We start from the raw sequence: 100,293 nt of genomic DNA, 5'->3' as shown, positions 1-100,293 counted from the left end.
GGACACCCGCGAGATGCTGACCGGCCTCGGCTACGAGGAGGGCAACCACGGCGAGGCGGCCCACTACGTCATCGAGAAGGCCTTCGTCGAGAAGTGATTTTTTGGAACAGGGAGGTTGCGGAGCGAAACGAAAGGGTACCGGAGAGAAAAATTCTCTGCTCAAATTCCAGCGTGGAAGGACTCTCTCCGCCGCGCTGGAAATACGGAAAGCGCGGCCATCGCGTTCGAGCTACGTTGAGCTGACGTCCCGCTGTCGTATCGAACCTTTCCGGTCGCCATGTCCCCCGTTCAATTCGACTCCTTCGGCGAGCCCATCCTGCCGGCCAGCGACAAGGAGCCGACCGCCGCCGCGCGGGTTGCCCTGCACTCCGGCGTCGGCCTGTTCTGGGCGATGGTCGTCGCCATCGTCGCCGCGCGCGCGGCCTATTTCGATCCGGCCCTGAACGAGAAGGTCGCCAGCGTTGCCTCGCTGTTCGGTCATCTCCGGACCGTCGTCGGAGGCTGAACCCGCACCGATAGAAGATCGAAGGCGCCGCAACGGCTCGCGGCGCCATTTTCCATGTCTCAGGCCGGAAGCGCCCGGGCGGCTGGGCGCAGCCGGTTCTCGCCGAGGCCGAGCAGGCCCGGAATCTCGGCCGGCGTGTCCGCAACCGTGACGCCCGCCGCTTCCAGCGCCCGGCGCTTGCCGTCGTAGCTCCCGAACGACCCCGACACGATCGCGCCGGCATGGCCCATCTTCTTACCGGGCGGCGAGGCGCGCCCGGCGATGAAGGACACGACCGGCTTCGACATGCCGGCCGCATAATCCGCGGCGGCCTCCTCCATCGACCCGCCGATCTCGCCGACGAGCACGATGGCGCGGGTGCGCTCATCCTCGTCGAGCGCCTGGAGGGCGTCTCGGGTCGTGGTGCCGATCATCGGATCGCCGCCGATCCCGAGGAAGGCCGACTGGCCGAGACCCGCGCGGGTGAGATTGAGGCAGATCAGCGTCCCGAGGCTGCCCGAGCGCGAGATCACGCCGACCTCGCCCGGCTGGAAGATGTTCGGGTTATGCCCCGGCATGATGCCGACGAACCCCTCGCCGGGCGTGACGATCCCGGCGGTGTTCGGCCCGACGATGCGGGTGCCGTGCCGCGCCGCCGCGTGGTGGATCGCCATCACGTCGCGGGCCGGGATGTGCTCGGTCAGAATCACGACCGTACGCGTCCCGGCTTGAATCGCGTCGAGCGCCGCCTCGCGCGCCATGGCAGGGGGAATGAACATCACCGCCACGTCGAACGGGCTCTCGGCCATCGCCGCCTCGGCGGTTGCATAGACCGGCACGCCGAGATGCCGCTCGCCCGCCCGCTTCGGGTTGACGCCGGCGACGACTCTCGTGCCGCACTCCATCATCTTCTGCGTCCAGAAGGTGCCCTGCTTGCCCGTGATGCCCTGGACGAGGACGCGGGCGGACTGACGATAGATGATCATCGAGCGGCTCCCCGGCTCGCAGTTGAGTGGGCGGCGTCGACGGCGGCTTGCACCGCGTCCTCCATCAGGTCGAAGGGTTCGCAGCCGAGACCCTCCCGCACGAAGCGCACGGCCTCGTCCTCGCCGGTCCCGTGGATCGAGAAGAAGACCGGGATGTCCGGATCGAGCCGCTTCCAGGCGGTGACGACGCCCTCCGCCATCACGTCGGTGCGGGCGAACGCTCCGCAGAAGTTGACGACGAGGCTTTTGACGCCGGGATTGGACAGCACGAGCTTCAGCGCGGCCTCCGACTTGGTGTAGGCCTCGCCGCCGATCTCGAGGAAGTTCGCCGGGCGTCCGCCGCAATGACTGATGACGTCCATCGTCGTCATCGTCAGCCCGGCGCCGTTGGCCAGCACGCCGACATCGCCGTCGAGCTGGATGAACTTGAGCCCGTTGGCGGCGCCTTCCCGCTCCAGATCGGTCATCGGCTCGTCCGCTGCCGCGCCGGCCAGCTCCGCTTGGCGGAAGGCTGCGGAATCGTCGAGCGTCAGCTTGCAATCGAGGGCGACGACCCGGCCGTCGGCCAACACCGCGAGCGGGTTGATCTCGATCAGTTCCGCATCGACTCGGCCGCTCGTCGTGTAGAGCGAAGCCAGGATGTCGGCGACCGCGTCCTCCGCGCCTCCGAGGTTGAGGCCCGACAGCATCGCGCGGGCGGCGGCCTCGTCGAAGCCGGCTTCAGGATCGACGCGGTGGCGGCGCAGCGCGTCGGGGCGGGTCGCGGCCACTTCCTCGATGTCCATCCCGCCTTCCGTCGAGAACAGGACCAGCGGGCACCGGCTCGCGGTGTCGATCAGCACCGCGGCGTAGAACTCGCGGGCGATCTGGGCCTGCTCCTCCAAAAGGATCGCGCCGACCGCGTGGCCGTCGATCCTCATTCCGAGGATGCGCTCCGCGACGCTGCGGGCCTCTTCCGCCGAGTTGGCCGGCTTGATGCCGCCGGCCTTGCCGCGCTTGCCGGTCGGCACCTGAGCCTTGACCATGCAGGGGCCGAGGCCTTCGAAGGCGGCGGCTGCCTCCTCAGGGGTCCGACACAGGACCGCGCGCGGGACCGGGATGCCGGCGGGCGCCAGCACCTGCGCCTTGGCGACGTGCTCCAGAAAGTTCATCGCGCGCCCTCCTGGTGGCCGATCCGCTTCCAGTGCGGCCCGAACAGTTCCTCCTCGCTCGGCTTGTCCTCGGGGATCGCCGTAACGAGATGGGTGATGTTGAGCATGTTCCGGTAGCTCAGGTTCTCGGAGATCGAGTTCTTCTGCCAGGAGCCACAGCCCATGCTGAGGGTGAAGCCGAGGCCGGAATTGAAGCCGCCGCCATTGCCGAAGGTGTGGGCGAAGTTCACCAGCACCCGCACGACGTCGAGGTCTTCCGCCAGCTCGCGGGCGCGGTCCATGTCGGTGGTGTGCAGGCCGCAGGAATGGCCCTTGCCCTGGTGCTCCAGGATTTCGCGTACCCGTTCTTTCGCCGCCGCGAAGTCGCTGGCGCGATAGACGGTGAGCACGAGGGCGAGCTTTTCGCCCGACAGAGGATAGCCCTTGCCGACGCCCGTCTCCTCCACGAGGAAGAAGCGCCTGTCCCGAGCCTGCGGCGGCAGCTCGAACGCCTCGGCCAGGACCGCGGCGTCGCGGGCGATGAGATCGCGGCTGAGCTTGCCCTTGACCCAGAGGCGCCCGATCACCCGCTCGCGCTCCGGCGGCGTGCAGAGATAGGCGCCGGCCCGCTCCAGCGCGGCGAGGGCCGCGTCGTAGACCGCATCCACGATGACGACGGCGTTCTCCGACGAGCAGGAGGTCGAGTTGTCGAAGATCTTCGAGTCGCGGATGCGCTCGGCCGCAGCATCAAGATCGGCGGTCTCGTCGATGATCACCGGCACGTTGCCGGCGCCGACGCCGATGGCCGGCGTCCCGCTCGAATAGGCGCGGCGGACATTGTCCTGCGAGCCCGTCACCACGACGAGGTCGCAGGCCTTCATCAGCGCTTCCGTCGACTCCTTCGTCACCGGCGAGGGCAGGATCTGCACGAGATCCTCGGGCAGGCCGATCTGAGCGAGTTCCGCGCGCATCAGATCGACGATGCGGGCCGTGGTGCGGTAGCCGAGCGGGGAGGGGGCGATGACGATGGCGTTGCGGCCCTTGACCGCCATCATCGCCTTGTTGACCGGCGTCGCGCCCGGATTGGTCGACGGCGTCACCGCGCCGATCACCCCCATCGGCTTGGCGTATTTGACGAGGCCCTTCGCCTCGTCGCGCTCGATCACGCCGACGGAAGGGCTGCGCAGCAGGTCGCGCAGGGTACCGAAGGTCTTGCGCTGCTTCTTGCGGATCTTGTCGGCGACATTGCCGAGGCCGGTGTCCTGCACCGCGAGTTCGGCCAATTCGCGGGCGTGGTCAGGGTTGTAGAGCGACCACGCCAGCGCCCGGACGGCGGCGTCCGCGGTCTCCTGATCGACGTTGGCGAACGCCTTCTGTGCGGCTCTGGCCCGCTCCATGACGGCTTCGACGGAGGCCGGCTCCGGCTGGCCGAGCGGGTCCGGGACCTTGAGAGTGACGACGGCCATCGCGGTATCCTCTTGCGGCTGTCGGAAGGGAAGGATCGAAGGGAAGCGGGGGGCTCGCGGTCAGGCCTGTGGTCTGACCGCCGCCGGACCGGTCACGACGGGCGGCCGATCCTCGGCCACGTCGTCGAGGAAGGGCTCGTCCGGCCGCATCCGCAGGGCGAGCACAGCACCCAGCAACAGCAGACCGAGGGACGCGACGAAGGGCAGATCCCACCGTCCGGTCGCGTCGATGACGGCGCCGAACACGACCGGGGAGATCATCCCGGCCAAGCCGAAACCGAAATTCATGAAGCCGGAGGCGGTGCCCGAATGCTGGGGCGCGATGTCCATCGGCACCGCCCAGATCGGCGCGACGATGAGTTCGGCGAAGAAGAACGCGCCCGACAGACACAGGGTGATCGTGACGAGATCGGTCACGAACAACACCGGCAGCATGAACAGGAACGCGCCGAGAAAGCCGACCACGATGACGCTCACTCGCGCCTTCGACACGCTGCCGGTCTTCCTAAGGATGCGGTCGCTGACGACGCCACCGACGGTGTCGCCGACGACGCCGGCGAAGAACACGCCCGAGGCGAAGATCGCCGACTTCTTGATGTCGAGCTGGTACTGATGGAGGAAGTAGGATGGGATCCAGTTGAGGAACAGCCACAGGGTCCAGCCGTAGCAGAAGTCGGTCAGCGTCACCGGCAGCATGCGTTTGAGCAGGCGCCGCCACGGCACGGCCTTGCGCTCGCCCGCGATCTTCACCGTCGGCAGGACGGCGATCTCCTCCGGCGTCACGTGCTTGTGGTCGCGCGGGTCGTCGCGGAAGTACCAGAACCATAAGGCGACCCAGGCGAAGCTGATGATTCCGACGATGATGAACGAGTCGCGCCAGGACAGGGCGACGATCAGGAAGGCGATCAGCGGCGGCGTCAGCGCGTTGCCGAGGCGAGCGAAGGCGTGGGTGATGCCCTGCGCGAAGCCGCGCCGGTCGGCGGCCATCCAATTCGCCAGCGCCCGCGTCGCGGTCGGGAAGGCCGAGCCCTCGCCGATGCCGAGGACGAAGCGGGCGATGACGAGCGACACCGCCCCCTCGACGAAGCCGATCGCCACGGTGGCGGCCGACCAGATCGCGCCGCAGATCAGCAGCGTCATCCGCGGTCCGAGCCGGTCGCCGAGCCAGCCGCCGGCGATCTGGAAGAAGGCGTAAGGATAGGCAAAGGCCGAGAAGGCGAGTCCGAGCTCGAAATTGGTGAGCCCGAGTTCCTTCTGCATCGCCGGCGCGGCGGTACCGATGTTGACCCGGTCGATATAGGTGACCAGGTACATCAGGCAAATAATCAGCAGCACACGATCCGTGGCTTTGAAGCGGGCAAGCCTCAACATCCTGGCCCTCCTGCCGAGTTAGGCCAAGCTCCCCGCAGCCATTGCATCGCATGATGCACAACTGAGGTAGCATCCTGGCATTCGTTGAGCGTTCCTCACGTCCGAAACGGCGGGTTGTTCAGGGTCATCGAATGCCCTGACTCGTTGTCTGCCCGTCGTCTCGCGTTGATCCTAGCCATCACCGGTGGATCGGAAAAATTTATTGTCTGCATCCGGATCATGCAGGATATTGATCGATATGATTCCGGATCTCGAGATTCCTCTGCTCCGCACCTTCGTCGCGGTGGTCGAAACCGGCAGTATAACGCAGGCCGGCAAGCAGGTCGGCCGCACGCAGCCGGCGATCACCCACCAGATGCAGCGGCTGGAGCGGGCGCTCGCCAAGCCGCTGTTTCAGGAGGATCGGCGGAACCTCACGTTGACCCGCGAGGGCGAGATGTTGCTCGGCTACGCCCGGATGCTGCTCGGCCTCAACGACGAGATCCGCGGGCGCTTCGAGGCGCCCGACATCACCGGCCATGTCCGGCTCGGCGTGCCCGATCTCTACGCCGCGTTCCTGCTGCCGACGGTGCTGAGCGGCTTCTCGCGCGCCTATCCGCAGGTGGAGATCGAGTTGCGCTGTTCGCGCAGCGTCAACCTATACGCCGCGCTCCAGCATGAGGAGATCGACATCGCCCTGATGACGCGCCAGCCGGAATTCGGTCGCGGCACGGTGGTGCGCGAGGAGCCGCTGGTCTGGGTGGCGGCGCGCGACTACGCCGTCCCGCCGAGCGGCGCCCTGCCGCTCGCCCTGCTCCCGGCGGGCAGCGTCTACCGGCAGCACGCCCTCGACGCGCTGGGCCAGATCGGGCGACCGTGGAGCATCGCCGCGGTCAGCGACAGCATCGCCGGGCTTCAGGCCGCCGTCTATGCCGGGCTCGCTCTCTCGGCCTTCCCGCTCTGCGCCGTCGGCACCCATGTCCGCCGGCTCGGCCGCGCCGACGGGCTACCCGACCTGCCGAACTTGGAAATCGTCCTTCAACGAAAACCCAGCGGCATTGCCGCCGCCGCGGAGCATCTCGCCGAGTACATGGTGGCTGGGATCGGCAATGTCGGACGCTGACGCTGCCCGATCCGCATCCACGACAGGGCCCGCATGACGCGACTGCCGTTGCGCCGCACCATGCTAGGGCCTAGACCTTGTGCATCGCAGCAATCATTGTCCGATCATGCCGCCCGTCGAGCGCCTCCGCCAGATCCTGCCCTTCGCCGCCGCCGTCTATCTCGCCGGCAGCATCGCCCAGCTTCAGGCGATCCAGCCGAGCCACACCGCATCGCGCGGCGTCTCGGTCGCGTCGCTGGTCTCGGGCCTCAAGTGGCACATGCTTGAAATGGCCAAGAACGAGCAGGCCGAGATATCTTTCGGCTCGCCGGGCAACTGAAGCTTTTTGGCCTTTGACTGCGGCCCCAGCCCATACGGTCTCCGCCCCGCCATGACGGCGTGAGGCGAAGCCGGCGGTAACCGATCGGAAGCCGCATCACCCACTTCACCGCTCTTCACCGATGAACCGACCGCACTCTGTGCGAGGCCGGCGAAGACGCATGCGCGATTGACACACCCGCCATTTCCTCATCTAATCGAACATAACGTTCCGTTTTTTGAGACATAGGCGCTCAAGACCGGAGAAAATCTGAGGAAACGCAGTCGGCGAGGTGCAGGCGATGGCGGTCGCCCCCTACGACTTCATCATCGTCGGCGGCGGCACTGCGGGCTGCGTCCTGGCGAACCGCCTCTCGGCGGACGGCCGTCACCGCGTGCTGATGCTGGAGGCCGGTCCGCGCGACCGCTCGCTCTGGATTCATCTGCCCATCGGCTACGCGAAGACGATGTTCCACAAGACCCTCAATTGGGGCTTCTACACCGAGCCGGAGCCGACCATGGGGGATCGGCGCATCTACTGGCCGCGCGGCCGGACGCTTGGCGGCTCGTCGTCGATCAACGGCCTGATCTTCGTGCGCGGGCAGCGCGAGGATTACGACCACTGGGCCGCCCTCGGCAACGACGGCTGGTCGTGGAAGGACGTGCTGCCGTACTTCATCCGCTCGGAGCACAACACCAAGGGCGCCGGGCCGGCCCACGGCTCCGAGGGGCCGCTCTGGTGCTCCGACATCGGGCGGCGCCACGAACTGATCGAGGCGATCATCGCGGGGGCCGGGGAACTCGGCGTACCGCGCACCGACGACTTCAACACCGGCGACCAGGAGGGCGCCGGCTATTATCAGCTCTTCACCCGCAACGGCCGACGCTGCAGCACCGCGATCGCCTACCTTCGCCCGGCCCGCGGACGCCGAAACCTGCATGTCGAGACCGACGCGCACGCCACCGGCCTGATCCTCGAAGGGCGCCGCGTCGTCGGCGTCCGCTACCGGCGGGGCGGGCGGATGCGGGAGGCGCGCGCGGGCGCCGAGGTGATCCTCGCCGCCGGCGCGTTGCAGAGCCCGCAGATCCTGATGCTGTCGGGCATCGGGCCGGAGGAGGAACTCAAGCGCCACGGCATCCCGGTCGCGCACGCCCTGCCGGGCGTCGGCGCCAACCTTCAGGACCATCTCCAGATCCGGCTTCTGTACCGGGTCGCCAAGCCGATCACCACCAACGACGACCTGCGTTCGCTCTGGAGCAAGGCGCGCATCGCCGTGCAATGGCTCCTGACCCGCAGCGGGCCGCTGGCCGTCGGGATCAACCAAGGCGGCCTGTTCACCCGCGTGATGCCCGGCCCTGGCACGCCGGACGTGCAGTTCCACTTCGCCACGCTCTCGGCCGACATGGCCGGCGGCGCCCCCCATCCCTGGTCCGGTTGCACCTTCTCGGTCTGCCAATTGCGGCCGGAATCGCGCGGCAGCGTCACGCTTCGCAGCGCTGACCCGTTCGCGGCCCCGGTGATGCGGGCGAACTACCTCGCGACCGAGACCGACCGGCGTTGCACGGTCGAGGGCATCAAGTTCGCCCGCCGCCTCGCCGCGACCGGCCCGTTGCGCGATCTCCTCACTGAGGAGGTGAAGCCAGGCGCGGATACGGAAGGAGACGATGCGCTTCTGGCGTTCGCCCGCGCGTGGGGCGCAACGATCTTCCATCCCTCGGGCACTTGCCGCATGGGCACCGACCCGCTCGCCGTGACCGATGCGCGGCTTCGCGTCCACGGTGTCGGGGGCCTGCGCGTCGTCGATTGCTCGATCATGCCGACGCTCGTCTCCGGCAACACCAGCGCGCCGGTGGTGATGATCGCCGAAAAAGCCTCCGACATGATCCTGTCCGACGCACGGGCCGGATCGAGACCGATCCCCGCCGCCGCGCCGGGATCAGGGACGTTCTCCGACGCGGCGCGCGAGGGGAGTCCGGCATGACGACGAGCCCGACGACACCCAAGGCAGGCGGCCTCGGCCGCGTGGTCACCGCCGCGCTGATCGGCGCGACGATCGAGTGGTACGACTTCTTTCTCTACGGCGTCGTCGCCGGCATCGTCCTCAACAAGCTCTACTTCCCCGCCGACGATCCCCTCGTCTCGACGCTGCTGGCCTACGCGACCTTCGCGGTCGGCTTCGTCGCCCGACCGCTCGGCGGCGTGATCTTCGGGCATTTCGGCGACCGGATCGGCCGCAAGAGCATGCTCGTCATCACGCTGATGCTGATGGGCGTCGCGACATTCCTGATCGGCCTCGTGCCGACCTACGCGCAGATCGGCGTGGCCGCGCCGGTCCTGCTGCTGCTGCTGCGGATCGTCCAGGGCATCGGGCTTGGCGGCGAGTGGGGCGGGGCCGTGCTGATGGCCTTCGAGTACGCGCCGCCCTCGAAGCGCGGCCTCTATGCCAGCATCCCGCAGATCGGGCTGGCGCTCGGCCTCTGCCTCGCCTCGGGCGTCGTCGCGGGCCTGTCCTACGGGCTCTCGGACGAGCAGTTCCTGACCTGGGGCTGGCGGCTTGCCTTCCTGTTGAGCGCGGTGCTCGTGGCGGTCGGCGCCTATATCCGGCTCAACGTGATGGAGACGCCGGAATTCTCCCGCGTGAAGGAAGCCAACCGCGAAGCGGCGATCCCCTTCGTCTCGATGATCCGCGACTTTCCCGGCAACGTGCTCGCCGGCATGGGCGCGCGCACCATTGACGGCGTGTTCTTCAACGTCTTCGCCGTGTTCTCGATCGGCTACCTCACCGGCACCGTGAAGATGCCGCGCACCCAGGCGCTGCTGGGCGTCACGGCGGCCGCGCTCCTGCTCTGCCTCACCATTCCGATCGCCGGCTGGCTCTCAGACCGCCTCGGGCGCACCCGCGTCTACGCCTGGGGCTCGCTGCTGACCGGCTTCTCGGCCTTCCCGGCGTTCTGGGTCTTCCTCCACAGCGACGGCAGCACCGCGGCGATCTGGCTCGCGCTGATCGTGCCGTTCGGCATCCTCTACGCCTCGGTCTACGGGCCGGAGGCGGCGCTGTTCTCGGAGTTGTTTCCCGCGCGGGTGCGCTACACCGGCATCTCCTTCGTCTACCAGTTCTCCGGCATCTTCGCGAGCGGCCTGACCCCGATCGTCGCCACTGCGCTGCTTCAATACTCGGGTGCGGACCGACCGTGGCTGGTCTGCGCCTATTGCGCCTTCGCCGGCCTCGTCAGCGCGGCCTCCGCCATCTGGATCGGCCGCCGGGCACGTGCGGCAGCGGGCGTCCCGGCCCAACCTTTGCCTGCCGCGCCGATCGGATCGATGCGAAGGACGTTCCACGATGCAGGGCCGGCGTAGAAGAACGCTCTACTTTTCCCACGCAAAGAAGATGAAATTTGCCACAAAGGCGGTGTGAGGGCGACACCGGACCCCGGGTGTCGAGGACCGACGATGCTGCAGAAGAACCGCCTGATGAAGCCGCCCGAATCCCGCGCCCCGGTTGCCCGAATCCGAGAGCTGGCACCGGGCATCGCGCTCTGCGTCGCGGTCACGCTGGTCTCGATCGGGCTGCAGCATCTCGAGGAGGACACGTTCGAGCATCCCTATATCGAGGCGCTGGTCATCGCGATCCTCCTCGGCATGGCGATCCGCAGCTTCTGGACGCCGAGCCCGCTGTGGCGCTCCGGCATCGCCTTCAGTGCCAAGCAGCTCCTCGAAGTCGCCGTGATGCTGCTCGGCGCCTCGATCAGCTTCGCGGCGATCGTCGCCTCCGGGCCGTTGCTGCTCGCGGCAATCGTCGCGACCGTGGTGGTGACGATACTGGCGAGCTTCGCGATCAGCCGCCTGCTCGGGCTTGCCGTGCGGATCTCGATCCTGATCGCCTGCGGCAACTCGATCTGCGGCAACTCGGCCATCGCGGCGGTCGCTCCGGTCATCGGCGCCAGCAGCGACGATGTCGCCTCCTCGATCTCCTTCACCGCCATCCTCGGCGTGCTGATGGTGCTCGGCCTGCCGCTGCTGATCCCGCTCCTGGGCCTCGGCGCCGGCCAGTACGGCATCCTCGCCGGGCTCACCGTCTACGCGGTGCCGCAGGTTCTGGCTGCCACCGTCCCGGCCGGGCTCGCGGCGACGCAGATCGGCACGCTGGTCAAGCTCGTGCGCGTGCTGATGCTCGGCCCCGTCGTCGTCGGCCTCTCGCTGCTGGCGCCTCGCCTGAGCGGCGCGGCGCCTCAGGCGGTCCCGCGCCGGTTCGATCCATTCAAGCTGGTGCCGTGGTTCATCCTCGGCTTCCTCGTCCTCGCCGCCTGCCGCTCGCTCGGCCTCGTGCCCGATCTCGCGGTCGGCCCGATCACACGGGTCGCCGGCCTCCTCACCGTGGTCTCGATGGCCGCCCTCGGGCTCGGCGTCGATGTCCGGGTGATCGGCCGCGTCGGCGGGCGCGTCACCGCCGCGGTGACCCTGTCACTCGTGTTGCTGCTGCTGATCAGCCTCGGGCTGATCCACCTGCTCCGGCTCGGGTGAAGCCGGCCGGAAGCGGCGGATCCGACAAGAGATCCGCCCGATGAAGGAGGAAACCATGTTGCACCGACGCGCCCTGCTGCGCGGCGCCGGCTCCGCTCTGCTCGCGGGTGGCGCGGCCGGGCGAGCCCGCGCGGCCTCGTCCGACGCGGTCACGCTCCCCTTCGGCAACGGCGAGCGCCCCCTCGTCGCCTATCCGGGCAAGCGTCCGCTGATCCAGATGACGAGCCGCCCGCCGCAACTGGAGACGCCGTTCTCGGTCTTCGACGAGGGGCTGATCACGCCGAACGATGCCTTCTTCGTGCGCTACCACCTCGCCGGCCTGCCCCAGGAGATCGATCCGGACACGTTCCGCCTGGAGATCAAGGGGAAGGTTGAGAAACCGCTCTCCCTGTCGCTGACAGACCTCAAGGCGCTCGATCCGGTCGAGATCACCGCGGTCAACCAGTGCTCGGGCAATTCCCGCGGCTTCTTCGAACCGCGGGTGGCCGGCGGCCAGCTCGCCAACGGGGCCATGGGCTGCGCCCGCTGGAAAGGCGTGCCTCTCAAAACCGTGCTCGACCGGGCCGGCGTGCAGGCGAATGCGCGGCAGGTGATGTTCGAGGGCCTCGACGGGCCGGTGCTGGAAAAGACGCCCGACTTCGCCAAGGCGCTCGATCTCGACCACGCCCGCGACGGCGAGGTGATGCTGGCCTACGCCATGAACGGCGCCGACCTGCCGTTCCTCAACGGCTTTCCGCTACGGCTCGTCGTGCCGGGCTATTACGGCACCTACTGGCTCAAGCACCTCAACGCGATCACGGTGCTCGACACGACCTTCGAGAACTTCTGGATGAAGCCGGCCTACCGCATCCCGGCCAATGCGTGCGGCTGCACCGAGCCCGGCAAGGCGCCGACGGCGACCGTGCCGATCAACCGCTTCACGGTCCGCTCCTTCATCACCAACGTGGCTGACGGCGCCAGCGTCGCGGCAGGCACCGACACCGCCTGGCGCGGCATCGCCTTCGACGGCGGATACGGCATCACCGAGGTCGCTGTCTCGAGCGATGACGGGCGCACCTGGACTGCGGCACGCCTCGGGCCGGACGAGGGCCGCTACGCCTTCCGCGGCTGGGAGGCGAACCTGAAGCTCCCGGCAGGCGAGCACCGACTGCGGGTCCGGGCGCTGAATCGGATCGGGCAGTCGCAGCCGCTCGAACCGCTATGGAATCCGGCCGGCTACCTGCGCAACGTCGTCGAGACAACGCGCGTGACCGCCCGCTGAAGGAGGCGCCCATGACCCGATTGTTTTTCAGGCGCGCGCGCGTCGTCGCCCTCGTCGTTCTCGCTGCCGGAACCGCCTCGGCAAGCCCCGTCCGCTACGACCTGCCGGAAGACACAGCGAAGCTGAAGCCCGGCCCCGGCGCCGCGGTGGCGGAGGCGCATTGCCTGAGCTGCCACTCGCCGGACTACATCGCCACGCAGCCGGCCCGGAAGGGTCACGCGTTCTGGACGGCCGAGGTCACCAAGATGATCAAGGTCTACGGCGCGCCGATCGAGGAGGCCGACGCCAAGGCGATCACCGACTATCTCACCGCGACCTATTGATTGCGGGCGGGACGATTGCACCATCGGGTCCGCGGGCGCCTCGGCGTCCGCCTGAGCTGCAGGAGGAGACGATGCGCGACGAAGCGGAACCAGGCGCGAGCGGACGGACGGCGCGCTCGCGGCGGCAGCTCCTGGCGGCGGGGACCGCTCTCATCGGCGGCAGTCTCGCCGGAAGGGCGATCGCCGCCGAGACCGGAGGCGAGGAGACGCCACCCCACGTGCCGCGCTGGATGAAGGAGCCAGGCGCCGATGTCGGCAGCCAGCCGTACGGCCAGCCCTCGCCCTACGAGAAGGACGTCATCCGCAACATTCCGAAGGGCGGCAAGCAGTACACCTCGTCGGCCAGCCGCACGCCGTTGCAGGATCTCGACGGCATCATCACGCCGAACGGCCTGTTCTACGAGCGCCATCACGGCGGCATTCCGGAGATCGATCCGGCGGCACACCGGCTGATGATCCACGGCCTCGTCGAGCGCCCCCTGTTGCTGACCATGGACGAGCTGCGCCGGTTTCCGACCGAGTCGCACATCTACTTCCTCGAATGCTCCGGCAATCCCGGCTTCGAGGTGATCAAGCAGGGCAAGACCGCCTCCGACCTCGTCGGCCTCGCCAGTTGCTGCGAGTGGACCGGCGTGCGGCTCAAGACGATCCTCGACGAGGTCGGCGTGAAGCCCGAGGCCCGCTGGGTCGTCGCGGAAGGGGCCGACGCCGCCGCGCTCGCCCGCAGCGTCCCGCTCGCGAAGTGCCTGGACGACGCGCTCCTCGTCTTCAGCCAGAACGGCGAGCGGCTGCGCCCGCAGCAGGGCTATCCCGTGCGCCTTCTGCTTCCCGGCTTCGAGGGCAATATGAGCGTGAAGTGGCTGCGCCGCCTCAACGTCGTGGCCGAGCCCGCCTATTCCCGCGAGGAGACCTCCAAATACACCGACTCGATGCCCGACGGCACGGCGCGCCAGTTCACCTTCGTGATGGAGGCGAAATCGATCATCACGCGCCCCTCCGGCACGCAGCGGATCGCCGAGGGCTTCAACGAGATCACCGGGCTCGCCTGGAGCGGACGCGGGCGCATCACCGGGGTCGAGGTCTCGGTCGATGGCGGCGCAACGTGGCAGTCCGCGCGATTGCAGGAGCCTGTGTTGAACCGGGCCTTCACTCGCTTCCGCCTGCCCTGGACCTGGGACGGGCAGCCCGCGACGATCCTGAGCCGCGCCATCGACGAGACCGGCTACGTCCAGCCGAGCTTCGCCGACCTGACCGCGATCCGCGGCATGAAGTCGTTCTACCACAACAACGCGATCGTCCCCTGGCGGATCGCCGCCGACGGCGAGGTATCGAATGGCTACGTTTAGGCTCGCCGGGCTTCTCGCGCTTCCCTTCGCGCTGCTCGCATCCTCGGCGCAGGCCGAGGGCCGCTTCGGCTTCGGGCGGGTGCCGACGCCGGAGGAGATCGCGGGTTGGGACATCGACATCGACCGCGACGGCCGCAAGCTGCCGCCCGGTCGCGGCAGCGTCGCGCAGGGCAAGGCGCTGTTCGAGGCGCAATGCGCCGGATGCCACGGCGCGAAGGGGGAGGGCGGCATCGGCGACCGGCTGGCCGGCGGCCAGGGCTCGCTGGCGACGCCGAAGCCGGTCAAGACGGTCGGCAGCTTCTGGCCCTACGCGCCGACGCTCTACGATTATATCCACCGCGCCATGCCGATGAACGCGCCGCAATCGCTCAAGCCCGACGAGGTCTACGCCCTCGTCGCCTACGTCCTCAATCTGAACGGCCTCGTGCCCGACGACGCGGTGATGGATGCCGGAACGCTTCCCAAGGTGACGATGCCCAACCGTGACGGGTTCGTGCCCGACCCGAGGCCCGACGCCCGCTGAATAGGGCACGGCGCGAGACGCGCCGCGCCTTGAGGCTCAAGCCACGCGTTGCGGGCGCATGTCGGCGCGGTCGATGCCGGCGACGACGACCGGCTTTTTCATCGCGTCGCGGCGGAAGGGCTCGCCGAGCTCCTGATTGAGCATCACCTCGATGAAGGTCGTGATGCCCTCCGCCTGGGCCTCGCCCGCCTGCTGGATCGCCTCCGTCAGCGCCCGCTGGGTCTCGACGCGCACGCCGCGGAAGCCACACCCCTCGGCGATCTTGGCGTAGCTCAGCTTGGTGTCGAGTTCGGTGCCGACGAAGTTGTTGTCGTACCAGAGGATCGAGTTGCGCTTCTCGGCGCCCCACTGGAAGTTGCGGAAGATCACCATGGTGATCGCCGGCCACTCGTCGCGGCCGATCGAGGTCATCTCGTTCATCGAGATGCCGAAGGCGCCATCGCCGGCGAAGCCGAAGACCGGCACGTCCGGGCAGCCGATCTTGGCGCCGATGATCGCCGGGAAGCCGTAGCCGCAGGGGCCGAACATGCCCGGCGCGAGGTATTTCCGGCCCTGGTCGAAGGTCGGGTAGGCGTTGCCGATGGCGCAGTTGTTGCCGATGTCGGTCGAGAGGATCGCGTTCGCGGGAAGGCCCGCCTGGATCGCCCGCCACGCTTGGCGCGGCGACATCTTCTCACTCTCGCGCTCCCGCGCCTCGACGTTCCAGCATGTGCCCTCGTCGTCGTCCTCATGGTCGAGGGAGGTCAGGGCCTGGGCCCAGGCGGATTTCGTGCGGTGGATGAGCGCCCGGCGCTCTTCGCGGCCGTCATCGCCGGCGTCCGGCGCAAGCTTATGCAGCAATTCCTGCGCGACGTGCTTGGCGTCGCCGCAGATGCCGACGGTGATTGGTTTGGTCAGGCCGATCCGGTCGGCGTTGATGTCGACCTGGATGATCTTGGCGTCTTTCGGCCAGTAATCGATACCGTAGCCCGGCAGGGTCGAGAACGGATTGAGACGGGTGCCGAGCGCCAGCACCACGTCGGCCTTGGCGATCAGCTCCATCGCCGCCTTCGAGCCGTTATAGCCGAGCGGCCCGACGGCCAGCGGATGCGAGCCCGGGAAAGAATCGTTGTGCTGGTAGCCGCAGGCCACCGGCGCATCGAGCCGCTCGGCCAGCGCGACGGATTCTTGGATCGCGTCGCCGATGACGACGCCTGCGCCATTCAGGATGACGGGGAACTTGGCCGTCGAGAGCAGCGCCGCGGCTTCCGCGATCGCATGGCGCCCGCCGGTCGGCCGCTCCAGTCGGACGATCTGCGGGAGCGCAATGTCGACCTGATGCGTCCAGAAATCGCGCGGAATGTTGATCTGTGCCGGGGCACAGCCGCGCCACGCCTTCTCGATCACCCGGTTGAGCACCTCGGCGACGCGGCTCGGGTCGCGCACTTCTTCCTGATAGCAGACCATGTCCTCGAACAGGGCCATCTGCTCGACCTCTTGGAAGCCGCCCTGGCCGATCGTCCTGTTGGCCGCCTGGGGCGTCACCAGCAGCATCGGCGTGTGGTTCCAGTAAGCCGTCTTGATCGCTGTGACGAAGCCGGTCACGCCCGGCCCGTTCTGGGCCACCGCCATCGCCATCCTGCCAGTCACCCGTGAATAGCCGTCGGCGATCAGCGCCGCATTGCTCTCGTGCGCGCAGTCCCAGAAGGTGATGCCGGCCCTGGGAAATAAGTCGGAAACCGGCATCATCGCCGAGCCGATGATGCCGAAGGCATGCTCGATGCCGTGCATCTGAAGAACTTTGATGAAGGCCTCTTCGGTCGTCATCCTCATGGCGCACTCTCCCACCCTGGTTCTGCTGGTTTGTTGCGATCGGCCGCTCGTCGGCCCGGGCGGCGCCGAACCCGTTGGGGTCGGGTGCCACTGGGCGGGCAGACCCACGTCCGCCGCATTCTCAGTCAGACGACACCTAACGCCCCACCGCGCCGTTCCGCAACGAAAATCTCGTTTTTTTGCTTCAAACATTCAGGAAATCGGAATAAGATGCCAATCATCATGGACGACGCCGCCGAATCTTCACCTGCCCTCAAGGCGTTCAGCCTTCTGGAGATCGTCGCGGGGATGGATCACCCGCCGACGCTCGCGGAGCTGACGGAAGCGGCTAGCCTACCCAAGCCGACGCTGCACCGCTGGCTCACCATGCTGGAGGGGGCCGACCTGCTGCGGCGGATGCCCGACGGCCGCCGCTACGAGTTGGCGGCCCGCGCGACCGCGCTCGCCTTCGCGATCCTGTCGAACAATTCCGGCTCGACCCAGCGCCACCAGATCCTCGAGCGCGTGGTCGGGCGGCTCGGCGAATCCTGCAACCTCACGGTGCTGGAGGGCAGCGAGGTGATGTATCTCGACCGCGTCGAGGCCGCCGCCCCCCTGCGGGTCGCGTTCCAGAAGGGTTCGCGAGTGCCGGCCCACGCCTCGGCGAGCGGCAAGCTGTTCCTGGCGATGATGCCGCCGGCCAAACGCGATCGGCTGATCGGCGCACTGACGCTGGAGCGCCACACTGCCAACACGCTGGCCGACGCCGAGGCATTGCGGGCCGAACTCGGCCGCATCCGGCGGGACGGCTACGCCTTCGACGACGAGGAATTCCTGTCCGGCCTGTTCTGCGTCGCGGTGCCGATCTTCGACCGCAACGGGCGCGACTGCATCGCTGCGCTCGCGCTTCAGGCGCCCGTGGTGCGGGTGTCACGCGCGAACGCCGCCGAGCACCTGCCGACCCTGCGCGAGGCAGCCGAGTCCCTGGCCGTCACCCTGCGATAAGCGCCGAAGGGGCGCCACGAGAGGAGACCTTTCCATGACGCCCTCGAAGGACGCCGCCATCCTGGTCCTGAACGCCGGCTCGTCGAGCGTGAAGTTCGCGCTGTTCGCCGCCGGCACGCTGCAACCGCTCTGCCGCGGCGGCATCGAGGGCATCGGCAGTCGGGCGCGGTTCGGAGGCGCCGTAGGGGCGCAGGCGCACCTGTTCGAGGGGGGCCTGCCGGAGGACAGTACCCACGAGGCGGCGACCCACTGGCTGCTCGACCGGATCCGCCGCGCAGACGGCATTGCGCTCTGCGCAGCCGGACACCGCATCGTCCATGGCGGCCCGGATTTCTCGGCGCCGGTGGTGATCGACGAGGCCGTCATGACGGCCCTCGAAGCCCTGATCCCGCTGGCCCCGGCGCACCAGCCGCACAACCTCGCAGCGATCCGCGCCGTCCGAAGCGCGTGGCCGGACCTGCCGCAGGTCGCCTGCTTCGACACCGCGTTCCACCGAACCATGCCGCGGCTCGCCCAAATCTTCGCGATCCCGCACGAACTGACGGACCAGGGTCTCGTCCGCTACGGTTTCCACGGCCTGTCCTACCAGCACGTCGCCGACGTGTTGCCGGACATCGCCGGCGAGCGGGCGAAGGGCCGGGTCATCGTCGCGCATCTCGGCCACGGGGCAAGCCTCTGCGCCCTGCACGAGGGACGCAGCGTCGCCACCACCATGGGCTTCACCGCGCTCGACGGCCTGATGATGGGCATGCGCTGCGGTGCCATCGATGCCGGGCTCGTGCTCCACCTGATCGAACAGCGCGGCATGGCGCCGTCCGAGGTGTCCGAGATCCTGAACCGCCGCTCGGGCCTGCTCGGCGTCTCCGGCCTCAGCAACGACGCCCGCACCCTGCTGGCGAGCGACGATCCCCGGGCCGCCGAGGCGCTCGCCCTGTTCGCCTACCGCGTGGTGCGCGAGGCCGGCTCGATGATGGCGGCCATGGGCGGCCTCGACGCCTTCGTCTTCACCGCCGGCATCGGCGAACGCTCGGCCCAGATTCGCTCGGCCATCGCCGAAGGCCTCGCCTGGACCGGCCTCCGCCTGGATGCGGCCCGCAACGCGGCCCACGACACCCGCATCAGCGCCGACGATTCGACGATCCCCGTCTACGTCATTTCGGCGGACGAGGAACTGCCGATAGCCCGCGCCGTGATCGCGCGACGGCTATCGGCCTGAGGCTGTCCGGGCCGGAAGCCAAACTTCACGAGGATTGGGTTCGGCTGCGTGCCGCCTTCGCGTTCACGGTCATGGACGAGATCAGCCGCAGAACGGAGAGCCGGCCGAGCGCTCGAACGGGACGCTCGATGGAGGTTCTGCACGCCCCTCGCTCCGACCTAACGACAATGCGTCAGGCGACTTGCATCGAACCTTCCGTGCCGGGTCTCCTACTATGGGTATGCGGTGCACGCTGGTCGATCAGCGCGGGTTTGCCCAGCAAGTACCCCCTGAACAGATTGGCAGCTTTCCTCGGCCGGGAAGCGCAGTTCAGCCGGCGTTTCCACCCCCTCCGCCGCGACCGGCAAGCCGAGACCACGACCAAGTTCCAGCACCGAGAGTACGATGGCCTTGGCCTGCTCATTCTCATCGACCGCCTGCGGGGGGCGTCGGGGCCATCGCCGTCCAAGTCGCCAAGGCCATCGGCGCGCGGGTCCTGGCGACGGCGCGAGGCAGCGACGCTGCGCTTGTCGAACAACTCGGCGCCTCGGCCGTCATCGCTTTCGAGCGCGAGGACGACGTGGACGCCGTCAATCGCCTGACCGAAGGTGGGTTGGGAGGTAGCGACTTCAGGCATGACAGGCTCCGAGCGTCAGGAACTCGTCAGGTGGAGCCCGCTACCGCCGTCAAGCCCAGCCTCGGATGACGGCTCGCTGCAGCATCAGAAGACCTTCGGCCAAAACCACCGAGTGGTTGCTTGGAGCCCAGTAGCTGCCATCGAGATGGAATGGTTGGTCCGGTGGGCCTACTGTAAGGTAGTTGGCGTCCTCTGGGGGATCTGAGGCTCCGCGGACCGGTCCCGGCGGGGGCGCCGCCACTACCAGCCGAAGGGCGGGGGCACCGGCCCGCGATAGGCTTGGGCTGGGACGTCTGCCGAAAGGCGCTCCGGCCGCGGTGCTTGGACTGGAACCGGCGGCGGAGGCGCCGCGGTCCCGCCCGCCCCCCGGTCGGCAGAGGCCGTCACGCGCTCGCTGAGGAAGCGCGGCTGATCGAGGGAGGTCCCCCCCTGGCCGCTCGGCCGCGGCACGGCGAAGCTCTGGCCGACTTCGCCCGCCGCGGCACCGGCCTGGGTACGCGCCACCTCGCCAGTCAGGTATTGCGGAGGCCGCTCCGGCGCAGCCGTGACGAGTGTCCGGCTGCTGTTGACCGCGACTGGCGCGGGCGCCGGCAGCGGGGAGATCCCTGCCGAGGCTGGAACCGGGGTGGGGGCGGACTCCTGCGGCTCGGCTGCCCGCACGATCCGTCGGCGGGGACGGGGGGACCAGGGGGCTGCGTCCTGGCTGAAACCCGTACGGATGGTCAGGCGCTCGAGGTCAGCGAGGAGCAACTCCGGGGTCGTCGAGTCACGATGGCAGTGCTCGACGCGAAGGGACGCGGCAACCTCGCCGCCGGTCCAGCCGAGCCCGCGATCATAGTCGCGCAGGTTGTCGATCCATTGCCAAGCATAGGCGCAGCGGGCGCTCAGGGCGACGCCGAACTGACCGTAGCGATTGCGGATCGGCCGCCGGACGATGCGGTAGCTCCCCTCAGAGGCGAGCTGCGCGAGTTCCCCGGCGATCCCGGCGCGGGTGGGCTTGTCCATGGGCAGGCCGCCGCGCTCGCCGGTCCGGAGCATGATCTCGATCCGACTCCGGGAGTTCGGCCCGTCGAGGGAGATCCGCTGCCGACGGCCGTTGGCGTAGGTGGTCTCGTCGACGTTCGTGACCGCGCCGCTGCGCGGCAGCGACATCAGCGGGCCGCTCTTCGCAGGTGGTCGCGTGTCGAGCGCGCTGAAGAACCCGTCGGGCATCGCGCGGCTCGCGCTCGGCCTGTCCTGGGTCGCGGTGCAGGCCGGCAGCGCGAGGCAGAGGAGGGCCAGTTTGAGGCCCATCCAAGTCAGGCGCCGGGCCCGGGCCGTGGGGGAGCAGAGGTCGGTCATCATTGTCCCAGGGAGCGGGTGTCCGGCCGCGCGCCGGCGGGATTGACGTCGAAGGCGCCGAACCGGTCGGCCTCGCCTCGGGAGGCCGGACGCTGCGCGCCCGCTCGGGGCTCGGCCGCTGCCTCGGCCTGCGCTAAGGTGCCGACCGGCGGAGAGCCGCTGCCGATCTGGAAGCTCGGCCGGTCGGTGCCGTTCCAGCCCGGGAGCAGCGTGTAGCCGTAGCGCTCGTAGGGCATCGCCGCGACGCCGACGACGCGCCGCGCCACGAGCGGCGGCTGCGCGAGACGGGTCGGGCGGAGATACTCGCCGTCGCGGGCGGGATCGGGCGCGATCGAGCCGCCGGCGAAGTGGAGCGGGTTCTCGGCCGCCACAGCGACGGGGAAGTCGGTCCGCTTGACCGCCACCGGCTGGACGGCGGCCGTGCGCCCGGCACTCGGCTTGGGCACCCGCGTCGGCCCCGCCGCGCTCGCCACTTGGATGACGGGCGCAGGGGCGGCGCGCGCGGAGCAGGGCGTGGGGTCGCCGGGCTGCACGTCGGCGGGAAACGCCTGCTCGACGACCTTCGGAAAGAGGCCGTCATAGCGGTTCAGGACCTCCAGGTACTCGCGAGTGCGTTTCAAGCGGGCGAGGGTCAGCGCGTAGCCGAGGATCACGGGCTCGCGCGGCATCCAGGCCGCCGCGCGCTCGAACCACTCGAGCGCGGTCTCGTACTGGCAGGAATTGTAGGCGTACCAGCCGAGCGCCTGAGCGCCCTCTCCGGAGGAGGCCGCCAGCACGACCTTGGCGAAGCGGTCGGTGCGGTGCGGTTCCAACGGCACCGCCGGCGACTGGGTCAGGCGCCTCGCCATCAGGTCGATGTACAGGATGGTGTTCTCGAGGGAAGGGCCGCGCCAAGCGAACGCGACCTCCTCGGCCTCGCGCTCCTGGCCGATCTCTATCAGGCTGAGGGCGAGCCCGTGCGCCACCGTCGAGTCGCCGCCGCGGGCGATCGCGGCCTTGAACCAATCCAGCGCCTCGCGGAACTGGCGGCGCCGGTGGGCGTACCAGCCGAGCATGCTGATCTGCCCGGCGTCGCCGAGCCTCCGCGCGCTCTCGCCGAACGACGCGAGCTCGGCGGGCGGGACGCGCATGTCGGTCTCGCCGTGCAGGAAGGCGGCGATGCGGGAGCGGGTGATGTCGCTCTGGATCGGCTTGAACTCGCTCGACCCGTCCGCGGCCGCACGCCCGAGCGCCAGCAGCGTCTCGACCTGGGCCATCGGCAGGTTGGCCATCGCCTTCTGGATGGTCGCGAGGCGCAGGGCGGTCTCGCTCTGACGCTCCAGGATGCCGCGGTAGACGCTCGCCGCCGCGGCGGTCTGGCCGATGCGCGCGTAGGCCTCGGCTACGTACCACGCGATGTCGATGTCGGGCGCCTGCATGGCGTCCGGGTCGGCACCGATGCGGGCGACGATCTCGGCCCAGGCCCCGCTCTGCGCGGCCGCCTTCACCTCGCTGCGGAAGGTGCCGCGGCCGAGCTTGCGCGCGAGTTCCTCGGAGGGCTGCCAGTCGGGATCCAGCGCCCGGCGCGCGGCGATCGAGGCGCGCAGGTCATCGAACCGCCCGGCCGTGAAGAGATCCCAGAGCGGCGCCTCCTCGGGCGGGCTCGGCTTCACGGTGTCGAGGTCCGTCGGCACGATCCAGTTCGGGTATCGCCGCTGCAGGCGCCGGATCTCGGCCTGAACGCGGTGAGTCTGGCCGTTCGCCGCGTAGTAGCGTAGGGCGCTCTCGTCGATGATCTCCGTCTGGAGCGGCGTCGCGGGCGTCGTCTCGAGGATGACCGGCGCGCGCCGCTCGGAGGGCTGCAGCACCACGGAGGTGCCGGGCCGCGCCGGAAGGGGCTGCGCCGCGGCCGGTCCGGCGCAGCCAAGGCTCGCCCCGAGCAGGATCAGCAGCGCCGTGCCGCCGCGCCGAGGCCGGAAGGCCGGCTCTAACGCCCAAGGCATGTCTTGAACCTCGTCTGCACCGCGACGAGCGCGAGAAGATGCAGCGTCGCCGGGTAGTAATTCTCGGATTTGGCCGGGGCCGTGAAGCTCGCCGGGAGGGCCTCGCCAGACACGGCGCAGGCTTCGAGGGCGGAGAGGGCCTCGTAGCCGGGCTCCTGCATCCACTCGACAGTGTGGCCGCCGGCGGTATCGACGATGGGCAGGCCCATGCGCTCGCGCGCGCCCCAGGTCTGCGAAAACGGGGCGTGGAGGCGATGGTCGGTGATGCCCGCCCAGGCGAGGTAGAGCGGGATCCGGATGCTGTTGTAGGAGAAGACGGCCGGGAACCCCGCGGCCGGCTTCGGCGCTGGGTCGCGCAACGAGATCCACTCCGTCGGCAGCTTGGAGGGGCCGAACTGCGCCTTGGCCAGGAGGTCGAGCCCGCTGCGGGTCACGGCGGCCCAGTCGATCTCCCCCGCCACGGTCGCGAGGCGCGGGAACGCGGGGAAGATCCAGTAGGACAGGTTCGCGACCGGCCCGTCGGCACGGTCCTCGGCCGAGAAGCCGGACATGCCGGGCAGCAGCGGCTGGCTCGCGACGCCGAAGAGGATCGTGCGCCGGCCGATATCGACGGCCATCCGCCGCGCCGCTGCGCGGTAGCCCATGTCCGACCAGGCGTCCGCGGCCTCGACCAGGGCCCAGGCGACGAGGATGTCGCCGTCCGTGGCGTTGTTGGTGTCGGCGACGCCGGGGCGCTTGTCCGGTTCCCAGCGCCAGGCGAGCAGCGAGTCGTCGCGCACCATGAGGTTGGCGCGCGTCCAATTCCAGATCCGCTGGAACGCGTCGCGGTCGCCGGCCGCCACGGCGAGCAGCATCCCGTAGCCCTGGCCCTCGCTGTGGCTGATCTGGCCGTTGCCCGTGTCGACGACCCGGCCCTGGTCGGTGACGAAGCGCGCCTTGTAGGCGAGCCAGGCCGAGGTGTTGCCGAGGGCATTGAAGAGGGGCGAGACGCTCTCGGCCGCCGGCTCGTCGCGGCGCGCCTCGGCGGGGGCCGCGTCGCGCGGGGGCGCGGCCGGCTCGGCGACGGCCTGCGCGCCCAGGAGGCCGAGGGCGAGCGAGAGGCAGAATCGGGTCCGGCTCACGAGGGTTCTCCCGAATTCGTGTCGCGGGTGGGTCCGTCCGGACCGCGCCCGCCGGCACTCGTCCGCCCGACGCCGCGGAGCATCGCGTTCGTGCTCAGGCCGAGCGCGATCGCGGCGGCGAACAGCGCAAGGACGTAGATCGAGGGGTTCATCGACAGCCAGCCCGCGAAGACAAGGCGCAGATTGGCAAGGTTGCGCGGCTCGGTCTCGAGCAGGCGGGAGCGCTTCGCCTCGTAGGTGCTGATCGCGCCGTCGTTGGCGTCCAGAGTCGCGATGCGGCCTTGCAGCCTGCTCCACAGGACTGGGCTGCTGAGGCAGGTGACCGAGGCCTGGAGGAGGGCGGCGTTCGGCGCCGTGAAGACCGTCACTACAGAGCCGAGGCCCTCGCCGTCGACGCCTTGGCCGACCACGAGCGACGCGCGCGAGCCGATCTCCACGGGCGGGTCCTTCACCTGCCCCTTGACCCAAGCCGCGGCGTCTTGGAGCGAGGCCTGCGCTGCGTCCCCGATCTGGCCCGCCATCGCCGAGACCTGATCGATGAGCGAGGGAGCGGTCTGCAGGGTGGCGTCCCAGGCGGTCGCGATGTCGGCGGCCTCGTTGCGGCTCCGGGACCCGGCGAGGCGCGGGCGCTGCGTGGCGAGGGCCGCGACGCGGGCGTGGGCGGCGGGCAGCGCGCAGGCCGGTGGCACGTTGTTCTGCAGTCGCTCCAGGCTCATCCCGTCCGTCTGTCCGGGCGCGCTGGCGAGCTTCGCTGCCTCCTGCCCGGGCGGGACCGGCGCGGGCTCCGCGCGGCCCTGCCAGATCTGCCGGAGCTGGTCGGGCTCCAGGCCGATGGTGCGCAGGAGGGCTGGGTCGAGGGCGCGGGCGGGCGCCACCACGACGGCCGGGGCATCGCGGTCGGCGGGGCGCTCGGCGCTCAGCGAGAAATCGATGACGCGGTCGGCGGCGATGGCCATCTGGACCGCGATCGTCGTGGCCGCGCCCATCGTGTCGCGGTCGGGCGTCGGCACGACGAGCCAGGGGCGCTTAGCGGACCGAGCGTAGGGCAGGCCGCTGCTCGCTGTCGCGGCGAGATCCGGCACGCGCAGGGCTCTGGCTAGGGGCGGCACCTTCAGTGTGCTGGTATTGAGGAACAGGAAGCGCTTCTGCTCGTCGCTCGGATTGGCGGTGTCGCAGGTGCGGTCGGACTCGGTCGCCAGGAGCGCCTTCACGTCGACGTGGTTGCGGCCCGGGCGCCAGAGGTCGAGCGGCAGCGCGATCGGCTCGCCGCGCAGGCGCTCCCCGGCCGTGTTCGGCAGCGGGACGCTGGCGGCGTTGCGGCCGTTGATGTCCACCATGATCTGGGCGCCGACCTCGAGGCCCGGGGCGTAGCCGCCCTCCAGCGCCAGCTCGATGCGCGCGTAGTCCGCCGGCACGAAATCGGCCGGCAGCGTCAGGTCGAACCCGGAGCGGAACAGGCGGCCGGTGAACTCGCGGTTCTGCAGGCCGAACGTGTCGAGCCGGATGATGTCGCCGCCGCGCACCGGCACGCCCTTGGCGAGGGCCAGCACGCGCAGCCCCTGCGGGCTGCCGACGGGGGCGTCGAGGCCCTCGCGGCGCTTGAGGGCGACCACCCCCGCGTCGAGGTCGTCTCCGTCCGCACCGGTGATGACGAGCGTCGCGGCGCGTCCGTCCTTGGCGGCGTGGAAGCTCAGGGGCGCGCCGCCGACGGCGCTGCCCATGTCGAGGCCGGGCACCGCCCGTAGCTCGTCCGCCGTCCCGACAACGAGGTTGATGCCGGCCGGACCCGTCAGGAGCGGCCCGTACTCGACGACGACCTGCGAGAAGCGCCCGACGAGGGCGAGCTGCTGGACTGCCCGGATGATGCGCTCGAAGCTGGCGGGGGCGGGACGTCCCGGCAGCACGACGCGGATCGGGACGATGCCCTGGCCGTTGGGCGGGACGGCCGGCAGGTCACGCAGACTCGCCACGGCCCCGGTCCCGGGCGGCAGGATGAAGCCGGTCCAGGAGGGGTCGATCTGGGTCCACAGCTCGAAGGTCGCCGGCAGCGAGCAATCTACCCGGTGGCGCTGGACGCCGCCGAGGCGGACCGCGTTATAGCCGGGCTTCAGGACGCCCTCGGGCACATCGAACTCGATCAGCTTCACGGCGCCCGGGGCGTTGATCTGGGCGCGCCCGATCACCGTGTCGTTGACGGTCGCGGTGATGAACGACGATTCGGGCATGACCGAGATGGCGGCGAGATAGCCGATCCGGAAGCGCGCCCGCTCGCGAACCTGCGCCTCGGTCAGGAAGACAGACCATTGCAGGTTGCTCTCCTCGCCCACGAGGCGGAGGTTCTCGCTGATGCTGGGCAGCGGCCGCTGCGGGATGGGCGCCGCTGGCTGGACGGCGGCGACCTCGGCGCGCGCCGGCCGCTCCCGCAGCGGGGGCGCGACCGAGCTCGCGCCCGGGATCGGGGCGGGGAGGGGAGCCGGCCGCGCGGAGGCGTCCTGCTCCGGAGGCACCACGAGGACCTGTGGGACCGTGCGGCCGAGGAAGCTCTGCGCATCGGCCTGCTCCGCCGGGACGAGAGCGAGTCCGGCGGCAAGAAGGGCGAGGGGCGCTCCAAGGGCCCGCCGCCGGGACCGGCCGGCGGTGAAGCGAAGCAGGGGCATGTCGACCGTCAGCCATCGCGGGGGGAGGGGAAACCGGGTCATGGGCTGTCGCTTCGTGCCGTCAGCCTGCCGCCGGTTCGGGCGAGGGGGCGAGGTCCGCCGACCGCCGCTGGCGGTTGCGCGCGAGGGCCTCGTTCTCGGCATTGACCATGAGTTGCAGCCAGGAGGGGGGCATTTCAGCGGCCGGCGCCTGCGCGGCCGGGTTCTCCGCCTCGGGCTCCGCGACCGGCTCCGCGGCGCGGGCCGCGATCGCGTCCGCGTTCCGGCGCGCGGTGCGGGCGGCGAGGGACTTGCGCATTGTGATGGTCTTGGGGACAGGAACCGGCTCGGCTTCGGCCGGCGCACGGCGGCGCAGGTCCGCGAGCCCGTAGGACAGCGCCCGGAACGGCTCGACCAGACCCCACCAAACGAACTGCGCGATGCCCGCGAACAGCGTCTTGTGCCGCCGCCGCGCCTGCTGGAAGCGCGTCATCGCCTCCGCGTCGCCGTACATCAGGTCGGCGAGGGCGAAATAGTCGCGCGGGCTGAGCCGCTCGAACTGAAGCTCACATACCGTCTCCTCGCCCGAGAGGGCGGAACTCGTGAGGGTCACGGGCATGGAAGGCCACGTGCCCACCGAGCTGCCGACCTGCTGCGGGACGATCGCGAGCGTCCCGGTGCTGCTGTCCTCGCTACGGCGGGTCGGGGCGATCGTGTCCATTCGGATCCGGCAGCGCTGGGCCGAGACCCGCTCCACCCGCACGTCGATGGCGAGGCCGTTCAGGGTCAGCACCGCCTGCCGGTCCACGGTCAGCGACGGGGTGGTCTCGGTCTGGCGCCGCTCGGCGGTGACTCCGAGGGCCGCGCCGGCCTTGATCACGTTGACGAGGTTCCAGAGACCGACGACCAGCATCAGATTGGTGATGCCCGGCTCGAACGCGTAGCGGTACGCCGCCAAGAGGCTGCCCGCGAGCAGGATCAGGTAGACGACGAAGAAGGGCAGCGCCAGCGGCGAGAGATGGTCCTGGTCAAGCGTGACGTTCTTGGCCGTGACGTTGAAGGTGGGCTTGCGCGGCGACAGGATGACGGCCGCCGTTGCCTTGATCAGGAACAGGCCCTGGACGTACTCGTACAGCTCCGAGACGAAGGGCCAGCGCACGCGGCCGTAGAGATAGTTCTGCATCATCAGGTTCACGATGATGTAGGTCGCCGTGTAGGCGATTGCCTCGTCAACGTTCGCGACGACGATCTTCATGTCGAAGAAGATGTACAGCAGCGGCGCGAACATGAAGACCAAGCAGGGTACCGGGAAAAACCAGTACGTCATGTTGGACATGTAGCAGAGGCGCTGAATCATATTCAGCCCGCGCTTGAACACCGGGTTCTTTAAAATCAGGATCTGCAGCATGCCCTGGCACCAGCGCGAGCGCTGACCAATGAAGTCGCGCAGGGTGTCGGGCTGCAGGCCGGCGATGAGCGGCTTGTCGACGTAAATGCTGGTCCAGCCGCGGCTGTGCAACTCGAAGGCGGTCTCGCAATCCTCGGTGATGGTGATGCCCGAGAAGCCGCCCGCTTCGTCGAGCGCCGTCCGGCGCAGGAGCGCGGCCGAACCGCAGAAGAACGAGCCGTTCCACTTGTCGAGGCCGGGCTGGCTGATCGCGTAGAACATCTCGTTTTCGGAGGGCATGCGCTCGAAGGTGCGCAGGTTCCGCTCGATCGGGTCGGGATTCAGGAAGGCGTGCGGCGTCTGCACGAGGAACAGACGCGGGTCCTGCGCGAAGTGGCCGATGGTCTCCTTCAGGAAAGAGCGGAAAGGGACGTGGTCGGCGTCGAGCACGACCACGATCTCGCCCGTGGCGTGCTTCAGCCCGTTGTTGAGATTGCCGGCCTTGGCGTGCACGTTGCGGCGGCGCGTCAGGTAGCGGACCCCGAGTTCCTCGCAGAGGCGCTCGAGGCCGACGCGGCGCGCCCGCGCCTCGGCGCTCTTGCGGGCGTCGGGGTCGGCGCATTTCTGGTCCGTCCCGCCATCGTCGAGGAGCCAGACCGTGAGCTTCTGCGCCGGGTAGTCGAGGGAGCGCGCAGCGGCGAGCGTCGTGGCGAGGATCGACGCGTCCTCGTTGTAGCTCGGCACGAAGATGTCGACCGTCGGGAGGTCCGCCTCGTTGCCGATCGGGGCCGGCGGACGCTTGAGCGGGTCGGCGTTGATGAACAGGCTGAGGAACAGGATGTATAGGTAGTAGAGTTCCGCCGCGAGCAGGATGAGCCCGGCGGTGAGGCTGATCGGATCTGCGGACCATGGCAGGGTCCGGGTGATCCGCCAGTAGAAATACTTGATGACGACCAGGCTTCCGATGCCAAGGAAGATGTAGTGCGCGGTCCGCCCCCGCGTGAACAGCCAGAGCGCCGTCATGACCGCGATGGCGCCGAGGCTCATCTCGAGCTGGACCGCTGTCCCCACCGGCTGCAGCAGGAGGCCGATGACCAGCGCGGCGGTCACGAACCAGGAGAGACGTGTGAGAAAGATCGGCATCGCCGCGAAGTCCTGACTCTTAATCCTGTCGTGCATGCCGGGGTCTGCAGCCCGAATAACGCACGATGCTCAAGATGTGAGATACTCTACCGGAGATTCGTGCAGAACGATGATCATATCGGCACAGGCGTTCCCAGGTGAACTAGAACGCGGCTCGTCCCTCGACACTGGTATAGTAGCCGCCCTTCTGCACACGGTCGCGTGCATAACCTGCGCCAAGCGAGAATTTCATTGGACCGACGGCGAATCCGGTCAGATGCGCGCCCAAGCGCCATTGGTTGAAGTAGGCGTCGCCGAGCAGCGTCCCCTCCGGTCCGACGAACACGCCGTCGGCGACCATGAAGCCGGCCTTCGCGCGCACGTAGTAGGCGCTGAACAGGGTCGAGTACGACGCGTTCGCGGCGAACAATGTGTTCTGCGTCGGGTTGAGCCAGAGGTCGGCCGCGACCTTCGCGCCGACGCCGGTGCCCACGACCGGGTTGCGCGGATCGAGGACCGAGAGCTCGTTGTTGCGGACGTTGAAGCCGACGTAGCCGGCGAGCGCGGCCTGATCCCAGATCCACTCGTAGCCGGCCAAGACCGACCCCTCCTGCTGGTCGCCGCGGACCCGAGACCCGGCGGTCGCCCCGGGATAGGAGTAGGTGCCGGCGATCGCCTGGACGCGGATACGCGGCCCGCTCTCGACCAGAGAGCCGGCCGGCGCGATCGTCGTCGTCAGCGCGCCGAAGGCGGAACTGTTCGAGGTGACGGTAGCCGCGCCGTCAAAGGCCACGATGTAATCGTCGGACTGGCCACCCCGCTCGGTGCCCGTGTACCAGTCCGCGGCTAAGGCGGGTGCCGCTGTCAACATCCCGAGCACGAGCGCGAGCGTCCAGGCGGTTCGGAGTCTGAATTCAGGCACGTCGAGGCTCCAAAACCTACAGATACCGCCAGGTTTCTGCGGCGCAGTATATAGAATTTTACCTAACCAAGAAGGTTAACGCAGCGCTTTGGCGTTGCCTGTGGAGCTTTAAACCATTGCGTGGCGTATTTGCATCAGCTTGCAGCGCGGCTGAATCTGTAGTTGCAGAGGAAAAACAAGAAGGTAACTTTGAATAGCCAATCATTACCGCAAGCGAATGGGAGCCTCCCGCGCGGATTACTTCCCATCGCTTCTGGACTGCGCGAGGACTGCATGACCCTCCCGGTTGCTGCAGGGTGCTTGTTTCCAGCTTAGGCTCTCCCGCATCAGGCCGCCTCCTGCTCGCTCCTATCTGCGCTTCGCGGGCGCAGGGCGGCGGCGAGCTCCGGCAGGCCGAAGGGCTTGTGAAGCTGCTGGAAGATCTGGGCGTTCGCCGGCAGGTGCCCGCGCGGGCCGGCCAGGATGGTGCGGATCCGCGGGTGCGTGCGGGACACGGTCGCGGCGAGCTGGAGGCCGCTCATGCCCGGCAGGGCATAGTCGGCCAGCAGGATGTCGAAGCCGCGCTGGGCGGACAAGATCTCCATCGCCTGGGCGCTCGAGGCGGCCTGGGTGACGGCGTGGCCGAGGTCGGCGAGGGCGCTCGCCGCGGTGGCCCGCAGCAGCGCGTCCGCTTCCACCAGCAGGATGGAGAGAGCGTCGGCGGCCCCGTCCGCCGCGGGCTCGGCAAGGGCCCGCCGCTCGCCGGCCGGGAGCCAGACCCGGACGGTCGTCCCTGTTTCCGCCGACTGGACGTCGACGGCCGCCCCGATTTCCTCGGCGAGGTCGCCGACCGAGGCGAGGCCGCGCCGATTGGTGAGATCGACCGGCGCCGATAGGGTCAGGCACAGGCTCGGCCGGGACGCGAGGAGGCTCGTCGCCGGCGGCTCGGCCGCCTCGACGACGAGGGAGACCCCGCAGCCGTCCGGGGCCGCCGCCTTGATGTCGAGGACGAGATTGAGGACCAGGATCTCGATCTGCCGCTCGCTGCACAACAGCGGCGGGAGCGGCTCGTCCAGCGACAGGCCGATGGTGATCTGCGGCGCGACCGAGCTGCGCAGGAAGTCGGTGAGATCGTCGAGGACCATCCCGAGATCAGTTTCGGCGAGCGTCGAGGCCTCGCGCCGGGTCAGAGCGGAGACGCGCCGCGTGAGGGCTGCCCCGTTGCGAGCGCCCCGCAAGGCCACGTCGGCGAGGTGGAGGGCCCGTTCCGGCAGGTCGTGACCGTGGCGCTGCAGGGTGCCGAGGGCCGTCATCACCACCGCGAGCGCGTTGTTGACGTCGTGAACGATACCGTCCGTGACCTGGCGCAGCAGCCCATCGCGCCGCCGCTCCAGAACCGGCTCGTTCGCTGTCGGCGCCAGCGGCCGCGCGATCGTCGTGACCGAGGCACCCGATAGGCTGGCGACGCCGACCTCGCGGCTCAGCACGTGCAGGCGCTCGCGGGCGCCGCCGTCGTCCAGCACCCGCGCCATGCGCAGGTGCAGACGCCGCCCGGACTGCTCGCCCGCCACCGGCAGCGTGCGCAGGGTCACGTCCTGCGGGGCCCCCCCTGCCGAGGCCGCCGATCGCATCGCCACGTGCATGAGGTTGCGGTCCTCCGGGTCGAGCCGGGCGACGAGGTCGTCGAGGGTGGTGGCGTGCTCGGAGGTCGTCGGCAGGATCGGCAGGACCGCGTCCGTCCACGTGACGCGCCCGTTCGTCAGATCGACCTCCCAGCAGCTCCAGCCGGCCATCGTCTTGAAAGCGCGGACGCGCTCGCGGCTGCGGACGAGTGCGGCGCGCGCGTCCTGCATCATCCGCTCGCGGCCCTTGCCGCGGGCGATGGCATCCGCGACGGCCTCGGCGAGGCTCTGCAACTCGCGGATGGGGAGCGCGGTGCGGACCTGCCCCGGGACGTCCCGCGCGCAGGATGCCTCGATCTGGCGCATCCGCCGGCCGACGAGGCCGCCGCCGATCCAGCCGGCGAGACCTGCGATGCCGGCGGCCAGGATCGCGAAGAGCATCGTCTGCGAGACTTGGTCGGTCGGTCCGGCGGCGCCCGGTTCCGGGGCGCCCCGGGCCACCAGCAGCCAGCCGAGGCCCGGCCGCTCGCTGCCCTCGAGGGGAGCGGAGCTCTCGAGGCCGCCCGGATTCGGGCGTCCGACCGCTGCGGCCCCGATCTGCAGAACGGTGCGGCCGCTCGCGTTCAGCACCGCGAAGGCGATGCCCGCTCCCGCCTCACCGAGGCTACGGCGGGCGAGTTGCGCCGCGTCCTCGATCCAGCGGGGCGTCATCTGGATCGCCACGACGCCGCCGCCGCCGGGCACGGGCGCGCCGACGATGACGTTGCGCGGCGCCTCGGTGCCGGCGCGGCTGTTCTCCGAGGCGTCGGCGGCGGTCACGCCCTGCAGGCCGCGGGCGAACCAGACGGCGCCGGAGACGTCGGCCCCTACGAGGCTCCCGCTCGCCGTCGCCCGGACCCGCCCGGCCTGATCGGCCACGAGGATGTCGGTGTATTCGGGCCGCAGGCGCCGCCAAGCCGCGAGATAGGCCGAGAGGTCCGCTGCGCGGTCCGACCGCACGACGCGGTCGTCGAGGGCGCCGAGGCCCACGTCGCGGCCGACGTCGCGCAGGGTGCGGCCGAGATGGTCGGCGAGCAGCGGTGCGGCCCGCTCCAAGACAGCCCGCATCGCGTCCGAGCGGGCGGCCTCGGCCTGGCGGTGCGACTTGTAGAGGGTGACGCTGCTGCCGAGACCGACGGCCAGGGCGAGGGTCAGGCTTGTGAGCGCGCGGACCGACACCGCAATTCGAGGTCTCGCCATCTGTGGTCGCGCTGCCAGAAGGGGTGGAAGTATCCATGGGGCGATGGTGCGCCGCACATCGCAACCTAAATTCCTAGATGAAAGTTAATAAGTGGTTAACGACCCGATTTGCTCACTAATCGCCTCATTGCGGTGAGCCTAAAAAACAGGCGGCACGTCCAGGAATTCAGCACGTGAGCGATGATTTCCGATGCCATTTCAAGTTGGCTAAAATGCCGAAACAGCAACATTTGGAAAGGGCCACGGAGTGCCTGCCTTCGCGGGCAGCTACTACTTCCGCAGGACCAACCCCGGGCGTTTGACGGGCTGGAACTTACTGAAAGTGTTCGGCGCGAATTCGTTGACCTTTATCGGCCGCGGATCTGTTCGATGCAGGGTAGGAGCGCCCGTGTTTGTGTTGCGCGCTTGCGTCGATCGCGGTCCCACCGCCCGAAACTCTGCTGCCAATGCTTCCATGGCTTGAGGGAAGTGTCAGGCGTCGCGGTTCATTGCAGGAGGTTCGAGGCCCGGCGCAAAGGGTATCCACGAATCCGGCAGGGAACGATCAGAGCGGCATCAGCCTCGAGGGACGGATGTGCGGCTCAGGACGGTAACACACGTAGCCGTAGGGTCCGAACCAGCGCCGACCGACGCGACAGGGCGGCAATGCGGGACGGCAAACACCGAGACAAGGCTGCCCGAAGGCGCCGATAGGAACGACGCCTCCGTTCATGCCTGTGCCCACCGGTTGAGCAGAGGAGTTCGCTGAAAGGAGGCCCCAGACTCCGCTGGCGGCCAGGGTGACAAGCCCCAAACGATGAATGCGCGACATGCGGTCCGCTCCTCACGATGGCGCTCTCGGAGATCTGCTTGTGGCGACGCAGACAGACGCGCAACGCGTTAACGCACTGGCAAGGCTTGGGTTCTGCGACGTAGGATGAGTGATCCGGTACAGACGCCCGTCACCCATCGCGCCCGGCTCGCCCGATCCCTCAGAAACGCCAGCGTGGCAGCGTCACGCATTTGCGCAGCCGTGCCATCGCCTCCCGGTACGAACAGCATATCCAAATCGCTGGGACGGTCGGCGAAACTCGTCGTGGCAATCAAGCTGAGGCCGGAGTCGCTCGAGACTGGTCCGGCCGTCTGAGCGACGAGGTCGAGGGTGCCCGGAGCAAGGCCCGCCAGCATCCCTTGTGGTCCGACGACATCGAGCGCCGTCATGCCGGGATAGAGCAGCATGGCGATGCGAAGGGGCGGCGCCGTCACGGATGCCCAAGCACAACGCGTATCCTTGGCGGTCCTGACGGACCACCGCGCGACCACGTCACTGGAGAATATGGTGTTGCATCAACGGGTTCGACAACCCAGGACACCACGCATGGCCTTGCAGATCAAAAATCTGGCGGAGGGAGCGGGATTCGAACCCGCGATACCGTTTCCGGTATACACACTTTCCAGGCGTGCGCCTTCAACCACTCGGCCACCCCTCCGGAACCGGCCGGGGACCGACGCGGGCGCGGGGCGCGGGCGGTGGTCTCGTGCGGCAGGTGGCGGGTCTGTAGCCGGGGCGCCGACATCTGGCAAGGCGGTGAAGGCCACAGAATGTGCGCCGCCCGGTTTCTGAACCGGGCGGCGCAGGGCATCACGCGATGCGGCGAGGGCGGTCCGCGGCGGCTTGCGGGGCCGGCGACGGGCCGGCGGGGGCGTTGATCGGCGCGGGCGCCGGCGGCGCCGACGGCGCGCCGGCACCGGTCTGGAGGAAGCCGGGCGTCGAGGGGGCCGGACTGTCGGTCGTGACCGGTGCCGGTACCGACGCCGACGGGATCTCGGCCGGAGCCGCGGGCTCGGCGGGAGCAGGCGCGTCGTCGTCCTCGGGGCCGGCCAGGATCTCGGGCGGGGTCTTCCACACGAAAGCGTCGAGGCGGCCGGTGACCGGCGAGACCGGGGCCCAGCGCTCGGAGATGACGCCGTCGGCGACCCAGGCCGGATCGCGCGGGGCGCGGGCGGCGCGGGCGAGCCACTCGCGGGAACGGCCGCTCTCGGCACCATGCTCGGCGGCCTCGATCCGCGCCATCATCCGGCAGACGCGCGCCGTCGGCCGATCGTCGGTCAGGGGCGCCAGGGCCTCGCGGGCGCGGGCGAAATCCTTGGCCTCGGTCGCCGCCTGGGCGATCACGAGGCGCGATTCCGGATCCCAGGACGAGAGCTTGGCCAGGTTCTCGGCGCGGGCCAGCCGGTCGCGGGCGGAATCGCCCGTGCGCAGGTTGAGGTAGACCTTGGCGAGTTCCGGATGCGGGGTCGCCTTCCACGCCGCCTCGACGATCTTGGCGGCCTTGCGCAGGTCGTTGCGCCGGGCGAGCAGCCGGCCGGCGATGACGGCGGCCGGCACGAGGTCCGGGGCGAGCTTGACGGCCTTGAGCGCCTGCTCGGCCGCGGTCTCGGGCTCGCCGGCCTCGTGGCGCTGGGCGGCCGCCGTGAGCAGCACGGCCTGCTGCCGGCGGGCGGCATGCTTGTCCATCAGACCGAGAGCCGCGCGGCGCTCCACGGTCTCGGTGGCGGCGGACCATTCGCCGTCGGCGCATTGCGCCTCCAGAACCGCCTCGTTCGCCCAGGTGACGCTCGGCGCGAGCCGGGCGGCCTCGGCGGCGTAGGCGCGGGCGGCGCCCTCGTCCTCGCGGCGGCGGGCCTCGACGAACAGGCCGCGCAGGCCGAGCACGCGGGTCTCGGGGTCGTCCGCCATGCGCTGGAAGGCGCGCTCGGCCGCGTCCCGGTCGCCGGAGATCTGGGCGGCCTGGGCCTTCAGGAGGAGCGTCAGCGGCTGGCTGCCGAGCAGCCGCTCGGCGTCGCCCGCGTGGCGGCGGGCGGCGAGCGGGTCACCGGAGCCGACGGCGATCATGCCGCGCGAAAGCGAGGCGAGACCCTTGTTGCGCCGCCGCTCGCGGGTCGAGCGGCTGATGCTGGCGGGCAGGCCGATCACGCCGGTCACGATCGCCCAGATGAGGCCGATGACGATCGCCGCCACCAGCACGCCGGTGAGCGCGATGGCGAGGCTCATGCCGATCTCGTAGCCGTTCCAGACGACGGTCACGGTGCCCGGATGGTCGGCGATCCACACCGCGCCGTAGGCGGCGACGGCCAGGAGGGCCAGGAAGACGAGGGCGCGCCACATGGGTCAGGGCCTCCTTGGAAGCACGGGGAGCGGGCGCACGCGGCCCGGGCAGAGTGGAAGGGGGGAACGCCGCGCGGGGCGCGGCTCGTTCGTCGTCATCGGTCGAGGCTCCCGCCGTCAGCGCACGGGCGGCAGGCCGGTGAAGGCATCGGCCAGCAGCCCTTGCGCGGCGCGGCCCGCCTCGGCCCGCGCCGCGAGCCGGGCGCCGAAATCGCCGCCCTGGGCCCGCGCCTCCTCGGGCAGGGCGGCGTAGGCCTTGGCCGCCCCGGCGAGGTCGCCGCGGTCGAGGGCCGCCTGGACCTGCGCGGTCGAGGCGTCGCCGCCCGCGGCCGATCCCGGGGCGGACGGCGCGCCGCCCGACGCGGGTCCTTCGACGCGCTTCACCTGGACGAGGGAACTCGCCATGCTCATCAGCCGGTCGCCGACGTTGCCGGTCTCGGCCACCGCTTTCGCCTGGGCCGCGCGCTTGGCCTCGGCGATCTTCTCCGCGATCCGGCGGAACTCCGCCGCGAGGCTCGCCGCCGTCGGCGCGCCCTTGTCGGCGAAGGGGCCGAGCGCGTCGAGGCGCTTGGAATCCGCCGGTTCGAGATTGCGCAGGCTGGCGAGCGCATCCGGGTAGGGCTGGCCCGCCTCCAGCGCCGAGGCGATCCGGTCGGCGGCGACGATGCGCAGGGCCGACTGCACCGTGGTCTGTTTGGCGCTCTGATCGACCGCCTTGTCGAGGCTGGCGATCCGGTCCGACTGTTCCTGCAGCTTGTCCTGAAGCTTGCGCTCCAGGCCCTTCACGGCCTCGTCGGCGCGGGTCTGGGCGGCGTCGGCGGCCTGCTTGCCGGCCTGTGTCGCCTCCTGGGCGGCCTGGGTCGCGGCGGCGATGCGGCCGTCCAGCGCCTTCTGCACCGCGTCCACCCGCTGGCCGAGCGCGGCCTCGGCCGCCTCGTCGGCCTTGGTGCGGGACGCGACCTCGCTCTGCAGCGCGGCGATCTTGTCCGACAGATCGGACGACGCGCTCTTGGTGCCGTTCGCTTCGAGCGCCTTGATCCGGTCGTCCAGGGCCGCGAGCGCCGCCGGGTCGATGGTCGGCGCGGTCTTCACCTCCGCGGTGCCGTCGCGGCCGGGCTCCTCCTGCAGCGCCGAGACGCGCTGGTCGAGGGCATCGAGCCGCGCCGTGAGGTCGGCGGGCACGGACGGCGCCGGGGCCGAGCCGTCGGCGGCGGGAGCGGGGGCGGCGCCCGCCTTCTGCAGCGCCTCGTCGGCACGCGCCGTCGCGGCCTTCGCGGCGGCCTCCGCCCGGGCGACCGCGTCGGGCAAGGGCTTGAGCGCCTGCTCGTTGGCGGCGAGGCGCTTGTCGAGCCCGGCCACCGCATCCTTGGTGGCGAGGCCGGCGACCGACTTGTCGAGGGTGGCCAGCCGCGGATCGGCGCCGCGCTGATAGGTCGTGACCCCGTAGAGCAGGCCGGCCCCGATCAGGCCGCCGAGCAGTCCGGAGGCGGCGACCGAACCGAAGCCCGGGCCGCCGCGGGCCGGCGCCGGCTGCGCGGGCGCCGCGCCGGACGGGGTCTTGGGCGCGGCGGAGGCGCCCGGCTCCTCCTTGCCGGATTCGGCCTTGGCGCCGGGTTTGGCGGCGTCCGCCGGGTCGGAGAGGCGCTTGGCCTTCAGGTCGAGGATCGGACCCTCGGTCAGCGAGGCCGTCTCCGTCACCCGGGTGGCGCCCGGTGCCGCGCCCGGCTTGGCTTCCTGCTGCTTGGGATCCTGCTTCGGATCCTGCTTGGCGTCCAGCTTGGCATCTTGGCCCGCATCCGGCTTGGCGCTTCCGGAAGCCGGCGTTTCCGGCTTCAGAGCGCTGCTGCCGGTGGCGCCGGCCTTGAAGGGCGCCTCCGGTTTCGCGTCGGCGGGCTTGGCCCCGGCCGCGCCCGGCGGCACGGCGCTGCTCCCGGTCGGACCCGGCTTCAGCGGCGCGCTCCCCGCCGCGGGGCCGGCGGCGGCCGGCGACGCGGCCCCGGTCGACGGCTTTCCCGGCTCGGTGGGTTTGCCCGACACCGGTCCGGTGGCGGTGGCCGCGCTGGCGGAGGGCGAAGCGGAAGGCGGAGACGCGGAAGGTACGGCGCTGCTGCCCGTCGGCCCCGGCTTGGCCGGCGCGTCCGTCTTCGCGTCCTGCGGACGGTTGGACGACCCGGTCGGCCCGCTGCCGGACAGCGCGCTGCTGCCGGTCGGCCCGGGCTTGGCCGGTTCGGAGGCGATCGGTCCCGCCTTGGTCGGGTCGGGCTTCGCGGAAAAGGCGCTCGCGGAAGCGGCGGTCGCGGACGGCTCGGCCGGCTTGCCCGTCACCTTGGAATCGGCGGGTCGGGACGAAGCCTGATCCCTGGTCGCGTCCTTGGTCGCTTCGGCAGATTTGGCGCCGTCCCTGGGGCCGTCCTTGGGTGAAGTCACGGGCGTTCGCTCCATTCAGCCGCCGCACCGGCGCAGTCTGCTCCCATAGAAGAGCGAAACCGCGCCGTCATCCATCGGAACCGCTTCCGGGTTCCTTCTCCGACACTTCGGCTCGCTCTCCCGTCCCCATCGGCCCGCAGGGCGCGACGAGGGCGTTCAGTCCGAAGCCGCGAGACCGGCAAGGAGAGCCTCCTCGCTCGGGCGCGCCGCCACAAAATGGGCCGCAACGCCGAGCTCGACCAGTCCCGCGGCCACGTCCGGGGAAAGGCAGTAATGCACCAACGCCCGAAACGCTCCGCCCAAGTCGGCCTCGCGGCACAATCGTCCGGCTGTTTCGGCGCTGCGTCGGGAGAAATGCAGGGCCGCCGCGAGCGGCGCGTCGCCGTCCCGTCCGGCCAGCGCCCGCGCCGCCGCCTCGGGCAGGGCCGCCTCGGCCAGGGCCGCGTAGGCGGTCCAGGTCGTGACGCGGTAGCCCGCGGCCGCGAGGCTCGCCGCGGGCTCGGACTTGCGGTCCTCGCCCGCGGCGTGAAGGAGGCTGCCGCCGGATCCCACATGCGCCGCGACGAGCCGGGCCAGGGCGGCGGCATCGCCGTCGGCGCAGTGCACGGATCGCAGGCCCGCGCGCTCGGCGCGCTCGGCGGTGCGGCGGCCGACGGCGAAGACCGGTGCGGCGGGAAGGCCCGCCCCGGCCAGGGGCGCGGCGGCGTTGGCGCTCGTGAGGATCAGGCCGTCAAACCGGCCGGAGGGCGGCGGCCCGTCGCCCGGCCCGATCCGTAGCACCGGCGCCACGAGCGGCGCGTGGCCGAGCTCCGACAGACGCCGCGCCGTGCGTCCCGCGCCGGGCTCGGGCCGCGACACCCAGATCCGCATGCCCTCATCCTTCCATCGCGCGTCCGTCGCGCCGTCCACAGGCTGCGCCGAACCCGCGTCTCACCTGTATCCGTCGGCGGTTTCGTCGTAGACGTGTCGCCGCGAGCCGTTCGACCGAGCTTTCGCGAGATAGGGAGTAGGCGGGCCGGCCCCCGGCACGCAACGGTGCGTGGACCTCAGCGTGACACCCATGAAGATCCTCGGCATCGAGACCACCTGTGACGAGACCGCCGCCGCCGTCGTGACCCTCGGTGAGGACGAGCGCGGACGGATCCTCGCCAACGAGGTGCTGAGCCAGATCGCCGAGCACGCGGCCTATGGCGGGGTCGTGCCCGAGATCGCCGCCCGCGCCCATGTCGAGGTGCTCGACCGGCTGATCGCCCGCGCGCTGCAGCGGGCGGGCACCCCCTTGCCCGAGATCGACGGGATCGCGGTCGCCGCGGGGCCCGGCCTGATCGGCGGCGTGCTGATCGGCCTCGTGACGGCCAAGACCCTCGCCCTCGTCGCGCGCAAGCCGCTCCTCGCCGTCAACCACCTCGAGGCGCACGCGCTGACGCCGCGGCTCACCGACGGGCTCGCCTTCCCCTACTTGCTGCTGCTCGCCTCCGGCGGGCACACGCAGCTCGTCGCGGTGAAGGGTGTCGGCGACTACGTCCGGCTCGGCACCACCATCGACGACGCGATCGGCGAGGCCTTCGACAAGGTCGCCAAGCTCCTGGGGCTCGGCTATCCCGGCGGTCCCGAGGTGGAGCGGCAGGCGCAAGGGGGCGACCCGGAGCGCTTCGCGCTGCCCCGGCCGATGCTGGGGCGGCGGCAGGCGGATTTTTCGCTGTCGGGCCTCAAGACCGCCCTGCGCATCGAGGCCGAGCGGCTCGAACCGCTCGCCTCGCAGGACGTGGCGGATCTCTGCGCGAGCTTCCAGGCGGCGGTGGTGGACGTGGTGGTGGACCGCGTGCGCGTGGCCCTGCGCGCCTTCGCCGGCGTGGCCGGGCATCCGACGGCGCTCGTCGCCGCCGGCGGCGTGGCGGCCAACGGGGCGATCCGCCGGGCGCTCGCCGCGCAGGCGGGGGAGGTGGGCCTGAGCTTCGTCGCCCCGCCGCTGCCGCTCTGCGGCGACAACGGCGCGATGATCGCCTGGGCGGGGCTGGAGCGCCTGCGCCTCGGGCTCGTCGACGACCTCACCGTGCCGGCCCGCGCCCGCTGGCCCTTCGCGGAGGCCGCGCCGGCCGCCTGAGAGCGGGCGCCCCCGCGATCAGGCGATCGCGCGGGCGGAGGCGGTCACCTTCTGCACCGAGAGATCGACCTCGTTCGCCGCGTGGGCGATGCCGTCGGCGTTGCGGCGGACGGCGTCGACGCTGCGCGCGGCGGTCTGCATGTTGGTCGCGATCTCCTGCGTGACCGCGGCCTGCTCGGTGACGGCGGAGGAGACGCTCATCGAGATCTCGCTGAGATCCGTGATGGTCGAGACGATGGCGCGGATCGCCTCGACGGCCCGTGCCGAGGAATCCTGCACGGCGGCGATCTGCTGGCCGATATCCTCGGTGGCGCGCGAGGATTGGCTCGCCAGCGCCTTCACCTCGGTGGCGACCACCGCGAAGCCGCGGCCGGCCGCTCCGGCGCGGGCCGCCTCGATGGTGGCGTTGAGGGCGAGCAGGTTGGTCTGGTCGGCGATCGAGCGGATGACCGAGACCACCTCGCCGATGCGCTCGGCGGTGGCGGTCAGGCCGCTGACGATGCCGCCCGCCTCCTCGGCGCGGGTCACGGCCGCGTCGGCGGCGATCTTGGCCTGCGAGGCGTGGCGGCTCAGCTCCGAGATCGAGGCCGCGAATTCCTCGGCGCCCGCGGCGACCGACTGGACGTTGTCGGAGGTGACGGCCACCGCCGCCGCCGTCTCGCTGGCCTGGCGGCTGACATTCGACATCGCGCCGGTGATGGAGCCGAGGTCGGCCTCGATGGAGCGCTGGCCGTCGGCGCGCCGACGGCGATCCGTCACGGCCTGGGTCACGTCGCTGGCGAACTTCACCACCGCGCAGGGGCGGCCCTCGCTGTCGAGGATCGGATTGTAGCTGCCGTAGATCCAGACCAACCGGCCACCCTTGGCGAACCGCTGGAACTCGCCGGCTTGAAAGGTCCCGTTCGCGAGCGACTTCCAGAAGGTGGCATAGGCGCCGCTCTTGGCCTCCTCGGGATCGACGAACAGGCTGTGATGCCGGCCCCGGATCTCGTCGAGCCGGTACCCCATCGTCGTGAGGAAGTTCTCGTTGGCGTCCGTGATCGTGCCGTCGAGGTCAAACTGGATCACCGCCTGGGACCGGTTGATCGCGGCGATCTGCCCCGCGTAGCCGGCGTTGCGCTGGGTCTGGGCCGTGATGTCGCTGGCGAACTTCACCACCTTGTAGGGCCGTCCGCCCCGGTCGAGGATCGGGTTGTAGGAGGCCTGGATCCAGATCGGCCGGCCGTCCTTGGCGATGCGGCGGAACTCGCTGGCCTGAAACTCGCCGCGGCGCAGGGCGTCCCAGAACGCCTTGTATTCCGGGCTTTCGCGCTGTTCCGGCGGCACGAACGTCGCGTGCGGGCGACCGCGCACCTCATCGAGGGTGTAGCCCACGAGGTCGAGGAAGTTGGCATTCGCATCGGTGACGGTGCCGTCCATCGCGAACTCGATGCGTCCCATCGCGCGATCGACGGCGGCGAGGACGGAAGCCTGCTCGGAATGGAAGAGCGCCATGGCGGGAGGGTCCTGGAATCAGGTCGTTCAACGGGACCTGTTTTCGATTAAGATCGTTAATCAAATGTGAATTCCGCCGATTTTTTCGAAGGTCTATGTAGTAACGCTGTTACGGTGACTGAAAAAACACGGAGGCAAAGCGACAAATTGATTCACGTCGGTGCTTGGCTATTGCGAAAACGCAGTGAAAGCATCGCCGAGGGGACGATAAGGCAGTGATCCAGCAAAGCTCGGCCACGAACATTGAGTGCATTCCCTTTACATAGATCAATTGCTACATTTTCCCGGATCTGGCTGCCGAAAATCTTCCCGCTCCGATCGGCATCAAAAAACTGTGATTCCGGTCTCCGCCGGTCCAACGTGGAACCGAGGAACGTCGCCCGCCGGGCCGACGATGGACCGTGATGCTCTCGAGACCGGCGGGCCTGCCGAGATCGCGGATCGACGCTCGCACTTCCGGCGGCAGGGCGTTATCGCCTACCGGACGATCCGGCGCAGGTCCGGCACCGTGACCGTGACCGGGCGGGTCGCACCGGGTTCCCGATGGAGGCAGACATGACGTCAGGCACGCAGCGGCGGGAAGACGTCGTCGCCGTCGTCGGCGGTGGATCCTGGGGCACGGCGCTGGCCAACGCCGCCGCCGCGGCGGGCCGTCCGGTGACGCTCTGGATGCGCGATGCGGCGGCCGCCGCGCGGATGGAGCAGGTGCGCGCCAACGAGCGCTACCTGCCCGGCGTCGCCCTGCATCCGGGCGTGCGGGCCACCGCCGAGGCCGCCGCCCTGGAGCAGGCCGGCACGGTGCTGCTCGTCGTGCCGGCCCAGACCCTGCGCGGCGTGCTGGCCGGGCTCGCGCCCTCGCTGGCGGCCGGCGCCGCGGTGGTGCTCTGCGCCAAGGGGATCGAGCGGGGCAGCGACGCCTTCATGAGCGCCGTGGCGGCCGAGGTGCTGCCGGCCGGTGCGACGGTCGCGGTGCTGTCGGGACCGAGCTTCGCCTCCGACGTCGCCCGCGGCCTGCCCACGGCCGTGACGCTGGCGGCGGAGGACGGCGCCAGCGCGGCGCGGCTCGCCGGCCTGCTCTCGGGACCGGCCTTCCGGCTCTACCACACCGACGACGTGCGCGGCGTCGAGGTGGGGGGAGCGGGCAAGAACGTGCTCGCGATCGCGGCCGGCATCGTCGCGGGTCGCGGTCTCGGCGAGAGTGCCCGCGCCGCGCTGATCGCCCGCGCCTTCGCCGAACTGATGCGCTTTGCCCGCGCCTATGGCGGACGGGCGGAGACGTTGATGGGCCTGTCGGGCCTGGGCGACCTCGTGCTCACCGCCTCCTCGCCGCAATCGCGCAACTTCGCCTTCGGCGAGCGCCTGGGGAAAGGTGCGACGCCCGAGGAGGCCGCGGGCGGCAAGCTCGTGGAGGGCGCCTTCACCGCGCAGGCGCTGGTCGGCCTCGCCCGGACGCGGGACATCGAGATGCCCGTGGCCGAGGCGGTCGCCGCGGTGGTGGCCGGCGCGCTGACGGTTGATGCGGCGATGGCACGCCTGCTGTCGCGGCCGCTCAAGGCGGAGACGGCCTGAGCGGCCCTTCCGCCGCGCGGCCTGGGGGCGAGGCGGCGCGCGCCCTTCATGCGCGGCCGGATTTTCGATAAGCGGGAGCGCTTTTCTCGACGGAGCCGTCCCGCGCCATGGCCTACTGGCTGTTCAAGTCCGAGCCCTCGACCTGGTCGTGGGACCAGCAGGTCGAGGCGGGGGAGGCCGGCACCTTCTGGAACGGCGTGCGCAACCACCTCGCCAAGAAGCAGATGCAGGCGATGCAGGTCGGCGAGCGCGGCTTCTTCTACCATTCCAACGAGGGCAAGGCCGTCGTCGGCGTCGTCGAGGTCATCAGGCCCTATTATCCCGACCATACCGACGAGAGCGGACGCTTCGGCATGGTCGATGTGCGGGCGGTGGCGCCGATGCCGCGCCCCGTGACCCTCGACGCGATCAAGGCGGAGGCCGCGCTCAAGGATATGGCCCTCGTCACCAACTCGCGCCTCTCGGTCCAGCCGGTGACGGAGTCCGAATGGGCCACGGTCTGCGCCATGGGCGGTCTCGGCGATCGCTAAAGCGCTTTCCGACGAAGTGGGTAGCAGTTCGTCTCATACGGTTTCCGGTTGATCAGCTCGGTTCGGCCCCAACCCCCGTCATCCCGGGGCCGCGCAGCGGAACCCGGGATCCACCCGTGACGCGCGGCTGGAATATGGCGTCCAGGCCAGTCGTGGATTCCGGGTTCGCCTTCGGCGCCCCGGAATGACGGGAAGTGGCACCGATGGAATCAACTGGAAACCGTATCAGACCTCATCCGTTTGATCGCTTCGGTCTTTCCTACGTCATTGCGAGGCGAAGCCGTGGCAATCCAGGGCGCGACCTCTCCGGAGATGTCGCGCCCTGGATCACTTCGGCTTCGCCTCGTGATGACGGGAAGCGGCACCGACGCAATCAACCGGAAACCGTATCAGAAGATGCGGTCAGCCAGAGACTCAAAGCCCCGGTTCGTGCGGAGCCGCCTGTCTCTCAGCGAGTGAGGGCGCCCAATACCAGTCCGCGGCTGCGCAACTTGGTGCCTACCGTCTCGACGGCGAGTCCGAGCCGGGCCCGCAGGGGCGGCTCGACCCGCCGCGACACCACCAGGGACGCGGCGACAGCCACGAGGACGCCGCCCGCAAGGTCCGCGGCCGGCGGCAGGCCGTGAGCGGACAGGAACCGCATCGTCAGCGCGCCGACGAAGGTGTGCAGCAGGTAGAGCGGGTAGGTCGCGAGACCGAGATCGCGGAACCGCCGCCCGAGTCCGGGGGCGATGTCGGTCAGCGCGGCGTTGACGCGAATCGACAGGCAGAACAGGCCCATGAAGCCAGCGTAGAGGAGCCACGGCATCGCCGGGCTCCGGTCGAGGCCGAGCGAGGCGCCGACGAAGCCGGCATCGTAGCGGATCTGCAGGAAGGCCCCCGTCAGGCATACGGCGAGGGCGGCCATGCGGGTGACCGTCAAACCCTGCCGCGCCGCGCTCCACAGCAGCACGCCGAGGGCGAAGTGGCAGCCATGGGTGACGAGGACGAGCTTGGCGATGCGTGTGCTGATGATCCGGTCGAGGTCCGGGAAGACCGGCGCCGCCGCCAGCAGCCACGCGAGCGCACTGATCACGCCGACCGCCATGATCACCGGCTCCAGCCGTTCGAACCGGTTCAGGCACAGCAGGAGGTAGACCAGGGCGTAGAACACGATCTCGATGCCGAGCGTCCAGTAGACGCCGTCGATCCAGCGCGGGACCGGGAACAGGATCAGCGTGCGGACATAGCGCTCGAGCAGGATCCACACGGAGTCCGGGAAGAAGAGCAGCGCGAGGCCGAAGGAGACGGTGGCGCAGAACCAGACGCCCGGCATCAGGCGCAGGATGCGCCCGGTGAGAAAGCGCGACGCGCTCGCGTTCGAGGCGGAATAGGCGATGACGTAGCCCGAGATCACGAAGAACATCTGCACGCCGACCCAGCCCTGCGCGCTGACGGGCAGCAGGGTCGGAAACGGGATCGGCGACCCGACGAGAACGGCCGCCTCGCTTGACGGGACCATCCAGGCGGTGCAGGCGAGGTGGTAGAGCATGACGAGGCAGGCCGCGCCGAAGCGGAGCAGGTCGAGACCGATCAGGGGACGCGGCCCCTGCGCGCGGGGCGCCGCCGACGGCTCACTTCCGGTCGAGACGGATGCCATGCCAATCTTCCCATCGCCGAAACGCCGCCGGGCCATGATCCGGCCATGCGACTTGCGCCTAACTTGTCTTCCGGCAAGATCCCCTCGAAGACAACGGGATTAAAATACCGATGTCCTCCCTTTTTCCGGGTGCTTCCGTGTCTTGACACTGAAAATGCGACCCTAAGTCTCGCGCAACCGTGATGCGAAACCGCTCGTTCGAGCGCGGACCGCGAGGGTCCGCTCCCCGCAAATCCGGCGATCCCCGAGCCGCCACCCGCGCCCTCCCGCAAGCCGGTCTCCGCGGTGCCCGGATCGGGCTTGCCGGACGATCCGGCGGCGCGGCGCTTCACGGCCGAGACTGGAACAGGATTGGAGACATCGATGGCGCCCCGTGAACCCCTGCTCATCTCCGTGCCGATCGCGGAGCTGCGCCCGACGCAGATCACGGTGGGCTACCGCGAGGTGGCCGAGAAGCGCCGGCGCTGGCGGGACCACGACCCGAAGAAGAAGGCGGAGTTCCTCGGCTCGCACATGATCCCGGTGCTGCTCGGGCCCAAGAAGAAGCACTACGTGATCGACCATCACCACCTCGCCCGCGCGCTGCAGGAAGAGGGGGAGAAAGACGTGGTGGTGACCATCGTCGCCGACCTGCACAAGCTCGACAAGGACGCCTTCTGGACGGTGGCCGACCACAAGGCCTGGGTCCACCCCTACGACGCCGCCGGCGTCCGGGTCGGCTTCGACGACATCCCCAAGGCGATCGCCGATCTCGCCGACGACCCGTTCCGCAGCCTCGCGGGCGAGCTGCGCCGGGCCGGCGGCTTCGCCAAGGACACGACGCCCTTCAGCGAGTTCCTGTGGGCCGACTACCTCCGGCGCAACCTGAAGCGGAAGGCGGTCGAGCGCGACTTCACCGCGGCGATGGAGGACGCCCTGCGCCTCGCGAAAGCGCCGGATGCGGGCTACCTGCCCGGCTGGTGCGGGCCCCTCGACGGCTGAGCGACGAGCGCGGCCGCCGCGGCGAGGAGACCGAGGCCGGCCGCGATCACGGCGTTCCAGCCGGCGAGCGACAGGCCGAGGAAGCGCCACGCGGCGGCCGTGCAATCGACGGGCCGCACGGTCTCCAGGTTCTTCAGGAAGTCCGCCACGTCCGCCGGTCCGGGGCCGGAGCCGCCGCCGCAATCGTTGGGGCCGGGCCAGAAGCCCCACTCCGCCCCCGCGTGATACACGCCGAGACCGGCCCCGTAGATCAGCACCACGGCCACGAGGCCGAGGAGGAAGCGGGCGGGCCGCGGCGGAAGCAGGGCGGCGACCAGCGCCAGCGGCGCGGCGAGGTAATAGGGCACTCGCTCCGTCAGGCAGAGCTTGCACGGCACGTAGCCGAGGCCGTGCTCGAACACGAGGGCACCGCCGACGGTCAGCGCAGCGCCGAGCGCCACGGCGACGGCGGCCGCGCGGAGGGGGATGCGGCTCACAGCATCACCTTGAAGGCGACGAAGCCCAGGATCACCACGGCGGCGAACAGCCCCGCCACCACGTTGAGGTGCCGGTCGAGCACCGCGCGGATGCCGATGCCGTAGCGCCCGAGCAGCCAGGCGAGCAGGAAGAAGCGCGCGCCCCGGGTGACGACCGAGAGAACCGTGAACCAGAACAGCGAGTAGTGGGCGAAGCCCGAGGTGATGGTGACGAGCTTGTAGGGGATCGGGGTGAGACCCTTCAGCAGGATCACCCAGTGCCCGTAGGTGGCGTAGGAGGCCTGGAAGGTCTGTGCCTTGTCGGCGAGGCCGTAGAGGTTGAACAGCCACTGCCCGACCGAATCGAACAGCAGCGCGCCGATCGCGTAGCCGACCAGCCCGCCGAGCACCGAGGCGACGGTGGCGATGGTGGCGTAGAGCCAGACCCGGTCCGGCCGGCTCACCGCCATCGGCACCAGCATCGCGTCCGGCGGAACGGGGAAGAACGAACTCTCCGCGAAGGCCACCGCCCCGAGCGCCCAGGGCGCCGAGGGCTTGGCGGCGAGCGCGAGTATCCACTCGTAGAGCCGGCGGATCATGGGGCCTCGTTGCGGTCCGGGAAGCGGTGCCCTTTCAGCACAGATGCGGGCGCGAGGCGAGGGCCCCAGGCAAGGGCGGAACGACGTGGCCGCCCCGTCGCGGCGTCGTGACGGCGCATGGCGCAGGATTCCGCTGGGCTTTCGCCCGCATGCGCACATATCCCCGGTGCCGGGGCCGGGTGCGCCGCGGATCGATCGGAAACGGGTTTGTGCCGATGCCGCGCCGCGTCTTGATCACAGGGGCCAGCGTGGCCGGCAACACCGCCGCGTTCTGGCTCGGCCGCGCGGGCTTCGACGTCACCGTCGTCGAGCGGGCGCCCGAATTCCGCGACGGCGGCCAGAACGTCGATGTGCGCGGCGTCGGGCGCGAGGTGCTGCGGCGGATGGGGCTGGAGCGGGCGGCCCTGGAGCGCGGCACCGGCGAGGAAGGCACCACCTGGGTCGACGGCCGCGGCCGGGTCGTCGCCCGCTTCGCCAGGACGGAGATCGACGGCGACGGGCCCACCGCCGAGATGGAGATCCTGCGCGGCGATCTCGCCGGTCTCCTCTGGGAGGCCGCCCGCGGGCACGCCGCCTTCCGCTTCGGCGACAGCGTGGCGCGCGTCGAGCAGGACGCGGAGGGCGCAACCGTCGCCTTCGCCAGCGGACGGACCGAGCGCTACGACGCGGTGATCGTCGCCGAAGGAGTCGGGTCCTCGACCCGCGAGCGCGTCTTCCCCGGCGAGAACAGACCGCGCTGGATGGACCTGACCATCGCCTATCTCACGGTCCCCCGTACCGCCGACGACGACCGGATGTGGCGCTGGTACAACGCTACGGAGGGCCGGGGCGTCTCCCTTCGTCCCGACCGGCACGGCACCACGCGGGCGATGCTGATGATCCAGCAGCCCCCGGGCGGCGAGCAGGATTGGGAGCCCGACCGGCAGCGGGCCTTCCTGCGCGCGCGGTTCGCGGATGCGGGCTGGGAGGCGCCGCGCGTGCTCGCCGCGCTCGATGCGACGGACGACTTCTACTTCGACGTCCTGCGTCAGGTGCGGATGGCGGCCTGGTCGAAGGGACGCGTCGTCCTGACGGGCGATGCCGCGTGGTGCGCCACCCCGCTGGCCGGCATCGGCACGACGCTGGCGATCACCGGGGCCTATGTCCTGGCGGGCGAGATGTCCCGCGAGAGCGATGTCGCCGGCGCCTTCGCCGCCTACGAGCGGGCCATGCGCCCGATGGTGGACAAGGCGCAAGGCGTGCCGAAGATCGCACCGCGGATGATGAACCCGCACAGCCGGCTCGGCATCCGTCTCCTGCACGTGGGCCTGCGCGCGGCGAGCCATCCGGGCCTGCGCAACCTCGCCGCCAAAGCCTTCGCCCGGCCGCCGGTGGAGCCCGACCTGTCGCCCTACCGGGCCATGGAGACCGGCCGCCGGCCCGAATACCTGTCCGACTGATGCGGTCGGTCGGGCAGCTACGGCTTCCGGTTGATCACCTCGGCAAGATTAAGGCCTGTCCCCTCCCGCTTGTGGGGAGGGGCTCGGGGGGGGGGTGGTGCAGAAGGCACCACACCGCCTCATCCTGAACCACCCCCACCTCCTGCCTCCTCCCCACAAGCGGGAGGAGAGGGGGCGACGCCCAAAGTGATCAACCGGAACCGTCTGAAGCCCGTTCGCCCGGTAAAAAAATTCGCTCTGGCCCGTCGCCGCGGCTTGTGCCAAGAGGCGGGAGCGTCGCGGGTATGGCGGAACTGGTAGACGCGGGCGACTCAAAATCGCCAGCCGAAAGGCGTGGGGGTTCGATTCCCTCTACCCGCACCAGCCATCCGACATCGAAACCGGTTACGGCAGGCTCGGCTCGGCGGTGAGACGCGCGCGGATCGCGGCGCCGTCCCGTCCCGGCGGTGCGCCGAACAGGCGGCGATAGTCGCGGCTGAACTGCGACGGGCTCTCGTACCCGATGGCGTAGCCCACGCCCGCCACGTCGCCGGCGGCGAGCAGCAGGCGCCGCGCCTCGTGGAGCCGGACCTGCTTCTGGAACTGGACCGGCGTCATCGTCGTCACGGCCTTGAAATGGCGGTGGAAGCTCGCGGGGCTCATGCGCGCCAGCGCCGCCAGATCGGCGACGCGCAGGGCTTCGGCGTAGTGCGCGCGGATCCAGGCCGTGGCCCGGCCGATCCGCGCGGCGTGACTCTCGGGCAGGCCGACCTGCCGCAGGGCCGGGCCGAGCGGGCCGCCGAGCAGGCGCCAGACGATTTCCCGTCCGATCAGCGGCGCCAGCACCGGCAGGTCGCGGGGGTGATCGAGCAGGGTCAGGAGGCGGGCGAGAGGATCGCACAGGTCCGGATCGAGGGCGACGGTGCGCAGCGGCGCGAAGGCCGGGACGGGCGCCGTCGCCTCGGTGAGGGTCTCCGCCTGGTCGCTCAGCAGGTCGGCCAGGGCATCGAGATCGATCGCGAGGCTGAGCGCGAGATAGGGGCGCGCCGCGCTCGCCTCGGTGATCCGGGCGGTCACGGCGAGATCGAGGGAGGCGAGCAGGGCTTGCCCCGCGGCGTAGCGGAAGGCCGTCCCCCCGAGCAGCGTCGCCTTGGCCCCCTGCACTACCACGCAGAAGGAGGGGCGGTAGACCGAGCGGATCAGGCCGCTCGGCATCTCGGCGCGGTTGAGGAGCAGCCCGTCGAAGGGCGTTTCCCGGCCGAAGCGATGCCATTGCCGTTCGATCAGCGCCGCGAGGCCGGAGAGGTCCGTCGTCATCGGTCGGGATCTTAGCGCGCGCGCCGCGCCAGCGCATCCGCGCAAGCCGGCTTTGAGAGGATCGGGCAAGAGCTTGAGAGGATCGGCCGCGCGCGGAAGGCCCCGGAGGCCGTAACACGGGGCATCCCTTCCAGACGGAGACCCTCTCCATGCGTATGCGCCCCCTCGGCCGGAGCGGCCTGTTCGTGTCCGAACTCTGCCTCGGCACCATGACGTTCGGCGGAAGCGAAGGGCTGTGGGGCCAGATCGGCCGGCTCGGCCAGGACGAGGCCGACACCCTCGTGAAGACCGCGCTCGACGCCGGCATCAACTTCATCGACACCGCCAACGTCTACGCGGGCGGGATGAGCGAGCGCATCCTCGGCCAGTCGCTCAAGAATCTCGGCATCCCCCGCGACGACGTGGTGATCGCCACCAAGGTGCTGGGGCCGATGGGCGAGGGGCCGAACGCCCGCGGCGCCTCGCGCGGGCACATCCTCAGCCAGTGCAAAGCGAGCCTCGCCCGGCTCGGCCTCGACCATATCGACCTCTACCAGATCCACGGCTTCGATCCGGCGACCCCGGTCACCGAGACCCTGGAAGCGCTCGACACTCTCGTGCGCCACGGCCATGTCCGCTACCTCGGCCTGTCGAACTGGGCGGCGTGGCAGGTGATGAAGGCGGTCGGCGTCGCCGAGATGCGGCGGCTCAGCCCCATCGTCTCGCTGCAGGCCTACTACACCCTGGTCGGACGCGACCTCGAGCGCGAGATCGCGCCGATGCTGGCCGCCGAGGGGGTCGGGCTGATGGTGTGGAGCCCGCTCGCCGGCGGCTATCTCTCGGGCAAGTACGACGAGAGGAACGAGGGCGCGGCCGCGGACGGGCGGCGCACCACCTTCGATTTCCCGCCGGTCGACCGGACACGCGGGGCCGGCACGCTCGATGCCCTGCGGGGGATCGCGGAGGCGAAGGGATGCAGCGTGGCGCAGGTGGCGCTGGCTTGGCTCCTGCACCGGGAGGTGGTCACCAGCGTCATCGTCGGCGCCAAGCGCGTCGGGCAGCTTCAGGACAATATCGGCGCGACGGGGGTGCGGCTCGACGCGGACGAACTCGCACGGCTCGACGCGGCGACCCGGCTGCCTCCGGAATATCCCGGCTGGATGCTGGAGCGGCAGGGCGCCTACCGCGCCTGACCTATTCTCGCAGGAAGCGCCGGATCCAGCCGCCGACGCGGGCGCTGTCGTGGGGTGCCTCCAGCGAGGCCAGAGCCGCCGGCACCAGGGCCGGGTCGGTCATGCCGGCCCGGTGGCCGTCGGTGAGCGCGCGGGCGTAGTCCGGCGCGAATTCCGGGTGGCACTGGAAAGAGAGGGCGGGACGGTCGCCCCAGGCCAGGACGGCGTAGGGCGTGAAGGCGCTGCCCGCGAGCACCCGCGCGCCGGGCGGCAGCGCCACGACCTGATCCTGATGGCTGACGGGGACGGCGATCCTCTCCGCGTCGTCCATGAAGGGGGCGCGCTCCACCACCGCGTAGGCGTGGAGCCCGAGGCCCCAGCCGCGCTCGGAGCGCTCCACCCGCCCGCCGAAGGCCTGCGCCAGGGCTTGATGCCCGAAGCAGAGGCCGACGAGTTTCTTCGAGTGGTCGAGGCGCCGCAGGAAGACCAGCAGGTCCTCGACCCAGGGGATCGGATCGTAGACCGAGGCGGGCGAGCCGGTGACGACGAAGGCGTCGAACGCCTCCGGCGCCTCAGGCCAGCGGCCCGCCGTCACGTCGAAGCGTTCGAAGCGGTGACCGTCCCCGATCAGCGCCTCGACCATCGCGCCGTAGGAGGGAAAGCGCCCGCCGAGCCGCTCGGGCGGATGGCCGGTTTCGAGGATGGCGATCTGCATGGGGGGTGATCTAGATCGCCGGGTCGAAGGTGGAAATCGACGCCGGAGCCGCCGGCTTGGCCACGAGCCGCACCAGCAGCACGGCCGCGCCCATCACCGCGGCGAAGATCGCGAAGATCAGCGGGTTGTAGACCACGAGCGCCACGAGGCAGATGACGGCCATGGCCAGCGCGAAGGCCGGCGCGGAGGGATAGAGCGGCGCCCGGTAGGGCCGGGCGAGATCCGGCTCGCTGCGGCGGAGCCGGAACAGGGCGGCCATGCTCATGATGTACATGGTGAGGGCGCCGAAGACCGCCATGGTCACGATGCTGGCGGTGAGCGACTGGCCGGCGACGCTGATCAGGTTGTCGCTGTAGATCGCGGCGATGCCGACGATCCCGCCCGCCAGCGTCGCCACGTGCGGTGTCTGGAAGCGCGGATGCACCCGCGCGAACACCGCCGGCAGGAAGCCGGCGCGGGCCAGCGCGAAGATCTGGCGGGCATAGCCCATGATGATGCCGTGGAACGAGGCGACGAGCCCGAACAGGCCGAGCCAGACCAGCATGTGCAGCCAGCCGCTCGACTCGCCCACCACCCGCTTCATCGCCTGGGGCAGGGGATCGTTGAGATCGGACAGGCTCTTCCAGTCCCCGGCGGCGCCGGCGAACAGCATCACGCCGAAGGCGAGCACGGTGAGCGTCAGCACGCCGGTGATGTAGGCGACGGGAATGGTGCGCTTGGGGTCCTTCGCCTCCTCCGCGGCCATGGCGACGCCCTCGATGGCGAGGAAGAACCAGATCGCGAAGGGGATCGCCGCGAAGATCCCGCCGATGGCGGCCGGACCGAACGCGTCCTGGCCCGCCCAGCCCCCGGCGGTGAAGTTCGCGAGGCTGAAGGCCGGGGCGACGACGCCCATGAAGACCAGGAGTTCGCCGACCGCGATCACGGTGACGACCAGCTCGAAGGTGGCGGCGATGCGCACGCCGACGATGTTGAGCCCCATGAACAGCAGGTAGGCGCCGAGCGCCGCGTGCTTCGGGTCGAGGCCGGGAAACTGGACGTTGAGGTAGGCGCCGATGGCGAGCGAGATCGCGGGCGGGGCGAACACGAACTCGATCAGCGTCGCGTAGCCCGCCACCGCCGCGCCGGTGGGGCCGAAGGCGCGCAGGGAATAGGCGAAGGGGCCGCCGGCCTGAGGGATCGCGGTGGTGAGTTCGGTGAAGCTGAAGATGAAGGCCACGTACATCGCGGCCACGCACACGGTCGTGATGAGAAAGCCGAGGGTGCCGGCCTGCGCCCAGCCGTAGCTCCAGCCGAAATACTCGCCGGAGATCACGAGCCCGACGGCGATGCCCCAGAGATGGAAGGCGTTGAGGCTCTTATCGAGCGCGGTCGAAGGCTTCGGCATCGGGCATCTCCGCATTCCCTGCCCATGGGGCGGCCTCCGGTGAGGCATCCGCCGGCGAGGCGTGAGGCAGGGCTATGGGAGAATGGCCAAGCAAGAGCGTTGCCGTTTCCGTGGCGTCGGGCACGCCGCCTCACGCACCCGCGAGGCCGAACGCCGTTGCCCGGCGCGGGGCGGCTATTCGGGCGAGACCCGTCCGGCGGCTGAATGAGGAAGGCGGAGGATCGGGCCGTCGCCGGACGTCCCGCCGAGTTCGACCTGGAAGGTCTGATAGATGAAGGCGAGCAGATTCTCGGCCGCGCAGGCGCGCGCTTCGGAAGAGGCTGCCGCCGCTCTCGCGTCGTGATAGCGCCGCAGCAGGATCTCCTTCTCGGAGAGAGCCGTCCGCAGGGCCGTCTTCGTCGCGCTGATCGTCAGCCGGCATTCGCGGATCTCATCGGCCAGGGCCGTTCGCTCCAGCTGCCACCGGTCGCGCTCCTGCTGGACGCTCCGGATCAGGCTCAACGCCTGCGGCTCGATCGTCGCCTTCCAGCGCTGCAGATCATCGATCGTGTCCGCGGCCTGCTTCACCAGACCCAGCGCGTCGCACAGCCCGACTTCGATATCGAACAGGGTCCGTTCGGGCGGTTGAACCGGCACACGAGGCTCGTTGCTCATCGGACAGGAACACGCGACATGCATGAAAGCGCTGTCTCGTCTCAGGGCGTGTCCTGTCCGGTGTCCGCGCTCTCCGCGGTGCCGGGCTTGGCCTTGGCGCCGAAGGCCGAGAACACGGCATCGTGGATCCGCACCAGCCAGCTTTCCGCCTCCTTCGCCCGCGCCTCGGCGCGGCGGGCGCGGTCTTCCGCCTGGGCCAGTAGAACCTGGTTCGATGCGATCGTCTTCTGGAGCTGCCGCACCTCGTCCTCGGCTTGGGCGATGACGTTCCGCAACTGGTTCTCGAGTTCGCCGGCGCGCTCTTCGCTGATCCGGATGGCCTCGGCCGCCTCCTGCACGAGGTCGATCGCCGAGACCCAGTCGCGCTGCGGCGGCGACGCGCCTCCCTCGGACGACGATCCGCCCTCGGAGCCTGCCGGCGAGAAAGTGATGACCTTGTCTCCCGGTCGCGTCACATTGGCCTGCCAAGCCCGCATGAGAATCGAGTTGCCGGAGGAAGGGGCGTCCTTCGCAGCTTGCTCAGACATTCAACGATCCTTCCAGCTGTTCTTCAACGAGAGGCGTCGGATGAGGCCGACTTGCCCGTGGAGGTGAACGGACGGACGTTGCTGACCTCCTCGGCCGAGGCCTGCGCGGTCTCGTCCTCGGCCTCGTCGTTCATCTGCTCGCGCCAGGGGCGCCCCGAGCGTTTCAAGGCATCGTGCTGCTTCTGAAGCGTCGCCCGGCTCTCGCGGGCGATATCGAGGGCGCCCTGCAGCAGGGCCCGCTCCGAACGCTCGTTCTGCAACTCTTCCATCAGCCGCCGATTGGAGGCCTCGAGATCGGCTCGGGCGGCCTCGTGCCGATGGGTCAGGTGCTCGATACGATCGTTCAGGACCGCGTTGCGGTTCATCGTCTGCTCGATCGCGGCATCCTTGGCGGCCAGCGCCTTGTTGAGCATGTCGCAACGGCTGTCGAGTTCGCCGCGGACGCGCTGGATCTCCAGGAACCGGTCGGCCTGGCGGGCGAGATCGGCCTGCAGGGCTTCGAGACGCCGTTCCAGCGTGCTGCGCGCGATCGTCGCTTCCTTGAAGGTGCGATCGACGGAGCGGAACTCCTCGTCCTTGTCCCGCAACTGATTGCGCGCCTGCACCAGCAACTGCTCCGTCGAGGCCGCGCGGTTCGAGGCGGCCTCGAGTTTCATCGCGAGGCTGGCGCGATCGTTCCGCAGGGCGGCCAATTCCGTCTCGTGCTGGACTTCGTTCCGCTCCCGCACGGAGATCTCCGTGGCGAGCTGCGTCTCGATCAGGCGCAGGCGCTGCCGGTCCGCCTCGGCCGTGGCCGTCAGGTCGCGATGGCGGGCATCGAGATCGGCGAGCTGCGTCGCCTGCTCTTCGCTGAGAAGCTGGAGCCTGCGCCCGTCTGCCTCCAGCAGGCTGTTCTTCTCGCGGATCGTGTTCAGCTCGTGCTCGGACCGCGCCAGGGCGCTGTCGGCGGCTTGCGCTTCCTGCCGCAGCGCCCGGCTCTCGCTCGCCAGGGCCTTGTTCTGCTCGACCTCGGAGAAGAGCTGGCGCTCCAGATTCTCGATGACCGACAGCTTGTCGCGCAGATCGATCTGATAGGCCTCGACCGCGGCATCGCGTTCGCGCAGGTTTTCCAGCGTCCGCTTCGCCTGCGCCTGAGAATCCGCGAGCTCGTTGTTCATCCGCGACAGCTTCGCGGACAGGCCCACGACCTCGTCGCGCAGGCCGCCATTGGCGCTGACTTCCTGGGACAGCGTGCTCTCAAGCTCGGCGATGCGCACGCTGGCTTTGGACAGCTCGCTGCTGATGCTCGCCAGCGGCTGCAGGATCAGCGTGAAATCGTCCTGGAGGCTGCGAAGGTCCTCCAGACGGTCGACCATCGCATCGATGCGCTGCCGGACGACCTCGTCCCGCTGACCGATGGCATCGAGCGTGGACGCAGCCGGCTCCGGCGCGGGACGAGGGCGCCGCGCGCCCTCCATCAGGTCGGGTACGGCGGCCTTCGGCAGGCGCGGCGAGGGGAGCGGCTCCGGATGCGCCGGCCGCTGCTCCGCATCCCGGTCGCGCTGGGCCGATGACGTCGGCAGCACGTTTCGGAACGGCATCCAAGCCATCGCTGTGTGATCTCCCTGGCGACACAGCGATTTCGCGGTGCTTAAAGCATTTTTAACAGATCCGCCGCCCAACGCGAGTCGTTGATTTCGTTGGCAACAGGCTTCTTTCCGCCGAGGATTGGGCTGGAGGTTCGACTTTCTCGGCCGGAATTGCGATTATTTGATAGCTTATGTTGGGTTTGAAATAATGCTGTGCGATAAGTGCGCTCAGAAATTGATCAATTAACGCTTCGGACGGCGAATTTGTATTACAAATAAACGGTATTTCTGTCGAAGCGGTACCATGGGAGCGGTCGATGTCGCGGTTGCAGCGGCTGACCGTGCTCCGCCATGGGGGCTCGCGTCGCGCGCGGATGCCGCCCGGCATGATCGCGCTGGAGCGATGCCCGCCTCCGGCCGTTCGACCGCGTCCCTTCGGCCGCGCGGAGACCAGCTTACGTCAGGAGTGACGCCCGGCCGGTCTCGACAGGATGAGCGCCGTCGTGGTCAGGCGGCGCTCGGTCCCGTCTCCAGCGGGGCGGCGTCGCGGGTGCGGATGTCCATGGCATTGCCGCGCCAGACGATGGCGGTCCGGGCCCAGGCACAAGCCCAGATCGCCGGCAGCAGGGCGTCGCGGACGAGGAAGGCGGCGAGCATCCGCGGCGAGCGGTGCCAGCCGGCGCGGACGGCGAGCGCCATCTCCGCGCCGTACCAGAGCGCCCCGGCCCCGACGAGCCAGAGCGCGGCCTCGGCGGTGCCCGCGACGAGGCCCGTCAGCACCAGCGGCAAAAGGGCGCCGATGCCGATCTCGGGGGCGAAGAAGAGCGGGAAGGTGACCCGCCGCAGCCGCGCCCAGCGCACCTGCCGCGACCAGACCTCCGCCAGGTCGCGGTGCCCCAGCGGCTGCCGGAACGGCGCGGCGACGAGGTGGACCCGCTTGCCCGCCGCGCGCACGAGCTTGGTCGCGGCGGCGTCCTCGGCGATCTCGGCGTTCAGGGCGCGGATGCCGCCCTGCGCGTCGAGGAACGGCTTGTTCCAGAGCATGCTCTTGCCCTGCGCGAAGCCGAGGCCGAGCGCCTCGCCGGCATATTGCCAGCGGGCCTGCAGGGTGTTGAGGAAGGCGCACTCCACCTCGGCGAAGAAGTTCGCCGGGCGCGACCCGATCGGCGTCGAGCAGACGAGGCCGCTGTCGGTCCGCCACGCCGCCTGCATCTGCTGGATGTAGTCGGGCGGCATCAGAACGTTGGAATCGGCGAGGATCACCCAGTCGTGGCGGGCGGCGTCCCACCCGCGCACGCAGTTGTTGAGCTTCGGATTGCCGCCGATGTGCTCGTCGCCGAGGATCAGCCGCGAGGGGATCTGCGGGTGCGCCGACCGCATCCGCTCCAGCAGCGGCAGGATCGGATCGCCCGCATCAGCCACGCAGAAGATCAGCTCGTAGGCGGGATGGTCGAGCCGGAAGCTCGCCAGCAGGGTCTCCTCGCTGAACGCCTCCAGGCCGCGCAGGGGCCGCACCACCGAGACGGGGGCGCCCGCGGGGAAGGCGGACGGCTTGCCCGTGTCCTTGCCCGTGTCCTTGCGCCCGATGCGCAGGGCCGCCACCGCAAGGCTCGCGAGATTGACGGCGACGAGAACCGCGCAGAGCGCGAGGGCGGCGGACGCGCCGCTCTCCGGCAGGGCGATCATGCGCGGCGTCTCCCGTCGATCGTGTCATCGGGCGCGACGGCGCGCCCCATCACGCCCCTAGCAGCGCCGTCTTATCAGGCGTGTGACACTCCGAGCCGCGTCCCGAGCCGATCCCGTGATCCCCATCGTGTTCCATCCGGCCTACGAGGCCGCGTTGCTGGAGGGCCACCGCTTTCCGATGCGCAAATACGGCCGCCTCGCCGAGATCCTGCGCGCCCGCGGTCTCGCGCCGAACGGCTTCGTCACACCGGAGCCCGCCGACGCGGACCTGCTGTCGGGCGCGCACGATCCGGACTACGTCGGGGCGGTGCTGGCCCAGCAGGTGCCGCGGGCGACCGAGCGGGCGATCGGCCTGCCCGTGACGGAGGGCGTCGCCGCCCGCGCCCGCGCCTCGGCCGGGGGGACCCTGCGCGCCGCGCGTCTCGCCCTCGACCATGGGCTCGCCGGCAGCACGGCCGGCGGCAGCCACCACGCGCGGCGCGCCGGCGGGGCGGGATTCTGCGTGTTCAACGATGTCGCGGTGGCCGCCCTCGCCCTGAGGTGCGAGGGGGCGATCACCCGGGCGCTCGTCATCGACCTCGACGTGCACCAGGGCGACGGCACCGCCGACTGCCTCTCCCGCGAGCCGGACCTGTTCACGCTCTCGATCCACTGCGAGCGCAACTATCCGCACGACAAGGTGCCGGGCGACCTCGATATCGGCCTGCCCGACGGGCTGGGCGACGCGGACTACCTCGCCGTGCTGGAGGCGCGCCTGCCCGGCCTCGTCCAGAACTTCGCGCCGGACCTGATCTTCTACAATGCCGGCGTCGATCCCCATCGCGACGACCGGCTCGGCCGCCTCTGCCTCAGCGACGACGGCCTGCGCGCCCGCGACCGCTACGTGGTCGGCCTCGCGCGGGCCCGGAACGTCCCGCTCTGCGCGGTGGTCGGCGGCGGCTACGGCAGCGACGTCGACGCGCTGGCCGCGCGCCACGCCCTCGTCTTCGAGGCGCTGGCGGCCCACGCCTGAGGAACGCCGCCCGTCGCCGCCGGTTTGTCCTGCCTCGCGAGGCGATCGCCCGCGTACCGAGGATGGGGCCGACCATGGACGACGCCTTCGACCTGAACCGCTTCGTGGAGGCACAGGACGGCGTCTACGAGGGCGCTCTCGCGGAACTGCGGGGCGGGCGCAAGCGGAGCCACTGGATGTGGTTCATCTTCCCCCAGATCGCCGGGCTCGGTTCGAGCGCGATGGCCCGTCGCTACGCGATCGGCTCGCTGGCCGAGGCGCAAGCCTATCTCGCCCACCCGCTGCTCGGCGACAGGCTGCGAACCTGCACGCGGGCGGCGAACGCCTGGGAGGACCGCTCGGCCCATGCCCTGTTCGGCGCGCCCGACGACGTGAAGTTCCGCTCCTCCATGACGCTGTTCGCGCAGGCCGATCCGGAGGCGGCCGACTTCACCCGCGCGCTCGCGACGTTCTTCGACGGCGAACCCGACCCGCTGACCCTGGAGAAGCTGTCGCGGCGATAAAGAGGCGCGGTCTCCGGATCGGCCTCGGCTTTCGACGGGGCCGGGAAGCGGAGATTGAGTTCTAACTCGATTTATCCCGCGCGCGCATCAGTATAGAACTGTTACAATTTTCGGCCCTGCTGCCTCAGCGTTGTTGACGTTAATTTTCACGCAAACATAGATGGTCAGAAACCGACGACCATAGAACGCAATGATGAGTCCGTTCTCTGCCTGCTCAGAGATGATCGGACGTGAGGCTTTATCATGAAGCGCGCGCTTGTCTTGGCCAGTGGCCCGCGCATCCAGTATCGAGTTCTGCGATGCACGAGCGAATGCTTCGATGAAGTCTATGTTCTCGGTGAAGATGACGCGCATCTGCTGAAGCGCTCAAGATTTTGTGAGCGATTTATTCCGTTCAAAGGTGATTTCTCCAACCTCCAGCCCTCCGATCTCGGTGATATTCAGCGGCTTTGTTCCAACCACGACATCGATCTGGTGCTGCCGAGTTGCAGCCGGACGACGCGTCTTCTGTCCGTCCACGGCGATCAGATCGGGGCGCCGTTCTATCCGGTGCCGGCGCAGGACACGTTCGATGCGCTCGACGACAAGTGGCGCTTCGCCGGCGTCTGCGCCGAACTCGATCTTCCCGTCCCCGCGACGCGGCGCTTCGAGACGATGGCGGACCTGCGCCGCGACCTCGACCGCCTCGGCTACCCTCTGATCCTGAAGCCGGCGGCGATGTCGGGCGGCTACGGCGTGCGGAAGATCGATTCCGTCGAGGAGCTCCCTGAGCATCTCAACTACTCGCCGATCATCTGCCAGGAATACATCCCCGGCGAAGAGCTGAGCAGCTTCTACCTGTGCGATGCCGGGCGGATCGTGGCGTCGTTCGCCTACCGCCGAACGCTCACCAAGCTGGAGGAGATCCGGGCTCCCGAGATCGACGACCATGCCCGCCGGTTGATCGAGCACTTCCGCTATCGGGGGGTGATCGGGTTCGATATCCGGCGGAGTCCCGACGGCCGGATCGCCTTCATCGAGTGCAACCCGCGCTTCTGGTACCACATGGAGGTGGCGATGCTGGCGGGGCTGAACTTCGTCACCCTCGGCTGCCGTCTGCGCGACGGGGAGGGCGGTCCGGCGGACCCCGAGACGCTCAAGATCCGCTCGCCGCGCCGCCTGTGCGGAAACCTGCTCACGCCCTGGCGCCTGAACCGGGCCGAGCGGGCCTATCTCCGCTACATCATCCGCGATCCGGCCATCTCCGCCTGGGCGGCGTTCCAGAGCGCGATAGGCCGCTATCGGCTGGCCGGCGGGCAGCTCCTGTGACGGCGCGGCCGCCGGTCGGCGCATCCGGATGTACCCCTCAAGAACGCGTGCTTCGAGCGCGGCTTTGTCGTCGTTCTCGGATGAAGCGACACGGAGCGGCGACGGCGTCGCCGAGGAGAGGCCGTCCATGGATTCGAGCGGCGACTTCAAGAGCCTGCACCCGGCCGAGGCTCCCTCCGCCCCGATCGCGGACGATCCGGCACCATCCCGGCCGAACGTCTCCGTCGAGTTCGCCACGGCGCCGCGCTTCCGCTCGCTCGCCGCGGAATGGCGTCGCCTGGTCGAGCGGTGCGCCGAGCCGAACGTGTTCATGGAGCCCGCCGTCGCCGGCGCGATGTACACGGTGACCGAGACGCCGCTGCACGTGCTCCTCGCCTGGTCCCATCGCGCCGGGGGAGGGGCCGGGCTGATCGGCGTGTGGCTCCTCGTCGGTGCCCGCCCGTCCTCGCGCCTGCCGATCCGGACCCTGGAAGCACCGTGCAATTCGCTGACGTTCCTCGGCTCGCCCGTGCTCGACCGCGACCACGCGGTCGAGGCTCTGTCGGCGATGCTGGAGGCGATCGCCCGAAATGCCGGCCTGCCGAAGCTGATCTGCGCCAACCAGATCGCGACGGACGGGCCGGGCTTCCCCGCCCTCCTCGATGCGGCCGGCCGGCGGGGGGCGAGGATCGTCGCGATCGAGCGCCGGCAGCGCGCTGTCCGCACCGCGCCGGGCGCGGGAGACCCCGCCTCGGCCGGCGCGGTGTCATCGAAGCGGCGCGCCGAGTTGCGGCGGCAGCGCAAGCGGCTCGCGGAGCGCGGCGAACTGCGTCAGGTCAGCTACCGCAGGCCGGAGGAGGTCAGCATGGCCTTCCAGGAATTCCTCGATCTGGAGGCCGCCGGCTGGAAGGGCCGGACAAGCCGGCGCGGACGGGCGATCCGCAACGCGCCCCCGCTCCGCGCCTTCGCCCAGACGATGATCACCGGGCTGGCGCGGGACGGCTGCGCCGGGATCGAGGCCCTGCGCCTCGACGGCCGGGCGATCGCGATGAACATCTGGCTGCGATCCGGCCGCACGGCCTTCGGCTGGAAGATGGCCTATGACGAGACTTACGCGAAATGGGGGCCCGGCTCGCTGCTGATGGAGGCGACGACCGAGACGGTCTTCGCGGACGGGGCCGTCGAGAGCTTCGATTCGTGCAACCGGGACAGTTCGGCGGCGCTGGCCCAGCTCTGGCCGGAGCGGCGCGAGATCGCCGACCTCCTGATCGACGTCTCCCCCGGCGGCTCCGTGCGCGGCCGGCTGACGGCTCTGGCCGAGACGCTGTTCCGGCGGGGGCGCGGCTGGGCCCGGCGGACCTACAAGGCCCATGTCAAACCGGTCTACCTGCGCGCCCTCGCCCGGCTGACGGCGAAGCCGGGATCCGGTGCGGAGCCGGCGGAGCGGTAGGCGTCCCGGTCTTGCCCGATCACGACGCCGCCCCTGTCTCCGTGCCGGCGCGATCGACCCGCGCCTCCGGCCGGCTGTCGGTCGAGGCGTAGTAGGGCTTGATGTCGAGGAGCGGCGTGCCGTCGAGGCAGTCGAGGCCGCGCACGCGGACGGTGCCGTCGGCGATGGCGAGCCGCTCGACCACGGCCAGGGCGATGGGGTTCGGCCGCGCCGGCGAGCGGAGCGAGAAGGTGCCGCGGCTCCCCGTCGCGTGGCGCGGCTGCTGGCGCACGAGGTCGCGCGCCGCCCGGTCCATCCAGTAGAGCACGATCAGGTGGGTGGCGCCCTCTAGGTTCTGGAGCGCCGGCCGATACGGCGTCTCGACCTCGAGGGTGCAGATCGCGTCCGTCTGCGTGCCGTTCTTCGGGCACTCGGACCGCGTCTTCCAGGGCGTGCGCACCCGGCCGATGAAGTAGAGGCCCGCATCGTAATCGGCCGGCAGCGGGATCGCCTCCTCGCCGGGGCGCCGCTCGACATCCTCGTTCATCCGCCCTCGCTCGCCCCGCTGTCCGACGACGCCTTGTCACCCCGGCGCGCTGCCGCCGCAAGGCCAGTGGACAGCGTCCCTGCGGGCCCCTTGGCACGTCCCTTGGCATGTCCCTCGGTATGTCCCTTGGCACGCCGCTCGCTCGTCTCGCCGCCCGCGCCGGTGTAGACACCGTGGGGCGAGCGGGGAGGGCACATGGTCATCGACGAGTTGCGGCCGATGGAGGCCGTCCCCGACGCGGAGACGGCCGTGGATCGGCTCGAAACGCTGCATGCGGGCGCGACCCAGGCGCTCCAGGCGGCGCTGAACCGCTACCTGGAACACCGGATCCCGCCGGACGCGACCGAGCGGCTTCAGTTCCGCTATCCCGAGCTGCGCCTGACCTACCAGCCGACGGGGCCTTTGCCGCGGCTCAACCGGGCCACCGCCAAGTTCCAGGCGCCGGGGCTCTACGCGACGACGGTGACGCAGCCCGGTTATTTCCGCGCCTACCTGCTGGAGCAGTTGCGGCCGCTGGTGCGCGATTACGGCGCCGGCATCGAGGTCGGCCTCTCGGCCCAGGAGATTCCCTACCCCTACATCGTCGAGCCCGGCACCGATCTCGGCGGCAGCGGCGTCAGCGCCAGCGACCTCGCCACCTTGTTCCCGGTGCCGCTCCTCTCCGTCGTCGGCGACGAGGTGGCCGACGGGCTGTGGCTCGAAAATCCCGGCGATCCGCGCCCGCTCGCCCTGTTCGACGGGGTGCGCACCGACTACTCGCTGCGCCGGCTCGTCCACTATACCGGCTCGGACTGGCGCGAGATCCAGCCCTGGATCCTGCTCACCAACTACCACCGCTACGTCGACGGCTTCGTCCGCCACGGGCTGGAGCGGCTGGCGGCCGGGGAGGGGGAGCGGCTGGTGCTGCCCGGCGGGATCGTGGTCGAGCGCGCCGAGGCGGCCTCGGCCGACCCGGCGGCGCTGATCGCCGCCTCGCCCTGGCACAAGTACCAGATGCCGGCCTACCACCTCGTCGGGCGGGGGCCGGACGGGGCGCCCCAGGGCACGACGCTGGTCAACATCGGCGTCGGTCCCTCCAACGCCAAGACCATCACCGACCATCTCGCGGTCCTGCGCCCGCATTGCTGGCTGATGGTCGGCCATTGCGGGGGCCTGCGCCAGTCGCAGACCATCGGCGACTACGTGCTCGCCCACGGCTACCTGCGCCGCGACCGCATCCTCGACGACCTCGTGCCGCCCGAGATCCCGGTGCCGGCATTGGCCGAGGTGCAGATCGCCCTGCAATCGGCGGCGGCCGCCGTCACCGGCGAGCGGGCCGACGCCCTGAAGCGGCGCCTGCGCACGGGCACGGTCGTGACCTACGACGACCGTAACTGGGAGCTTCGCTTCACCCAGGAGCGGCGGCGCATCAACCTCTCGCGGGCGATCGCGGTGGACATGGAGAGCGGCACCATCGCCGCCCAGGGTTTTCGCCTGCGGGTGCCTTACGGGACCTTGCTCTGCGTCTCCGACAAGCCGCTGCACGGCGAGATCAAGCTGCCGGGCGCGGCCAACGCCTTCTACGAGCGGGCGGTGGCGGAGCACCTCCAGATCGGCCTCGCCACCCTCGACGCCCTGCGCTCGGACCGGGCGGGGCTGCATTCGAGGAAGCTCCGGAGCTTCGACGAGCCGCCGTTCCGGTAGAACTCACGTCGCGTCCTGCGGATTCTTCGGCGGATCCTCGCGGACCAGGCCGCGCCGGACCGTCGAACGGGCCGCCTCGATGGCGACGTTCGCTGCGCCCAGGGTCCGCGGCTCCGTCGGCCGATTCAGGGCATGGCGCGCGATGCTGGCCGCGAGGTCGTCGATCTCGGCGGCCATGGCCTCCAGGCGCCCCCTGTTCGTCTCGCGTCGGGCCTCGGAACGAAGTTCCAGCAGGCGGGAGGTCGCTACCTCGATCCGCTCCCGGCGGATGCGTCCGAGGCGCTGCCGCAGCCAAGCGAGCGTCGAGCCGACGCCGCCGGCCAGGATCGCGACGAGGTAGATCCAGCTCTCGTAGCGCTCGATGAACGTCTCCTGCTCGCGTTCGTAGTAATCGAGCGCACCGGGATGGATGGGGAGGCGGGCGCTGGTGGCGTCCGCGGTGTCCTCGTAGACCGGGTGCGTGATGCTCTCCGCGGCGGTGACCTCATCCGCCAGGGCCGCGCGCATCTCGAACAGGTGCTGCGTCACCTCCGCGGCGACGCTGCGCGACAGGTCGGCGCGTGCCATCAGGCGATAGGACGAGCCGACGGTCGCGACATCCTCGGCGGGCAGGCGCGGATTTCCGCCGAACAGGGCGGCCGGTATCGTGACCGCTTGCAGGCGCGGCCAGCGGGCCAGGACCGCGCCCGCGTCGGCGAGTCCGACGATCGTCGCGGCATCCTCCTCGCTCGCCTCCTGCACGAGGCTGACGACGCGCCGCGCGGCCGGCGATGTCGGCGTGGTGACCAGCATCATCGCGTCGATGCGCCCGGTCCGGAGGGCTGCTCCGATCTCGGCTTCCTCCACCGGCACGAGGGAGACGGCATTCGGAGGGACGACGCCGGTCTCGGCATCGGCCGAAAGCGCCAGGCCGTGATGGGCCGCGAGGTTGCCGACGAGCATCCTGTCGGCCGTTCGGCCGGCCAGCATAGCGAGCCGCTTGCCCGCGACGTTCGCGAAGCCGGTGATGCCGGCCGCGCTCGGCGCCGAAACGAAGATGGCGAGTTCCCTGAGGACGACGAGGGTCAAGCCGTTGCCTGGCATCAAGACATCGGGGCGGACCACCGCGAGATCGGCTTTTCCGGCCTTGAGCGCCTCCGCACTCTCGCGCACGCCGTCGAACGGAATCACCTTCAGGCGGATACCGGACCGTCTGCGGGCGAGTTCGTCGGCGTAGGCCCGCAACAAGGCCGGCTCGGTCCCCCCGTTCGGGGCGACGGCGATGGTCAAGGTCGTGGGCCGCGTCAGATAGTATGCCGCGACGGCGCCGAGGATGAGGATGGGTATCAAACCGAGAAGCAGCAGCGCTTCCCGGCCCTTCGGATATGCTGCCTTGCCCAACGATGCTCCCCCAGGGCGCGCGCCAATCTTCGTCACCCTCTCGCGCGATCCGCGATAGCCTGAACGCTCTGATCGAGAGAAATCAGACGGTTTCCGGCCGATCACCTTGGGCGCTGCCCACTCCCGTCATCGCGAGGCGGAGGCGAAGTGATCCAGGTCGCAACATTTCCGAAAGAGTGCGGAGCCCTGAATTGCCGCGGCTTCGCCTCGCAAGGACGGGGGAGAAACCGAAGTGATCAGGCGCATGACGTATCACAGTTTCCGCATTGCCCGAGAATTGCAAAATGAGCTGAGATCATCGTCAAACTATATGATATAATTGTGCTGTATTGTACTCATAATCGGGTTTATATTCAAGAGTTGGTCTGAATTAGTTTGAGGATATAAACCGGACGGCAGAGGCGTACCGCTGCCGTCCATCGTGGCGTCGCCTGCGTGACCGGCCGCATCCGGCCGCGGATCGTCAGCCCTTCTTCTTGTAGGCTTGGATGGCGCTCCGGCAGCCGGGGGACAGCTGGGACATGTTCTTCTGGAAGCAGGCCTGGGTCTCGGGCCCATCCTCCGGCGGCAAGCCGGCGCAGAAGGTCGTGAAGTCACCGGCACATTGCTGTTGCAGGACCGCCCTGTCCTCGTCCGTCATCGGAGCGGCCAACGCAGCACTCCCGGCCAACGCGGTCAGCACGACGCTCAGCCCAAAACGTACCAGCATGGTCTGCTCCTTGAATACCCAGCTGCTCTGGGCCGAAGGCGAGAACGTCGCTGGGTCTCCAACCGTTGCACGGGCGCGTCGTCGTACAGAGCCGCCGGCGATTTCGCTCGCGATCCTGCCGTCAACCACAGCCTCTTCTTCGAGGAGGGTTCCATTCCGTGCCCGGGAGGCGTGGATTCTGGGAACGGAATTGCCGGGCTCAAAGTTGATCGGTCCGCATTTCAGGGGACACGATGAAACCCTACCTTCTCGTGGTGCTCGGGCTGGTACTTCTGGCCCGCCCGCACGATCTCTCGGCGCAAGTCGTGACGGAGGAACCGCCCGCCGCGACGGTGGAGGTGGAGGAGCCTCGCCCGGGGCCGCCCCCGCCGCTGCCGGACCTCTCCGATCCGAACACCCGCGCCGCGGAAGCCCTGAACGAGCCCGGCGGAAGCTCCGGCATCCCGAAGACGTTGCGCGGGTCGGGCTCCCGGGCGGGAGGCCCGGCCAACGACCTCAACCCGGGCGGACAGGCCGAGGCACCGACGCCGCCGAGCGGCGATCTCGACAAGGTCGTCGCCGGCCAAGAGCTGTTCCACGGCAATTATTGCGGGAAGGGTCAGCGCGCCGACGGGGCGCCTCCGACCGACGAACTCGACGCGGCCTGCATGCGCCACGATAGCTGCTACGACACCAGCGGCTACAAGTCCTGCGCCTGCGACGCGACGCTGAAGCGCGAGGCCTCGGTCGTCGCCGACAGCCCGCGTGTCTCCCTGGAGGTTCGACGCCGGGCGCTCAGCGTGGTCGAGGCGACGGCGGCGATGGCCTGCCGCACGCCCTGACCAGGCACGGTGTGCGTCAGGGTCCGCGCGGTGCCTCTCATTCCGTCTCCGGTCGATCGCTCCGCGCTTTGCCGGACTCCGTCATCGCTTCGGCTTCGCCTCGCGATGACGGAGGAAAAACCGAAGCGATCAGGCGTCTCACCGCTCCCGCTGCCACAACCCCGCGCGCTCGGCGCGGGCCTGATCCTCGGCCTCGATCAGATCGGGCGGCGCGTCCTCGCTCGCCCGTGCGCCGCCGGCCGTGACGATGAGGGCGGCGAGGTCGTCGCCGTCCAGGCGGCAACGGGCGGAGGACGGGTCGCCGGAGCAGATCACCTCGCGGCGGCGCAGGTAGCGCGCGAGCTGGCGGGCGAGCGCGCCGCCCTCGCCGACGACGCCGAGCAGGTGCACCCTGCGGCCGCGGATCGTCAGCGTGCCGGTATCGACCACATCGGGCACGCCGCGCACCTCGCCGGCGGCGGGTGTGGGGGCGGGAGCCACGGCGCTGGCCGGGGCCGGCTCGGCCCGGGCCGCGGAGGGGGCGGGGCGCTTGCGGCCCTTCAGCACCTTCTGCGCCCGCTCCACGAAGTCGTGGAAGACGCGGGCCGGGATGTCGCCGCCCGTCACCTTGTTCATCGGGGCGTTGTCGTCGTTGCCGACCCAGACGCCGACGATCATGTCCGGCGTCAGCCCGACGAACCACGCGTCGCGGTAATCCTGGCTGGTGCCGGTCTTGCCGCCGACCGCGAGGCCGTTGACCCGGGCGGCCTTGCCGGTGCCGGATTCCACCACCGCCTGGAGCGAGTCGAGCATCATCGACTGCACCTGCGCGTCCATCGGCGCGCCGGGCTTCGGCGCCGGGCGCTGGTAGAGCGGCTGCGGCGTGTTTCCGCGGACCGTGCGGACGAGATAGGGCTCCACCGGCACGCCGGAGCCGAGCACGCCGGCATAGGCGCGGGTCATCTCGACGAGCGTCACGTCGGCGGTGCCGAGGGCGAGGCTTGGCACGTTCGGCAGGTCCGACTGCACGCCGAGACGGCGGGCCTCGGCGATGATCGCGGGCGGGCCGACCTCCTCGCCGAGCTGCGCGGCGATGGTGTTGACCGAGAGCGCGAAGGCCGAGCGCAGCGGCAGCGCGCCGCGGAAGCGGTTGTTGGAATTCTGCGGCTCCCACTCGCCGATCTGGGTCGGGCGGTCGACGAGCACGCTGTCGGGGAAGTACCCCTTCCCGTAGGCCGCGAGGTAGACGAACAGCTTGAACAGCGAGCCGGCCTGCCGTTTGGCCTGGATCGCCCGATTGAACTGGCTGTCCTCGTAGTCGCGCCCGCCCACCATGGCGAGGATGGCCCCGTCGGGCGCCATCGCCACCAGCGCGCCCTGGCCGACCTTCTTCTTGCCCCCCTCGCCGTCGAGGCGGCGGGCGAGCACGCCCTCGGCGAGGCTCTGGAGATCGAGGTTGAGGGTCGAGCGGACGGTAACGTCGCCGGGCTCCTGCGTCAGCCGCTTCACCTCGCCCTGGACCGCGTCGAGGAAGTAGTTGGTGCCGGGCGGCGTCTCGGGCGGCGTGTGCAGGGCCAGCTTCTCCGCGCGCGCCTTGTCGGCCTCGGCCTGGCTGATCGCGCCGGTCTCGACCATCGCCTGGAGCACGAGGTCGGCGCGCTCCTTGGCACCGCCGAAATTGCGGGTCGGCGCGAGCTGCGAGGGCGCGCGCACCAGGCCCGCCAGCATCGCCGCCTCCGGCAGGGTCAGCTTCTCGGCCCCGTGCCCGAAATAGCGCCGCGCCGCCGCGTCCGCCCCGTAGGCGCCGGCGCCGAAATAGGCGGTGTTGAGGTAGCCGACGAGGATTTCGGGCTTCGACAGCGTGCTCTCCAGGCGCAGGGCCAGGAAGGCTTCCTGGATCTTGCGCCGGAGCGTCTTCTCCTGGGTCAGCGAGGTGAGCCGGGCATATTGCTGGGTGATGGTCGAGCCGCCCTCGCGCACGCCGCCGCCGGTGGCGTTGCGCCACAGCGCGCGGGCCATGCCGCGCAGGTCGATGCCCCAGTGGCTGTAGAAGCGCCGGTCCTCGATCGCGACGATGGCCTGGGCGAGCCGGGGCGGCAGCGTCTTCTCGGTGAGCTTCTCGCCCTGGAACGCGCCGCGGGTGGCGAAGGACCGGCCGTCCTCGGCCTCGACCACGAGGGCGCGCTGGGCGGCCTCCGGCGCCACGCCGCCGAGCGGCGGCAGGGTGGCGAAGGCGGCGAAGACGTATCCGGCCAGGATCACCAGCGGCAGGCCGAGGAGGACGGCCGCTCCGATGAGCCAGGGTCGGCGGCGGCGCGGCGCGCGGCCGACGGGCCGGTCGGCGGCACGGTCTTCTGCGTCCGGCCGGATGCCCGGCGACGGATCCGCGGTGGGGACGGCCGGCGGGGCGCGATGTCCGGTGGAGCGGAAGCGGTCCGCGGTCCGGGCGAGGACCGGCGCCGTCCCCTCTGCCGCCCCCTTGGCTGCGTCCCTGGCCGCGGCGGTGCCGCTGCGCCATGCGCTGCGCCCCGCGCTGCCGGCCAGCCGGCCGAGCTGGCGCGCGAGCAGGGCAGCCGCCCGCGCCGCTTCGCGCGCCGCCGCGCGAGTCTCGGTTCCGTCCTCGCCCGGCCTGTCCGGTCCCTGCGCCGTCATCCCGAACCGTTCGCCGCCCGCCGGTATCCACGCATCATCGGGTCGACCTTAGCGGAGCCGGGGGCGGCAAGGCTACGCGCGCGACGGTGGCGGAGGCGAACGGGGCGGACGGGTGACCTCGGCGACACGCTCGAGGCTCGTTCCCGCCGCGTGATCCGGTATGCGGTGCGGGCCGGTTCTGCGGCGCCGGGGGGACGGACTATGATCCCGGCCGGCTTTTCCGGACGCATGACCTTGACCCTCCCCCTCCATCTTCGCCGACCGTCCCCCTGGATCGCGCTCGCCTGCGGCGCCGTGATCGTCACCATCGCCATGGGCATCCGCCAGGGGTTCGGCCTGTTCATGCGGCCGGTCGAGCTCGATCTCGGCGTCGGGCGGGAGAGCTTCGGCCTCGCCATGGCGGTGCAGAACCTGATCTTCGGGCTCGCCCAGCCCTTCGTCGGCGCGATGGCGGACCGGCACGGTCCCGGGCGCGTCGCCGCCGCCGGCGGTCTCCTCTACGCCGTCGGCCTCGCCTCGGCGGCCCTCGTGTCCTCGGCTTTCGGCCTCACCGTCACGCTCGGCTTCCTCGTCGGCCTCGCCATGACCGGCGTCACCTTCGTCGTCGTGCTCGGCGCGGTCGTGCCCCTGATGCCGCCGGGGCGGCGGGGCGCGGCCGCGGGCATCGTCACGGCGGGCGGCTCGGTCGGGCAGTTCCTGCTCGTTCCGGCGACGCAGATCGCGGTGGAGGGACTCGGCTGGCGCGGGGCCTTGGCTGCCGCCGCGGGGCTCGCCGCGCTGATGGTCCCGCTCGCCGTCGGCCTCGTCCGGGATCCCGCCGCGGGCGCGGCGCGGGCGGTGTCCGGGGCCGGCGAAATCGGCTTCGCCGCCGCCCTGCGACAGGCGGCGGGCCATCGCGGCTACTGGCTTCTCAATGCCGGCTTCTTCGTCTGCGGCTTCCACATCGCCTTCGTCTCGACCCACCTGCCGGCCTTCCTCACCGATGCCGGCCTCGATCCGGGGATCGGCGCCCGCGCACTGGCGCTGATCGGCCTGTTCAACATCCTCGGCTCCTACGCCTTCGGCGTCGCCGCGGACCGGCTGCGCAAGAAGTACGTGCTGTCGTGGATCTACGTCGCCCGCGCCGCGGTGATGGCGCTGTTCCTCCTGGCTCCCTTCACCCCGCTCACCGCGACGCTGTTCGCCTGCGCCATCGGCTTCCTCTGGCTCGGCACCGTCCCGTTGACGAGCGGTCTCGTCGGGCAGATCTTCGGCGTGCGCTACCTCTCGACCCTGTTCGGCATCGTCTTCATGAGCCATCAGGTCGGCGCCTTCCTCGGCGCCTGGGGGGCGGGCTACATCTTCACCCGCACCGGTTCCTACGACCTGGCCTGGAGCATCTCGATCGGCATCGCACTCCTCGCCGGCCTCCTCAACCTGCCGATCCGTGACGTGCCCCTGATGCGCCGGGACGCGCAGGCGAGGCCGGCATGAGCGCGCGGGAGGAACTCGTCGTCCTCGCTCTTCTCGGCGCGCTGACGCTGGCCGGCGCGCTCCTCTGGGCCCGCGAGGGCGTGGGGCTCTGGCTGCGCGCGGCCCTTCCCCTCTGCCTGTGAGACGCGGCCCGCCTCACCGCGCGATGGCGCGGATGAAGTAGACCAGCGCCGTGAAGGCGACGAGGCTCAGGCCGTAGAGGGCGGCGAACCAGAGGAGGCGGCGAACCGTCAATGGTAGCTCGCCGCGTTCGGGTTCTCCTCGATCTTCCCGCGGAAGACCCAGTAGGCGTAGGCCGTGTAGGCGAGCGTCAGCGGCATCACCACCGAGTAGCCGACGAGGGCGAATTGCAGCGCCGAGGTCGCGTTGGCGGCCTGCCAGATCGTGAGCTTCGGCGGCACGATGTAGGGGAACAGGCTGATCGCCAGCCCGAGGAAGCCCAGCAGGAACAGGGCGATCGAGAGCAGGAAGGGCGCGACCGTGCGACCGTCGTCGAGGGCCTTCAGGATCCGCCAGCAGACGAAGGCGGTGAGCAGCGGCACGGGCGCCACGAACAGCAGGTTCGGCCAGGAGAACCAGCGCCACTGGATGTGGAGCCCGAGGAACGGCACCCAGGCGCTGACGATCGCCATCGAGACGACGGTGCCGATCAGGAACTGCCGGGCCTTGATCCGCGACCAGATCTCCAGCTCGCCCGAGGTCTTCATCACGCACCACGTCGCGCCGAGCAGGCCGTAGCCGCAGACGAGGCCGATGCCGGTCATGACGCTGAAGGGCGTGAGCCAGTCGAACGTGCCGCCGGAAAACGCCCGGCCCTGGGTCTGGAAGCCCTGGACGAAGGCGCCGAGCACCATGCCCTGCGCGAAGGTGGCGATCAGCGAGCCGTAGTGGAACGCATTGTCCCACACCACCTGCGAGCGCTCGGCCTTGAAGCGGAACTCGAAGGCGACGCCGCGGAAGATCAGGGCGATCAGCATCAGGATGATCGGCAGGTAGAGCGCCGGCAGCAGGATCGCGTAGGCGACCGAGAACACCGCGAACAGCCCGCCGCCGCCGAGCACGAGCCAGGTCTCGTTGCCGTCCCAGATCGGCGCCACCGAGAGCATCATCCGGTCGCGCCAGTTGCCGGGCCGCGCGGCGGTGAACAGGATGCCGACCCCGAGGTCGAAGCCGTCGATGACGACGTACATCGCCACCGCCAGCGCCAGCAGGCCGGCCCAGACCAGCGGCAGCCAGAAGGCCAAGCCCTCGTACTCGTTTCCGAAGCCGAACATCGTCGCTCCTCCCGGCCGGCGGCACCCGTCCGTTATAGGAGCGCCGCCGCATCACGCCAGAACCGAGATCAATGCGGTGCGGGTCCCCGCCACGACGGCTGGCGGTCGCTGGCCGAGAGCGTGTCGGCGGAGGGGCGCGGCGCGACCGGCCCGGCCAGGGTCCCCGAGATCTGCCGGGCGATGGCATCCGCCCCCGCCCGCGTCACCTGCTCGCGGGTCTCCGGCGGCAGGGCGTTGACGGCGTTCACCAGTGCGCCGATGCCGCCGGTGGTCAGGCGATCCATCGCGTCGCCCGTCGCGACCCCCGCGGTGGCGGCCCGGGGCGGGATCGACGATGGCCCCTCCTGTCGCTGGAGCGCGAAGTAGGTGAGGGCGCCGATCACGAGGGCGGCGCGCAGGAGAAACGACATCGATCCGGTTCCACGGGCACGGCGTCGCCGGCTTGGCCGGCGGGGGTCGATGGCCCGATCCTGCCATCGTCTCGGCACCGCCGGGTGAAGTGCGCCGGCCCAAAACGCCGACGTGGTGAACGAAGCCTTTTCGCCCTCGGGCCCGCCCTCTCGGCGCCCGGTTTACCCTCTGCGGGGCAGCGCCCCGGCCCCACCCGGGCACTGTGAAGAACGGGGATCGGCGGGCCGGACGAGGTCGGTCGGCGCCGCGGTCGGCGGCAAGTGAGCGACCCTTTTCATCCTCGCTTAAACCGGCTCTGCGACGGTTCCCTCGAAGTTCGTAACGAGCAGTCGAGGGGCGCGGGTCACCCGTTTCTGAGGGTCAAGACCTGCGCTGTGCGTGGTGGTGTTGCGTAAAGACGGTACCCTTGCCTCCCTCTTCGATGCCCGCCTCGCCGGGCTGGTCCACGCCTCCGTTCAGGGCGAGCCGGGCGTGCGCTTCCGCCATGAGCGGTTCCTGATCTCGCGGCTCGCCACCGGCGTCGTGATGATGGCGGGCCTGCCGCCGTACCTCGTCTGGCGCGGCGTCCCCAGCGGCATCGAGGCGATCGCCATCGCGAGCCTGTTCCTGCCGCTCGTCGCCGCCGTCGTCCTGTCGCGCACCGGCTCGCTCTGGATCGCGCACGCCCTGTCCTCGCTCGGCCTGACCGGCATCGTCGTCTGCCTCGCCGCGCTCACCGGCGGCGCGAGTTCGGCCGCGGCGATCTGGCTCGTGGCGGTTCCGCTGGAGGCGATGGTCTCCGGCTCGCGCCGCGCCACCGTCGCCGCCTCGGTCATCGCCGTGGCCGGCGCCTTCGCGATCGCGCTGAGCGGCTACCTGCCGGTGGGAAGCCTCGCGCTCGCTTGGCCGAACGCGGTCGTGATGCCGGTCTTCGCCGTGACCGCCATCGGCCACATCGCGGCGCAGGCGATGGAGCATATGCGCCGCGAGGGCGAGTGGCGCACGCGCATGCAGGACAACGAGGCCCGCGACCGCCTGCTGCTCTCGGCCATCGACGATCTCGTGACGTGGCACGACGCCAACGGCCGCGTGCTGGAGGCGAGCGGCTCGGCCGCCCGCTTCGTCGGCGCCGAGGCGAGCCGCCTGCGCGGCCACGGCCTGCTCGACCGGGTGCATATCGGCGACCGTCCGGCGCTGCTCCAGGCGATCAGCGACGTCGCCGCCCACGGCGCTCCGGCCACGGTGCCGTTCCGCCTGCACCTCGACGCGCCCCGCGGCGACGGCAGCCGCACGATCTACGCCGAGATGCGCGCTCACCGGATCGAGGCGGCGCTGGCCGGCGCCAACGGCTCGACCGTCGTCGCGGTGACCCGCGACGTGTCCGAGCACCGCCGCCACGCGCTGGAGCTTGACCGCGCCCGCGCCGAAGCCGAGCGCGCCGACGAGGTGAAGACCCACTTCCTCGCCACCGTCAGCCACGAGCTGCGCACCCCGCTCAACGCCATCATCGGCTTCTCGGACGTGCTGGCGGGGGAGGGCGCGCTGAGCCTCTCGCCGGAGCGGTCGCGGGAATATGCCGGCATCATCGCCCAGTCCGGGCGTCACCTGCTCGACGTGGTGAACACGCTGCTCGACATCTCCCGCATCCGCGGCGGACATTTCGACTTCCAGCCCGAGCCGGTCGACGTCGAGGCGCTGCTCCGCGGCTGCTGCGACCTGATGCGGCTCAAGGCCGACGCCTCGGGCATCACCCTGGTGAGCGCCCCGGTGCCCGCCGGCTTCACCCTCGTGGCCGATGCCCGCGCCTGCCGCCAGATGCTCATCAACCTGATCTCGAACGCGGTGAAGTTCACGCCCCGCGGCGGGCGGGTGGAGGTGATGGTGCGCCGGGGCGGGGCCTATCTCGACATCGTGGTGAGCGACAACGGCATCGGCATCACCGAGGCCGACCTGCCGCGGCTCGGCGACCCCTTCTTCCAGGTCGGCGGCGGCTACGGCCGGACCCACGAGGGCACCGGGCTCGGCCTCTCGGTGGTGCGCGGTCTCGCGGGGCTTCACGGCGGGGCCGTCTCCGTCGAGAGCGCGCCGGGCAAGGGCACGGCCGTCACCGTGACGCTGCCGCTCGACTGCAGCCGCGCCAAGGCGGGATCCGCCGGCGCGAAGAACGCCGCTGCGCCGAACCAGCCGGCGCCGATCCGGACGTCGGTGCGGGGCGCCGCGGCGCCGGAACCGGCGCCCGAGCCGATCCGCCGGCCGGTCGGCCTGTTCGATCCCGCCCCGCTTCCCGTGAACACACCGATGCGCCGCGCCGGATGAGCCGATCGGACGAAGCGCGGCGACCAGCTGAAGGAGACAAGTGATGCGCGAGCTGCCCGCCCGACGGGACCAGCGCGAGATCGTCGTCCCCGGTGACATGCGCGTCGGCCGAAGCGGGGCGACGTCGCCGCGCCGCAAGCCAGCGCCGCGCGGGCCGACCGCGTCCAGCTGGCGGGCCGCCGCCGCCTCCACGGCGGCGGGGGCCGGGCGGTTCTGCCTGCGCTATCCCGGCGGGGTGTTCGGCACGGTCCTCGGAGCCGGCGCAGCGATCTACGTCTGCGTCAACGCCATGGGTCTCCAGGCCGGGCCGCATCCGGCGCCGATCCTGCCGACCGTCGAGCCGAAGCCGGTGGCCGCGCGGTCCGCGCCGCCGGTCCGGGAAGTCCGCGCGGTGGAGGCGCCGAAGCCCGCCCCCGTGCGGGAGGTGCCGGCCGCCCCCCGCGACGCCATCGCCGACATGCTCCGCTCCGGTGAGACGACCGCCTCGGTGACGCCCAAGGCGGAGCGCAAGACCGAGGCGAAGGCCGAGGCGGGCAAGCCCGAGAGCCCGAAGCCCGACCCGACCGTGATCCGCGTCCAGCGCGCCCTGGCCAAGCTCGGCTACGGCCCGCTCAAGGATGACGGCCTGATGGGGCCTGGCACGAAGGCGGCGATCGAGAAGTTCGAGCGCGACCGCAAGCTGCCGGTGAAGGGCGAGGCCGCCGGGCCGACCCTGCGCGCCCTGACCCGCGAGATGACCGCCAAGGCGAGCGGGTAACATCCGACGGCGTCGACGATGCCCCGCCGCCATCGACGCGGCGGCGGCGGGCGCCTATGAACCCGGCATGCCACGCCTTCGCTCGGATTTCTGGGTCTCCGCGCAGCTGCGCCGCCTCAACGGCGAGGGCATCCCGGCGGTGCAGCGCCGCCGCGGCTCGGCGGAGGCCGGGGCGATCTTCGTGAAGATCGACCGGCTCGACGGCACCGCCGACCTCTACGGCCCGGCGCCCCAGGCCCTGATCGAGGCGGAGGATGACGGCGAGCGCCGCTTCACGGCCGTCCTCGCCGCCGCCCCGTCGCCGGATGTCGAGGAGCGCCTCGCGCGGGAGATCCGCTTCGATTCCGATCTCTGGATCGTCGAGATCGACGACCGCGAGGGCCGGCACGGCCTGCCCCTCGCGGAGTAGTTTTTTCGAGATCTCAGCTCGTGCGGCGCAGGCGCGTCGGGAGCATGGTGCGGAAGCCGCCGCGCTCGGCCGCGGCGGGTGCGCCGCGCTTGGCCTCGGGGCCGTGCAGCGGCTGGTGCTCGCGGCCCGCGCGCTCCATCACCGGCACGCCGAGGATCGCGCAGAGCAGGTCGCGGGCGGCGGCCCGGCTCGTCTCGCGAAACAGCGTCACGAGGGAGAACACCCGATCGACCGAGCGCGCGACGGTGTCGTTGAGCGTGAGGAAGACGAAGACCGCCTCGCCCTCGCGCAGATCCGCGGCCCGCAGGGCGAGGGTCAGCAGGTCGTAGCGGGCGGCCGGATCGACGGCGGCGCCGAGGTAGTTCGGCGGCAGGCCGAGCCCGTTTCCGAGCGCGGTGACGAAGGCCTGCAGGTCGCGGGCGTGGGAATGCTCGACGAGGCTCGTCGCCAGCGTGCGGGGCGCCGGCGGACACGGGCGCAGGGCCGCGGTGGCCTCGACGGCCTCCGTGATCGCGCGGCGCTGCTCCGGCTCGGCGAAGAGCCACAAGGGGGCGAGGTCGGCGGGCGGAATGTCGGGCCGGCCGAGCAGGGTGCGGGCCAGCGCCGCGTCGGTGCGGGCACGCGAGAGCAGGCGTTCCAGCGCGCGGGTGCCGATCAGCGCGCCGGGATTCTCGGCCAGGGCCCGGTCGGCTTCCGCTTCCGACCCCGCCTCGCGGGGCGGCGCCACGAGAAAGCCGCGGGCTTCGAGCGCGTCGCGCACGCCGGCCGGCACGTCGGGGCAGCCGTCGAGCTTGTCGGCGACGATGCGCAAAGTCTCCTCGTCCACCGTCGGGATCAGGCCCGCGGCGAGGGATTCGAAGGCCTGCAGGATGGCCCGGTCGTGGACCGGGGCGGTCAGGAACAGATCGGTCTGAACCCGCAGGATCACGGGTTTCAGGTCCAGCGCGGGGTCGCGCGAGAGCTCGATGAGGCCGGACAGGTCCGGCGCGCCGGCGACCGATGAGGACATGGCACTCGATTACGCAGAACTTACTCTGAGGGAGAGTCAAACAGTTCTGCGTGAATCGACCTTTAAGATCGGCCGGACGCGACTGTCCCGCGGCGGCCGGATCAGGCGAGCGCGAGGCGGTCCACGACCTCGGCCACGCGCCGGCGGACGGGCTCCGGCAGTGGCAGGATCGGTCGGGGCGGATCCGCCCGGCACAGGCCGAGATGGCCGGCCGCCGCGTACATGACCCGCAGACTGGAGAACTCCCGGAAGAGATCCCAGAGCGGCCCCATCCGCGCGTTCAGCCCTCGCGCCCGCGCGGCCTCGCCGGCTTGCGCGGCCCGCAGGATCGCGAGGCAGGCTTCCGGAAACAGCCCGGCCGCGACGCTGTACCAAGCCTCGCCGCCGGCCAGCAGCGCCTCGGCCGCGTTCCAGTCGCCGCTGGTGCCGAGCCGGAACTCGGCGGGCACCGCCCGGCGCAGGGCGTCGAGATGGCCGGCCACCGTGTCCGGATCCGGCGCGGGGCTCTTGAGCGCACGAAGACCGGGTACCTGCGCCAGCCGCCCGACCAGCGAGGGCGTGAACCGGAAATGCGTGGTGCCGGGATTGTCGTAGATGCAGATCGGCAATCCGCTGCCCGTCGCGACGGCGCAAAAATGCTCGAACACCTCCTCGTCGGTCAGTGGCGTGTAGGAAACGGCGGCCAGGAGACCCGCCGCGGCGCCCGCCGCCCGCGCATCCTGGGCCAGCGCCACCGCCTCGTCGGTGCGCAGGGCGCCGATCCCGACGATGACCGGCACCCGGCCGCCCGCCGCGTCGAGGGCCGCATCGAGGGCGCGGCGGCGCTCGGCGCGGGAGAGATAGGCATAGGTGCCGGTGCTGCCGAGAAGCCCGATCGAATCGACGCCCGCGGCGGCGAGCGGCGCGATCAGCGCGCGCAACGCCGCCGTATCCACTTGGCCGTCGGGCGAGGCGGGGGTGATGGGGAAGGCGGACAGGCCGGTGAAGCAGGACATGGCCGCGGCAGGATGAGCGGGTGCCCGAGTGCGGTCAACGCGATCCGGGCAGCCCCCGTGGCATCTGGGGCCTCGTCGTTACTGCGAGCGGAGCCACCGTGCCGAGCAGGGCGAAGCGCCTCAAAGGCCCCTTGCGCCGACCGGCAGGAAGACCTGGAACCGTTCGACCGCCTGTTCCAACGATCATCACGGTCCTCATGCTGAGGTGCTGCGCCAGCAGCCTCGAAGCACGCCGCGACGCTTCTCCCGGCAGGCCGGTGCCGTGGGATCGACCGTTCCGGCGTGCTTCGAGGCCGAGCTCTCGCTCGGCGCCTCAGCATGAGGAACGACGCGTTGGCCAAATGAAGTCAGTTGAGGTGGCGCTAAGAGCGCACCTCGCGCTTGGCCACGAAGTTCAGCTCGTCCACCAGCACGTCCTTGACCACGTCGGAGCCGAGGCGCTCGTTGACCTTGGCGCGGATCTGGGCGAGGCGGGCGTTGATGTCGTAGCGGGCGAGCTTGCGGAAATCGATCGTGGTGTCGCCGTAGATCTGGCGGAACGCCTCGTCGACCACGAAGGCGTTGGGGGCGACGGGCAGCGTGTGCATCAGCTTGGCATCCGCCGTGAAGACCAGCACGGCGATGACGTAGCCCTGCACCTTGCCCTCGGCGACCATCGGAATGTTGATGGGCGCGAGCTTCTGATACTGCAGCCCTTCGAGGTAGGGCTCGGTCGATTTGGTGAAGAACCCGCCGCCGAAGGTCACCGCCGCGTAGCAGGAGGCGATGGTGACGGCGCAGATCCACAGGCCGGAGACGAGGACGCGCATCGCTCAGTCGCGCCCCGGGCGCATGGAATAGGTGCCGTCGGACTCGGCGGCCTGGAGGCTCGCCTGGAGCGTCTCGCCGACCTCCTCCACCGCCCGCAGATGCAGGGCGACCGCCTCCTGGTTGCGGACCAGCTTGTCGCGCAGGCGCGCCAGCACGATGCCGGTCTCGGCGTCGAGGGCCGCGACGTCGATGCCGCGGGCGAGGCGGGTGAGTTCGAGAAGGCTCCGGCTCTTGGCCCGGTTGACCGCGTCGAGATCGAGCGGCGCGTTGGCAGCGAGCGCCTCGGTCTCGGCCTCGACGGTGGCCTCGAGCCGCTTGAGGGATTCGAGCAGCATCGGGCTCAGACCTTGCCCGCCACGCCGGTGGCGGTCGGCACCGCCGCGGCGGCGGCGGGGCGGGACGCGTTCAGCATGCGGGCAATGCCGATGCCGCCGGTCTGGGCGATCTGCTGGCCGAGCTGCTCGGCGAGCATCGACTTCCAGATGCCGCCGGCATTGCCCTTGCCGAACACGGTCTCGGCCTTGGGCAGCATCGCCTCGACGAATTGCTGGATCACCTGCCCCTCGAACTTCTTGTAGGGATCGGCGGCGCCGCTCCGGGCGGTGTCGTTCTTCAGGCTGGTGAGCGTCCCGTGGACGTCGAGCGGCATGTGCGTGGTCAGACCCGCCTCGCGGGCCGCCTCGTCGGCGGCGCTGGCGAAGGCCGCCGGGTCGCCGGGCTGCGACAGCTTGGCCGCCGCCTCCTGGTAGCGGGCCGGGTCGGCGGCGCGCGCCACGTCCATGACGATGTCGGAAGGGGGAGAGATGCTCATCGCGCCATCGAACCTGACGCGGCGCGAACCGGGCGCGCCGCTGACAATCGGTGGAACCCTAGACCCGCTGGCTTACGGGAGGCTTGCATCGCGGCGCTGGACCAGGCCGTCGAGACGCTCGATCGCCTCGACCCGCTCGCGCTCGCGGTCGAGCAGGGTCTCGATCCGCTCGGCATTGAGCTCCGCGCGCTTGAGCGCGAGGCCCTGCTCGCGCACCTCGGCGGTTTGCGAGGCCGCGATCCGCTCGAGCTCGGTCGCCCGCGCGGCGAGCCCGCGCAGGCGGCGGTTCGACGCCTCCAGAAACAGGTGGCCGTGGGCGGAGGAGCCGACGGCGGCGAGCAGGGCGGCGCGGTCCGCCTCGACGGCGTCGGCGTCGCGCCGGGTCTGGGCGAGCTGCCACTCGGCGGCCCGGCGCATCTGCTCCTGCACGGCGGTGAGCCGTTCCGCGCGCTTGAGGCGCTTGGCGATGTCGGCGGCGGACATCGCGGTCAGCCCTTGCGCAGCCAGGCGAGGTAGCCGGCGAGGAACTGCGTCATGAACTCGCTGGAGAGGTAGTAGAGCAGGAGCAGCGCGCCGAACATCACGAAGGGCGTGGCGATGAAGTAGACGGGGATCGTCGGCGTGAGCTTGTTCACGAAGCCGGCCGCGAGGTTCACCGCCACGGCGTAGATGATGAAGGGCGCGGCGATGCGTAAGGCGAGGCTGAAGGCCTCGCCGATCTGGTCGGCGATCCGCACCAGCGCCGTCTGCGTGCCGAAGCCCTCGCCCGGTGGGATGCGGGCGTAGGAATCGACCAGCCCGCGAAACAGCTCCCAGTGCAGGTCGGCGGCGAACATCAGCGCGACCGCGCTGAGGACGATCAGCGTCTCGACCGCGGGCATCGCGTCGGTGCCCTCGACGGGCGTGCCCGGCATCGAGCCGAAGCCGACCATGGTCGAGACCGCGTTCATCACCGTCTCCAGCACGAAGATGAAGATGCGCCCGAGCAGGCCGATGAGGAGGCCGGTCACGCTCTCGCTGGCGATCCAGGCCAGCGTGTCCGTCGGCGCCTGGCCCGGCAGCCGGCCCTGGAACAGCGGCAGCAGCAGCGGCGTCACCGCGAGCGAGATGCCGACGGCGATGAGGAGCCGCACCTGCGCCGGCACCCGCGGGCTGGAGAAGCCGGGGACGATGAGGAGGCAGCCGCCGATGCGGCAGAAGATCAGGAAGGTCGCCAGGAAGGCGTCGCCGCCGAGCAGGCTCCCGAATCCGGGGATCACGAGATGGTGCCCAGCGACTTGATCTCGACGCCGCGGGCGATCTCCAGATGCGACAGGACGGGAAGCGTCGGAAAGATCCGCTCGATGATCATCCGCACGTAGGGCCGGGCGTCGGGGGCGGTGACGAGGGCGAAGCCGTGGACCTGCCGCATCCGCTCGCGGATCGCCTCGCCGGCTTCCGCGCCGAACTGCTCCACGAGGCGCGGGTCGATGTCGAACTCGATGACCTCGCCCTTGGCGTCGCGCTTCAGGCTCTGGTGGAACGTGAGGTCCCAGTTGGCGCCGAGCCGCAGCACGTGGAGCACCCCGTCCTCGGCGAGGTCGCCGCAGATCTGCTGGGCGACGCGCATGCGCACGTGCTCGGCGATCTGCTCGGCCCGGCGGGCATGGGGCGTGATCTCGGCCACCGCCTCCAGGATCAGGTGCAGGTTGCGGATCGAGACCCGCTCGGAAAGCAGCAGCTTCAGCACCGCCTGAAGGCCCGAATGCGAGATCTGCGACGGGCAGATCTCGTCGATCAGCCGCTTGTACTCGGGGTCGAGCCGGTCGAGCAGCGACCGCATGTCCTTGTAGGACAGGAACTGGGGCAGGTTGTTGCGGATCACCTCGGAGAGGTGGGTGAGCAGGACGGACGCGCCGTCGATCGCCTCGAAGCCGGAGCGGCGGATCTCGCCGGCATAGGCGTCGACGATCCAGAGCGCCTTCATGCCGAAGGCGGGCTCGCGCACCTCCTCCGCCGGCACGTCGGGGCGGGGCCCGTCGCCGACGACGACGAGCAACTCGCCCGGCCGCATCTCCTGCGTCGCCGCCACCGTGCCGTGGATGCGGATCTGGTAGGTCTTGGGCGGCAGGTTGAGGCTGTCGGTGAGCTTGATGTCGGGCACGACGAAGCCGTACTGGCGCGCGAACTTGCGGCGCATCTTGGCGACGCGGTGGTGCAGCTCGGCGTGGCTGCCCTGGATCTGCGCGGCGACCTGACGGCCGAGGCACAGCTCGATCTCGGGGGTGCGAAGCTGCTCCTTGACCGAATCCTTGACCTCGGCCTGCTTGCTCTCCTCCTCGCGCTTGGCCTTCGCGGCGGCGACGGCAGCCCGGGCGGCGCGACGCTTCGGGATGGTGATGGCGACGAAGCCCATCAGTCCGGCGAGTGCGACGAAGGGCAGGAACGGCAGGCCCGGGACGATCGCGAACATCAGCATCAGGGCGGCGGCGACGATCAGCGCGCGGGGATAGGCGCTGAGCTGTCCGAGCACCGCCTCCTCCGCGGCGCCGCGGGTGCCGCCCTTCGAGACGAGCAGGCCCGCGGCGAGCGAGACGATCAGCGCCGGGATCTGCGAGACGAGGCCGTCGCCCACCGACAGCTTGACGAAGACGTCCGCGGCCTGACCGAGCGGCATGCCGTGGCGGGTCGTGCCGATGATGACCCCGCCGAACACGTTGACGGCGATGACGATGAGCGAGGCCACCGCCTCGCCGCGCACGAATTTCGAGGCGCCGTCCATCGAGCCGAAGAAGGCCGATTCCTCCTCCAGCTCACGGCGGCGGCGCTGCGCCTCCTTGTCGTCGATCAGCCCGGCATTGAGGTCGGCGTCGATCGCCATCTGCTTGCCGGGGATGGCGTCGAGGGTGAAGCGGGCGCCGACCTCGGCGATGCGGGTCGCACCCTTGGTGATGACGAGGAAGTTGACCGTGATCAGGATCACGAAGACGACGATTCCGATGACGAAATCGCCGCTCATCACGAACTGGGAGAAGCCCTGGATGACGTGGCCGGCGGCGTCCACCCCCTTCTGGCCGTTGGCGAGGATCAGGCGCGTCGTGGCGATGCCGAGCGCCAGCCGCAGCAGCGTCGCGATCAGGAGCACCGTGGGGAAGGCGGAGAATTCGAGCGGCTTCTGAATCCAGAGCGCCACCATCAGGATCAGCACCGAGAGCGCGATCGAGAAGGCGAGCCCGACATCGATCAGCACGGCCGGAACCGGCAGGAACAGCACCGCCAGGATCGCGACGATGCCGGCCGCGAAGCCGAAGTCGCGCCGCGACCGCTTTTCCAGGACGAGCGCCTCGCTCACCGCCATGACGTGAACCGTTCCCCTCAGGTCAGCCCGCTTGTCGCCCGGCAAGCTTGCGCGGGGATGGGGACACGGGTGCGCGGAGGATGTCGCGTTGCATCGGGATGGCCGGCCAGGCTGCGCGGTCGCAAGGTCGATTACGCTGCGGAGGACGGGCTATGCGGACATCGCACTCATGCAAGTTCGCACTGTCATCGCGGAAACGTGATGCGATCACGCAAATTTTATCATTTGATAACTGATCTCTAGCAGGAGTGGTGTTGCGTCGATGTTGGGGTCATCCTCGCACAACTCTCGGAGCGGACCATGCGGATCCTGGATAATGCGAGATTGACTATCAAAACAGCTTTGCCGATCGCCTTATTAATATCGGTTTCGATCGGGTTGATTTTCTATGCTTATAAAACAATCAATGATTTGTCTGCTCAGACGAAACAGATTGTCGATATCCAGGCCAAACGACTGGAAAACATACTCACAGTCAGAATTCATGCGAACGAACTCGCTATCCAGTCGCGCAACATTATCCTTGAAACTCGGCAGAAGGAAATGGAGAACTATAAGAAACGCTATGACGCGGCAGTGGCTTCCACGCTGGAAACGGTCGATCGGTTGATCGAACTCGCCGACACCCCCGATCGGCGCAGGACGAACGAGGAATTCCGTAAAGTCGCCGAGGGCATGGTCGCCGTCATCGAACGCGCCGTCCAGGCGGGATTGAGAAACGAGAACGATTCCGCCACCAAGATTCTGCTGACGGAGGCGGCTGAAGCCCGTGCCAAGCTGCGGGAGACCGTCCAAGTACGCATCGATCGACTGACCGCGGAACTCGTCGGCGCACGCGATGATGCGGAGCGGGCCGCGAGCCGGTCGAGCCTGATCCTCAGCATCGCGTCGGCACTGGGTTTCGTCTTCGCCCTCGGACTTGCCGCCATCATCACGATATTTGGTGTCACCCGGCCGCTGGCCAGCCTCGTCGCGGTCCTCCAGCGCATGGCCCAGGGCGAGATCGACGCGACGATCCGCGAGGCGAAGCGCGGTGACGAGATCGGCGCGGTCGGCCGGGCGGTCGAGGGCATCAAGGCCATGGTGGCGCAGAAGGCCGCCGAGCAGGCTGAGATGCGCCGCATCGCCGACGAGGCCGCCGCCGCCGAGCGCCGCCGCACCATGATCGAGCTCGCCGACGGCTTCGAGCGGGCGGTCGGCGGCATCGTCGGCCGGGTGTCCTCATCGGCGACCGAGCTTCAGGCGACTGCGCAGCAGATGGCCCAGACCGCCAACGAGACGGCGAGCCAGTCGAGCACCGTCGCCGCGGCGGCGGAAGAGGCCGCGAGCAATGTCGGCACCGTCGCGGCGGCGGCCGAAGAGCTCGGCGCGTCGGTCGAGGAGATCGGACGGCAGGTCCAGGGCTCCGCCGGCCTCGCGCAGAACGCGGTGGCGGAGGCGGACCAGACCGGTCAGCTCGTGCGCGAGCTCAGCCGCACCTCGGCGCGGATCGGCGACATGGTCAGCATGGTCTCCAACATCGCCTCGCAGACGAACCTGCTCGCCCTCAACGCCACGATCGAGGCGGCGCGCGCGGGCGAGGCGGGACGCGGCTTCGCCGTGGTGGCGACGGAGGTGAAGGAACTCGCCAGCCAGACGGCCCGCGCCACGGACGAGATCGCCGGTCAGATCAGCGAGATCCAGGGCGTCACCGAGCGGGCGGTCACGGCGATCGGCTCGATCACCGGGCGCATCGGCGAGATCAACGCCGTCGCCGCGACGATCGCCGCCGCCGTCGAGCAGCAGGGCGCGGCGACCCAGGAGATCGTGCGCAACGTGGCCCAGGCCTCGACCGGGACGACGGAGGTGACGCGCAACGTCGTGGGACTGGCGCAGGCCTCGGACGAGGCGGGCGCGGCGGCGAGCCAGGTTCTGTCGGCGGCCTCCGAGCTGTCGCGCGAGTCGGAGCATCTCACCAGCGAGGTCGATCGCTTCCTGGCCACCGTTCGCGCGGCCTGATCCGCGCTCGGCGAGGAGCGTCGCCGAAAAGCAGAGGGCGCGGAACGGGGATACCGTTGCGCGCCCTTTGTCGTGATCAGGGCGCTCACCGGGATCGGCATCCCGAAGGAGACGATTCCGACCCCGAAATCGCCGCCCGCCATGAGTCGGGAGGAGCCCTGGATCAAGATGAGCGCTCGCTCACCGCCACGGCGTGAACCGCTCCTCTCAAGGTCGGGTCGGTGGTGGCGTGGCAAGTTTGCACGGGATGGAGGGCAATCGCCTGCCGGATCGCGTGGCAAACAGGTGGTCACGAAAATGTTATCAAAAGAGAAAGGATTTTCCACGAACGGTAGTAATCCGAGCAAAGCTCGCTTCTATCCAGTAATGTTGGGGGCAACATGAAGATCCTGGCTAATACGAGGCTGATAACTAAATCAGCCGTGCCAATATTGGCTGTTCTGTTTGTTTCTATAGGCATGATATTCTACGCTTATAGTACTATATCGGGACTCGCCGAAAGAACAAAACAGATCGTCGATTTCCAGGCGGCAAGGCTTGAAAACATCCTGTCGGTCAGGATTTACGTCAACGAAGCGAGCGTCCAAGTCCGCAACATCATCATCGAGACTCGCCAGAGTGAGATGGACGGGTACCGGAAGCGCTACGAAGCGGCCGTCGCTTCGACCTATCAAGCCAGCGATCGGCTGATCGCCCTCGCCGCGGACGCCGAGCGGCGTCGAGCGAACGAAGATCTGCGTCAGTCGGTCCAAGCCTTCTTCTCCATCACCGATCGGGCTCTCCAGATGGGCCTGCGCAACGAGAACGAGGCGTCCAGCCGACTTCTCCTGATGGAAGGGTCAGTTGCACGCGCGAAGCTGCGCGACCAAGTGCAACCGCGGATCGACCTCCTCACGGCCGAACTCGCCAAGGCCAAGCAGGAGGCCGATCAGGCTGCCAGCCAAGCCCGCATCGTCCTGACGCTCGCGTCGGTGCTGGGGTTCCTCGCCGCGATCGGACTTGCGGCGACGATCACGATCTTCGGTATCTCCCGTCCGCTGGCGAGCCTTGTTTCTGTGCTGCGGCGCATGGCGGACGGCGACGTCGATGCGCGGATCCCTGAAGCCGCCCGCGGCGACGAGATCGGTGCCGTCGGCCGGGCGGTCGAGGGCATCAAGGCCATGGTCGCGCAGAAGGCTGCTGAGCAGGCCGAGATGCGCCGCATCGCCGACGAGGCCGCCGCCGCCGAGCGCCGCCGCACCATGATCGAGCTCGCCGACGGCTTCGAGCGGGCGGTCGGTGGCATCGTCGGCCGGGTGTCCTCGTCCGCGACCGAGCTTCAGGCGACCGCGCAGCAGATGTCCTCGACCGCCAGCGAGACGGCGAACCAGTCGGGCACCGTCGCGGCGGCGGCGGAGGAGGCGGCGAGCAACGTCGGCACCGTCGCGGCGGCGGCCGAAGAGCTCGGCGCGTCGGTCCAGGAGATCGGACGGCAGGTCCAGGGCTCCGCCGGCCTCGCCCAGAACGCGGTTTCGGAGGCCGACCAGACCGGTCAGCTCGTGCGCGAACTCAGCCGCACCTCGGCGCGGATCGGCGATATGGTCAACATGATCTCCAACATCGCCTCGCAGACGAACCTGCTGGCGCTCAACGCCACGATCGAGGCGGCGCGCGCGGGCGAGGCGGGCCGGGGCTTTGCCGTGGTGGCGACGGAGGTGAAGGAGCTCGCCAGCCAGACCGCCCGCGCCACGGAGGAGATCGCTGGCCAGATCGGTGAGATCCAGGGCGTCACCGAGCGGGCCGTCTCGGCGATCGGTTCGATCACCGGGCGCATCGGCGAGATCAACACGGTCGCCGCGACGATTGCGGCGGCGGTCGAGCAGCAGGGTGCGGCGACGCAGGAGATCGTGCGCAACGTGTCCCAAGCTTCGGTTGGGACGACGGAGGTGACGCGCAACGTCGTGGGCCTGGCGCATGCCTCAGAGGAGGCGGGTGCGGCGGCGAGCCAGGTGCTGGCGGCGGCCTCCGAGCTGTCGCGCGAGTCGGAGCATCTCACCAGCGAGGTCGATCGCTTCCTGGCCACCGTCCGCGCGGCCTGACCCCTGCTCCGCGCGGGGCACGATCCAGAACGCATCGGGCACGGAACGGCCTCGCCGTTCCGTGCCCGATCGAACGCGCCGTCACATGCAATCGCTTACAGCGGCCTGTTCACTGTTAATCGACGCATGGCAGGCCATCGCATCGCGTGCTGCCAACGGGCAACACCGATGCTAAGATCAGAACGCAGAAGCTTTCACCCTTCCCCAAGGTCAAGGCTCTCGTGAGGGACCGGGCGGCCAGGTCTCGACAGCTTTCTCCGCCCGGTCCCGCCTTCGCCGCCGTTTTCGCGGCGCCGTCCTGGCCCGGCATCCCTCAGAATCCCGTCGCGATCCGCCCGTAGGTCATCTCGGCAAACGCGTAGATCTGCGAGCCGACGAAGGTGCCCGTCACCAGCATCACCAGCAGGATCGCGACGATCTTCGGCACGAAGGTGAGGGTCACCTCCTGAACCTGGGTCAGCGCCTGCAGCAGGGCGACCGCGATGCCGACCAGCATCGCCGCGCCGACGGAGGGGCCGGCGGCGACCAGCACCGTCCAGATCGCGGACCGGACGAGTTCGAGGGCGTCGACCTCGTTCATGGGATGCGTGACTAGCTGATGGAGATGCCGGAGGCGAGCAGCATCTCGCGGCCGTCGGTGAGCTTGGCCATCACGCCGTCGCCGGTGACCCGCACCGACTGCACCGTGCCGGTCGTCAGGCCGTCCGCCGAGGTCAGCGTCCGCCCGATGATCGCGTCGGCCTGGTTCAGGAAGCTGGAGGTGAGCAGCGAATCGAGCTTCTGGTTGGTCTTGGTGGCCTGCTCGACCTGCGAGAACGAGGCGAGCTGGCCGACATATTCCGTCGAGTCCATCGGCTTCGTCGGGTCCTGGTTCTGAAGCTGGGCCATCAGCAGCTGCAGGAAGGTGTCGGCGTTCATTTTGGAGGCGACGGAGGTCGCCGCCTTCGCCGCCGCGGCGGTGGTGGATCCGGTGGTCGTGCCGGTGCTGGTGACGTCCATGGGTCAGGCCTTGTCGGAGGGAAGAGCCGGCCGGGCTCGCATCGCCGGCCGGCGGCGGGGGCCGGACCGGGCGGGCGAAACGAGGGCAGCGGGCGGCACCTCGGGGAGGGGCCGGCCGGCGCCGAGCAAGTCGGCCTCCGCCGGGTAGAGGCCGCGGATGAGCTTCAGCGCCTCGAAGGCGCGGCCCGCCTCGACGAGGGCGTGCGCCGCCGCCAAGCCGTCGCGGATGGCCGGCTCCGTCGTGGCGGCGAGGATGCCCTCCTCGATCTGCGCGTAGAGCGTCCGGGCCGGGCCGGCCTGGGCCGGGGCGATCAGCATGGTCTGCGCCGCGAAGTAGAGCTGGCGCAGGGGCGTCGTCGCCTCCTCCGCCTGGAGGACGTGACCCTCCAGCAGGAAGGTCGCGTCGTTCATCAGTTCGAGCGCGACCTTGCGGTCGACGCGCACGACCGCGCCGTTGATGTAGACGCGCTCGCCCGCCTTCAGGTTCAGGTGCATGGTGCGGGCGGCGGCCCGGCCGGTCTCGCGCGTCATCGGCCGCCCCTCACTGCAAGCCGTCGCGGATCGAGGTGTTGACCTCGATCAGGGCCGCGAGGCTGCGCTCGGGCGTGCTCAGCACCTCACCGGCCTCGCGCATGTTCCACAGGCCGATGGCGACGAGGTCGGCGCGCAGACCCTCGGGCAAGCCGTTCTCGGGGTCGAGCAGGTCGGCGATCAGCACGTTCCAGAGATTCTGGATCGATCCGACCGCGGCGTGCCGCTCCGGCCCGGCCCGCGAGCCCTGCGCCTCGGCCGTGCGCAGCAGGCCGAGCGCCCGGTCGAACGCCTCGCGCTCGCGCTCGCGGCCGAGGTCGGGCGCGTCTTCCATGATCTCGGCATAGGAAAGGCGATACATCGGGGCCTACGCTCCGTACTCGGTTTCGAAAAAAGCGGGCGTTCAGGAGATGAAGTTGATCAGGCTGAGGCTGCGCAGCTGCGCGGTCAGCCCGTAGGACATCTGCATCTGGGTCGTAATGGCATCGACCCGGGACTTGGCTTCCGCCGGATCGACGCTCTCCAGGTCCCGGATCTGTCCGGTCAGCAGCGCGGTCTGCTTGGCCATGCGCGCATTCGCCTCCGTGATCTGGCTCTGCGCGCGGCCGAGATCGGCCCGCATCGTCGTGAGGCTCCGGCTGGCCTCGCCCAGCAGGTCCGTGACCTTGCCCATCGCCACCGCCTGCGCATCCTGCGACAGGCCGGCGAGGCCGAGCCCCGAGGCGATGACGTAGGCCATGCCGAGCTTGCGGAACGGTTCGGCGTTCGCGCTCACTGAGGTGCTGACGGTCTCCGTCAGCGAGATCCGGCTGTCGATCGTCCGGCTCGACGCCTCCGACCACGTCCCGCTCCAGTTCACCTCCGTGAACTGGCCGGTGAGCATGCCGTCGATGAAGCCCTTGATCTCGGCCGGGGTGATGCCGGACGCCGCTGGATCGCCGGGGGCGAAGCCGAAGAAGCTGACGAAGGCACCGTCCACCGCCGTCTTCGCGGGCGAGGCCGGGATGCCCTCGTAGGGCGTGAGCGGCGCCGTTGCGCTGTTGGTGCCGCCGAACACGAACTGGCCGCCCGCGCTGGTGTTGAGGGTGCCCGCCAGCGCGGCGAGGCGACCGCGCGTCGATTCCGCGGCCATCGCCGCGCGCTGGTCGGCGGGGAGCGCGGTGAGCTCGTTGAGCGTCGCCTCGGCGGCGGATTGGATCTCCTGGAGCGCGGTCTGCGTGGCGTTGAGCCGGAGCGAGGCCGCGGTGTTGCTCTGGGTCAGCGCGGCGAGCACGGCGCTCTGCCCGCGCAGGCCGAAGGCCCCGGCGACGCCGCCGCCGAGCGTCGCACCGACATCGGCGAAGCGGCCGGTGCTGATCTCCTTGGTCGCGGTCGCGAGATCGGCCTGGAGACGCCCGACGCCGGTGCGCGGCGCGTTCCAGAGGTTGAGGCTCGAGATGAAGCCGGTCGTCATCATCGCCGTATCACCGCACCGCGTCGAGAAGGGTCTTGAGGAGGTCGTTGACGACCGAGATGAGCTTGGCCGAGGCGCTGTAGGAGCGCTCCAGCTGCAGCGCGAGCGCGGTCTCGTCGTCGCCGTTCACGCCGGCGACGTTCGACAGCGCCTCGGTGGCGCGGGAGAGCAGGGTCTTCTGGTACGAGGCGGTCGTCGAGGCGTCCTTGCGCTGCGCTTCGAGCCATCCCGCGGAGGCCGCGGCGAGGTCGGGCAGGCTGGAGGCCGCGCCGAATCCGAGCGCCGGATCGACCGGCTGCGCGGCGGAGAGCGTTGTGAGGAGACCGCGGAGGCGGCCGGCATACGCCGCGTCGCCGGCCGCCGCCGGGTCAGCGTAGTCGCTGCCGTTCATGCCGCCGCTGCGCAGCAGGGCGAGCGATCCGCCTCGGGCGGGATCGACCGCCGCGTTGATCGTGATCGACGCCGCGAGGCCGGTGCGTCCGGCGGCCGTGGCGGCGGGCAGGATCGCGCCGCCGCCCGCGGTGAACAGGCCCGCCCGCGGACCCCCGTCGGCCCCGACGGAATCGCTTTCCGCGAAGGCGGCGATCAGGCCGCCGGCCAGCGCGTCGAGCTGCCCCTCGTAGGTCAGCGCCGCCCCGTCGCGCAGGCTCGCGAGCCCGGCGATCCGCCCGGAGGCGAGCGGCATCGGCGAGGCGGCCCCGGTCACCGGCACGCCGTCGATGGTCACGGTGCCGCCGACGGTGCCGGCGGCGAAGGTGGCGGTGGGGGAGAACGCGACCGTCCGCGGGCCGCGCTCGAACAGGGTGACGCCGCCATCGGTGTAGAGCGCCATGTCGCCGCCCTCGCGGGCCACGGCGGTCACGCCGATCTCCTGCGACAGGGCGGTCAGGATCCGGTCACGGTCGTCGAGGGCGTCGGTGGCATCGCCGCCGAGCGCCGTCAGCTTGACGACCGCGCGGTTGGCGGCGTCGAACCGGCCGAGCAGGTCGTTGATGCGGGTCACCGAGTCGGCGATGCCGGCATCGGCCTCCGCCCGCGCGGCGTGGACCGCGTCCGCCGCCTGGTTCAGGCTTCCCGCCAGAGCCTTGGCCGCCTCGACCGCGTCGCGGGCGAGCTGCGCGTTGTCGGGCTGGTTGGCGGCGGCCTGGAGAGCGGCCTGGAAGGTGGAGAGCCGCGCGGCCGGCGCGGTCGGGTCGTCGGTGTCGCCGATGGTCTGGGCGAGCTTCGTCAGTCCGGTCAGCAGCGCGTCGCCGCGGGCGGCATCGGACGAGGCGGCGAGCGTGCGAGCATAGAGCGCCGGGTCGCCCGCGCGGGTGATCGTCACCGTCGCGCCGCCCGCGCTGCCGGCGACCAGCGTCGCGACCTTGCGCGAATAGCCGGGATCGTTCGCACCCGCGACGTTGCGCGCGGACACGGCCATCTGGTTCGAGGTCGCGAGCAGCGAGGCGCGCGCGGTGTTGAGCGCGAGGGTGAGACCCATCGGTCGGTTCCTGGGACGCGGTACGAGACGGCTGCGCCGGTGTCGGGCCGGCGCAGCCGGATGCGCCGCCGCGCGAGGGCGCGGCGAAACGGGCGAACGGATGCGGCGCGTCAGCGCTTCAGGTTCATCAGGGTTTCGAGCAGCTCGTTGCCGGTCATGAACACCTTGGAATTGGCGGTGTAGACCGTCTGCGACTCGATCATCGTCGTCAGCTCGGTGCTGACGTCGACGTTGGACTGTTCGAGCGCGCCGGCCTTCATGATGCCGCGTCCGCCCTGGGCGGCGAAGCCGATCTGGATGTCGCCGGACTCGGCGCTCGTCGTGAAGACGTTGCCGGCCCGCGGCGTGAGGTTGTCCGGGCTCGCCACGTCCGCGAGCGGCACCTTGAAGGCGGCCTTGCGGGTGCCGTCGGAATAGACCGCGTAGACCGTGCCGTCCTCGCCGAAGGCGGTGCCGCTCACCGCGGTCGGCGAGGAGCCGTCGGCGGTGCCGGAGAGATTGTGGTCGCCGGAGAGCTGGGTGAGCCCGCCCAGATTGACCGTGACGCTGCGCCCGTTCGGCACGTTCACGACGGCCGACCCGCCGCCGCTCACCTTGCCGTTGCCGTCGAAGGTCACGGTAGTCGAGCCGACGGGGGGAGTCGGTGCCGCGGGGTTGATGAAGCTCACCGACCACGTGTTGGCGGCGGTCTTCGTCATCTGCACGTCGAGGGTCACCGGCTGGCCGACGTTGTCGTAGACCTTGAGCGAGTTCTTCTTCGAGTAGCCGACGGCGCCCGTCGCCAGGGGATCGTAGACCGGCGTCTCGAACGAGAGGTTGCCGCTGATCGTGGCGGAGGTGGAGGGACGTGCCTCCTGCCCCATCACGCTGACATTGACCGGCTTGAGGTCGGCCACGCCGTTGAGGACGGGGTTCGGGGTGCCGTTGGCGAGGCTGTAGCCCATCAGGGTGAAGCCGCCGGCATTGACGAGGTTGCCGGTCTTGCCGTCGACCACGAAGTTGCCGGCCCGCGTCATGAAGGGCGCGCCGGCGGCGTCGCTCACCACGAAGAAGCCGTTGCCCTGGATCGCGAGATCCTTGTCGGAATTGGTGGAGGCGATGGGACCGCCCTCGCTCACCGACCGGCGCAGCGTGGTCTCGACCGCGCCCGAGTTGTAGTTGCCGACATCGCCGGAATCGAGCAGCAGCGACGAGAACTCGGCCGAGGTGCGCTTGTAGCCGGTGGTGCTGGCGTTCTGGATGTTCTCCGCCACCGTCGAAATGCGGTTCGACTGAGCGTTCATCCCGGAGACGCCGGTTCGGAGCACGCCGATGAGACTCATGCTGAGACCTCGTTGACTTTCGAATTCATGCGCACTGGACACGGTGTCGCTTGCGCGGGGCTGAAGAAGGGGGCGATCCCGGACAGCGATGCGCCACGCGCATCGCTGTCCGGGATCGCGAATGCGGGGCGGCGGTCGTCCGCCGGATCTTCGAAATGAGACATCACGCTCATCCCCGCAGGGATTGGGCGAGTTCGAGGAAGGCGTCGCGGCTCGGAGGCTGGCCCGGCTCCTGTCGCAGGGCCTCGTAGATCCGCGGCACGAGGCTCACGGCCTGGTCGAGGTCGGGATCGCTGCCGGCGCGGTAGCCGCCCATGAGGCGCAGGTCCCGCGTCTCCTCGAAGCGGGCCATCATGCTTTTCAGCTTGCGCACCAGCTCGCGCTGGTCCCCGGTCCAGACCTCGCCCGCGAGGCGCGAGATCGAACCGAGGAGGTCGATCGCCGGATAGCGGCCCTGCTCGGCGATGGCGCGGTCGAGCACCACGTGGCCGTCGAGCGTGCCGCGGATCGAGTCGGCGACCGGGTCGTTGTGGTCGTCGCCATCGACCAGCACCGAGAAGATGCCGGTGATCGTGCCGGTGCCTTCGGCGCCGGGGCCGGCGCGCTCCAACAGCCGCGGCAGATCCGAGAAGACGCTCGGCGGGTAGCCGCGTGCCACCGCCGGCTCGCCGGCGGCGAGAGCCACGTCGCGGGCAGCGTGGGCGTAGCGGGTGACGGAATCGACGATGAGCAGCACCGACTCGCCGCGATCGCGAAACGATTCGGCCACCGCCAGCGCCACCTTCGGCGCCTGGCGGCGCATCATCGGACTCTCGTCGCCGGTCGAGACGACGATCACGGCGCGGTCGCGCGCGGCGGCGATCGGCCCTTCGAGGAACTCGCGCACCTCGCGCCCGCGCTCGCCGACCAGCGCCACCACGACGCTGTCGAAGCCCTGGGCGCCGGCCAGCATCGCCAGCAGGGTCGACTTGCCGACGCCGGAGCCGGCGAAGATGCCGATGCGCTGGCCGGCGCAGAGCGGCGTGAACAGGTCGATCGCCCGCACCCCCGTCGGCAGCGGGGCCTTGACCCGCGCCCGGGTCATGGCGGCGGGCGGGTCGGCGTCGAGCGGAACGCTGTCCGGCCCTTCGAAGAGCGGCCCGAGCCCATCGACGGGGCGGCCGAGCGCGTCGATGACCCGGCCCTTCCAGCGCGGGTCCGGGCGCAGCTGTGCCGGGCCGATGCGATGAGCGAGGCTGCCGATGCCGGCCTCGATCCGGCTCTCGAACGGCTTCACCGTGGCGCCGGCCGCGTCGATGCGCACCACCTCGCCGACCTGGGTGCGGCCGTCCGCGGAAAAACCCATCCGGTCACCCAGGCGCACGAAGGCGGAGACGCCCGCGACCCGCGCCGCGCTGGCGGTCACCTCGCGCACGGGGCCGCCGACCCGCACCAGCGGCAGGTCGCGGCGCCCGGCCTCCATCGCCCTCTCCAGGCGCTCGATGGCGTTCGTGCTCATCGTGCTCATCCGGCTAGCCCTGCGGACCCAGCGTCTTGACGGCGCCGGTGAGGGTGTTGTCGGCCTCCGAGGTCATCGTCGCCGCGCTCTCGAAGGCGCGCTGGATCGCGATGAGCTTAGTCATCTCCATGATCGGGTTGACGTTGGCGCCCTCGACGTAGCCCTGGACGAGGCCGATCCGGGTGAAGTCCTGCACCGGCCGGCCGGGGATGCTCGCGCCGATCGCATTCGGGCCCGAGCGCGTCAGCGCGGCCTTCGGGTCGAGGGTGAACAGGCCGAGCGCGCCGACTTGGTTGACGCCCTGGTGGATGCTGCCGTCGCGGCCGATCACCGGCGGACCGGCCTGGGGATCGAGCAGCAGGGCGCCGCCGCCGGGATCGACCACCGGCAGGCCGCCCACGGTGCGCAGCTGGCCGTTGGCATCCATCGTCAGGCGGCCGTCGCGGGTATAGAGCGTCTCGCCCTTCGGTCCCTTCACCCCGAGCCAGGCATCGCCCTGGACGGCGACGTCGAGGGCGGAATCGGTCTTCGTCGTCTGGCCGGCGACCCGCGAGATCGCGTTCTTGCCGGGTCCGACGAAGGCGACCTCGCCCCGGTTCGAGCGGGCGAGCAGTTCCGAGAAGCTGACTTCCTCCGCCCGGAAACCCACCGTCGCCATGTTGGCGACGTTGTTGGCGGTCGTCGTCAGACGCTTCTCGAGGGCGATCTGGCTCGACAGGGCGACGTAGAGACTGCTCTGCACGGCTCTAGCCTCCGGCCCGCGACGTCTGCAGGTTCGTGAGCGTCTCGGCGTCGATGCCGCCGGAGCCGGTGAACAGGGCGAGCACGGGCGCGCTGGCGGTGTTGTTCTGCGCATCCCAGATGGCCGCGAAGCGCCGCACGAAGGCGTCGAGCTTGGCCGGATCCTTCAGGCTCGCGACGTCGATCTTCTTGGCGATCAGCTCGGCGCGCTTGGCCAGGGCCTCGCTCGTCGCCGCGCCGCTCGTCGCCGGCAGGCCGATCACGGTGTTGGCGACCTGGCTCAGCGCCGCGTCACCGAGGATGTCGAAGGCGCTCGTCAGCGTCGGGGCCTTGCGGGCGAAGTAGAGGGCGAGGCGCACGCCCGTGTCGGCGTCGCCCGCTTCGCTCTCCAGCGATTGCTGCAGGTAGGCCTGCGTGACGGCCAGCGCCATCGAGTCCGGGCCCAGATCCGTGCCGAACCCGACATCGGCGGCGGTCCGGCCGGCGGTGAGCGGCACGTTGCGGATCGCCAGGGTGCGGATCGCCCCGCCCGCGCTCACCAGCGTGTCGGCATCGCGCCCGGTGCCCCCCGCGACCCCGTCGGCGCCGAGATCGGTCAGGCCGGTGGTCTCGAAGAACAGGCTGCCGTCGGCGGCGAGCCCCGCCTGGACCTTGCCCTTGAGGGCCGAGGCATCGATCTGGGCCGCCACCGCCGCGGCGATCTCGCCGGGCGTCACCTTCGACAGGTCCGCCACCCGTCCGGCGAGCGTCTGCGCATTGAGACGGATCGTGACCGATTGCGTGGTCGCGGCATCGAGCCGGGATTCGACGAGGAAGCCCGCCTCGGACCGGCCGCTGAAATCGTAGGCGTCGGCCAGCAGCTTGGGCGCGCTCAGCGAGGCGGTGCGGGGCGCGAGGCCGAAGCTGGCCGCATCCGCGCCCGCGGCGGAGACGCCCTGGCCGAAGCTGAACGCCTTGGCGAAGGCGGTGTAGCGGTCGTCGGCGAGCCGGTTGGCGAAGCTCGCCGCGCTGGCGGCACCCTCCTCCAGCACCTTGCGCATGAACGCCTTGGCGTAGGTCATCTCCTCCAGGCCGTAGGCCTTCATGGCGTAGGCGTAGAGGCGCTGGTCGCCGAGCAGGTCGTCGACCGACTTCACCCGGCCGATATTGGCCTCGTAATAGGCGGTCTCCCGGGCGACGCTCGGCTCGGCCGCCTTCCGCTGGAGAGAGGCGGTAAGATCCTTGGCGATCAGCCGGTAGCTGGTGAGGGTGTCGGTCACGGGCGGGCGCCTGGGCGGGAGCGCGGGAGGAAGGCGGCCATCGGCGCGGCGAGGGCAGGGTCCGAGGCTGCCTCTAGGCCCGCACGCTTGCTCCAGGCTTGCCCGGCGGGGATGCGGGCCGGGATCACGAGGCGGGCCCGATGATCGTTTCGGTCGTGATCACGACCCAGCCCGCGCCGGTGCGGCGGATCGACAGCACGCGGCCCGCGCCGGGCAGGACGCTGCCGAGCGAGACCGCGAACCGCCCGTCGCGGCTCTCCAGGGTCGCGACGCCGTCGGCGACGCCGCGCAGGGCGTAGCCGCCCGCGGCGAGGCTCGCGGGCGGCGGCATCGGCGGCTCGCTCGATCCCTGGGGGCCGGCGGCGGCCACGGGACGGTCGGGCAGCGAGCCGGTGGTGACGGGATCGAAGTCCGGGTCGGCGAGGCGGCCCTGCGCCACCGTCTTCTTCCAGGCGAAGGGCGTCATGCCGGCCGGCAGCACGGCCTGCACGTCGTAGCCGTGGGTGCCGGTCGAGATGGCGTAGCCGGCGAAGCCGCCCGCGGTCAGGGCGAGCAGGACGAGGCCGGCGAGCACGGTGCGCTCCCCCGCCGCCTCCCTGGCCCGGCGGGCGGCGATGCTTCCCGCCAGCGGCCGCGACGGGAGCCCCGGGATGCGTGCGGCGCCCCCGGAAGGGGTTCGCCGTGCAGGATCTGGCGTCATGCGGGCCTCGGTGGATCGGTCCCGGGCGCCTGCGCACGAAACGTCTTCGCGGCGCGCCGCCCGGGGAGCGGGAGCGTCATCGTTCACGATCCGTGTACGTTTATGCTTGACGCCCGGTTAACGACGCTGCGCGAACGGCTGTCCCGTCTCATCGACAGCGCTGCGGACGGTCGTTAAGCCGAAACGGGAACGAGGCGCCGGGAAGCGAGCATGGCCGATCCGCGGGAAGCTGTTGTGCCGAACCCGGCCGAGCCGGTGGCGCGGGCGGGACGGCGTCACCGCGTCGTGCAGCAGGGGCGCATCGTCCTGGGTCCCGAGCGGCTGGTCGCCTGCACCGTGCGCGACCTCTCGCGGACGGGCGCCAAGATCCGCGTCGCGCCCGAACAGGTCCTGCCGGAGACCTTCTCCCTCGTCATCGCCGCGCACGACCTGCGCACGATGACCGCCCGGCTGTGCTGGCGCCGCGGCGATTTCGCCGGCGTCGCCTTCGACGGCGAGCCGGTCGCTTGAACCACCCTTCGATTGCAGCGCGGCCGGATCCCGCTCCGGCCTCTTGTCCACAGACGGGCCCCCGGCCTGTGGAGGGTGTCGGATGGGACGGCGGTGCTCCGGCCGGCTTAATCGGTTCGTAACAGGCCCCGGCCATTCTCACGCCATCGACAGGCGCTTCCCGCAACCAGGCGGCGCCCTCGAGAACAGGCCAGCGGGTGAACCCTCAGACGGGTTCATAGACATGATGTCGGTCCGCTGATCCGGTGCGAGTCCGGAGGTGTGATGCGCGGCGCTCCGAGCCCGACGGGCTCGCCGCGGCCCCCTTTTCGGGCCGTGCGGCCGCACCGGTGCGAGCCCGGTCCTCAAGAACCGCCCCGTCCTTCATCATTCCCGGAAGATAGATCCGTGACCAGCCTGCTCACCAACATCTCCGCCATGACGGCGCTGACGACGCTCAAGGGCATCAACCAGCAGCTCGACGCGACCAGCAACCGCGTCTCCACCGGCCAGCGCGTCTCGACCGCCTCCGACAACGCCGCCTACTGGTCGATCGCCACGACCGTGCGCACCGACAACGCCTCGCTCTCGGCGGTCAAGGACTCGCTGGGCCTCGGCTCCTCCGCCGTCGACACCGCCTATAACGGCCTGAACTCGATCCTCTCCGACATGCAGAACCTGCGCGCCAAGCTGCAGACCGCGCTGCAGCCGGGCGTGGACCGCGCCAAGGTGCAGACCGAGATCAAGGCGATCCAGGACAAGATGAAGGCCACGGCCGACTCGTCGACCTCCTCGGGCCAGAACTGGCTCTCAGTCGACTCCTCGGCCTCCAACACCAGCTACCAGGCGACCCAGAACGTGGTGGCCGGCTTCTCCCGCGCCTCGTCGGGCGTCGTCACCTTCTCGAAGATCGGCGTCGACGTGAACGCCATCAAGCTCTACGACGTGAACGCGTCCAGCATCACCACGGCGGCCACCGCCGGCCAGGTGTTCGGCACCACCTCCCTCACCGGCACGGCGGCCTTCCGTCCCGCCGATGCGGTCGTCGCCAACCGCGGCACCGCCGATTTCAGCGGCACCAACGAGGTGAAGTTCAACCTGTCGCTCGGTGACGGCTCCACCGCGCAGATCACCCTCAACCGGGCGAACCTGTCCTCCGCCGCCGCCGATCTCTCGCGCGTCACCACCGACGAGTTCCTGAACGCGATCAACAATCAGATCGCCGCCGACACGGCCGCGACGCCCCTCGCCGGCAAGGTCGCGGCGTCGCTCGACAGCGCGGGCCGCCTGACCTTCACGACGACGGCGACCGGTGCGGGCACCAACGCCCAGGTGACGGTGCTGAACGTCGCCGCCACCGCCGGCAACACGCTGATCGACGTGGGCTTCGGCGCCGGCACGCCCGCCGCGACCGACGCCCGGACCGGCGCGGGAACCGCGGCGGGAACGACGACCGGCAAGGGCATCCTCGACACCGTCGATGCCGGCACCACGTTCTCGCTCGCCACGATCAACATCGGCAGCCTCGTCGGCACCGCGGGCGACACGGCCCTGCAGAACATCATCACCCAGGTCGAGAAGGCGATCGCCAAGGTGACGGATGCCGGCACCAAGCTCGGTGCCAGCAAGACCCAGATCGACGGCCAGAAGACCTTCGTCGACACGCTGATGAAGGCCAACGACCGCACGATCGGCATCCTGGTCGACGCCGACATCGAGGAGGAGTCGACCAAGCTGAAGGCGCTCCAGACCCAGCAGCAGCTCGCCGTCCAGGCGCTCTCGATCGCCAATTCCGGCAGCCAGACCGTGCTGTCGCTGTTCCGCTAAGGCGGGACGTCCCGGCCGCCGTCGCGGCCGGGCAAACCTGAACGCAGAAAGGGGGGGGGGGGGGGGGGGGGGGGGGCGGGGGGGGGGGGGGGGGGTTGTGGGGTTGGGGGGGGGGGGGGGGGCGCGCGCCGCCGCGGGGGGGCGGCCGCCGCCCCCCGCTGCGGCCCCGGCGCGCG

Annotated in this window: 87 protein-coding genes, 2 tRNA genes and 1 pseudogene; 37 read left to right on the top strand and 53 right to left on the bottom strand. The window is 70.3% G+C overall.

Features of this window, described 5'->3' with window-relative positions; all coding sequences use genetic code 11:
* Nucleotides 1–97 (top strand): annotated as a pseudogene (locus ABS772_RS05720) (ferredoxin--NADP reductase); the annotation flags it as partial.
* A gap of 180 nt (nucleotides 98–277) precedes the next feature.
* Entirely contained in the window at nucleotides 278–505 is a 228-nt protein-coding gene (locus tag ABS772_RS05715; RefSeq protein ID WP_350392913.1) for a hypothetical protein, read from the top strand.
* A 59-nt stretch (nucleotides 506–564) separates the two neighbouring features.
* On the opposite strand, the gene sucD is transcribed toward ABS772_RS05715, so the two are convergent.
* Genes sucD through ABS772_RS05695 form a run of 4 tightly spaced genes read right to left on the bottom strand, consistent with a single transcriptional unit; the run spans nucleotide 565 to nucleotide 5,437 of the window.
* Entirely contained in the window at nucleotides 565–1,470 is a 906-nt protein-coding gene (gene sucD, locus ABS772_RS05710) for a succinate--CoA ligase subunit alpha (protein ID WP_350392911.1), read from the bottom strand.
* Nucleotides 1,467–2,621, bottom strand: a complete 1,155-nt coding sequence (locus ABS772_RS05705; RefSeq protein WP_350392910.1) for a succinate--CoA ligase subunit beta — start codon at nucleotides 2,619–2,621, stop codon at nucleotides 1,467–1,469. The genes sucD and ABS772_RS05705 overlap by 4 nt, the downstream gene beginning before the upstream one ends.
* Nucleotides 2,618–4,066, bottom strand: a complete 1,449-nt coding sequence (gene sauS, locus ABS772_RS05700) for an acylating sulfoacetaldehyde dehydrogenase (protein ID WP_350392909.1) — start codon at nucleotides 4,064–4,066, stop codon at nucleotides 2,618–2,620. The genes ABS772_RS05705 and sauS overlap by 4 nt, the downstream gene beginning before the upstream one ends.
* A gap of 60 nt (nucleotides 4,067–4,126) precedes the next feature.
* Nucleotides 4,127–5,437, bottom strand: coding sequence for an MFS transporter (locus ABS772_RS05695; RefSeq protein ID WP_350392907.1), 1,311 nt, complete (start codon nucleotides 5,435–5,437; stop codon nucleotides 4,127–4,129).
* A 238-nt stretch (nucleotides 5,438–5,675) separates the two neighbouring features.
* Between ABS772_RS05695 and ABS772_RS05690 the strand changes: the two genes are divergently transcribed.
* From ABS772_RS05690 to ABS772_RS05650, 9 genes are all read left to right on the top strand, one after another.
* Entirely contained in the window at nucleotides 5,676–6,539 is an 864-nt protein-coding gene (locus ABS772_RS05690) for a LysR substrate-binding domain-containing protein (protein ID WP_350392906.1), read from the top strand.
* Between the two features lie 106 nt (nucleotides 6,540–6,645).
* A complete protein-coding gene (locus tag ABS772_RS05685; protein ID WP_350392905.1) occupies nucleotides 6,646–6,858 on the top strand; it encodes a hypothetical protein in 213 nt (70 codons plus the stop codon).
* Between the two features lie 280 nt (nucleotides 6,859–7,138).
* Nucleotides 7,139–8,818 carry a GMC family oxidoreductase gene (locus tag ABS772_RS05680; protein WP_350392903.1) on the top strand — a complete coding sequence of 560 codons (1,680 nt, stop codon included), beginning with the start codon at nucleotides 7,139–7,141 and terminating at the stop codon, nucleotides 8,816–8,818.
* Nucleotides 8,815–10,194, top strand: a complete 1,380-nt coding sequence (locus tag ABS772_RS05675; protein ID WP_350392901.1) for an MFS transporter — start codon at nucleotides 8,815–8,817, stop codon at nucleotides 10,192–10,194. Before ABS772_RS05680 ends, ABS772_RS05675 begins: the two co-directional genes overlap by 4 nt.
* Before the next feature lie 96 nt (nucleotides 10,195–10,290).
* Nucleotides 10,291–11,358: a YeiH family protein gene (locus ABS772_RS05670; RefSeq protein ID WP_407942967.1), complete on the top strand. Its 1,068-nt coding sequence runs from the start codon at nucleotides 10,291–10,293 to the stop codon at nucleotides 11,356–11,358.
* 55 nt (nucleotides 11,359–11,413) lie between these two features.
* Complete coding sequence (gene sorA, locus ABS772_RS05665) at nucleotides 11,414–12,619, top strand: SorA family sulfite dehydrogenase catalytic subunit (protein WP_350392898.1); 1,206 nt, start codon at nucleotides 11,414–11,416, stop codon at nucleotides 12,617–12,619.
* A gap of 11 nt (nucleotides 12,620–12,630) precedes the next feature.
* Nucleotides 12,631–12,942, top strand: a complete 312-nt coding sequence (gene sorB / locus ABS772_RS05660; protein WP_350392897.1) for a SorB family sulfite dehydrogenase c-type cytochrome subunit — start codon at nucleotides 12,631–12,633, stop codon at nucleotides 12,940–12,942.
* Nucleotides 12,943–13,013: 71 nt separating this feature from the next.
* Nucleotides 13,014–14,288: a sulfite dehydrogenase gene (gene soxC / locus ABS772_RS05655; protein ID WP_350392895.1), complete on the top strand. Its 1,275-nt coding sequence runs from the start codon at nucleotides 13,014–13,016 to the stop codon at nucleotides 14,286–14,288.
* Nucleotides 14,275–14,811: a c-type cytochrome gene (locus ABS772_RS05650; RefSeq protein WP_350392894.1), complete on the top strand. Its 537-nt coding sequence runs from the start codon at nucleotides 14,275–14,277 to the stop codon at nucleotides 14,809–14,811. Before soxC ends, ABS772_RS05650 begins: the two co-directional genes overlap by 14 nt.
* 36 nt (nucleotides 14,812–14,847) lie before the next feature.
* Here ABS772_RS05650 and xsc read toward each other — a convergent pair whose 3' ends face one another.
* Complete coding sequence (gene xsc, locus ABS772_RS05645) at nucleotides 14,848–16,623, bottom strand: sulfoacetaldehyde acetyltransferase (protein WP_350392892.1); 1,776 nt, start codon at nucleotides 16,621–16,623, stop codon at nucleotides 14,848–14,850.
* A 210-nt stretch (nucleotides 16,624–16,833) separates the two neighbouring features.
* Between xsc and ABS772_RS05640 the strand changes: the two genes are divergently transcribed.
* From ABS772_RS05640 to ABS772_RS26400, 3 genes are all read left to right on the top strand, one after another.
* Nucleotides 16,834–17,607 (top strand): IclR family transcriptional regulator, encoded by a 774-nt coding sequence (locus ABS772_RS05640; RefSeq protein WP_350392890.1) that lies wholly within the window; start codon nucleotides 16,834–16,836, stop codon nucleotides 17,605–17,607.
* A 34-nt stretch (nucleotides 17,608–17,641) separates the two neighbouring features.
* Nucleotides 17,642–18,823, top strand: coding sequence for an acetate/propionate family kinase (locus ABS772_RS05635; RefSeq protein WP_350392888.1), 1,182 nt, complete (start codon nucleotides 17,642–17,644; stop codon nucleotides 18,821–18,823).
* 214 nt (nucleotides 18,824–19,037) lie between these two features.
* The gene (locus ABS772_RS26400) at nucleotides 19,038–19,508 is read left to right on the top strand and encodes a zinc-binding dehydrogenase (protein ID WP_407942965.1); all 471 of its coding nucleotides are present in this window, start codon (nucleotides 19,038–19,040) and stop codon (nucleotides 19,506–19,508) included.
* 171 nt (nucleotides 19,509–19,679) lie between these two features.
* On the opposite strand, the gene bcsN is transcribed toward ABS772_RS26400, so the two are convergent.
* The 11 genes from bcsN to ABS772_RS05570 all read right to left on the bottom strand — a co-directional run bounded on the left by bcsN (nucleotide 19,680) and on the right by ABS772_RS05570 (nucleotide 37,858).
* The gene (bcsN, locus tag ABS772_RS05620) at nucleotides 19,680–20,732 is read right to left on the bottom strand and encodes a cellulose biosynthesis protein BcsN (RefSeq protein WP_350392885.1); all 1,053 of its coding nucleotides are present in this window, start codon (nucleotides 20,730–20,732) and stop codon (nucleotides 19,680–19,682) included.
* Between the two features lie 47 nt (nucleotides 20,733–20,779).
* A complete protein-coding gene (locus ABS772_RS05615; RefSeq protein ID WP_350392883.1) occupies nucleotides 20,780–22,762 on the bottom strand; it encodes a hypothetical protein in 1,983 nt (660 codons plus the stop codon).
* Complete coding sequence (locus tag ABS772_RS05610) at nucleotides 22,747–23,883, bottom strand: glycosyl hydrolase family 8 (protein WP_350392881.1); 1,137 nt, start codon at nucleotides 23,881–23,883, stop codon at nucleotides 22,747–22,749. The genes ABS772_RS05615 and ABS772_RS05610 overlap by 16 nt, the downstream gene beginning before the upstream one ends.
* Nucleotides 23,880–26,540 carry a cellulose biosynthesis cyclic di-GMP-binding regulatory protein BcsB gene (locus tag ABS772_RS05605; protein ID WP_350392880.1) on the bottom strand — a complete coding sequence of 887 codons (2,661 nt, stop codon included), beginning with the start codon at nucleotides 26,538–26,540 and terminating at the stop codon, nucleotides 23,880–23,882. Before ABS772_RS05605 ends, ABS772_RS05610 begins: the two co-directional genes overlap by 4 nt.
* Nucleotides 26,541–26,601: 61 nt before the next feature.
* Nucleotides 26,602–29,049 carry a UDP-forming cellulose synthase catalytic subunit gene (gene bcsA, locus ABS772_RS05600; protein WP_350392878.1) on the bottom strand — a complete coding sequence of 816 codons (2,448 nt, stop codon included), beginning with the start codon at nucleotides 29,047–29,049 and terminating at the stop codon, nucleotides 26,602–26,604.
* Nucleotides 29,050–29,191: 142 nt separating this feature from the next.
* Nucleotides 29,192–29,899 carry a cellulose biosynthesis protein BcsS gene (bcsS, locus tag ABS772_RS05595; RefSeq protein WP_350392917.1) on the bottom strand — a complete coding sequence of 236 codons (708 nt, stop codon included), beginning with the start codon at nucleotides 29,897–29,899 and terminating at the stop codon, nucleotides 29,192–29,194.
* A 377-nt stretch (nucleotides 29,900–30,276) separates the two neighbouring features.
* Entirely contained in the window at nucleotides 30,277–32,769 is a 2,493-nt protein-coding gene (locus ABS772_RS05590) for a response regulator (protein ID WP_350392876.1), read from the bottom strand.
* A gap of 900 nt (nucleotides 32,770–33,669) precedes the next feature.
* Entirely contained in the window at nucleotides 33,670–34,008 is a 339-nt protein-coding gene (locus ABS772_RS05585) for a DJ-1/PfpI family protein (RefSeq protein WP_350392875.1), read from the bottom strand.
* 161 nt (nucleotides 34,009–34,169) lie between these two features.
* Nucleotides 34,170–34,259: transfer RNA gene (locus tag ABS772_RS05580), tRNA-Ser, on the bottom strand.
* A 152-nt stretch (nucleotides 34,260–34,411) separates the two neighbouring features.
* Nucleotides 34,412–35,938: a heme biosynthesis protein HemY gene (locus tag ABS772_RS05575; protein ID WP_350392873.1), complete on the bottom strand. Its 1,527-nt coding sequence runs from the start codon at nucleotides 35,936–35,938 to the stop codon at nucleotides 34,412–34,414.
* Nucleotides 35,939–36,055: 117 nt separating this feature from the next.
* A complete protein-coding gene (locus tag ABS772_RS05570; protein WP_350392872.1) occupies nucleotides 36,056–37,858 on the bottom strand; it encodes a hypothetical protein in 1,803 nt (600 codons plus the stop codon).
* Here ABS772_RS05570 and ABS772_RS05565 point away from each other — a divergent pair.
* Complete coding sequence (locus ABS772_RS05565) at nucleotides 37,833–38,294, top strand: hypothetical protein (protein WP_350392871.1); 462 nt, start codon at nucleotides 37,833–37,835, stop codon at nucleotides 38,292–38,294. The genes ABS772_RS05570 and ABS772_RS05565 overlap by 26 nt on opposite strands.
* A gap of 227 nt (nucleotides 38,295–38,521) precedes the next feature.
* On the opposite strand, the gene ABS772_RS05560 is transcribed toward ABS772_RS05565, so the two are convergent.
* Nucleotides 38,522–39,235, bottom strand: a complete 714-nt coding sequence (locus ABS772_RS05560) for a uroporphyrinogen-III synthase (RefSeq protein ID WP_350392869.1) — start codon at nucleotides 39,233–39,235, stop codon at nucleotides 38,522–38,524.
* Between the two features lie 190 nt (nucleotides 39,236–39,425).
* Here ABS772_RS05560 and tsaD point away from each other — a divergent pair, with 190 nt between their 5' ends.
* Nucleotides 39,426–40,469, top strand: a complete 1,044-nt coding sequence (tsaD, locus tag ABS772_RS05555; protein ID WP_350392915.1) for a tRNA (adenosine(37)-N6)-threonylcarbamoyltransferase complex transferase subunit TsaD — start codon at nucleotides 39,426–39,428, stop codon at nucleotides 40,467–40,469.
* An 18-nt stretch (nucleotides 40,470–40,487) separates the two neighbouring features.
* Here tsaD and ABS772_RS05550 read toward each other — a convergent pair whose 3' ends face one another.
* On the bottom strand, nucleotides 40,488–41,963 hold the full coding sequence (locus ABS772_RS05550; protein WP_350392867.1) for a methyl-accepting chemotaxis protein: 1,476 nt from the start codon (nucleotides 41,961–41,963) through the stop codon (nucleotides 40,488–40,490).
* Between the two features lie 543 nt (nucleotides 41,964–42,506).
* Here ABS772_RS05550 and ABS772_RS05545 point away from each other — a divergent pair.
* Complete coding sequence (locus tag ABS772_RS05545) at nucleotides 42,507–43,532, top strand: NAD(P)H-dependent glycerol-3-phosphate dehydrogenase (RefSeq protein ID WP_350392866.1); 1,026 nt, start codon at nucleotides 42,507–42,509, stop codon at nucleotides 43,530–43,532.
* Nucleotides 43,533–43,639: 107 nt separating this feature from the next.
* On the top strand, nucleotides 43,640–44,062 hold the full coding sequence (locus tag ABS772_RS05540) for an EVE domain-containing protein (protein ID WP_350392864.1): 423 nt from the start codon (nucleotides 43,640–43,642) through the stop codon (nucleotides 44,060–44,062).
* Between the two features lie 448 nt (nucleotides 44,063–44,510).
* Here ABS772_RS05540 and ABS772_RS05535 read toward each other — a convergent pair whose 3' ends face one another.
* Nucleotides 44,511–45,701, bottom strand: a complete 1,191-nt coding sequence (locus tag ABS772_RS05535; RefSeq protein ID WP_350392862.1) for an acyltransferase family protein — start codon at nucleotides 45,699–45,701, stop codon at nucleotides 44,511–44,513.
* A gap of 363 nt (nucleotides 45,702–46,064) precedes the next feature.
* On the opposite strand from ABS772_RS05535, the gene ABS772_RS05530 reads away from it, so the two are divergent.
* Complete coding sequence (locus ABS772_RS05530; RefSeq protein WP_350392860.1) at nucleotides 46,065–46,682, top strand: ParB-like protein; 618 nt, start codon at nucleotides 46,065–46,067, stop codon at nucleotides 46,680–46,682.
* Here the strand turns inward: ABS772_RS05530 and ABS772_RS05525 are convergent.
* Together ABS772_RS05525 and ABS772_RS05520 are read right to left on the bottom strand one after the other, a co-directional pair.
* A complete protein-coding gene (locus tag ABS772_RS05525) occupies nucleotides 46,646–47,158 on the bottom strand; it encodes a disulfide bond formation protein B (protein WP_238254994.1) in 513 nt (170 codons plus the stop codon). The two genes, ABS772_RS05530 and ABS772_RS05525, sit on opposite strands and share 37 nt — an antisense overlap.
* Complete coding sequence (locus ABS772_RS05520; protein ID WP_350392859.1) at nucleotides 47,155–47,736, bottom strand: YqaA family protein; 582 nt, start codon at nucleotides 47,734–47,736, stop codon at nucleotides 47,155–47,157. Before ABS772_RS05520 ends, ABS772_RS05525 begins: the two co-directional genes overlap by 4 nt.
* A gap of 215 nt (nucleotides 47,737–47,951) precedes the next feature.
* Here ABS772_RS05520 and ABS772_RS05515 point away from each other — a divergent pair, with 215 nt between their 5' ends.
* On the top strand, nucleotides 47,952–49,175 hold the full coding sequence (locus tag ABS772_RS05515) for an FAD-dependent monooxygenase (RefSeq protein ID WP_350392857.1): 1,224 nt from the start codon (nucleotides 47,952–47,954) through the stop codon (nucleotides 49,173–49,175).
* Between the two features lie 278 nt (nucleotides 49,176–49,453).
* Nucleotides 49,454–49,538 (top strand) — tRNA-Leu (locus ABS772_RS05510).
* A 21-nt stretch (nucleotides 49,539–49,559) separates the two neighbouring features.
* Here the strand turns inward: ABS772_RS05510 and ABS772_RS05505 are convergent.
* Complete coding sequence (locus ABS772_RS05505; protein ID WP_350392855.1) at nucleotides 49,560–50,471, bottom strand: AraC family transcriptional regulator; 912 nt, start codon at nucleotides 50,469–50,471, stop codon at nucleotides 49,560–49,562.
* Nucleotides 50,472–50,620: 149 nt separating this feature from the next.
* Between ABS772_RS05505 and ABS772_RS05500 the strand changes: the two genes are divergently transcribed.
* On the top strand, nucleotides 50,621–51,643 hold the full coding sequence (locus ABS772_RS05500; RefSeq protein WP_350392853.1) for an aldo/keto reductase: 1,023 nt from the start codon (nucleotides 50,621–50,623) through the stop codon (nucleotides 51,641–51,643).
* Between the two features lies 1 nt (nucleotide 51,644).
* Here the strand turns inward: ABS772_RS05500 and ABS772_RS05495 are convergent, their stop codons facing one another.
* The 6 genes from ABS772_RS05495 to ABS772_RS05470 form a co-directional block, all read right to left on the bottom strand.
* A complete protein-coding gene (locus ABS772_RS05495; protein WP_350392852.1) occupies nucleotides 51,645–52,337 on the bottom strand; it encodes a glutamine amidotransferase-related protein in 693 nt (230 codons plus the stop codon).
* 10 nt (nucleotides 52,338–52,347) lie between these two features.
* Nucleotides 52,348–53,724 (bottom strand): ethanolamine permease, encoded by a 1,377-nt coding sequence (eat, locus tag ABS772_RS05490; protein WP_238255822.1) that lies wholly within the window; start codon nucleotides 53,722–53,724, stop codon nucleotides 52,348–52,350.
* 174 nt (nucleotides 53,725–53,898) lie between these two features.
* The gene (locus ABS772_RS05485; protein WP_350392849.1) at nucleotides 53,899–54,360 is read right to left on the bottom strand and encodes a hypothetical protein; all 462 of its coding nucleotides are present in this window, start codon (nucleotides 54,358–54,360) and stop codon (nucleotides 53,899–53,901) included.
* A 59-nt stretch (nucleotides 54,361–54,419) separates the two neighbouring features.
* The gene (locus tag ABS772_RS05480) at nucleotides 54,420–54,905 is read right to left on the bottom strand and encodes a TolC family protein (RefSeq protein WP_350392847.1); all 486 of its coding nucleotides are present in this window, start codon (nucleotides 54,903–54,905) and stop codon (nucleotides 54,420–54,422) included.
* Nucleotides 54,906–54,928: 23 nt separating this feature from the next.
* On the bottom strand, nucleotides 54,929–56,485 hold the full coding sequence (locus tag ABS772_RS05475; RefSeq protein WP_350392846.1) for a chromosome partitioning protein ParA: 1,557 nt from the start codon (nucleotides 56,483–56,485) through the stop codon (nucleotides 54,929–54,931).
* Nucleotides 56,486–56,980: 495 nt separating this feature from the next.
* Complete coding sequence (locus ABS772_RS05470) at nucleotides 56,981–58,159, bottom strand: ceramide glucosyltransferase (RefSeq protein ID WP_350392845.1); 1,179 nt, start codon at nucleotides 58,157–58,159, stop codon at nucleotides 56,981–56,983.
* Nucleotides 58,160–58,274: 115 nt separating this feature from the next.
* Between ABS772_RS05470 and ABS772_RS05465 the strand changes: the two genes are divergently transcribed.
* The 4 genes from ABS772_RS05465 to ABS772_RS05450 all read left to right on the top strand — a co-directional run bounded on the left by ABS772_RS05465 (nucleotide 58,275) and on the right by ABS772_RS05450 (nucleotide 62,411).
* On the top strand, nucleotides 58,275–59,171 hold the full coding sequence (locus ABS772_RS05465; RefSeq protein WP_350392843.1) for a histone deacetylase family protein: 897 nt from the start codon (nucleotides 58,275–58,277) through the stop codon (nucleotides 59,169–59,171).
* Nucleotides 59,172–59,245: 74 nt separating this feature from the next.
* Nucleotides 59,246–59,674 carry a DUF1810 domain-containing protein gene (locus ABS772_RS05460; RefSeq protein ID WP_350392841.1) on the top strand — a complete coding sequence of 143 codons (429 nt, stop codon included), beginning with the start codon at nucleotides 59,246–59,248 and terminating at the stop codon, nucleotides 59,672–59,674.
* Between the two features lie 243 nt (nucleotides 59,675–59,917).
* Nucleotides 59,918–60,982: an ATP-grasp domain-containing protein gene (locus ABS772_RS05455; protein WP_350392839.1), complete on the top strand. Its 1,065-nt coding sequence runs from the start codon at nucleotides 59,918–59,920 to the stop codon at nucleotides 60,980–60,982.
* A 127-nt stretch (nucleotides 60,983–61,109) separates the two neighbouring features.
* Nucleotides 61,110–62,411 (top strand): GNAT family N-acetyltransferase, encoded by a 1,302-nt coding sequence (locus tag ABS772_RS05450; RefSeq protein WP_350392837.1) that lies wholly within the window; start codon nucleotides 61,110–61,112, stop codon nucleotides 62,409–62,411.
* A gap of 19 nt (nucleotides 62,412–62,430) precedes the next feature.
* Here the strand turns inward: ABS772_RS05450 and tsaA are convergent, their stop codons facing one another.
* Nucleotides 62,431–62,937 carry a tRNA (N6-threonylcarbamoyladenosine(37)-N6)-methyltransferase TrmO gene (gene tsaA, locus ABS772_RS05445; RefSeq protein WP_350392835.1) on the bottom strand — a complete coding sequence of 169 codons (507 nt, stop codon included), beginning with the start codon at nucleotides 62,935–62,937 and terminating at the stop codon, nucleotides 62,431–62,433.
* A 195-nt stretch (nucleotides 62,938–63,132) separates the two neighbouring features.
* On the opposite strand from tsaA, the gene ABS772_RS05440 reads away from it, so the two are divergent.
* Nucleotides 63,133–64,620 carry an AMP nucleosidase gene (locus tag ABS772_RS05440; protein WP_350392834.1) on the top strand — a complete coding sequence of 496 codons (1,488 nt, stop codon included), beginning with the start codon at nucleotides 63,133–63,135 and terminating at the stop codon, nucleotides 64,618–64,620.
* 3 nt (nucleotides 64,621–64,623) lie between these two features.
* Here the strand turns inward: ABS772_RS05440 and ABS772_RS05435 are convergent, their stop codons facing one another.
* The gene (locus ABS772_RS05435) at nucleotides 64,624–66,000 is read right to left on the bottom strand and encodes a TAXI family TRAP transporter solute-binding subunit (RefSeq protein ID WP_350392833.1); all 1,377 of its coding nucleotides are present in this window, start codon (nucleotides 65,998–66,000) and stop codon (nucleotides 64,624–64,626) included.
* Between the two features lie 463 nt (nucleotides 66,001–66,463).
* Nucleotides 66,464–66,709, bottom strand: a complete 246-nt coding sequence (locus ABS772_RS05430; RefSeq protein WP_238255450.1) for a hypothetical protein — start codon at nucleotides 66,707–66,709, stop codon at nucleotides 66,464–66,466.
* A 233-nt stretch (nucleotides 66,710–66,942) separates the two neighbouring features.
* Between ABS772_RS05430 and ABS772_RS05425 the strand changes: the two genes are divergently transcribed.
* On the top strand, nucleotides 66,943–67,530 hold the full coding sequence (locus ABS772_RS05425; RefSeq protein WP_350392831.1) for a hypothetical protein: 588 nt from the start codon (nucleotides 66,943–66,945) through the stop codon (nucleotides 67,528–67,530).
* 138 nt (nucleotides 67,531–67,668) lie between these two features.
* Here the strand turns inward: ABS772_RS05425 and ABS772_RS05420 are convergent, their stop codons facing one another.
* Nucleotides 67,669–70,161, bottom strand: coding sequence for a PBP1A family penicillin-binding protein (locus ABS772_RS05420; RefSeq protein WP_350392830.1), 2,493 nt, complete (start codon nucleotides 70,159–70,161; stop codon nucleotides 67,669–67,671).
* Between the two features lie 234 nt (nucleotides 70,162–70,395).
* On the opposite strand from ABS772_RS05420, the gene ABS772_RS05415 reads away from it, so the two are divergent.
* Both ABS772_RS05415 and ABS772_RS05410 read left to right on the top strand, forming a co-directional pair.
* A complete protein-coding gene (locus ABS772_RS05415) occupies nucleotides 70,396–71,634 on the top strand; it encodes an MFS transporter (RefSeq protein ID WP_350392828.1) in 1,239 nt (412 codons plus the stop codon).
* Nucleotides 71,631–71,756 carry a hypothetical protein gene (locus ABS772_RS05410; RefSeq protein WP_283206866.1) on the top strand — a complete coding sequence of 42 codons (126 nt, stop codon included), beginning with the start codon at nucleotides 71,631–71,633 and terminating at the stop codon, nucleotides 71,754–71,756. Before ABS772_RS05415 ends, ABS772_RS05410 begins: the two co-directional genes overlap by 4 nt.
* 108 nt (nucleotides 71,757–71,864) lie before the next feature.
* On the opposite strand, the gene cydB is transcribed toward ABS772_RS05410, so the two are convergent.
* Nucleotides 71,865–72,908, bottom strand: coding sequence for a cytochrome d ubiquinol oxidase subunit II (gene cydB / locus ABS772_RS05405; RefSeq protein WP_238255454.1), 1,044 nt, complete (start codon nucleotides 72,906–72,908; stop codon nucleotides 71,865–71,867).
* Between the two features lie 68 nt (nucleotides 72,909–72,976).
* The gene (locus ABS772_RS05400; RefSeq protein WP_350392826.1) at nucleotides 72,977–73,318 is read right to left on the bottom strand and encodes a hypothetical protein; all 342 of its coding nucleotides are present in this window, start codon (nucleotides 73,316–73,318) and stop codon (nucleotides 72,977–72,979) included.
* Nucleotides 73,319–73,697: 379 nt separating this feature from the next.
* Here ABS772_RS05400 and ABS772_RS05395 point away from each other — a divergent pair, with 379 nt between their 5' ends.
* From ABS772_RS05395 to ABS772_RS05385, 3 genes are all read left to right on the top strand, one after another.
* Nucleotides 73,698–75,614: a PAS domain-containing sensor histidine kinase gene (locus ABS772_RS05395; RefSeq protein ID WP_350392825.1), complete on the top strand. Its 1,917-nt coding sequence runs from the start codon at nucleotides 73,698–73,700 to the stop codon at nucleotides 75,612–75,614.
* Between the two features lie 43 nt (nucleotides 75,615–75,657).
* A complete protein-coding gene (locus ABS772_RS05390) occupies nucleotides 75,658–76,371 on the top strand; it encodes a peptidoglycan-binding domain-containing protein (protein ID WP_350392823.1) in 714 nt (237 codons plus the stop codon).
* Between the two features lie 67 nt (nucleotides 76,372–76,438).
* A complete protein-coding gene (locus ABS772_RS05385) occupies nucleotides 76,439–76,780 on the top strand; it encodes a DUF1491 family protein (RefSeq protein WP_238253661.1) in 342 nt (113 codons plus the stop codon).
* A gap of 13 nt (nucleotides 76,781–76,793) precedes the next feature.
* Here the strand turns inward: ABS772_RS05385 and ABS772_RS05380 are convergent, their stop codons facing one another.
* From ABS772_RS05380 to flhA, 8 genes are all read right to left on the bottom strand, one after another.
* Nucleotides 76,794–77,789: a DUF2336 domain-containing protein gene (locus ABS772_RS05380; RefSeq protein ID WP_350392822.1), complete on the bottom strand. Its 996-nt coding sequence runs from the start codon at nucleotides 77,787–77,789 to the stop codon at nucleotides 76,794–76,796.
* A 101-nt stretch (nucleotides 77,790–77,890) separates the two neighbouring features.
* A complete protein-coding gene (locus ABS772_RS05375) occupies nucleotides 77,891–78,784 on the bottom strand; it encodes a dihydrodipicolinate synthase family protein (protein ID WP_350392820.1) in 894 nt (297 codons plus the stop codon).
* Between the two features lie 362 nt (nucleotides 78,785–79,146).
* A complete protein-coding gene (locus tag ABS772_RS05370; RefSeq protein ID WP_238253664.1) occupies nucleotides 79,147–79,593 on the bottom strand; it encodes a hypothetical protein in 447 nt (148 codons plus the stop codon).
* 3 nt (nucleotides 79,594–79,596) lie between these two features.
* Nucleotides 79,597–79,929, bottom strand: a complete 333-nt coding sequence (locus ABS772_RS05365) for a flagellar protein FlgN (RefSeq protein WP_350392818.1) — start codon at nucleotides 79,927–79,929, stop codon at nucleotides 79,597–79,599.
* A gap of 5 nt (nucleotides 79,930–79,934) precedes the next feature.
* Complete coding sequence (locus tag ABS772_RS05360; RefSeq protein ID WP_350392816.1) at nucleotides 79,935–80,405, bottom strand: rod-binding protein; 471 nt, start codon at nucleotides 80,403–80,405, stop codon at nucleotides 79,935–79,937.
* 72 nt (nucleotides 80,406–80,477) lie between these two features.
* Nucleotides 80,478–80,888: a hypothetical protein gene (locus tag ABS772_RS05355; protein ID WP_238253667.1), complete on the bottom strand. Its 411-nt coding sequence runs from the start codon at nucleotides 80,886–80,888 to the stop codon at nucleotides 80,478–80,480.
* Nucleotides 80,889–80,893: 5 nt separating this feature from the next.
* Complete coding sequence (fliR, locus tag ABS772_RS05350; protein WP_350392814.1) at nucleotides 80,894–81,664, bottom strand: flagellar biosynthesis protein FliR; 771 nt, start codon at nucleotides 81,662–81,664, stop codon at nucleotides 80,894–80,896.
* The gene (gene flhA, locus ABS772_RS05345; RefSeq protein WP_350392813.1) at nucleotides 81,661–83,742 is read right to left on the bottom strand and encodes a flagellar biosynthesis protein FlhA; all 2,082 of its coding nucleotides are present in this window, start codon (nucleotides 83,740–83,742) and stop codon (nucleotides 81,661–81,663) included. Before flhA ends, fliR begins: the two co-directional genes overlap by 4 nt.
* Nucleotides 83,743–84,042: 300 nt before the next feature.
* Between flhA and ABS772_RS05340 the strand changes: the two genes are divergently transcribed.
* Nucleotides 84,043–85,740 carry a methyl-accepting chemotaxis protein gene (locus ABS772_RS05340; RefSeq protein ID WP_350392811.1) on the top strand — a complete coding sequence of 566 codons (1,698 nt, stop codon included), beginning with the start codon at nucleotides 84,043–84,045 and terminating at the stop codon, nucleotides 85,738–85,740.
* 380 nt (nucleotides 85,741–86,120) lie between these two features.
* Nucleotides 86,121–87,818, top strand: coding sequence for a methyl-accepting chemotaxis protein (locus ABS772_RS05335; protein WP_238255617.1), 1,698 nt, complete (start codon nucleotides 86,121–86,123; stop codon nucleotides 87,816–87,818).
* 313 nt (nucleotides 87,819–88,131) lie between these two features.
* On the opposite strand, the gene ABS772_RS05330 is transcribed toward ABS772_RS05335, so the two are convergent.
* The 11 genes from ABS772_RS05330 to ABS772_RS05280 form a co-directional block, all read right to left on the bottom strand.
* The gene (locus ABS772_RS05330; protein ID WP_012452597.1) at nucleotides 88,132–88,398 is read right to left on the bottom strand and encodes a flagellar biosynthetic protein FliQ; all 267 of its coding nucleotides are present in this window, start codon (nucleotides 88,396–88,398) and stop codon (nucleotides 88,132–88,134) included.
* An 11-nt stretch (nucleotides 88,399–88,409) separates the two neighbouring features.
* Nucleotides 88,410–88,817: a flagellar hook assembly protein FlgD gene (gene flgD / locus ABS772_RS05325; RefSeq protein ID WP_350392809.1), complete on the bottom strand. Its 408-nt coding sequence runs from the start codon at nucleotides 88,815–88,817 to the stop codon at nucleotides 88,410–88,412.
* 3 nt (nucleotides 88,818–88,820) lie between these two features.
* Complete coding sequence (gene flbT, locus ABS772_RS05320) at nucleotides 88,821–89,312, bottom strand: flagellar biosynthesis repressor FlbT (protein WP_407942966.1); 492 nt, start codon at nucleotides 89,310–89,312, stop codon at nucleotides 88,821–88,823.
* Nucleotides 89,313–89,358: 46 nt separating this feature from the next.
* Entirely contained in the window at nucleotides 89,359–89,709 is a 351-nt protein-coding gene (flaF, locus tag ABS772_RS05315; RefSeq protein WP_238255621.1) for a flagellar biosynthesis regulator FlaF, read from the bottom strand.
* A gap of 42 nt (nucleotides 89,710–89,751) precedes the next feature.
* Entirely contained in the window at nucleotides 89,752–90,804 is a 1,053-nt protein-coding gene (locus ABS772_RS05310) for a flagellar hook-associated family protein (protein ID WP_350392805.1), read from the bottom strand.
* A 7-nt stretch (nucleotides 90,805–90,811) separates the two neighbouring features.
* A complete protein-coding gene (flgK, locus tag ABS772_RS05305) occupies nucleotides 90,812–92,281 on the bottom strand; it encodes a flagellar hook-associated protein FlgK (RefSeq protein WP_350392803.1) in 1,470 nt (489 codons plus the stop codon).
* Between the two features lie 110 nt (nucleotides 92,282–92,391).
* Nucleotides 92,392–93,603 (bottom strand): flagellar hook protein FlgE, encoded by a 1,212-nt coding sequence (locus ABS772_RS05300; protein WP_238255624.1) that lies wholly within the window; start codon nucleotides 93,601–93,603, stop codon nucleotides 92,392–92,394.
* Between the two features lie 169 nt (nucleotides 93,604–93,772).
* Nucleotides 93,773–95,101 carry a flagellar protein export ATPase FliI gene (fliI, locus tag ABS772_RS05295; protein WP_350392802.1) on the bottom strand — a complete coding sequence of 443 codons (1,329 nt, stop codon included), beginning with the start codon at nucleotides 95,099–95,101 and terminating at the stop codon, nucleotides 93,773–93,775.
* Nucleotides 95,102–95,114: 13 nt separating this feature from the next.
* A complete protein-coding gene (gene flgF / locus ABS772_RS05290; RefSeq protein WP_350392800.1) occupies nucleotides 95,115–95,843 on the bottom strand; it encodes a flagellar basal-body rod protein FlgF in 729 nt (242 codons plus the stop codon).
* A 4-nt stretch (nucleotides 95,844–95,847) separates the two neighbouring features.
* Nucleotides 95,848–97,101 carry a DUF1217 domain-containing protein gene (locus ABS772_RS05285; protein ID WP_350392798.1) on the bottom strand — a complete coding sequence of 418 codons (1,254 nt, stop codon included), beginning with the start codon at nucleotides 97,099–97,101 and terminating at the stop codon, nucleotides 95,848–95,850.
* A gap of 124 nt (nucleotides 97,102–97,225) precedes the next feature.
* Nucleotides 97,226–97,801, bottom strand: coding sequence for a hypothetical protein (locus ABS772_RS05280; RefSeq protein WP_350392796.1), 576 nt, complete (start codon nucleotides 97,799–97,801; stop codon nucleotides 97,226–97,228).
* A 210-nt stretch (nucleotides 97,802–98,011) separates the two neighbouring features.
* On the opposite strand from ABS772_RS05280, the gene ABS772_RS05275 reads away from it, so the two are divergent.
* Together ABS772_RS05275 and ABS772_RS05270 are read left to right on the top strand one after the other, a co-directional pair.
* Nucleotides 98,012–98,311 carry a PilZ domain-containing protein gene (locus tag ABS772_RS05275; protein ID WP_350392795.1) on the top strand — a complete coding sequence of 100 codons (300 nt, stop codon included), beginning with the start codon at nucleotides 98,012–98,014 and terminating at the stop codon, nucleotides 98,309–98,311.
* A gap of 387 nt (nucleotides 98,312–98,698) precedes the next feature.
* A complete protein-coding gene (locus ABS772_RS05270; RefSeq protein ID WP_238255634.1) occupies nucleotides 98,699–100,117 on the top strand; it encodes a flagellin N-terminal helical domain-containing protein in 1,419 nt (472 codons plus the stop codon).
* Nucleotides 100,118–100,293 lie beyond the last annotated feature (176 nt).

The sequence above is a fragment of the Methylorubrum podarium genome, assembly GCF_040270385.1.
Classification (GTDB): Bacteria; Pseudomonadota; Alphaproteobacteria; order Rhizobiales; family Beijerinckiaceae; genus Methylobacterium; species Methylobacterium podarium.
The sequence above is the reverse complement of the archived record's forward strand: the minus strand, read 5'-3'. Positions and strand labels throughout refer to the sequence as shown.

Bases quoted from the DNA above. Each gene is read 5' to 3' on its own strand.
- ABS772_RS05715 (WP_350392913.1), top strand. From the start codon at position 278: ATGTCCCCCGTTCAATTCGACTCCTTCGGCGAGCCCATCCTGCCGGCC.
- sucD (WP_350392911.1), bottom strand. From the start codon at position 1,470: ATGATCATCTATCGTCAGTCCGCCCGCGTCCTCGTCCAGGGCATCACG.
- ABS772_RS05705 (WP_350392910.1), bottom strand. From the start codon at position 2,621: ATGAACTTTCTGGAGCACGTCGCCAAGGCGCAGGTGCTGGCGCCCGCC.
- sauS (WP_350392909.1), bottom strand. From the start codon at position 4,066: ATGGCCGTCGTCACTCTCAAGGTCCCGGACCCGCTCGGCCAGCCGGAG.
- ABS772_RS05695 (WP_350392907.1), bottom strand. From the start codon at position 5,437: ATGTTGAGGCTTGCCCGCTTCAAAGCCACGGATCGTGTGCTGCTGATT.
- ABS772_RS05690 (WP_350392906.1), top strand. From the start codon at position 5,676: ATGATTCCGGATCTCGAGATTCCTCTGCTCCGCACCTTCGTCGCGGTG.
- ABS772_RS05685 (WP_350392905.1), top strand. From the start codon at position 6,646: ATGCCGCCCGTCGAGCGCCTCCGCCAGATCCTGCCCTTCGCCGCCGCC.
- ABS772_RS05680 (WP_350392903.1), top strand. From the start codon at position 7,139: ATGGCGGTCGCCCCCTACGACTTCATCATCGTCGGCGGCGGCACTGCG.
- ABS772_RS05675 (WP_350392901.1), top strand. From the start codon at position 8,815: ATGACGACGAGCCCGACGACACCCAAGGCAGGCGGCCTCGGCCGCGTG.
- sorA (WP_350392898.1), top strand. From the start codon at position 11,414: ATGTTGCACCGACGCGCCCTGCTGCGCGGCGCCGGCTCCGCTCTGCTC.
- sorB (WP_350392897.1), top strand. From the start codon at position 12,631: ATGACCCGATTGTTTTTCAGGCGCGCGCGCGTCGTCGCCCTCGTCGTT.
- soxC (WP_350392895.1), top strand. From the start codon at position 13,014: ATGCGCGACGAAGCGGAACCAGGCGCGAGCGGACGGACGGCGCGCTCG.
- ABS772_RS05650 (WP_350392894.1), top strand. From the start codon at position 14,275: ATGGCTACGTTTAGGCTCGCCGGGCTTCTCGCGCTTCCCTTCGCGCTG.
- xsc (WP_350392892.1), bottom strand. From the start codon at position 16,623: ATGAGGATGACGACCGAAGAGGCCTTCATCAAAGTTCTTCAGATGCAC.
- ABS772_RS05640 (WP_350392890.1), top strand. From the start codon at position 16,834: ATGCCAATCATCATGGACGACGCCGCCGAATCTTCACCTGCCCTCAAG.
- ABS772_RS05635 (WP_350392888.1), top strand. From the start codon at position 17,642: ATGACGCCCTCGAAGGACGCCGCCATCCTGGTCCTGAACGCCGGCTCG.
- ABS772_RS26400 (WP_407942965.1), top strand. From the start codon at position 19,038: ATGGGTATGCGGTGCACGCTGGTCGATCAGCGCGGGTTTGCCCAGCAA.
- bcsN (WP_350392885.1), bottom strand. From the start codon at position 20,732: ATGGGCCTCAAACTGGCCCTCCTCTGCCTCGCGCTGCCGGCCTGCACC.
- ABS772_RS05615 (WP_350392883.1), bottom strand. From the start codon at position 22,762: ATGCCTTGGGCGTTAGAGCCGGCCTTCCGGCCTCGGCGCGGCGGCACG.
- ABS772_RS05605 (WP_350392880.1), bottom strand. From the start codon at position 26,540: ATGCCCCTGCTTCGCTTCACCGCCGGCCGGTCCCGGCGGCGGGCCCTT.
- bcsA (WP_350392878.1), bottom strand. From the start codon at position 29,049: ATGCCGATCTTTCTCACACGTCTCTCCTGGTTCGTGACCGCCGCGCTG.
- bcsS (WP_350392917.1), bottom strand. From the start codon at position 29,899: ATGTTGACAGCGGCACCCGCCTTAGCCGCGGACTGGTACACGGGCACC.
- ABS772_RS05585 (WP_350392875.1), bottom strand. From the start codon at position 34,008: ATGCTGCTCTATCCCGGCATGACGGCGCTCGATGTCGTCGGACCACAA.
- ABS772_RS05575 (WP_350392873.1), bottom strand. From the start codon at position 35,938: ATGTGGCGCGCCCTCGTCTTCCTGGCCCTCCTGGCCGTCGCCGCCTAC.
- ABS772_RS05560 (WP_350392869.1), bottom strand. From the start codon at position 39,235: ATGCGGATCTGGGTGTCGCGGCCCGAGCCCGGCGCGGGACGCACGGCG.
- tsaD (WP_350392915.1), top strand. From the start codon at position 39,426: ATGAAGATCCTCGGCATCGAGACCACCTGTGACGAGACCGCCGCCGCC.
- ABS772_RS05550 (WP_350392867.1), bottom strand. From the start codon at position 41,963: ATGGCGCTCTTCCATTCCGAGCAGGCTTCCGTCCTCGCCGCCGTCGAT.
- ABS772_RS05545 (WP_350392866.1), top strand. From the start codon at position 42,507: ATGGAGGCAGACATGACGTCAGGCACGCAGCGGCGGGAAGACGTCGTC.
- ABS772_RS05540 (WP_350392864.1), top strand. From the start codon at position 43,640: ATGGCCTACTGGCTGTTCAAGTCCGAGCCCTCGACCTGGTCGTGGGAC.
- ABS772_RS05535 (WP_350392862.1), bottom strand. From the start codon at position 45,701: ATGGCATCCGTCTCGACCGGAAGTGAGCCGTCGGCGGCGCCCCGCGCG.
- ABS772_RS05530 (WP_350392860.1), top strand. From the start codon at position 46,065: ATGGCGCCCCGTGAACCCCTGCTCATCTCCGTGCCGATCGCGGAGCTG.
- ABS772_RS05520 (WP_350392859.1), bottom strand. From the start codon at position 47,736: ATGATCCGCCGGCTCTACGAGTGGATACTCGCGCTCGCCGCCAAGCCC.
- ABS772_RS05515 (WP_350392857.1), top strand. From the start codon at position 47,952: ATGCCGCGCCGCGTCTTGATCACAGGGGCCAGCGTGGCCGGCAACACC.
- ABS772_RS05505 (WP_350392855.1), bottom strand. From the start codon at position 50,471: ATGACGACGGACCTCTCCGGCCTCGCGGCGCTGATCGAACGGCAATGG.
- ABS772_RS05500 (WP_350392853.1), top strand. From the start codon at position 50,621: ATGCGTATGCGCCCCCTCGGCCGGAGCGGCCTGTTCGTGTCCGAACTC.
- ABS772_RS05495 (WP_350392852.1), bottom strand. From the start codon at position 52,337: ATGCAGATCGCCATCCTCGAAACCGGCCATCCGCCCGAGCGGCTCGGC.
- eat (WP_238255822.1), bottom strand. From the start codon at position 53,724: ATGCCGAAGCCTTCGACCGCGCTCGATAAGAGCCTCAACGCCTTCCAT.
- ABS772_RS05480 (WP_350392847.1), bottom strand. From the start codon at position 54,905: ATGTCTGAGCAAGCTGCGAAGGACGCCCCTTCCTCCGGCAACTCGATT.
- ABS772_RS05475 (WP_350392846.1), bottom strand. From the start codon at position 56,485: ATGCCGTTCCGAAACGTGCTGCCGACGTCATCGGCCCAGCGCGACCGG.
- ABS772_RS05470 (WP_350392845.1), bottom strand. From the start codon at position 58,159: ATGATCGCCCTGCCGGAGAGCGGCGCGTCCGCCGCCCTCGCGCTCTGC.
- ABS772_RS05460 (WP_350392841.1), top strand. From the start codon at position 59,246: ATGGACGACGCCTTCGACCTGAACCGCTTCGTGGAGGCACAGGACGGC.
- ABS772_RS05455 (WP_350392839.1), top strand. From the start codon at position 59,918: ATGAAGCGCGCGCTTGTCTTGGCCAGTGGCCCGCGCATCCAGTATCGA.
- ABS772_RS05450 (WP_350392837.1), top strand. From the start codon at position 61,110: ATGGATTCGAGCGGCGACTTCAAGAGCCTGCACCCGGCCGAGGCTCCC.
- tsaA (WP_350392835.1), bottom strand. From the start codon at position 62,937: ATGAACGAGGATGTCGAGCGGCGCCCCGGCGAGGAGGCGATCCCGCTG.
- ABS772_RS05440 (WP_350392834.1), top strand. From the start codon at position 63,133: ATGGTCATCGACGAGTTGCGGCCGATGGAGGCCGTCCCCGACGCGGAG.
- ABS772_RS05430 (WP_238255450.1), bottom strand. From the start codon at position 66,709: ATGCTGGTACGTTTTGGGCTGAGCGTCGTGCTGACCGCGTTGGCCGGG.
- ABS772_RS05425 (WP_350392831.1), top strand. From the start codon at position 66,943: ATGAAACCCTACCTTCTCGTGGTGCTCGGGCTGGTACTTCTGGCCCGC.
- ABS772_RS05420 (WP_350392830.1), bottom strand. From the start codon at position 70,161: ATGACGGCGCAGGGACCGGACAGGCCGGGCGAGGACGGAACCGAGACT.
- ABS772_RS05410 (WP_283206866.1), top strand. From the start codon at position 71,631: ATGAGCGCGCGGGAGGAACTCGTCGTCCTCGCTCTTCTCGGCGCGCTG.
- cydB (WP_238255454.1), bottom strand. From the start codon at position 72,908: ATGTTCGGCTTCGGAAACGAGTACGAGGGCTTGGCCTTCTGGCTGCCG.
- ABS772_RS05400 (WP_350392826.1), bottom strand. From the start codon at position 73,318: ATGTCGTTTCTCCTGCGCGCCGCCCTCGTGATCGGCGCCCTCACCTAC.
- ABS772_RS05390 (WP_350392823.1), top strand. From the start codon at position 75,658: ATGCGCGAGCTGCCCGCCCGACGGGACCAGCGCGAGATCGTCGTCCCC.
- ABS772_RS05385 (WP_238253661.1), top strand. From the start codon at position 76,439: ATGCCACGCCTTCGCTCGGATTTCTGGGTCTCCGCGCAGCTGCGCCGC.
- ABS772_RS05380 (WP_350392822.1), bottom strand. From the start codon at position 77,789: ATGTCCTCATCGGTCGCCGGCGCGCCGGACCTGTCCGGCCTCATCGAG.
- ABS772_RS05375 (WP_350392820.1), bottom strand. From the start codon at position 78,784: ATGTCCTGCTTCACCGGCCTGTCCGCCTTCCCCATCACCCCCGCCTCG.
- ABS772_RS05370 (WP_238253664.1), bottom strand. From the start codon at position 79,593: ATGCGCGTCCTCGTCTCCGGCCTGTGGATCTGCGCCGTCACCATCGCC.
- ABS772_RS05365 (WP_350392818.1), bottom strand. From the start codon at position 79,929: ATGCTGCTCGAATCCCTCAAGCGGCTCGAGGCCACCGTCGAGGCCGAG.
- ABS772_RS05360 (WP_350392816.1), bottom strand. From the start codon at position 80,405: ATGAGCATCTCTCCCCCTTCCGACATCGTCATGGACGTGGCGCGCGCC.
- ABS772_RS05355 (WP_238253667.1), bottom strand. From the start codon at position 80,888: ATGTCCGCCGCCGACATCGCCAAGCGCCTCAAGCGCGCGGAACGGCTC.
- flhA (WP_350392813.1), bottom strand. From the start codon at position 83,742: ATGGCGGTGAGCGAGGCGCTCGTCCTGGAAAAGCGGTCGCGGCGCGAC.
- ABS772_RS05340 (WP_350392811.1), top strand. From the start codon at position 84,043: ATGCGGATCCTGGATAATGCGAGATTGACTATCAAAACAGCTTTGCCG.
- ABS772_RS05335 (WP_238255617.1), top strand. From the start codon at position 86,121: ATGAAGATCCTGGCTAATACGAGGCTGATAACTAAATCAGCCGTGCCA.
- ABS772_RS05330 (WP_012452597.1), bottom strand. From the start codon at position 88,398: ATGAACGAGGTCGACGCCCTCGAACTCGTCCGGTCCGCGATCTGGACG.
- flgD (WP_350392809.1), bottom strand. From the start codon at position 88,817: ATGGACGTCACCAGCACCGGCACGACCACCGGATCCACCACCGCCGCG.
- flbT (WP_407942966.1), bottom strand. From the start codon at position 89,312: ATGCACCTGAACCTGAAGGCGGGCGAGCGCGTCTACATCAACGGCGCG.
- flaF (WP_238255621.1), bottom strand. From the start codon at position 89,709: ATGTATCGCCTTTCCTATGCCGAGATCATGGAAGACGCGCCCGACCTC.
- ABS772_RS05310 (WP_350392805.1), bottom strand. From the start codon at position 90,804: ATGATGACGACCGGCTTCATCTCGAGCCTCAACCTCTGGAACGCGCCG.
- flgK (WP_350392803.1), bottom strand. From the start codon at position 92,281: ATGGGTCTCACCCTCGCGCTCAACACCGCGCGCGCCTCGCTGCTCGCG.
- ABS772_RS05300 (WP_238255624.1), bottom strand. From the start codon at position 93,603: ATGAGTCTCATCGGCGTGCTCCGAACCGGCGTCTCCGGGATGAACGCT.
- fliI (WP_350392802.1), bottom strand. From the start codon at position 95,101: ATGAGCACGAACGCCATCGAGCGCCTGGAGAGGGCGATGGAGGCCGGG.
- ABS772_RS05280 (WP_350392796.1), bottom strand. From the start codon at position 97,801: ATGACGCCAGATCCTGCACGGCGAACCCCTTCCGGGGGCGCCGCACGC.
- ABS772_RS05275 (WP_350392795.1), top strand. From the start codon at position 98,012: ATGGCCGATCCGCGGGAAGCTGTTGTGCCGAACCCGGCCGAGCCGGTG.